Source organism: Bradyrhizobium sp. SSBR45G (assembly GCF_030159255.1).
Taxonomy (GTDB): Bacteria; Pseudomonadota; Alphaproteobacteria; order Rhizobiales; family Xanthobacteraceae; genus Bradyrhizobium.
In genome coordinates this window covers 172,547-273,236 of sequence record NZ_BSCT01000007.1, presented here as the reverse complement: position 1 = coordinate 273,236, position 100,690 = coordinate 172,547, and the positions used below count along the sequence as shown (strand labels likewise).

The 100,690-nt window shown below is 64.0% G+C and carries 113 protein-coding genes (1 of these 113 only partly in view); 82 read left to right on the top strand and 31 right to left on the bottom strand.

What is annotated here, in order from left to right; translation table 11 throughout:
* Positions 1 to 249 precede the first annotated feature (249 nt).
* The 5 genes from QQL87_RS12430 (at position 250) to QQL87_RS12410 (ending at position 4,271) form a co-directional block, all read left to right on the top strand.
* Positions 250 to 1,095, top strand: coding sequence for an electron transfer flavoprotein subunit beta/FixA family protein (locus QQL87_RS12430; protein WP_284417894.1), 846 nt, complete (start codon positions 250 to 252; stop codon positions 1,093 to 1,095).
* Between the two features lie 52 nt (positions 1,096 to 1,147).
* Positions 1,148 to 2,254, top strand: a complete 1,107-nt coding sequence (locus tag QQL87_RS12425) for an electron transfer flavoprotein subunit alpha/FixB family protein (protein ID WP_284417895.1) — start codon at positions 1,148 to 1,150, stop codon at positions 2,252 to 2,254.
* A gap of 22 nt (positions 2,255 to 2,276) precedes the next feature.
* Positions 2,277 to 3,584 (top strand): FAD-dependent oxidoreductase, encoded by a 1,308-nt coding sequence (locus tag QQL87_RS12420; RefSeq protein ID WP_284417896.1) that lies wholly within the window; start codon positions 2,277 to 2,279, stop codon positions 3,582 to 3,584.
* Between the two features lie 41 nt (positions 3,585 to 3,625).
* Positions 3,626 to 3,922, top strand: a complete 297-nt coding sequence (locus tag QQL87_RS12415; RefSeq protein WP_006609708.1) for a ferredoxin family protein — start codon at positions 3,626 to 3,628, stop codon at positions 3,920 to 3,922.
* Between the two features lie 142 nt (positions 3,923 to 4,064).
* Positions 4,065 to 4,271, top strand: coding sequence for a TOBE domain-containing protein (locus tag QQL87_RS12410; RefSeq protein ID WP_284417898.1), 207 nt, complete (start codon positions 4,065 to 4,067; stop codon positions 4,269 to 4,271).
* Between the two features lie 28 nt (positions 4,272 to 4,299).
* Here QQL87_RS12410 and QQL87_RS12405 read toward each other — a convergent pair whose 3' ends face one another.
* On the bottom strand, positions 4,300 to 4,863 hold the full coding sequence (locus QQL87_RS12405; RefSeq protein ID WP_284417900.1) for a DUF2478 domain-containing protein: 564 nt from the start codon (positions 4,861 to 4,863) through the stop codon (positions 4,300 to 4,302).
* A 130-nt stretch (positions 4,864 to 4,993) separates the two neighbouring features.
* On the opposite strand from QQL87_RS12405, the gene modD reads away from it, so the two are divergent.
* Positions 4,994 to 5,860, top strand: coding sequence for a ModD protein (gene modD, locus QQL87_RS12400; RefSeq protein WP_284417901.1), 867 nt, complete (start codon positions 4,994 to 4,996; stop codon positions 5,858 to 5,860).
* Between the two features lie 13 nt (positions 5,861 to 5,873).
* Here the strand turns inward: modD and QQL87_RS12395 are convergent, their stop codons facing one another.
* The 4 genes from QQL87_RS12395 to QQL87_RS12380 all read right to left on the bottom strand — a co-directional run bounded on the left by QQL87_RS12395 (position 5,874) and on the right by QQL87_RS12380 (position 10,849).
* Positions 5,874 to 8,087, bottom strand: coding sequence for an ABC transporter substrate-binding protein (locus QQL87_RS12395; RefSeq protein WP_502871158.1), 2,214 nt, complete (start codon positions 8,085 to 8,087; stop codon positions 5,874 to 5,876).
* Between the two features lie 238 nt (positions 8,088 to 8,325).
* Positions 8,326 to 9,246, bottom strand: coding sequence for an SEL1-like repeat protein (locus QQL87_RS12390; RefSeq protein ID WP_284417903.1), 921 nt, complete (start codon positions 9,244 to 9,246; stop codon positions 8,326 to 8,328).
* A 500-nt stretch (positions 9,247 to 9,746) separates the two neighbouring features.
* Positions 9,747 to 10,292 (bottom strand): alkylhydroperoxidase, AhpD family, encoded by a 546-nt coding sequence (ahpD, locus tag QQL87_RS12385; RefSeq protein ID WP_284417904.1) that lies wholly within the window; start codon positions 10,290 to 10,292, stop codon positions 9,747 to 9,749.
* Between the two features lie 2 nt (positions 10,293 to 10,294).
* Positions 10,295 to 10,849, bottom strand: a complete 555-nt coding sequence (locus tag QQL87_RS12380) for a peroxiredoxin (protein WP_284417905.1) — start codon at positions 10,847 to 10,849, stop codon at positions 10,295 to 10,297.
* Between the two features lie 575 nt (positions 10,850 to 11,424).
* Here QQL87_RS12380 and QQL87_RS12375 point away from each other — a divergent pair.
* The 5 genes from QQL87_RS12375 to QQL87_RS12355 are packed head-to-tail and all read left to right on the top strand — an operon-like array spanning position 11,425 to position 15,916.
* Positions 11,425 to 12,471, top strand: coding sequence for an ABC transporter substrate-binding protein (locus QQL87_RS12375; RefSeq protein ID WP_284417906.1), 1,047 nt, complete (start codon positions 11,425 to 11,427; stop codon positions 12,469 to 12,471).
* 17 nt (positions 12,472 to 12,488) lie between these two features.
* Positions 12,489 to 13,295, top strand: a complete 807-nt coding sequence (locus tag QQL87_RS12370) for an ABC transporter ATP-binding protein (protein WP_284418161.1) — start codon at positions 12,489 to 12,491, stop codon at positions 13,293 to 13,295.
* Positions 13,292 to 14,149 (top strand): ABC transporter permease, encoded by an 858-nt coding sequence (locus QQL87_RS12365; RefSeq protein ID WP_284417907.1) that lies wholly within the window; start codon positions 13,292 to 13,294, stop codon positions 14,147 to 14,149. Before QQL87_RS12370 ends, QQL87_RS12365 begins: the two co-directional genes overlap by 4 nt.
* A gap of 58 nt (positions 14,150 to 14,207) precedes the next feature.
* A complete protein-coding gene (locus QQL87_RS12360) occupies positions 14,208 to 15,131 on the top strand; it encodes an acetamidase/formamidase family protein (protein WP_284417908.1) in 924 nt (307 codons plus the stop codon).
* A 29-nt stretch (positions 15,132 to 15,160) separates the two neighbouring features.
* Complete coding sequence (locus tag QQL87_RS12355) at positions 15,161 to 15,916, top strand: SDR family NAD(P)-dependent oxidoreductase (protein ID WP_284417909.1); 756 nt, start codon at positions 15,161 to 15,163, stop codon at positions 15,914 to 15,916.
* Positions 15,917 to 16,012: 96 nt separating this feature from the next.
* Here QQL87_RS12355 and QQL87_RS12350 read toward each other — a convergent pair whose 3' ends face one another.
* From QQL87_RS12350 to QQL87_RS12340, 3 genes are read right to left on the bottom strand one after another with little or no spacing between them, the layout of a single operon-like run.
* Positions 16,013 to 16,714: a DUF1045 domain-containing protein gene (locus QQL87_RS12350; RefSeq protein ID WP_284417910.1), complete on the bottom strand. Its 702-nt coding sequence runs from the start codon at positions 16,712 to 16,714 to the stop codon at positions 16,013 to 16,015.
* Positions 16,715 to 16,720: 6 nt separating this feature from the next.
* Complete coding sequence (locus tag QQL87_RS12345; RefSeq protein WP_284417911.1) at positions 16,721 to 17,908, bottom strand: alpha-D-ribose 1-methylphosphonate 5-triphosphate diphosphatase; 1,188 nt, start codon at positions 17,906 to 17,908, stop codon at positions 16,721 to 16,723.
* Positions 17,905 to 18,567 carry an LbetaH domain-containing protein gene (locus QQL87_RS12340; RefSeq protein ID WP_284417912.1) on the bottom strand — a complete coding sequence of 221 codons (663 nt, stop codon included), beginning with the start codon at positions 18,565 to 18,567 and terminating at the stop codon, positions 17,905 to 17,907. The genes QQL87_RS12345 and QQL87_RS12340 overlap by 4 nt, the downstream gene beginning before the upstream one ends.
* Positions 18,568 to 18,748: 181 nt before the next feature.
* Here QQL87_RS12340 and phnC point away from each other — a divergent pair, with 181 nt between their 5' ends.
* The 4 genes from phnC (at position 18,749) to phnE (QQL87_RS12320) (ending at position 22,398) form a co-directional block, all read left to right on the top strand.
* The gene (gene phnC, locus QQL87_RS12335) at positions 18,749 to 19,558 is read left to right on the top strand and encodes a phosphonate ABC transporter ATP-binding protein (protein WP_284417913.1); all 810 of its coding nucleotides are present in this window, start codon (positions 18,749 to 18,751) and stop codon (positions 19,556 to 19,558) included.
* An 84-nt stretch (positions 19,559 to 19,642) separates the two neighbouring features.
* Entirely contained in the window at positions 19,643 to 20,575 is a 933-nt protein-coding gene (gene phnD / locus QQL87_RS12330; RefSeq protein ID WP_284417914.1) for a phosphonate ABC transporter substrate-binding protein, read from the top strand.
* 93 nt (positions 20,576 to 20,668) lie between these two features.
* Positions 20,669 to 21,553, top strand: coding sequence for a phosphonate ABC transporter, permease protein PhnE (gene phnE, locus QQL87_RS12325; RefSeq protein WP_284417915.1), 885 nt, complete (start codon positions 20,669 to 20,671; stop codon positions 21,551 to 21,553).
* Complete coding sequence (gene phnE, locus QQL87_RS12320) at positions 21,550 to 22,398, top strand: phosphonate ABC transporter, permease protein PhnE (protein ID WP_284417916.1); 849 nt, start codon at positions 21,550 to 21,552, stop codon at positions 22,396 to 22,398. The genes phnE (QQL87_RS12325) and phnE (QQL87_RS12320) overlap by 4 nt, the downstream gene beginning before the upstream one ends.
* Positions 22,399 to 22,404: 6 nt before the next feature.
* Here the strand turns inward: phnE (QQL87_RS12320) and phnF are convergent, their stop codons facing one another.
* Complete coding sequence (gene phnF, locus QQL87_RS12315) at positions 22,405 to 23,130, bottom strand: phosphonate metabolism transcriptional regulator PhnF (RefSeq protein WP_284417917.1); 726 nt, start codon at positions 23,128 to 23,130, stop codon at positions 22,405 to 22,407.
* A gap of 118 nt (positions 23,131 to 23,248) precedes the next feature.
* On the opposite strand from phnF, the gene phnG reads away from it, so the two are divergent.
* Genes phnG through QQL87_RS12270 form a run of 9 tightly spaced genes read left to right on the top strand, consistent with a single transcriptional unit; the run spans position 23,249 to position 30,201 of the window.
* Positions 23,249 to 23,704, top strand: coding sequence for a phosphonate C-P lyase system protein PhnG (phnG, locus tag QQL87_RS12310; RefSeq protein WP_284417918.1), 456 nt, complete (start codon positions 23,249 to 23,251; stop codon positions 23,702 to 23,704).
* Entirely contained in the window at positions 23,704 to 24,312 is a 609-nt protein-coding gene (gene phnH, locus QQL87_RS12305; protein ID WP_502871157.1) for a phosphonate C-P lyase system protein PhnH, read from the top strand. The genes phnG and phnH overlap by 1 nt, the downstream gene beginning before the upstream one ends.
* 3 nt (positions 24,313 to 24,315) lie before the next feature.
* Positions 24,316 to 25,419 carry a carbon-phosphorus lyase complex subunit gene (locus QQL87_RS12300; RefSeq protein ID WP_284417919.1) on the top strand — a complete coding sequence of 368 codons (1,104 nt, stop codon included), beginning with the start codon at positions 24,316 to 24,318 and terminating at the stop codon, positions 25,417 to 25,419.
* Positions 25,416 to 26,300, top strand: coding sequence for an alpha-D-ribose 1-methylphosphonate 5-phosphate C-P-lyase PhnJ (locus QQL87_RS12295; RefSeq protein ID WP_284417920.1), 885 nt, complete (start codon positions 25,416 to 25,418; stop codon positions 26,298 to 26,300). The genes QQL87_RS12300 and QQL87_RS12295 overlap by 4 nt, the downstream gene beginning before the upstream one ends.
* On the top strand, positions 26,293 to 27,087 hold the full coding sequence (phnK, locus tag QQL87_RS12290) for a phosphonate C-P lyase system protein PhnK (protein ID WP_284417921.1): 795 nt from the start codon (positions 26,293 to 26,295) through the stop codon (positions 27,085 to 27,087). The genes QQL87_RS12295 and phnK overlap by 8 nt, the downstream gene beginning before the upstream one ends.
* A gap of 11 nt (positions 27,088 to 27,098) precedes the next feature.
* Positions 27,099 to 27,797, top strand: a complete 699-nt coding sequence (gene phnL, locus QQL87_RS12285) for a phosphonate C-P lyase system protein PhnL (RefSeq protein ID WP_284418163.1) — start codon at positions 27,099 to 27,101, stop codon at positions 27,795 to 27,797.
* Between the two features lie 16 nt (positions 27,798 to 27,813).
* Positions 27,814 to 28,971 (top strand): alpha-D-ribose 1-methylphosphonate 5-triphosphate diphosphatase, encoded by a 1,158-nt coding sequence (locus QQL87_RS12280; RefSeq protein ID WP_284417922.1) that lies wholly within the window; start codon positions 27,814 to 27,816, stop codon positions 28,969 to 28,971.
* On the top strand, positions 28,968 to 29,612 hold the full coding sequence (gene phnN / locus QQL87_RS12275) for a phosphonate metabolism protein/1,5-bisphosphokinase (PRPP-forming) PhnN (RefSeq protein WP_284417923.1): 645 nt from the start codon (positions 28,968 to 28,970) through the stop codon (positions 29,610 to 29,612). The genes QQL87_RS12280 and phnN overlap by 4 nt, the downstream gene beginning before the upstream one ends.
* A complete protein-coding gene (locus QQL87_RS12270) occupies positions 29,590 to 30,201 on the top strand; it encodes a pyridoxamine 5'-phosphate oxidase family protein (RefSeq protein ID WP_284417924.1) in 612 nt (203 codons plus the stop codon). The genes phnN and QQL87_RS12270 overlap by 23 nt, the downstream gene beginning before the upstream one ends.
* 45 nt (positions 30,202 to 30,246) lie before the next feature.
* Here QQL87_RS12270 and QQL87_RS12265 read toward each other — a convergent pair whose 3' ends face one another.
* The gene (locus QQL87_RS12265) at positions 30,247 to 30,465 is read right to left on the bottom strand and encodes a hypothetical protein (RefSeq protein ID WP_284417925.1); all 219 of its coding nucleotides are present in this window, start codon (positions 30,463 to 30,465) and stop codon (positions 30,247 to 30,249) included.
* A 246-nt stretch (positions 30,466 to 30,711) separates the two neighbouring features.
* Positions 30,712 to 30,942 carry a hypothetical protein gene (locus tag QQL87_RS12260; protein WP_284417926.1) on the bottom strand — a complete coding sequence of 77 codons (231 nt, stop codon included), beginning with the start codon at positions 30,940 to 30,942 and terminating at the stop codon, positions 30,712 to 30,714.
* Between the two features lie 57 nt (positions 30,943 to 30,999).
* Between QQL87_RS12260 and QQL87_RS12255 the strand changes: the two genes are divergently transcribed.
* Positions 31,000 to 31,827: a lysylphosphatidylglycerol synthase transmembrane domain-containing protein gene (locus QQL87_RS12255; RefSeq protein ID WP_284418165.1), complete on the top strand. Its 828-nt coding sequence runs from the start codon at positions 31,000 to 31,002 to the stop codon at positions 31,825 to 31,827.
* Here QQL87_RS12255 and QQL87_RS12250 read toward each other — a convergent pair.
* Positions 31,768 to 32,094: a DMT family transporter gene (locus tag QQL87_RS12250; RefSeq protein WP_284417927.1), complete on the bottom strand. Its 327-nt coding sequence runs from the start codon at positions 32,092 to 32,094 to the stop codon at positions 31,768 to 31,770. The genes QQL87_RS12255 and QQL87_RS12250 overlap by 60 nt on opposite strands.
* A gap of 248 nt (positions 32,095 to 32,342) precedes the next feature.
* Positions 32,343 to 32,603 (bottom strand): hypothetical protein, encoded by a 261-nt coding sequence (locus QQL87_RS12245; RefSeq protein WP_284417928.1) that lies wholly within the window; start codon positions 32,601 to 32,603, stop codon positions 32,343 to 32,345.
* Positions 32,604 to 32,831: 228 nt separating this feature from the next.
* On the opposite strand from QQL87_RS12245, the gene QQL87_RS12240 reads away from it, so the two are divergent.
* On the top strand, positions 32,832 to 33,806 hold the full coding sequence (locus QQL87_RS12240) for a quinone oxidoreductase family protein (RefSeq protein ID WP_284417929.1): 975 nt from the start codon (positions 32,832 to 32,834) through the stop codon (positions 33,804 to 33,806).
* A gap of 96 nt (positions 33,807 to 33,902) precedes the next feature.
* On the opposite strand, the gene QQL87_RS12235 is transcribed toward QQL87_RS12240, so the two are convergent.
* Together QQL87_RS12235 and QQL87_RS12230 are read right to left on the bottom strand one after the other, a co-directional pair.
* Positions 33,903 to 34,178, bottom strand: a complete 276-nt coding sequence (locus QQL87_RS12235; protein ID WP_284418166.1) for a hypothetical protein — start codon at positions 34,176 to 34,178, stop codon at positions 33,903 to 33,905.
* A gap of 137 nt (positions 34,179 to 34,315) precedes the next feature.
* Entirely contained in the window at positions 34,316 to 34,933 is a 618-nt protein-coding gene (locus QQL87_RS12230; protein WP_284417932.1) for a LexA family transcriptional regulator, read from the bottom strand.
* Between the two features lie 141 nt (positions 34,934 to 35,074).
* Here QQL87_RS12230 and QQL87_RS12225 point away from each other — a divergent pair, with 141 nt between their 5' ends.
* Both QQL87_RS12225 and QQL87_RS12220 read left to right on the top strand, forming a co-directional pair.
* The gene (locus QQL87_RS12225) at positions 35,075 to 35,623 is read left to right on the top strand and encodes a GcrA family cell cycle regulator (RefSeq protein ID WP_284417933.1); all 549 of its coding nucleotides are present in this window, start codon (positions 35,075 to 35,077) and stop codon (positions 35,621 to 35,623) included.
* A gap of 53 nt (positions 35,624 to 35,676) precedes the next feature.
* Positions 35,677 to 36,276, top strand: coding sequence for a DUF6456 domain-containing protein (locus QQL87_RS12220; RefSeq protein WP_284417934.1), 600 nt, complete (start codon positions 35,677 to 35,679; stop codon positions 36,274 to 36,276).
* Between the two features lie 66 nt (positions 36,277 to 36,342).
* Here the strand turns inward: QQL87_RS12220 and QQL87_RS12215 are convergent, their stop codons facing one another.
* Complete coding sequence (locus QQL87_RS12215) at positions 36,343 to 36,699, bottom strand: hypothetical protein (protein ID WP_284417936.1); 357 nt, start codon at positions 36,697 to 36,699, stop codon at positions 36,343 to 36,345.
* Positions 36,700 to 37,122: 423 nt separating this feature from the next.
* On the opposite strand from QQL87_RS12215, the gene QQL87_RS37320 reads away from it, so the two are divergent.
* Positions 37,123 to 37,398, top strand: a complete 276-nt coding sequence (locus QQL87_RS37320) for a hypothetical protein (protein ID WP_502871156.1) — start codon at positions 37,123 to 37,125, stop codon at positions 37,396 to 37,398.
* Positions 37,399 to 37,556: 158 nt separating this feature from the next.
* Here the strand turns inward: QQL87_RS37320 and bamA are convergent, their stop codons facing one another.
* Complete coding sequence (gene bamA, locus QQL87_RS12205; protein WP_284417938.1) at positions 37,557 to 39,878, bottom strand: outer membrane protein assembly factor BamA; 2,322 nt, start codon at positions 39,876 to 39,878, stop codon at positions 37,557 to 37,559.
* Positions 39,879 to 40,114: 236 nt separating this feature from the next.
* Here bamA and QQL87_RS12200 point away from each other — a divergent pair, with 236 nt between their 5' ends.
* Positions 40,115 to 41,170, top strand: coding sequence for a hypothetical protein (locus tag QQL87_RS12200; protein WP_284417939.1), 1,056 nt, complete (start codon positions 40,115 to 40,117; stop codon positions 41,168 to 41,170).
* 41 nt (positions 41,171 to 41,211) lie between these two features.
* Positions 41,212 to 41,889 (top strand): methyltransferase family protein, encoded by a 678-nt coding sequence (locus QQL87_RS12195; protein WP_284417940.1) that lies wholly within the window; start codon positions 41,212 to 41,214, stop codon positions 41,887 to 41,889.
* 133 nt (positions 41,890 to 42,022) lie between these two features.
* Here QQL87_RS12195 and QQL87_RS12190 read toward each other — a convergent pair whose 3' ends face one another.
* Positions 42,023 to 42,256, bottom strand: coding sequence for a DUF6894 family protein (locus QQL87_RS12190; RefSeq protein WP_012028945.1), 234 nt, complete (start codon positions 42,254 to 42,256; stop codon positions 42,023 to 42,025).
* A gap of 431 nt (positions 42,257 to 42,687) precedes the next feature.
* On the opposite strand from QQL87_RS12190, the gene QQL87_RS12185 reads away from it, so the two are divergent.
* The 4 genes from QQL87_RS12185 (at position 42,688) to QQL87_RS12170 (ending at position 44,861) form a co-directional block, all read left to right on the top strand.
* Positions 42,688 to 42,876 carry a hypothetical protein gene (locus QQL87_RS12185; RefSeq protein WP_284417941.1) on the top strand — a complete coding sequence of 63 codons (189 nt, stop codon included), beginning with the start codon at positions 42,688 to 42,690 and terminating at the stop codon, positions 42,874 to 42,876.
* A 685-nt stretch (positions 42,877 to 43,561) separates the two neighbouring features.
* A complete protein-coding gene (locus QQL87_RS12180; protein ID WP_284417942.1) occupies positions 43,562 to 43,933 on the top strand; it encodes a helix-turn-helix domain-containing protein in 372 nt (123 codons plus the stop codon).
* 192 nt (positions 43,934 to 44,125) lie between these two features.
* Positions 44,126 to 44,416 (top strand): hypothetical protein, encoded by a 291-nt coding sequence (locus QQL87_RS12175; protein ID WP_284417943.1) that lies wholly within the window; start codon positions 44,126 to 44,128, stop codon positions 44,414 to 44,416.
* 91 nt (positions 44,417 to 44,507) lie between these two features.
* Entirely contained in the window at positions 44,508 to 44,861 is a 354-nt protein-coding gene (locus tag QQL87_RS12170; protein WP_284418167.1) for a phasin, read from the top strand.
* Positions 44,862 to 44,975: 114 nt separating this feature from the next.
* Here QQL87_RS12170 and QQL87_RS12165 read toward each other — a convergent pair whose 3' ends face one another.
* A complete protein-coding gene (locus tag QQL87_RS12165) occupies positions 44,976 to 45,287 on the bottom strand; it encodes a c-type cytochrome (RefSeq protein ID WP_284417944.1) in 312 nt (103 codons plus the stop codon).
* 152 nt (positions 45,288 to 45,439) lie between these two features.
* The gene (locus QQL87_RS12160) at positions 45,440 to 45,574 is read right to left on the bottom strand and encodes a hypothetical protein (RefSeq protein ID WP_284417945.1); all 135 of its coding nucleotides are present in this window, start codon (positions 45,572 to 45,574) and stop codon (positions 45,440 to 45,442) included.
* Between the two features lie 899 nt (positions 45,575 to 46,473).
* On the opposite strand from QQL87_RS12160, the gene QQL87_RS12155 reads away from it, so the two are divergent.
* Entirely contained in the window at positions 46,474 to 47,625 is a 1,152-nt protein-coding gene (locus QQL87_RS12155; protein WP_284417947.1) for an OpgC domain-containing protein, read from the top strand.
* 6 nt (positions 47,626 to 47,631) lie between these two features.
* Here QQL87_RS12155 and QQL87_RS12150 read toward each other — a convergent pair whose 3' ends face one another.
* Complete coding sequence (locus QQL87_RS12150; protein WP_284417948.1) at positions 47,632 to 47,892, bottom strand: hypothetical protein; 261 nt, start codon at positions 47,890 to 47,892, stop codon at positions 47,632 to 47,634.
* A gap of 207 nt (positions 47,893 to 48,099) precedes the next feature.
* On the opposite strand from QQL87_RS12150, the gene rocF reads away from it, so the two are divergent.
* Entirely contained in the window at positions 48,100 to 49,074 is a 975-nt protein-coding gene (gene rocF / locus QQL87_RS12145) for an arginase (protein ID WP_284417949.1), read from the top strand.
* Positions 49,075 to 49,149: 75 nt separating this feature from the next.
* On the opposite strand, the gene QQL87_RS12140 is transcribed toward rocF, so the two are convergent.
* Entirely contained in the window at positions 49,150 to 50,787 is a 1,638-nt protein-coding gene (locus tag QQL87_RS12140) for an NAD-dependent malic enzyme (protein WP_284418168.1), read from the bottom strand.
* A gap of 450 nt (positions 50,788 to 51,237) precedes the next feature.
* Between QQL87_RS12140 and QQL87_RS12135 the strand changes: the two genes are divergently transcribed.
* The 31 genes from QQL87_RS12135 to QQL87_RS11985 all read left to right on the top strand — a co-directional run bounded on the left by QQL87_RS12135 (position 51,238) and on the right by QQL87_RS11985 (position 78,226).
* Complete coding sequence (locus QQL87_RS12135; protein ID WP_284417950.1) at positions 51,238 to 55,089, top strand: ATP-binding protein; 3,852 nt, start codon at positions 51,238 to 51,240, stop codon at positions 55,087 to 55,089.
* Positions 55,090 to 55,242: 153 nt separating this feature from the next.
* Positions 55,243 to 56,154: a hypothetical protein gene (locus QQL87_RS12130; protein ID WP_284417951.1), complete on the top strand. Its 912-nt coding sequence runs from the start codon at positions 55,243 to 55,245 to the stop codon at positions 56,152 to 56,154.
* 13 nt (positions 56,155 to 56,167) lie between these two features.
* Positions 56,168 to 56,392 carry a hypothetical protein gene (locus tag QQL87_RS12125; RefSeq protein WP_284417952.1) on the top strand — a complete coding sequence of 75 codons (225 nt, stop codon included), beginning with the start codon at positions 56,168 to 56,170 and terminating at the stop codon, positions 56,390 to 56,392.
* 276 nt (positions 56,393 to 56,668) lie between these two features.
* Positions 56,669 to 56,815 carry a hypothetical protein gene (locus QQL87_RS12120; RefSeq protein WP_284417953.1) on the top strand — a complete coding sequence of 49 codons (147 nt, stop codon included), beginning with the start codon at positions 56,669 to 56,671 and terminating at the stop codon, positions 56,813 to 56,815.
* Positions 56,816 to 56,857: 42 nt separating this feature from the next.
* Positions 56,858 to 57,130 carry a hypothetical protein gene (locus tag QQL87_RS12115; RefSeq protein ID WP_284417954.1) on the top strand — a complete coding sequence of 91 codons (273 nt, stop codon included), beginning with the start codon at positions 56,858 to 56,860 and terminating at the stop codon, positions 57,128 to 57,130.
* 4 nt (positions 57,131 to 57,134) lie between these two features.
* The gene (locus QQL87_RS12110) at positions 57,135 to 58,421 is read left to right on the top strand and encodes a PBSX family phage terminase large subunit (RefSeq protein WP_284417955.1); all 1,287 of its coding nucleotides are present in this window, start codon (positions 57,135 to 57,137) and stop codon (positions 58,419 to 58,421) included.
* A 177-nt stretch (positions 58,422 to 58,598) separates the two neighbouring features.
* Positions 58,599 to 59,069 (top strand): hypothetical protein, encoded by a 471-nt coding sequence (locus QQL87_RS12105; protein WP_284417956.1) that lies wholly within the window; start codon positions 58,599 to 58,601, stop codon positions 59,067 to 59,069.
* Positions 59,070 to 60,344 carry a hypothetical protein gene (locus QQL87_RS12100; protein WP_284417958.1) on the top strand — a complete coding sequence of 425 codons (1,275 nt, stop codon included), beginning with the start codon at positions 59,070 to 59,072 and terminating at the stop codon, positions 60,342 to 60,344.
* Between the two features lie 131 nt (positions 60,345 to 60,475).
* Positions 60,476 to 61,066, top strand: coding sequence for a portal protein (locus QQL87_RS12095; RefSeq protein ID WP_284417960.1), 591 nt, complete (start codon positions 60,476 to 60,478; stop codon positions 61,064 to 61,066).
* 176 nt (positions 61,067 to 61,242) lie between these two features.
* The gene (locus QQL87_RS12090) at positions 61,243 to 61,776 is read left to right on the top strand and encodes a hypothetical protein (RefSeq protein ID WP_284417961.1); all 534 of its coding nucleotides are present in this window, start codon (positions 61,243 to 61,245) and stop codon (positions 61,774 to 61,776) included.
* On the top strand, positions 61,689 to 62,579 hold the full coding sequence (locus tag QQL87_RS12085; protein WP_284417963.1) for a hypothetical protein: 891 nt from the start codon (positions 61,689 to 61,691) through the stop codon (positions 62,577 to 62,579). The genes QQL87_RS12090 and QQL87_RS12085 overlap by 88 nt, the downstream gene beginning before the upstream one ends.
* Before the next feature lie 51 nt (positions 62,580 to 62,630).
* Positions 62,631 to 64,295, top strand: coding sequence for a portal protein (locus QQL87_RS12080; protein ID WP_284417964.1), 1,665 nt, complete (start codon positions 62,631 to 62,633; stop codon positions 64,293 to 64,295).
* Entirely contained in the window at positions 64,288 to 64,587 is a 300-nt protein-coding gene (locus QQL87_RS12075; RefSeq protein ID WP_284417965.1) for a hypothetical protein, read from the top strand. Before QQL87_RS12080 ends, QQL87_RS12075 begins: the two co-directional genes overlap by 8 nt.
* A 547-nt stretch (positions 64,588 to 65,134) precedes the next feature.
* A complete protein-coding gene (locus QQL87_RS12070; protein ID WP_284417966.1) occupies positions 65,135 to 65,575 on the top strand; it encodes a hypothetical protein in 441 nt (146 codons plus the stop codon).
* A complete protein-coding gene (locus QQL87_RS12065) occupies positions 65,572 to 66,081 on the top strand; it encodes a hypothetical protein (RefSeq protein WP_284417967.1) in 510 nt (169 codons plus the stop codon). The genes QQL87_RS12070 and QQL87_RS12065 overlap by 4 nt, the downstream gene beginning before the upstream one ends.
* A 154-nt stretch (positions 66,082 to 66,235) precedes the next feature.
* The gene (locus tag QQL87_RS12060; protein ID WP_284417968.1) at positions 66,236 to 67,198 is read left to right on the top strand and encodes a DUF5309 domain-containing protein; all 963 of its coding nucleotides are present in this window, start codon (positions 66,236 to 66,238) and stop codon (positions 67,196 to 67,198) included.
* Positions 67,199 to 67,264: 66 nt separating this feature from the next.
* Complete coding sequence (locus QQL87_RS12055) at positions 67,265 to 67,627, top strand: hypothetical protein (RefSeq protein WP_284417969.1); 363 nt, start codon at positions 67,265 to 67,267, stop codon at positions 67,625 to 67,627.
* 1 nt (position 67,628) lies between these two features.
* Positions 67,629 to 67,940 (top strand): hypothetical protein, encoded by a 312-nt coding sequence (locus QQL87_RS12050; protein WP_284417971.1) that lies wholly within the window; start codon positions 67,629 to 67,631, stop codon positions 67,938 to 67,940.
* On the top strand, positions 67,940 to 68,275 hold the full coding sequence (locus QQL87_RS12045; RefSeq protein WP_284417972.1) for a hypothetical protein: 336 nt from the start codon (positions 67,940 to 67,942) through the stop codon (positions 68,273 to 68,275). Before QQL87_RS12050 ends, QQL87_RS12045 begins: the two co-directional genes overlap by 1 nt.
* Complete coding sequence (locus QQL87_RS12040; RefSeq protein WP_284417974.1) at positions 68,266 to 68,919, top strand: phage adaptor protein; 654 nt, start codon at positions 68,266 to 68,268, stop codon at positions 68,917 to 68,919. The genes QQL87_RS12045 and QQL87_RS12040 overlap by 10 nt, the downstream gene beginning before the upstream one ends.
* A 24-nt stretch (positions 68,920 to 68,943) precedes the next feature.
* Positions 68,944 to 69,375 (top strand): hypothetical protein, encoded by a 432-nt coding sequence (locus QQL87_RS12035; RefSeq protein WP_284417976.1) that lies wholly within the window; start codon positions 68,944 to 68,946, stop codon positions 69,373 to 69,375.
* Position 69,376: 1 nt separating this feature from the next.
* Positions 69,377 to 70,387: a hypothetical protein gene (locus tag QQL87_RS12030; RefSeq protein WP_284417977.1), complete on the top strand. Its 1,011-nt coding sequence runs from the start codon at positions 69,377 to 69,379 to the stop codon at positions 70,385 to 70,387.
* Positions 70,387 to 70,998 (top strand): hypothetical protein, encoded by a 612-nt coding sequence (locus tag QQL87_RS12025; protein ID WP_284417978.1) that lies wholly within the window; start codon positions 70,387 to 70,389, stop codon positions 70,996 to 70,998. Before QQL87_RS12030 ends, QQL87_RS12025 begins: the two co-directional genes overlap by 1 nt.
* Before the next feature lie 137 nt (positions 70,999 to 71,135).
* On the top strand, positions 71,136 to 72,608 hold the full coding sequence (locus tag QQL87_RS12020) for a hypothetical protein (RefSeq protein ID WP_284417979.1): 1,473 nt from the start codon (positions 71,136 to 71,138) through the stop codon (positions 72,606 to 72,608).
* The gene (locus QQL87_RS12015; RefSeq protein ID WP_284417980.1) at positions 72,605 to 72,919 is read left to right on the top strand and encodes a hypothetical protein; all 315 of its coding nucleotides are present in this window, start codon (positions 72,605 to 72,607) and stop codon (positions 72,917 to 72,919) included. Before QQL87_RS12020 ends, QQL87_RS12015 begins: the two co-directional genes overlap by 4 nt.
* Positions 72,903 to 73,328, top strand: coding sequence for a hypothetical protein (locus tag QQL87_RS12010; protein ID WP_284417981.1), 426 nt, complete (start codon positions 72,903 to 72,905; stop codon positions 73,326 to 73,328). Before QQL87_RS12015 ends, QQL87_RS12010 begins: the two co-directional genes overlap by 17 nt.
* The gene (locus tag QQL87_RS12005) at positions 73,328 to 74,284 is read left to right on the top strand and encodes a hypothetical protein (RefSeq protein ID WP_284417982.1); all 957 of its coding nucleotides are present in this window, start codon (positions 73,328 to 73,330) and stop codon (positions 74,282 to 74,284) included. The genes QQL87_RS12010 and QQL87_RS12005 overlap by 1 nt, the downstream gene beginning before the upstream one ends.
* Positions 74,285 to 74,390: 106 nt before the next feature.
* A complete protein-coding gene (locus QQL87_RS12000; RefSeq protein WP_284417983.1) occupies positions 74,391 to 75,242 on the top strand; it encodes a tail fiber domain-containing protein in 852 nt (283 codons plus the stop codon).
* A gap of 54 nt (positions 75,243 to 75,296) precedes the next feature.
* The gene (locus QQL87_RS11995) at positions 75,297 to 76,436 is read left to right on the top strand and encodes a hypothetical protein (RefSeq protein ID WP_284417984.1); all 1,140 of its coding nucleotides are present in this window, start codon (positions 75,297 to 75,299) and stop codon (positions 76,434 to 76,436) included.
* Between the two features lie 471 nt (positions 76,437 to 76,907).
* Positions 76,908 to 77,111 carry a hypothetical protein gene (locus QQL87_RS11990; protein ID WP_284417985.1) on the top strand — a complete coding sequence of 68 codons (204 nt, stop codon included), beginning with the start codon at positions 76,908 to 76,910 and terminating at the stop codon, positions 77,109 to 77,111.
* Between the two features lie 101 nt (positions 77,112 to 77,212).
* Complete coding sequence (locus QQL87_RS11985) at positions 77,213 to 78,226, top strand: phage tail protein (RefSeq protein ID WP_284417986.1); 1,014 nt, start codon at positions 77,213 to 77,215, stop codon at positions 78,224 to 78,226.
* Here QQL87_RS11985 and QQL87_RS11980 read toward each other — a convergent pair.
* The gene (locus tag QQL87_RS11980) at positions 78,223 to 78,837 is read right to left on the bottom strand and encodes an FkbM family methyltransferase (RefSeq protein ID WP_349817336.1); all 615 of its coding nucleotides are present in this window, start codon (positions 78,835 to 78,837) and stop codon (positions 78,223 to 78,225) included. The two genes, QQL87_RS11985 and QQL87_RS11980, sit on opposite strands and share 4 nt — an antisense overlap.
* A 617-nt stretch (positions 78,838 to 79,454) precedes the next feature.
* Between QQL87_RS11980 and QQL87_RS11975 the strand changes: the two genes are divergently transcribed.
* The 6 genes from QQL87_RS11975 to QQL87_RS11950 all read left to right on the top strand — a co-directional run bounded on the left by QQL87_RS11975 (position 79,455) and on the right by QQL87_RS11950 (position 83,128).
* The gene (locus QQL87_RS11975; protein WP_284417988.1) at positions 79,455 to 80,147 is read left to right on the top strand and encodes a hypothetical protein; all 693 of its coding nucleotides are present in this window, start codon (positions 79,455 to 79,457) and stop codon (positions 80,145 to 80,147) included.
* Between the two features lie 145 nt (positions 80,148 to 80,292).
* Complete coding sequence (locus tag QQL87_RS11970) at positions 80,293 to 80,535, top strand: hypothetical protein (protein WP_284417989.1); 243 nt, start codon at positions 80,293 to 80,295, stop codon at positions 80,533 to 80,535.
* A 1-nt stretch (position 80,536) separates the two neighbouring features.
* On the top strand, positions 80,537 to 80,920 hold the full coding sequence (locus tag QQL87_RS11965; RefSeq protein ID WP_284417990.1) for a hypothetical protein: 384 nt from the start codon (positions 80,537 to 80,539) through the stop codon (positions 80,918 to 80,920).
* Complete coding sequence (locus QQL87_RS11960) at positions 80,917 to 81,216, top strand: hypothetical protein (protein WP_284417991.1); 300 nt, start codon at positions 80,917 to 80,919, stop codon at positions 81,214 to 81,216. The genes QQL87_RS11965 and QQL87_RS11960 overlap by 4 nt, the downstream gene beginning before the upstream one ends.
* Before the next feature lie 4 nt (positions 81,217 to 81,220).
* Positions 81,221 to 81,682, top strand: coding sequence for a GNAT family N-acetyltransferase (locus tag QQL87_RS11955; protein ID WP_284417992.1), 462 nt, complete (start codon positions 81,221 to 81,223; stop codon positions 81,680 to 81,682).
* Between the two features lie 183 nt (positions 81,683 to 81,865).
* Positions 81,866 to 83,128: a CaiB/BaiF CoA transferase family protein gene (locus tag QQL87_RS11950; protein WP_284417993.1), complete on the top strand. Its 1,263-nt coding sequence runs from the start codon at positions 81,866 to 81,868 to the stop codon at positions 83,126 to 83,128.
* Between the two features lie 90 nt (positions 83,129 to 83,218).
* Here QQL87_RS11950 and QQL87_RS11945 read toward each other — a convergent pair whose 3' ends face one another.
* A complete protein-coding gene (locus QQL87_RS11945) occupies positions 83,219 to 83,947 on the bottom strand; it encodes a CBS domain-containing protein (RefSeq protein ID WP_284417994.1) in 729 nt (242 codons plus the stop codon).
* Positions 83,948 to 84,111: 164 nt separating this feature from the next.
* On the opposite strand from QQL87_RS11945, the gene QQL87_RS11940 reads away from it, so the two are divergent.
* The gene (locus tag QQL87_RS11940) at positions 84,112 to 84,474 is read left to right on the top strand and encodes a hypothetical protein (RefSeq protein ID WP_284417996.1); all 363 of its coding nucleotides are present in this window, start codon (positions 84,112 to 84,114) and stop codon (positions 84,472 to 84,474) included.
* Positions 84,475 to 84,701: 227 nt separating this feature from the next.
* Positions 84,702 to 86,363 (top strand): PHA/PHB synthase family protein, encoded by a 1,662-nt coding sequence (locus QQL87_RS11935; protein ID WP_502871160.1) that lies wholly within the window; start codon positions 84,702 to 84,704, stop codon positions 86,361 to 86,363.
* Positions 86,364 to 86,377: 14 nt separating this feature from the next.
* Here the strand turns inward: QQL87_RS11935 and QQL87_RS11930 are convergent, their stop codons facing one another.
* A complete protein-coding gene (locus tag QQL87_RS11930; protein ID WP_284417998.1) occupies positions 86,378 to 87,955 on the bottom strand; it encodes a bifunctional aminoglycoside phosphotransferase/ATP-binding protein in 1,578 nt (525 codons plus the stop codon).
* Between the two features lie 25 nt (positions 87,956 to 87,980).
* Positions 87,981 to 88,970: a zinc-dependent alcohol dehydrogenase family protein gene (locus QQL87_RS11925; protein ID WP_284417999.1), complete on the bottom strand. Its 990-nt coding sequence runs from the start codon at positions 88,968 to 88,970 to the stop codon at positions 87,981 to 87,983.
* Between the two features lie 260 nt (positions 88,971 to 89,230).
* Between QQL87_RS11925 and QQL87_RS11920 the strand changes: the two genes are divergently transcribed.
* On the top strand, positions 89,231 to 91,924 hold the full coding sequence (locus QQL87_RS11920) for a bifunctional acetate--CoA ligase family protein/GNAT family N-acetyltransferase (protein ID WP_284418000.1): 2,694 nt from the start codon (positions 89,231 to 89,233) through the stop codon (positions 91,922 to 91,924).
* Positions 91,925 to 91,952: 28 nt separating this feature from the next.
* Here the strand turns inward: QQL87_RS11920 and QQL87_RS11915 are convergent, their stop codons facing one another.
* Positions 91,953 to 92,456 carry a phage holin family protein gene (locus tag QQL87_RS11915; protein WP_284418001.1) on the bottom strand — a complete coding sequence of 168 codons (504 nt, stop codon included), beginning with the start codon at positions 92,454 to 92,456 and terminating at the stop codon, positions 91,953 to 91,955.
* Positions 92,457 to 92,876: 420 nt separating this feature from the next.
* On the opposite strand from QQL87_RS11915, the gene QQL87_RS11910 reads away from it, so the two are divergent.
* From QQL87_RS11910 to QQL87_RS11900, 3 genes are read left to right on the top strand one after another with little or no spacing between them, the layout of a single operon-like run.
* Positions 92,877 to 94,013: an ABC transporter permease gene (locus QQL87_RS11910; protein WP_502871159.1), complete on the top strand. Its 1,137-nt coding sequence runs from the start codon at positions 92,877 to 92,879 to the stop codon at positions 94,011 to 94,013.
* A 2-nt stretch (positions 94,014 to 94,015) separates the two neighbouring features.
* Positions 94,016 to 94,795 carry an ABC transporter ATP-binding protein gene (locus tag QQL87_RS11905; protein WP_284418002.1) on the top strand — a complete coding sequence of 260 codons (780 nt, stop codon included), beginning with the start codon at positions 94,016 to 94,018 and terminating at the stop codon, positions 94,793 to 94,795.
* A gap of 2 nt (positions 94,796 to 94,797) precedes the next feature.
* Positions 94,798 to 95,901: an ABC-type transport auxiliary lipoprotein family protein gene (locus QQL87_RS11900; protein ID WP_284418003.1), complete on the top strand. Its 1,104-nt coding sequence runs from the start codon at positions 94,798 to 94,800 to the stop codon at positions 95,899 to 95,901.
* Positions 95,902 to 95,924: 23 nt separating this feature from the next.
* Here QQL87_RS11900 and QQL87_RS11895 read toward each other — a convergent pair whose 3' ends face one another.
* Entirely contained in the window at positions 95,925 to 96,242 is a 318-nt protein-coding gene (locus QQL87_RS11895) for a c-type cytochrome (RefSeq protein WP_284418004.1), read from the bottom strand.
* Between the two features lie 139 nt (positions 96,243 to 96,381).
* Here QQL87_RS11895 and QQL87_RS11890 point away from each other — a divergent pair, with 139 nt between their 5' ends.
* Together QQL87_RS11890 and QQL87_RS11885 are read left to right on the top strand one after the other, a co-directional pair.
* Complete coding sequence (locus QQL87_RS11890; RefSeq protein ID WP_284418006.1) at positions 96,382 to 97,095, top strand: helix-turn-helix domain-containing protein; 714 nt, start codon at positions 96,382 to 96,384, stop codon at positions 97,093 to 97,095.
* A 554-nt stretch (positions 97,096 to 97,649) separates the two neighbouring features.
* Positions 97,650 to 98,381: a Crp/Fnr family transcriptional regulator gene (locus tag QQL87_RS11885; RefSeq protein WP_284418007.1), complete on the top strand. Its 732-nt coding sequence runs from the start codon at positions 97,650 to 97,652 to the stop codon at positions 98,379 to 98,381.
* Positions 98,382 to 98,545: 164 nt separating this feature from the next.
* Here QQL87_RS11885 and QQL87_RS11880 read toward each other — a convergent pair whose 3' ends face one another.
* The 3 genes in view from QQL87_RS11880 to QQL87_RS11870 are tightly spaced (at most 34 nt apart) and all read right to left on the bottom strand, a layout consistent with a single transcriptional unit that may run on beyond the window.
* The gene (locus QQL87_RS11880) at positions 98,546 to 99,835 is read right to left on the bottom strand and encodes a TRAP transporter large permease (RefSeq protein ID WP_284418008.1); all 1,290 of its coding nucleotides are present in this window, start codon (positions 99,833 to 99,835) and stop codon (positions 98,546 to 98,548) included.
* An 18-nt stretch (positions 99,836 to 99,853) separates the two neighbouring features.
* Complete coding sequence (locus QQL87_RS11875; protein WP_284418009.1) at positions 99,854 to 100,366, bottom strand: TRAP transporter small permease; 513 nt, start codon at positions 100,364 to 100,366, stop codon at positions 99,854 to 99,856.
* 34 nt (positions 100,367 to 100,400) lie between these two features.
* Positions 100,401 to 100,690: the final stretch of a TRAP transporter substrate-binding protein gene (locus QQL87_RS11870; protein ID WP_284418011.1), read on the bottom strand. 709 nt of this gene lie beyond the right edge of the window; only the last 290 of its 999 coding nucleotides appear in the window; the start codon falls outside the window, past its right edge; it ends in the stop codon at positions 100,401 to 100,403.

Genomic DNA, 100,690 nt, shown 5'->3' with positions numbered 1-100,690 from the left:
TCTCCCCCCCCCGCCCCCCCCCCCCCGCCCCCCGCCCCCCCGCTTCTGCTTGTGCTTGTGCCTCGCCTTCAAGCTCCTGTCGTATTCCCGACGCGTGTTGCTTGCGACGTGTCGGACGTCTCGCGGCATCCTGCGCAACAAATCAGGTCGCCGCGCCAAGATGTTGAATCGTCGCTGCTATTCGATCTGCCTGAAACTGGTACGACAATTGCTGTCCTCATCGCAGGCCCACACACCGGGAGTGATCGCATGCATATCGTCGTCTGCATCAAACAGGTTCCGGACTCCGCGCAGATCCGGGTTCATCCGGTGACCAACACCATCATGCGCCAGGGTGTGCCGACCATCATCAATCCCTATGATCTGTTCGCGCTCGAAGCGGCCTTGCAGCTGCGCGACAAGTTCGGCGGTGAAGTCACCGTGCTGACCATGGGACCGCCGTCCGCCGAGGACTCGCTGCGCCGGGCGCTGACCTACGGGGCCGACCGCGCCGTGCTGCTCACGGACCGCTTCTTCGCCGGTGCCGACACGCTGGCCACCACCTACGCGCTGGCGACGGCCATTCGCAAGATCAGCGAGACGTTCGGCGCGCCGGACATCGTGTTCACCGGCAAGCAGACGATCGACGGCGACACCGCTCAGGTCGGTCCTGGCATCGCCAAGCGCCTCGGCCTGCTGCAGCTGACCTATGTCGCGAAGATCAACGAGGTCGATCCCGCCGCGCGCACCATCGAGGCCGAGCGCCGCTCGGAAGGTGGTGTTCAGGTGCTCAAGACCAAGCTGCCATGTCTGGTCACGATGCTGGAGGCGACCAATGAGATCCGCCGCGGCGCCATGGCCGACGCGCTGCGCGCCGCGCGCGCCAAGATCGTGACCTGGAGCGCCAAGGAGGCCGGTGTCGAGGACATCTCGAAGTGCGGCCTGAAGGGCTCGCCGACGATCGTGAAGCGCGTGTTCGCACCGTCCGCCCGGGCCGAGAAGGCGACCATCGTCGACTTCTCGACCCGCGCGCCGGCCGAGGCGCTCATCGAGGAATTGTTCAAGCGCCAGCCGAAGCTCGAAGCCGAGTTGACGATTTCAGCGCACGGCTTCTGACCCCCGAGGCTTCTGGCCTCACGGCATCTGACGGATCAAGGGAACGACGACCATGAGCGAACCCACCAAAGCACCGCCTGCCGCAGCCGGTCGCGCCGCGACCAAGAAGGAGCTGCCGGAGCATTTCAAGGCCTACAAGCACGTCTGGGTGTTCATCGAGCAGGAGCGCGGCCAGGTTCACCCGGTCTCGTGGGAGCTGATGGGCGCGGGACGCAAGCTCGCCGACAAGCTGAAGGTCGATCTGGCGGCCGTCGTCATCGGCCCGCCCGGTGAAGCCGTTCAGCATGCGGCCACGGAGTCGTTCTGCTACGGCGCCGATCTCGCCTACATCGTGGCCGACGACGTTCTGACCGATTATCGCAACGAGGCCTATACCAAGGCGCTGACGGATGTCGTCAACACCTACAAGCCGGAAATCCTGCTGCTCGGCGCCACCACGCTCGGCCGCGATCTCGCGGGTTCCGTGGCGACCACTTTGCTCACCGGTCTCACCGCCGATTGCACCGAGCTCGACGTCGATGCCGACGGCTCGCTCGCGGCGACGCGGCCGACCTTCGGCGGCTCGCTGCTGTGCACGATCTACACGCTGAACTACCGGCCGCAGATGGCGACCGTGCGCCCGCGCGTGATGCCGATGCCGGACCGTGTGGAAAAGCCTGCGATCCGGATCATCGAGCACAAGCTCGGCCTCGTCGAGGAGGACATCGTCACCAAGGTGCTGTCCTTCATTCCGGACCGCGACTCCGCCAAGTCCAATCTCGCTTATGCCGATGTCGTCGTTGCCGGCGGACTCGGGCTCGGCTCGCCGGAGAATTTCCAGCTGGTCAAAGGTCTCGCCGCAGTGCTCGGCGCCGAGTTCGGCTGCTCGCGGCCGCTGGTCCAGAAGGGCTGGGTCACCTCGGACCGCCAGATCGGCCAGACCGGCAAGACCATCCGGCCCAAGCTCTATATCGCCGCCGGCATCTCCGGCGCGATCCAGCATCGGGTGGGCGTCGAGGGCGCCGACCTGATCGTCGCCATCAACACCGACAAGAACGCGCCGATCTTCGACTTCGCGCATGTCGGCATCGTCACCGACGCGATCCGGCTGCTGCCGGCGCTCACCGAGGCATTCCGCGCACGTCTGTCGCCGCATTCGCGCGACCGCATCGCAAGCTAGGCACCAGAGAGGGAGCAGGGCAATGATCGAGGAACGGTTCGACGCGATCGTCGTAGGCGCCGGCATGGCCGGCAATGCTGCTGCGCTGACCATGGCCCAGCGCGGCATGAAGGTGCTGCAGCTCGAGCGCGGGGAATACTCAGGCTCGAAGAACGTGCAGGGCGCGATTCTCTATGCCGACATGCTGGAGAAGCTGATCCCGGACTTTCGCGAAGAGGCGCCACTGGAGCGGCACCTGGTCGAACAGCGCTTCTGGATGCTCGACGACAAGTCGCATGTTGGCCTGCACTACAAGTCGGACGACTTCAACGAGGAGAAGCCGAACCGCTACACCATCATCCGTGCCCAGTTCGACAAATGGTTCTCGTCCAAGGTCAAGGAAGCCGGCGCCACCGTGCTGTGCGAGACCACGGTGACGGAGCTGGCGCAGGACGCCTATGGCAAGGTCATCGGCGTCAAGACCGATCGCCGCGATGGTGAGATCCACGCCGACGTCGTCGTGCTCGCCGAGGGCGTCAACGGCCTGCTCGGCACCCGCGCCGGCCTGCGCGAGCGGCCGAAGCCGGAGAACGTCGCGCTCGCGGTCAAGGAGATGCACTTCCTGCCGCGCGAGACGATCGAAGCCCGCTTCAACCTCAAGGGCGACGAGGGCGCGGTCATCGAAGCGGCGGGCACGATCTCCCGCGGCATGACCGGCATGGGCTTCATCTACTCCAACAAGGAGTGCATCTCGCTCGGGATCGGCTGTCTCGTCTCCGACTTCCAGAAGACCGGCGAGACGCCCTACGGCCTGCTCGAGAACTTCAAGAAGCACCCGTCGGTGGCGCCGCTGATCGAAGGTTCTGAAGTGAAGGAGTATTCGGCGCATCTGATCCCCGAGGGTGGCTACAATGCGATTCCGGATCTGTGCGGCGATGGCTGGGTCGTGGTCGGCGATGCCGCCCAGCTCAACAACGCGATTCACCGCGAGGGCTCGAACCTGGCAATGACCTCGGGCCGCATCGCGGCGGAAGCGATCTTCCAGGTGAAGTCGCGCCGCGATCCGATGACCAAGGCGAACCTCGCGCTCTACAAGAAGATGCTGGAGGAGTCCTTCGTCATCAAGGACCTGAAGAAGTACAAGGACATGCCGGCGCTGCTGCACAACCAGTCGCAGAACTTCTTCCTGACCTATCCGCAGCTGGTCTCGAAGGCGATGCAGAACTTCGTGCGTGTCGACGGCACGCCGAAGAAGGAGAAGGAGAGCAGCACCCTGCGTTCGTTCGTGAGCGCAAGGTCCTGGACGGGCCTGTTCGGAGACGCGTTCCGCTTCGCGCGGGCGTGGCGCTGATAGCTGAAGTGAACGAAACAACTGGGCAAGGGAGATCAGAGATGAGCACGGATGTCGCGGTCAGGGTCGAAGACAAGCTGTTCTACAATCGCTATCAGGTCGATCCCGGCCGGGCCCATATCAAGGTCCGTCCGCATACCACGCCGAGCCCGCAGCTGAAGGCGCTGCTCAAGGCGTGCCCGGCGCGCTGCTACGAGCTGAACGATTCCGGTCAGGTCGAGATCACGGTCGACGGCTGCATCGAATGCGGTACCTGCCGGGTGATCGGTGAGGCCAGCGGCGACATCGAGTGGAGCTATCCGCGCGGCGGCTACGGCGTGCTGTTCAAGTTCGGCTGAGACGAGCCCGGACAGCATTCTTCCGTGCGCGCGGATGTGTCGCCCATCCTGTATCGTTGTTGATATAGGTCATTGAGTCCGGCGGCTCGCTCTGCTTAGATCCGGCTGCAGCAACGATGCTGCAGCCAGTCAGGAGAAGCTTGTGAAACTGAGCGCACGGAATGTCTTGCCGGGAACCATCATCTCGGTCTCGAAGGGAGCGACGACCGCCCATGTCAAGGTCGAGCTTGCGCCGGGATTGACGGTGTTTTCGGCCATCACCAACGAGGCCGTGGAAGAGCTCGGGCTCGCTGTCGGCGACCGCGTGTCCGCCGTGATCAAGTCGTCGGACGTGATGATCGGCAAGTAGGGATGACGTGCTCGATCGCGCCAGGCGATCAGCCAATCGGCTCGCGACGGGAGTTCAAGTCGTGCCACCATGCCTCCATCGCAGGTTGCGATGGCGACAGCAGGGTGCCGAGGCCGCCGGTGAAGTCCCGCCAGTCCTCGATGCATTTCTGCGGCACGGCCGTCAGCACCGGAATCCCGGACGTGATGGCATCGGCCAGCTCGTCGCGCAGTCCGCTTCCCGATGCTTCCTGTTTGGAGAATTTGTTGACCACAATGAGGTCGGCATGAGCGGCGATGGCGCGGTGGACGGCCATGCCGGCTTCGGCAAGGCCCGCAGCATCCAGCTTGCAGGCCGTGGATCCGCTGCCGAGGTCCAGGCAGATCGAGATTCGATCCCCATTCGCCAGGTCGATGACGTCCATTCCGCTCTTCCTGCCGATCTCGTCCCTGGTGTTGCGCTGAACGATGCCGCCGACCCGGACGCCACGCTGGACGAGACCCTGGACAAACGCGTCCAGCAGGGTGTCGGCATCGTCGCCCGGGCCATAGAGAATGGCAGCAAGGCGGGGCGGGTTGAGCTCGGCCGGCTCCGGACGATCGTGCGGCGTCATGTCTTGACCTCGGACAGTTGCGGTTCTTCCGCCCGGTCGGCCGGGCCATGGAGGTCCGGCGGCCGCGGGCGGGCGGCGCGGCGTAGATATATCGAGAACAGGGCCTTTGGACCAAGAGGAGATGTCGGGCGTGCCGACCACCGCTACGCAGCATGATCTGGAAGCTCTGCTTCGCGACGATGTCCCCTACGGCGATCTCACGACGGAGGCGCTCGGGATCGGCGCCCAGCCCGGCGCGATGCAGTTTGCCGCGCGAGACCGCATGGTGCTGGCCCTGGCGGAGGATGCCGCGGCGCTGATCGAGTTCGCCGGCTGCCGGGTCGAGCTGCTCGCGCGCAGCGGGGCCGTGCTGGACAAGGGCGCGCCGATCCTGCGGGCGCAGGGCCCCGCCGCCGGCCTGTTGCGCAGCTGGAAGGTGGCGCAGACGCTGATCGAGATCTGGTCGGGCGTTGCATCCGAGGCAGCCGCGATCGTCCGTGCCGCGCGCGCGGTAAGGCCGGATATCGCGGTCGCCTGCACGCGCAAGAATGTCCCGGGCGCGAAGTCATTTGCGGTTGCCGCCGTCAAGGCGGGCGGGGCGGTGATGCACCGGCTCGGCCTGTCCGAAACCATCCTCGTCTTTCCGGAGCATCGCGCCTTCCTCGGCGATACGCCGCTCGCCGACATCGCCGCGCGGTTGCGCCGTGCCGCCCCGGAGAAGCGGCTCGTCATCGAGGTCACGGGAATCGAGCAGGCCGTCGCGGCTGCGGCAGCCGGCTTCGACGTCATTCAGGCCGAGAAGTTTTCGCCGGGCGACATCGAAGCGCTGGTGCAGCGAATGAACACGATGGCGACGCATCAGATACGTCCGATCGTCGCCGCTGCCGGCGGCGTCAATGCACAGAATGCCGCGGCCTATGCCGCGGCCGGCGCCGATGTGCTCGTCACGTCCGCCCCCTATCTCGCGCGCCCCTGTGACGTCCAGGTGCGCATCAACGGCGCGGCGGCTGCAGCTTGATCCCGCCGCGAGATTATTGCGGCGGCCGCGCGACGGGGCGCTTCTGCCGGTTGGCGCGCCATTCCAGGAACTCGCGGAACAGTTTTGGATCGGTGGGCGCCCCGTTCGGCGGTGGATCGGTCGCCTGGGCATTGGCGCCGAGCACCTGCGCCGCGCGCATGTTGCGGTCGAGCCAGTCCTGCGCCGTCTTGAAGCGGGTCCAGCCCGCGATCGGCGCCATTGGCGCCACTTCCAGCCATTTCGGATGAAACGGCGGCCGCTGCAGCGCCGGCAGGTTGTTGAACAGGGCTTCGACCAGCAGCGACAGGCGGCGATGGCGATCGCTGCCGGCTTGCCAATTGTACGACGCCAGCAACGCCTCGGCCGCAATCGTATTCACCGGTGCTGAGCCACTGACGAGATTGGGGTAGTCCTCGGCTGACAATGTCGCCGGCAGATAGTCGTCATGCAGGGCCTTGTCGTAGTCGACCGGCACGAGATGCAGGTTTGGATCCTTGACCTGGCTCAGCCATTGCAACGGCTTGCCTTCGACGGCGATGATCGCGTCGATGTCGCCCTTGCGCAGCATGTCCAGCGCCAGCCGCGGCTCGATATAGAGAAGGTGCGGCCTGATCCCCAGGCGTTCGAACACGTTGATGGAGGTGACGAAGGTGCCGCCGTCGGGCAGGTCGACGGCGATGGTCTTGCCGTCGAGCTCGCTGAGGCTGGTGATGGATTTCGGCGCCAGGACGTGCATCTCCTCGTTGAACAGCTTGGCGACATAGGCCAGCTGCTCGCGCACATTGTTGGCGAAATCCTTGCGCTCAACGAAGGCCAGCGTGTCCTTACGGATGATGCCCGCGTCGACGCCGCGCAGCAGCAGGATGTCGGCGACCGACTGGACGGAGCCACGGCCGAGCACGGGCAGAACGCGCAATTCCGTGCCCTTGTCGAGAACCGAGGCGAGGTCAGCCCCCATGTTCGCATAGGTGCTGCCGAACGATCCCGTCATCAGCGTCACGGTGTTGGTGTTCAGCTGGTTGGCTAGGTCACGCTTGGCCGTGCCGTAGCGGAAGATCGTCTTGAACGAATCGCTGACACTGCCAGGATCGATGCCGCTGCGGACCGGACCGAAGCGCTGCCATTTGCCATCGGTGAACTGCATCATCTGCATCTGCTCCAGCGGCGCGTAGTCATGGGCGCTGGTGTTGACGCTGATGCCGGGCGTCAGCATCGGCAATTTGAGGCCCTTCAGCGACGCGGCATGCCTCATGATGTTGTCGCGCGACAGGTCGTCGCCGCAATTCCTCAACACCGCCACCATGGCATTAGCGGCGAGGTAGCCAAAGGTGGCAAGACCGTTGCTTCGGGGAACATCGGGCAGATAGCGGTCCATGAATGCGGACCACTCCCGGTAGGACGGATCGCCGGCCGTCGCAGCCTCTTCGCCTTCGTAATAGTACCCCGCGGACATGATGCCCTCGGCATTCTGCAGGCCTGCCGGCTGCATCACGGCCGACACCGATTCCGAGACCGTGGAGATGATGTGGTCCGGCCGCCAGCCGATCTCGGCCGCACGGCGGATGGCCATGACGGCAAATTTGGGCGTCGTCACATCGAAGAAGATGTCGGCCCCCGACGCCTTGAGCGTGGCGATCTGCTGATTGACGTTGGCGTCCGTCACCTTGTAGGTCGCCTCTGCCACGATCGGAATCTTGCCGCCCAGGCCGTCCTTCAGTCCCTTGACGTAATCCTTGCCGAAATCATCGTCCTGGGAAAGAATCGCGATCTTGCCGCGGCTGTGTGTCTCCAACAGATACTGCGCATAGACGTGCGCCTCGGCCTGGTAGCTCGGCTGAAAACCCATGGTCCAGGGAAAGTCGTGCGGCTGATCCCATTGCGAGGAGCCGGATGCCACGAACAATTGGGGGACCTTGTTGGCGTTGAGATAGGGACGCACCGCAAGGTTGGGGGCCGTGCCCAGGCCCGCGAACATCAGCAGGACCTTGTCCTCTTCGACCAGCTTGCGCGTCATCTCGATCGTCTTCTGGGGGACGTAGCCGTCGTCATAGGAGATGAAAGCGATGCGCCGGCCGTTGATTCCGCCTTCGCTGTTGATCTTGTTGAAATAGGCCGCAATCGCTTTGCCGATGACGCCATAGGCGAGGGCCGGCCCGCTATAGGGCATCGTATTGCCGATGCGGATGTCGTTGCCGGCTGCAGCGGCTGCGTGCTGCTGAGCCAGCACCAATGGTCCAGCAAGGGCCAGGGCGACCGATGCGGCGTTCGCGGCGGCGCGGATACGGCCGGTCTGATGATCCCGCCATCGCCGCGCTCGGCTGGTTGCGGTTGGTACGCAGGTGCGAATTGCAGCGTCGATGCCCTGCATCATCAATCCTCCCATGCATGTCTTCGTGTTGAGCGCAGACAGTCGCCGCCGCTCTCCTGCCGAGAGCGGTCCGGTTCGCTTTCGAGCGCTAGGCTGATCAGCGCGCCGCGGAGATGCGGCGGCTGGCCTCCGGTGATCCCTGCTCTGCAGCCCTGAGATACCAGGCGCGGGCCTTGGCAGCGTCGGGGATGGCTCCGAGCAGCCGCGACTTCGTCAGTTCGGTCGGGTCATAGGTCCGCGCGAGCAGAAGAGAGGCATCGGCGACGCCGGCGTCGGACAGCCGGGTCAGGATCAGGCGTGCACTTGCGACATCGCCCGCGGCAAGCAAGTCGCGTCCCCGCTTCATCAGGGAATCGACCTCCTCTCGAGGCAGCGGAACGGTCGGGCGCGGCGCGGCCATGGGCGCAGCGGACGGCAGGTTCGAGGTTGCCGGCGGAGCGGCGACCATCGGCGGCGGCGATTGCGGGGCCGAGGGCCAGGCGCGCGTCGCCATCTCGGCATTGCCGGGAGCCACGAGCGAGGCGACCGTCTGCGGCGGATCGTCCTGGGCGACCTTGGCTTCTGCCGGATCGATCTGGGCAAGGCTCTCCAGCACCGTCGCCGGCATGATCTGGCTTTTGCCGGCAGGCACGGCTCCGTTGCCGTCGAAGGGGACCATGTTGACGACGATCATGGCGATGGAGGCGGCGATGCCGACGGCGGCCCCGATCTTGATGATGAGACCGAGACGCGAAGCCTTTTCCGTATCGTCCGGCGGGGCCGGCATCACCACGGGATCGAGCTTCGCACTCCAGGCTCGCCGCACGTCTTCATCGTCAAGATCGACCGGGGCAGGGCGCGCCAGCAGGAAGTTGGGCCGTGCGACCAGATGGTGCGGCAGGGGGCTGCCGTCGGCAGGCGCGTCGTCCATGGTCGGATCCGCATCCGCCTGGCGACGGCGCGGCGCATATTTGCGAAGCTCTTCACTGGCCCAAGGCGGCGCCGGCTTGTCCGGATCGTTCTGAACTGGAGCACTCATCACTAGCCTCCTGTCTCCGACGATCGGATCGCCGGAGAGAGCTTCAGGGCGTCAGGCACGCGCGGTCGACCCGATGATCGCATGATGCGGGATCGGAGGAAATGCATCAACGTTTGCGTCGCGACTGACAGGTCCGGTTTCCTTCCGACACACGCGCCACTGTTTTCGCGCGCCCTGGTCACAATCGATGTTGCTTGGCCCTTAAGCTGATCAATGTTCTTGGCGGGAAGCGTGAGTAGGTAAGGCTATTTGATGGAAATTTCCCGGCTGGCCCCATCGATGAATGCTCGCAGGACGCGAGGTGGCCGGCGCTCCGGGCACCGCGGAGACATGGTCCGGAGTATCAGAATGCCGCTGCTGTTTCGACTTTGCCGCGTGTTCAGTGGCTTAGCCACCTGAACGGTTGCAGGCGCCCCTCAATGAGTGCAACCCCTGCGCGACGTCGCCAAACGCAAATGCGGCCGGACAAGGCCGGCCGCATTCACATATCGGGTCGATTTCTACTCAGCCGCGAGCGCGACGGAGACGCCGGCGGCTTCGATCGCGACGGCGACCGACTGGATGATGGCCGCGAAGCGGACGGCGGTCTGGATCGAGGTCGCGGGGACGCCCGCATCCTGCAGGACCTTTTCGTGCGCGTCGATGCAGGTGCCGCAGCCGTTGATCGCGGACACCGCGAGTGACCACAGCTCGAAATCGGCCTTGTCGACACCCGGGTTGGCGATGACGTTCATCCGCAGCCGGGCCGGCATCGTGGCGTACTCCTTGTTCGAGGCAAGGTGCACAAACCGGTAGTAGACGTTGTTCATCGCCATGATCGCGGCGGCCGACTTCGCTGCCGCCAAGGCGGCCGGCGACAGATGCGCGGCTGCGACCGATTCGAGGGCCGCCGTCACCGTCGGGTTGCGGGTGGCAATCGCGCAGGCGATGAACAGGCCGTACTTCGCTTGCGCCGACAGCGTCTCATCGGAGGCCATGGACGACAGATTGAGCCTGACGTCCTTGGCGAAGTCCGGGATCTGGTCCTTGAGCTGCTCGATCGACATGATCAGGCGACCTTCAGGGTCTCGCCGCCGACCTCTCGGTTGCACGGGCAGAGCTCGTCGGTCTGCAGGGCGTCGAGCACGCGCAACGTATCCTTCGGCGCGCGGCCGACATTGAGGTTGGTCGCATAGACGTGCTGGATCGTGTTGTCGGGATCGACGATGAACGTATAGCGGTAGGCGACGCCGTCCGGCGAGCGGACGCCGAGGCCGTCGACCAGCGAGCCCTTGGTGTCGGCGAACTGCCAGATCGGCAGCTTGTGCAGATCCTTGTGATCGCGGCGCCAGGCGAGCTTGCAGAACTCGTTGTCGGTCGAGCCGCCGAGCACCACGGCATCGCGATCGGCAAAGTCCTTGGCAAGGCGCGCGAACTCGGCGATCTCCGTCGGGCAGACGAACGTGAAATCCTTCGGATAGAAGAAGATGATCTTCCATTTTCCGGGGAAGCTGGTCTCGGTCAGGGTCTCGAAGGCGCTCTCGCCCTTCTCCTCCTGCAGATGAAAACCGGGCTTCACACCGACGATTTCGAACGACGGCAGCTTACTTCCAATTCCGAGCATGTTGCACTCCAAGAAAATTCTGCGCTGCAATAGCGAGGCGCATTGTGCATTGCAAGCGATATGCCATTAGCTATCAACATCAATGCGTTGTCGGAAACGCAACAGTTGGTCGGCTTATGTTGCAGTTGCGAATTATTGCGATGTTGCAGACGCGACCATGCGCATGGGAAAGGCCGGCGCTGCGTCCGATTCGTGACATGCGCGCCGGCGCATTCGGAGCGTGCATCCGATATGAGTCGCACAGCAGAGTTGACGCGCTCGGCTTCTCGACGTCGGGCTGGGGGTCATGACGACGTCTGCGCAGCTCCGCCCTGCTGCAATTTCTTTGTGCGCCCTTACTGGCAAAATTGACATTATCGCATTTGTTGCGATGCACGTTTGACCACAGCGTCGTCGTAAGCGGCAGCGTCGCGACAACCACTCGGCAAAGGATGGCGTTGCAGGTCGGAGTACGTCGCTTCATGCTCGGCGTTGTCAGCTTTTCAGCAGATCGCGTCTGTTATTTCGTCTTGCTGCTGGGACCCGCGACCATAGTCTCCTCGCCGAGTGTCAACGCCTGGGAGGAGTTCTGCACCATGAGCGAACGTGTCTCGGCATCATCCGCGCGCACAAATCCATCCATCGATCGACGACGTTTCCTTGCAACCTCGGCCGCATTGGCCGCGGGCGTCAGCATTCCTGCGCTCTGGGGAACGCGAAGCGCGGTGGCCGCTGGCCTGAAGACGGTCCGTTTCAGCGAGGCCGTGCACAATCTCGGCTACATCAATCTCTACGTCGGCATGCATGCCGGCATCTTCAAGAAGAACGGCCTGGACATGCAGGTAAGCGCCGCCGGCGGCGACACTCAGACCTTCGCCGCCGTGCTCGGCGGCTCTGCCGACTTCGCCATCGGCGACGCAACGATGGCGCAGATCTCGCGTGAGAATGGCGGACCTGGCGTCGTCGTCGGCACGGTCGTGCAGCGCGCGCACTATTTCGGTGTGTCGAAGACGCTGGAGCCGATCACCGATCCGAAAGGCTTCAAGGGCCTGAAGATCGTCACCTCGCCGGAGCCCAACACCAACTACAGCGTCGCCAAGCGGCTGCTGGAGAAGGCGGGCATGAAGGTCGGCGTCGACGCGACGATCATTCCCGTGAATCCCGGCACCGAGATCGCGGCGATGCTGGCGGGGCAGGCCGATATCGCCATTGCCTATCAGCCCAGCGTGGCGGCGGCGGAAGCGCAGGGCGCCAAGGTCGTGTTCGACTTCTCCAACTATATCGGGCCGTTCTGCAACACCGGGATCATGGTGCTGCCGACGACGATCCAGAAGGATCCGGAGATGGTGCAGGCGCTGGTCACCTCGTTCGAGGAGGCCTCGCGCAAGACCTACGCCGATCCGGCCTTCTCCAAGGAGGTCGCGCGCAAGGAGTTTCCGGATCTGCCGGGCGAGGTCGTCGACAAGGCGATCGACGCCGAGCTGAAATATCTCATCCCGGCGCAATCGGTGATGACCAAGACGGTTCAGTGGGCGAACCTGATGGAGATGCAGGTGTATCTCGGCAATGCCAAGGGCTCGGTGCCGTTCGATCAGATCATCGACAACTCGTTCGCAGAGAAGGCGGTCGCCAGTCTCAAATGACCGAGGCCGGTGGCATGATGCAATCCGGGCCGGGCGCTGCGGCTGCAGCGCCCGCGCCGCCGCTCGTCGTCGAGCACGTCGCCAAGAGCTACGAGCTCGATGGCGGCGGCATCGTGCCGGTCATCGGCGATCTCAGCCTGATCTTGAGAGAAGGCGAGATCGTCAGCATCGTCGGGCCCTCCGGCTGCGGAAAGACGACGCTGCTGAACACGCTGTGCGGCCTGCTGACACCGGATGCCGGCCGGATCCGCTGGCATGGCCGCGAGGTCGCGGGCCAGCCGCAGAATGTCGGCTACATGCTGCAGAAGGACCTGCTGCTGCCGTGGCGGACGGCGCTCGGCAATACGATGCTCGGGCTCGAAATCCGCGGCGTGCCGGCGGCGCAGGCCGAGGATCGCTGCCGCGCCATGCTGGACCAGCTCGGGCTGCACGGCTTTGCCGATCACTACCCGACGACGCTGTCCGGCGGCATGCGCCAGCGGGTCGCGCTCGCGCGCACGCTCGTCAACGAGCCTGACGTGCTGCTGCTCGACGAGCCGTTCGCCGCGCTCGATTTCCAGAGCAAGCTGCTGATCGAGAACGATACGGTGGGCCTGGTGCGGCAGGGACGCCGCTCGCTGCTGCTGATCACCCACGACATCGAGGAAGCCGTGTCGCTGGCCGATCGCGTGATCGTGCTGTCGCAGCGCCCGACGCAGATCAAGGCGGTCTACGACATCGCGCTCGGCTCAGACCGCCGCGACGTGATCTCAGTGCGGCAGATGCCCGGCTTCAGCGACTATGTCCGCAGCATCTGGGCCGATCTCGACGTGGTGCTGCAATGACGGCCGAGATCCGCGCCGCACCGGCGGCCACGTCTGCCTCCAAGCGATCAGCGGATCGTGCAGGGCCTGGACGGCGCTGGCTGCGTTTTCGCAGCACGCTCGCGGTGCTCGCGACACAGCTGGTCGTGCTCGCGGCGTTCCTTGCGTTCTGGGAGCATGCGACCGGCCAGAACAAGGCGGCGGCCTTCATGTTCGGCTCGCCCTCGGCGATCTTCAAGTTCCTGTCGCAGATGGCCACTGATGGCAGCCTGTGGCGGGACTCCTATGTCACCGGCCTTGAGACGCTGCTCGGCTTCTTCGTCGGCAATTGCATCGGAACGGTGATCGGGCTGTCGCTGTGGTATTCGCGCTTCGTCTCGCGCGTGGTCGAACCCTTCGTGATCGCGCTCGGCTCGATCCCGATCATCGCGCTGGCGCCGATCATCATCATCTGGTTCGGTACCGGTCTGATCTCGAAGGTCGCGATGTCGACCCTGTCGGTGGTGATCGTGGCGCTGGTCACATCCTACAAGGGCGCGACCGGCGTCGACCCCGACCAGATCAACCTGTTCCGCACGCTGGGTGCGTCCAAGTTCCAGATCTTCCGCAAGCTGGTGGTGCCGGCCTCGCTGACCGACATCTTCGCCGGGCTGAAGCTCACGGTCGGCTTCGCCCTGATCGGCGCCATCGTCGGCGAGTTCATGTCGTCATCGGAGGGGTTGGGCCACGCCATCTTCAAGGCCGGCTCGCTCTACATCATTCCGAAGGTGTTTGCCGCATTGGTCGCAACGATCGCGCTGGCGTTGATTCTCACCTTTGCAGTCGGCAAGATCGAGCAGCTGCTGATGCCTTGGCGGCAGCAGCTGCAACGGTGATGTCCGCCTTCATCGTCATGACTCACGAGAAACGCCAGGGCAGACAGGGGGAGTGACCATGTCAAATCGCATCAGCAAGGCCGGCAACATCAAATACGCGCTCTCGGGCGACGATGCGTTCATCGCGACCGTCGATCCCGGCGAGATCGTCGTCGTCGAATGCGCGATCAACGTCAATGATGGCACCATCCGCGCGCTCGGCCAGCAGCTGGTCGAGAGCGACGTGACGCTGCCTTACGTCAATGGTGCGACCGGCCCGATCGAAGTGCGCGGCGCCAGGCCGGGCGACATGCTCCGGCTCGACATTCTCGACATGGAACTCGACCGGCTCGGCTTCACCGCGCTGTGGCCGGGCATCGGCATGTTCCCGGACTGGGTCCGGCGCAAGGAGTTCGGCATCCAGACCCGCGTCGTCGCGGTTGAGGATGGCCATGTGCTGTGGAACGAGCATGTCAAGCTGCCGGTCCGCCCGATGATAGGTGTGGCCGGCGTAGCGCCCGTTCACGGCGCGGTGCTGACGATCGACAACGGTCCGCATGGCGGCAATCTCGACGTCCAGGAGATCACCTCCGGCAATACGGTGTTCTTTCGCGTCAACAAGGACGGCGCGCATCTCTTTCTCGGGGACTGCCACGCCATCCAGGGCGATGGCGAAGCCAACGGCATGGGCGCGATCGAGATCGCGGCGAAACTCACCGTCAAGGTCTCGCTCGACAAGGCGCCGGCGCGATTGAACCATCCGCGGATCGAGACGCCGACGCACATCTGCACGCTCGGCTGCGCGCGTCCCCTGGAGGATGCGATGCGCATCGCATTCGAGGAGATGATCAACTGGCTGGAGGATGATTGGAAGATCCCGGCGCCCGAGGCCTACATGCTGCTCGGACAGATCGCAGAGGCGCGCTGCACCCAGGTGGTCAATCCGAAATACACCTACATCTGCAAGGTCAATAAGGCCCTGCTCGCCGGCTATCACGGCTGAAACCGCAGACGGAACCAAAGGAGACGATCATGGATATCGGGTTGGCTGGCAAGAGCGTGCTGGTGACCGGCGGCAGCAAGGGCATCGGCCTCGCGGTCGCCGAGCTGTTTGCCGCTGAAGGCGCCAATGTCGCGATATGCGCGCGCGATGCCGAGACGGTCGGCAAGGTCGTGGCGAAGCTCGCGGGCAAGGGCGTGAAGGCGTGGGGGCAGGGCATCGACGTCGCCGATCCCGTCGCACTCAAGGGCTGGGTCGACGGCGCGGCGAAGGAGTTCGGCGGCGTCGATGGCCTGGTCTGCAATGTCAGCGCGCTCGCCGTCGGGGATACGCCTGAGACCTGGGAGAAGTCCTTCCGGACCGACATGATGCACACGGTGAACGCCGTGGCCGCGGCGGTGCCTTATCTCGAGCAGTCGAAGTCGGCCTCGATCAGCATCATTTCCAGCGTATCGGGTTTCGAAGTCGACTTCGCCGCGGGATCCTATGGCGCGATCAAGGCGGCGTTGATCCACTACGCCAAGGGTCTGGCGCATCAGCTCGTGAGCAAGGGCATTCGCGTCAACGCGGTCTCGCCGGGCAATACCTATTTCGAAGGCGGCATCTGGCAGAATATCGAGAACGGATCGCCCGATCTGTTCAAGATGGCGATGGGTCTGAACCCGACGGGGCGGATGGGAACCGCCGAGGAGGTCGCCTATGGCGTGGTGATGCTGGCAAGTCCATTGGCCAGCCGCATCTCGGGCACGAACCTCATCGTCGACGGCGCCCTGACCAAGGCGGTGTAGCTCTCCGAGCTGGCGGACGCGGCGCAGGCAGACTGCGCCGCGGCTGCTCGGTGTTGGCGCCTTTTCTGCAGCGCGACCCAGCCGAACGGATTGATGCTATCCGGGTGCGATCGGCCAGCTGCCGATAATGCTGAAACGACTGGCTGGGCCCGGCTGCCGGAACAGCGCGATCCGATCGATGGGCAGCCTTGAGATCCGCAGCGCTTCGAAGCGGTCCTGCAGCATCGACAGGATGGGCCTGCGCCGTTCGTCCGAAAGCCGGCACGTCAAGGTCATGTGGAAGCGGAAATCCTCCATGACATAGGGATAGCCCCAACGGTCGAGATGATCGCGCTGCCGCGGCGTCAGCAGGTCCGGCTTGCGCCGCGCGCGATCCTCCGGCGGCATCGGTGCGCGATACGGCTCGAATGTCTCGACACAAGCGGCGGCGAGGTCCTGCAGCGCGGGCGGGGTTTCGCCGGGGATCACCGCGATGAAGCCGCTGATCGCGTCCACCACGGGACGGATGACCGGAACGGCGTGAGGTGTCGCCGCGAACGACGCGCAGGCGGCAGACAGCTCGGCCTCGGTGTGCGCGTCGCTCAGCGAAAACGGCGCCTTCAGCGTCGCGTGGAAGCCGTATTTGCGGGCGTCGCTCGTCACCTCCGGCCAGTCCGGCACCGTGTCGATGACGTCGCGCGGAAAGCTGCGTTCGCTCCCGCTCCAGGCGTCGTAGCCGAGCAGGTCTGCACCGAACGCAGCGAGCGCCGTATCCGAGGCGGGCGCGTAGTAGATGGCGTAGCGCGGAAAGCCAGGCATGACGGGCTACTCCGCAGCCGCCGCGCGCGACGCGGTGCCGGCGCCAAGGCGATCGGCTTCCGTGAGGTGGACGAGGCGGCCGGCCGCGAGCACAGCGACGATGCGGGGGCGCATCGGCATGCTGTCATCGACCAGCACGATGTCCGCACGCCGGCCGGCTGCGAGAGCGCCACGGTCCAACAGGCCCGCTGCATGCGCGGGGCCGGCCGAGATCAGGCCCCAGGCGCGCGACAGCGGAAGAATGCCGTCGGCAGCGAGGCGATAGGCGGCCAGCAGGGGGGCGGGATAGTAATAGTCGGACGCCAGCACCGAGCACAGGCCCTTGGCGATCATGTCGCTGGCTTTGGTCCAGCCGGTGTGGCTGCCGCCGCGCACCACATTGGGCGCGCCGAACACGATCGCATCGCCGCCTGCGGCGGCCTCGCGGGCCGTCTCCTCATTCACCGGAAATTCCGCGATCGTCACGCCCTCTTCGCGAAACGCGCGGCGCATCTCCGGGCTTGCGTCGTCGTGCGACAACATGCGGATCCCGGCCTGACGTGCGGTCGCGGCCAGGCGCGCGATCGACGCCGGCACGGCATCGGCGCGGGAGGCGATGCGGGCGACGAGACGATCGAACGCCTCGCCGGAGAGGCCGGTGCGATCCACCATGCGCTGCCGCTTGTGCGGCTTGTCGAGGCTCGCGACGGTCGATTCCATGTGGTCGTTGAAGGCGAACAGGTCGATGCGCCCCGCCGCGAGCAGCTGGCAGATCTCGTCCTCATCGTCGAGGTTGTAGGTCTCGTGGCGCAGATGGAAGCGCGTATCCGCCGCGAGCCGCGGCCGCAGGTCTTCGATGGCCTCCAGCAGCTGACGCGCATTGCCGGCGCTGCGCAGGCCGGGTTCCCATGACCAGGTGGTCGCATGGAACACGGTCGTGATGCCATTGCTGACCGCCTGGCGGTCGCTGTCGATCAAGGCGACGTCGATCGGGAAATCCACGCCGGCGCGCGGCATCATCTGCCGCTCGAACGCGTCGCCATGGATGTCGACGATGCCGGGCAGCACGGTGAGGCCGGATGCATCGAGGTCGAGATCGGCGCGTGGCGACGTGGCGTCAACCCCGGCGATCACGCCATCGGTGACGATCAGGGAGGCGTCGACGAGGTCCGGGCCGATCAGGCAGCGGCCTGCGGAAATGGAGATGGCTGTCATGGGGCGGCACTCTGCCGCAGCCGTCGTCCGCCGTCGAGAGCCGCCTCGTATCTGTCCAGGAATGCGCCGATCTCGAGCTGTCGGAAATCCGGCAGGGCCGCGCGAAGCGCGTCGTGATCCCAGTCCCACCACGCAAGCCGCATCAGGCGCTGCTCGATCTCGACCGGAAAGCGGCGCTTGATCATGCGTGCGGGATTGCCGGCGACGATGGTGTAGGCCGGCACGTCCTTGGTGACGATGGCGCCCGCAGCCACCACCGCGCCGGTGCCGATGTTGCGTCCCGGCAGCACGATCGCGCCATGGCCGATCCAGACGTCGTGCCCGAGCTCGACATGGTGCTGCCTGCGCCAAGCGAAGAACTCCGCATCGTCTTCCTCACCCGGAAAATAGGCGCTCGCCCGATAGGTGAAATGCGCCTGGGTCGGGCGATGCATCGGATGGTTGCCTGGATTGATCCGGGTCATCGCCGCGATCGAGCAGAACTTGCCGATCGTCGTGTAGGTGATCTGGGCGTCGTTGACCACATAGGAGTAGTCGCCCATCGTCACCTCGTGAAGAATGGTGCGGGCGCCGACTTCGCAATAGGCGCCCAGGCTTGCATCCTGGAGCTTGGCGCTGGGATCGACGGTAGGATTGATCAAAAGCGATTTGCCGGCCATGTCTTGCTGTGCTGCTCACGGTTGGAAAGCAGCTCTAGAGCAGACGTCATGACAGTTGCGTGACATATCGATGACGGCGATGCCACCGGTGTGGACGGGGCGGCCGGCGCAGCAATGCTGTCACATAACTGTCGAGTCCAGACGCTAGCGGTAGGGCAAAGCGAGGCGTCTGGAGAATTCTATGCTTGTGGTAGATGGTTTGACGTGCCGCTTCGGCGCGAAAGCCGCGGTCGACAATGCGTCATTCTCAGTGGCGCCGGGAAGCTTCGTCGGCGTCATCGGACGGTCCGGCGCCGGCAAATCGACCCTGTTGCGCTCCATCAACCGGCTCAGTCCAGTCAGCTCCGGACGAGTCCTCTTCAAGGATCTCGACGTCACGGCGCTGCGCGGTCGCGATCTGCGGAAGTGGCGCGCCCGCTCGGCGATGATCTTCCAGCAGTTCAACCTGGTCGGCCGGCTCGACGTGCTGACCAACGTGCTGATGGGCCGGCTGGCGGAGATCCCCTCATGGCGTTCGCTGGCGCAGCTGTGGCCGGCCGAGGATGTCGCCATGGCGCTCTCGGCGCTCGAGCAGTTCGACATGGCGTCGCTTGCCGCGCAGCGCGCCGACCAGCTCTCGGGCGGCCAGCAGCAGCGCGTCGCGATCGCCCGCGCGCTGGTGCAGAATCCCGAGATCATTCTTGCTGACGAGCCGATCGCCTCGCTCGATCCCCGTAACACCAAGATCGTGATGGATGCGCTGCTGCGCATCAACAAGCATTTCGGCATCACCGTGATCTGCAACCTGCACTCGCTCGATCTCGCGCGCAGCTATTGCGACCGCCTGATCGGCATGGCGCAGGGGCGCGTCGTGTTCGACGATGTGCCTGCGGCGCTGACCGCCCAGATCGCGCGCGAGCTCTACGATCTCGAGGCCGACGAGGTGATGGACCGAGGTCACCCGGCGCCGGCCGCGACCACTCCGGCTCTCGGCGAAGCCGCCGTGGCCTGACATTCGCGTTCTGCTGCGTTTTGCCATCCCGGACCTGCGTCGCGTTTCCGGGAGTTTTTCCCGACTGAAACAAGAGGATATGTCATGATCAATCGTCGCATCATTCTGGCCGGCGTCGCCGCGTTGGCCTTCGCAACCTCTGCTGCGGCCGAGGATTGGAAAGCCAAATATCCGGAGCTGACCTTCGCGGTCATCCCCGCCGAGAACGCCTCCGGCGTGACCGAGCGCTGGACGCCGTTCGTCAACTATCTGTCCAAGGAGCTGGGCACCAAGGTGACGCTCCGCATCGCCAATGACTACGCGGCCGTGATCGAAGGCCAGCGCGCCGGCAACATCCATATTGCGAGCTACGGCTCGGCCTCATTCGCCCGTGCGCGCCTGACCGGCGTCAAGATCGACGGCTTCGCCAACGACATCAATGCCGATGGCAGCACCGGCTACTATTCGGTGTTCTTCGTCAAGGCCAACAGCCCCTACAAGAAGGTCGAGGATCTCAAGGGCAAGAATCTCGGCCTGGTCGATCCGAACTCGACCTCCGGCAACAATGTGCCGCGCTTCGAGCTCAACAAGATGGGCGTGACCGACGCCGAGGCCTATTTCGGCAAGGTGGTGTTCGCCGGCAGCCACGAGAACGCCATCCTCGCTCTGGCGCAGGGCACGGTCGAGGTCGCAGCCAACCAGTGGACCAGCGACAACGACTCGACCCTGGCGCAGATGCTCACCAAGGGCATGCTGAAGAACGCCGACGGCTCTGCGATGAAGAAGGAAGACTTCCGCATCATCCACAAGTCGGCGCCGATCATCAACGGCCCCTATGCCTACAATGCGGACCTGCCGGCCGACCTGAAGGAGGCGATCGCCAAGGCGTTCTTCGATGCGCCGGCCAAGGACAAGGCGGCGTTCGACCGTCTCTCCGACGGCCAGAAGAAGGGGTTCCATCCGGCCACGACCAAGGACTGGGATGGCACGATCGATCTGATCAAGTTCGTCGACAGCCTGCGCAAGAAGGCATCCTGATCAGAATCGCCTCCAATCGTGAGCCGGGCCTGCAGGGTCCGGCTCACGTCGTGTGGCAGACTGATCATCTTGAAGCAGGGACAGTACAGGCCGATGTCGCTCGCCGTTTCCATCCTTCCGAGCCAGCAACTCGCGGCCCTGAACGAGGCCTATGGCCGGGCAGTTGCGCGCCGCCGTCTGCGGTTTGCGATCTCGGCGGTGGTGTTCCTGGCCGTTCTCCTCGTTGCCGCCATAGGTGCCGAGGTCAATCTGACGACGCTGTTCACCTACTTCGGCAATTTTGTCAGCTATTTCGATCGCATCCTCACGCTCGACGATGGTCAACGCGTCTGGACCAACGTCCCTGAGTGGCTCTGGGGATTCAAGAAGTGGATCAGGCTGCTCGGTGAGACGCTGCTGATCAGCTATGTCGGCACGCTCGCAGGCATGCTGGTCGCGTTCTGCCTCAATTTCCTCGCGGCCGAGAACACCTCGCCGGCGCCGTGGGTGCGGTTCACGGTGCGCAGGCTTCTCGAATTCGCGCGCACGGTGCCTGGCATCGTGTTCGCGCTGATCTTCGTCATCGCCTTTGGTCTCGGACCGGTAGCCGGTGTGCTCGCCATCGCCCTCCATTCCAGCGGGGCGCTCGGCAAGCTGTTTTCCGAGGTGGTCGAGAATGCCGACATGAAGCCGGTCGAAGGCATCCGCGCCACCGGCGCGAGCTGGTTGTCCTGCATGCGCTTCGCCGTGCTGCCGCAGGTCATCGCGGGCTTCTCCAGCTACACGCTGCTGCGCTTCGAGATTAATGTGCGCGAGGCGTCCGTCATGGGGTTCGTGGGCGCCGGCGGCATCGGCCAGGAGCTCGTGGTTGCGATCCGCAAGTTCTATTATTCGGATGTCAGCGCCATTCTGGTGATGATCGTGGTGACGGTGTTCCTGATCGACATCGGCACCGGCTGGCTCCGCAGCCGGCTGTTCGGCGTGGAGGCGCGGACATGAGCCGCGTCGATAAGCCCGACCCGGAGCAGCTTCGCAAGCGTTATCCCGATATTTTCGACCGGCCGATGTCGGCGCGGCTGGCCACGCCTGCGGTGCTGCTGCTGGCGCTCGCCGTGTTCATCTTCGGCGTCGTCGATCTGGACTTCTCCCCCGCGCGCCTGCTGTCGGGCCTCAGCCAGCTCGGCTGGATCGCCCACCTGATGCTGCCACCCGATCCGGGCTCGTCGCTGCCGATCTATCTCAGGGCGCTCAGTGAGACGCTGTCGATCGCGGTGCTCGGCACGACGCTTGCGGCCTGTGCAGCCTTTCCAGTCAGCCTGCTTGCGGCCAGGAATGTCATTCCGTCGGCGATCGTCCGGTTTCCGGTGCGCCGGCTGTTCGACACGATCCGCGGCGTGGATACGCTGATCTGGGCGCTGGTCTGGATCAACGTCGTCGGTCTCGGACCTTTCGCCGGCGTGCTGGCGATCGCGGTCTCCGACTTCGGTGCGCTCGGCAAGCTGTTCTCCGAGGCGATGGAGAGCGCCGATCGAAAGCAGGTCGAAGGCGTGCGCGCGGCCGGCGGCAACGCGCTGCATGAGATCCGCTTCGGCCTGCTGCCGCAGGTTCTGCCGGTCATTGCCGGCCAGGTGCTGTATTTCATCGAATCCAACACCCGCTCGGCGACCATCATCGGCATCGTCGGCGCCGGCGGCATCGGGCTGCAGCTTGCGGAGCAGATCCGCGTGCTGGAATGGCAGAAGGTGTCGTTCCTGATCCTGATGATCCTGGTTGCCGTGGCCGCGATCGACTGGATCTCGGGCAAGCTGCGCTTCGCCATCATCGGGCGCCGCGCGGTTGCCTGAGCTGGGTTAGCCTTCGACCTCGAAGGTGACGCGCTCGGCGGCGAAGCGCGCGCGTTTGGTGACCAGCGGCGTGCCGTCGGCATCGACGTCGGTGCTGTCGACGACCAGGACAGGGCGTCCCAGCATGAGATCGAGCCGTGCGGCGTCGCTCGCATCGGCGATCGCGGCCGTGATCCGGGTCGAGCCGCGGCGATAGTCCCGGATGCCGTAATGCGCCAGCAGCGCCGTCATCGAGCGGGCGGCGGAGAAAACGCGGCCTGCGTCCGGAAACCGCTCGGCCGACAACCACGATGTGCTGACACAGATCGGGGTCTTGTCGGCGAAGCGCAGCGCCTCGATGCGCGCCAGCGGCGCGCCGGTCTTCAATCCGAGCGCCTGGGCGAGCTCGCGCGTTGCCGGCTCCTCGGAGGCGGCAATCAATTGTCCGCGCGGCTCGCGGCCGCCCGCGCCGACGATCTCGGAAAACCGCGTCCGCGAGCGCAGCGGATAGGACAGGCGAGGCGCTTCGACATAGGTGCCGCTGCCGCGCTCCGCGCGCACGAGGCCGCGCTCGGCCAGCGTGGCCAGCGCGCGCCGCACCGTATGGCGGTTGACGCGGTAACTCTCCGCGATCTCGGTCTCGCCGGGCAGCCGCGTGCCGGCCGGGAAACGGCCGGCGGCGATGTCGCGCTCGATGCCGTCGGCGACCCGTCGCCACAGCGCCACGCCCGATCCGGCGTCCTGCATGCTCATCGCGGCTCTCTGCGTCGTCCCCTGAAATCACGTCCATGTCATCAAACAGTCATGGCGCTCTCTTATCAAGTTGTCTATTATCATAGACAACTTGAGCCGGGCAAGATCGGGAATGAGGATGAGCGGCGACGCGGCATTGCAGGAGAGGCGGCGGGGCGCGATGCGTGTGTTGGCGCATGTCCCGGTCGCCGAGATCGGGGCGCGGATGGCCGAGGTGCCGGTGCCGCCGCATCAGCATCTCCGGGCGCCCGAGAGCGGCCTCGTCATGGTGCGCGGCCGGGCCGGTGGAGACGGCGCCCCGTTCAATCTCGGCGAGGCGACGGTGTCGCGCGCCGCCGTGCGGCTGCAGAGCGGCGAGGTCGGGTTCGGCTATGTGCTCGGTCGCGATGACGACAAGGCACGCCTGATCGCGCTGTGCGACGCCTTGCTGCAGTCGCCCGACCACGCCGAGGCGATCGAGACCAGGGTCGTTGCGCCGTTGCGGGCTCAGATGCAGGCGGGCCGTGATCGGAGTGCGGCCGAGGCCGCCGCCACGCGAGTCGACTTCTATACAATGGTGCGGGGAGAAGGCTGATGGCGGCGATGACGATCGACCTGCAGCCGGGGTTCGCGGACAAGGTGCTGTCCGCGCAATCGACGTTCCGTGCCGTGATGGAGGCGATGGCGCGCCCTGGGCAGGTCATGGCCGTCGATGCGGAGGTCGGCCGTCCGCCCTCGATGATGGCGGGGGTGGCAGCGATTGCGCTGACCTTGTTGGACCAGGATACGCCGCTCTGGCTCGATCCGGCCTTCATGGCAGCCCCTGATGTCAGCGCCTGGCTGAAGTTTCACACCGGCGCGCCGGTCGTCGCGCAGCCGGAGCACGCCCATTTCGCGCTGATCGCGGCGCCGGCGATGCTGCGGGATCTGACCTCGTTTGCGCTCGGCACGCTTGAATATCCGGACCGCTCGACGACGCTGATCCTGCAGGTGCCGAGCCTTGCACGGGGCCGCACGTATCATCTCCGTGGTCCAGGCATCGACGGCTCGACGTCGTTGTCCGCCACGATCGAGCCCGCCGACCTGCTCACGCGGTTGTCGATCAACGAGTCACTGTTTCCTCGCGGCATCGATGTGATTCTGGTCGATGATCATTCCCTGGTCGCGATTCCGCGCACGACGCGAATGTCAGCTGGAGTGTGACGCATGTATGTGGCCGTCAAGGGTGGCGAACGCGCCATCGAGAATGCACACCGGTTGCTGGCGCATGAGCGCCGCGGCGATCGCAGCGTTCCGGAGCTGTCGCTGTCGCAGATATCCGAGCAGCTCGGGCTCGCGGTTGATCGCGTCATGAGCGAGGGCTCGCTGTATGATCGCGAGCTGGCGGCGCTAGCGATCAAGCAGGCACGGGGCGATCTCATCGAGGCGATCTTCCTGGTGCGGGCGTTCCGCGCGACCCTGCCGCGCTTCGGTGCGTCCGAGCCGGTCGATACGGGGGAGATGCGCGTGCAGCGACGGGTCTCGTCCACCTTCAAGGACATTCCCGGCGGGCAGGTGCTGGGCCCGACCTTCGACTATACGCACCGGCTGCTCGATCCGGGCCTGGCGCAAGGCGGGGATCCAGAGACTCCGGCTGTGGCTGCGACCTCTGATGTCCCCATGCCGCGCGTCACTGACATCCTCGGACAGGACGGGCTGATCGAGCCCTCTCCCACGGCGGACGCCGGCGCTCCGGTCGGCGATCTCACGCGGGATCCGCTGAGCTTTCCCGCGGGCCGCGATCTGCGGTTGCAGAATCTGGCGCGCGGCGACGAGGGCTTTCTGCTGGCGCTCGGCTACTCGACCCAGCGCGGCTATGGCCGCAATCATCCGTTCGCCGGCGAGATCCGCTTCGGCGAGGTCGAGGTCGAATTCCTTGCCGAGGAGATCGGGTTCGCGGTGCCGCTCGGATCGGTCGAACTGACCGAATGCCAGATGGTCAATCAGTTCAAGGGCTCGGCGACGGAGCCGCCGTGTTTCACGCGCGGCTATGGTCTGACTTTCGGCCAGAGCGAGCGCAAGACGATGTCGATGGCGCTGGTCGACCGCGCCCTGCGCGCCCGCGAGCTCGGCGAGGACGTGGTGGCGCCGGCGCAGGACGAGGAGTTCGTGATGTCGCATTCCGACAACGTGCAGGCCACGGGCTTCGTCGAGCATCTGAAGCTGCCGCATTACGTCGACTTCCAGTCCGAGCTCGGCCTGCTGCGCAAGCTGCGCCGGGAGTTTGCCGAGGCCAATGCCGCTCCCGCGATGAAGGAAGCTGCGGAATGAACGCGCCGACCTACAATTTCGCCTATCTCGACGAGCAGACCAAGCGGATGATCCGCCGCGCGATCCTGAAGGCGATCGCGATTCCCGGCTATCAGGTGCCGTTCGCGAGCCGCGAGATGCCGATGCCCTATGGCTGGGGCACTGGCGGCGTCCAGGTCACCGCGGCCATTCTCGGCCCCGATGATGTGCTCAAGGTGATCGACCAGGGCTCCGACGACACCACCAACGCGATCTCGATCCGCAAGTTCTTCGCCAAGACCGCGGGCGTCGAGACCACGACGTCCACCGAAGCGGCAAGCGTGATCCAGACCCGTCATCGCATTCCCGAGGCGCCGCTGCGCCCGGGCCAGGTGCTGGTCTATCAGGTGCCGATCCCCGAGCCGCTGCGGTTTCTTGAGCCGCGCGAAACCGAGACGCGCCGCATGCATGCGCTGGCCGAATACGGGCTGATGCACGTCAAGCTGTATGAGGACATCGCGCGTTTCGGCCACATCGCCACGTCCTATGCCTATCCGGTGAAGGTCAACGCGCGCTATGTGATGGATCCGTCGCCGACGCCGAAATTCGACAATCCGAAGATGGACAATTGCCCGGCACTGCAATTGTTCGGTGCCGGGCGCGAGAAGCGCATCTACGCCATTCCGCCGTATACATCGGTCGTGTCACTCGATTTCGAGGACCATCCGTTCACCCGCTACAAGTTCGACGCGCCCTGCGCGCTGTGCGGCGCCGAGGACTCCTATCTCGACGAGATCGTCACGGACAACAAGGGCAGCCGCATGTTTGTCTGTTCCGATACCGATTACTGCGAGGGACGACAGGCGGCCGGACATCGCGGCGTCGAGAATGCCGCCCCGCACAAGGAGCGCGCTCATGGCTGACATGATCAGTGCATCCGATCAGCCGCTGCTGGTCGCGGAAGGACTGGGCAAGAGCTATGGCCGCCTGGCGGCCTGCCGTGACGTGTCCTTCGTGCTCTATCCGGGTGAGGTGCTCGCCATCGTCGGCGAATCCGGCTCGGGCAAGTCGACGCTGCTGCAGATGCTGTCGGCCCAGCTCGCCCCGAGCGGCGGCCGCGTCTCCTACCGGATGCGCGATGGCGTGCTGCGCGATCTCGCCGAGCTCGGCGAGGCCGAGCGGCGCTTCCTGTTCCGGACCGACTGGGGCTATGTGCATCAGGATCCGGCGCAGGGCCTGCGCATGGCGGTGTCAGCCGGCGCCAATGTCGGCGAGCGGCTGATGGCGGTCGGCTGGAACAATTACGGCCGTATCCGCCAGACCGCGTCGTCCTGGTTGCAGCGGGTCGAGATCGACGTTGCCCGCATCGACGACGCGCCGCGGACCTATTCCGGCGGCATGCGGCAGCGGCTGCAGATCGCGCGCAATCTGGTGACGGAGCCGCGGCTGGTGTTCATGGACGAGCCGACGGGCGGCCTGGACGTTTCGGTCCAGGCGCGGCTGCTGGATCTGATGCGCAGCCTCGTCAACGAGCTCGGCCTTGCCGCGATCGTGGTGACGCATGATCTTGCCGTGGCGCGGCTGTTGTCACATCGTGTGATGGTCATGAAGGAGGGGCGGGTGATCGAGACCGGCCTCACCGACCAGGTGCTCGACGATCCGCGCGAGCCCTACACGCAACTGCTCGTGTCCTCGATCCTGCCGCCATGAGCGAGATAGCAATGACCGTGATGCTCGATATCGAGAATGCCAGGAAGACCTTCACCATGCACCTGCAGGGCGGCATCTCGCTGCCGGTGGTGCAAGGCGTGTCGTTCCAGGTCAAGGCAGGAGAATGCGTCGTCCTGGCCGGACCATCGGGGGCTGGCAAGTCGTCGATCCTGAAAATGATCTTCGGCAACTACCGCTGCGACGGGGGCCGCATCGACGTCCGGCACGAGGGCGAGATGATGAACCTCGCCGGCGCCGAGCCGCGCCAGGTGCTCAACGCGCGGCGGCAGACCATCGGCTATGTCAGCCAGTTCCTGCGCGCGGTGCCGCGCGTCGCGGCGCTCGATGTCGTTGCCGAGCCGCTGCTCGCGGCGGGCATCGCGCGCGACGAGGCACGGGCGCGTGCCGCTGCCTTGCTGAGCCGGCTGAACATTCCGGAGCGGCTGTGGTCGCTGCCGCCATCGACGTTTTCCGGCGGCGAGCAGCAGCGCGTGAACATCGCGCGCGGTTTCATTTCCGACCTTCCGATCCTGCTGCTGGACGAGCCGACGGCCTCGCTCGACGCGGCGAACCGGGCGGTCGTGGTCGACCTGATCGCAGCAAAGAAGCGGGCCGGTGTGGCGATGATCGCGATCGTGCATGACGACGAAATCCGTGCGCAGATCGCTGACCGCACGGTCGATGTGAAGACGTTCGCTGTGGCGGCGTAGAAGGCAGAATGAGCAGATGAGCGCGAACATGTCCGACACCGTCATAGGCAATGCCAGGGTGGTCCTCGCGGACCGGGTGATCGAGCAGGGCTGGGTGGCGATCGCCGAAGGACGGATCGTCGGGATCGGCGAAGGGGCCGCGCCCGGCGGCAGCCTGGACGCCGGCGGCGATCTGCTGATGCCGGGGCTTGTCGAGCTGCATACCGATCATCTCGAAGCGCATTTCGTGCCGCGGCCGAAGGTCTACTGGGATCCGGTCGCTGCGGTGATTTCCTATGACGGGCAGCTCGCGACCGCCGGCATCACGACGGTGCTGGATTCGCTCCGCGTCTGGAGCGAGGAGGGCGCCGAAGGCGTTGACGGTCAGGCCAATGTACTCGCGGACGCGATTGCGCGGGCGCGCGACGCAAGCCTGCTGCGGGCCGACCACTTCCTGCATCTGCGCTGCGAGGTGCCGATGCCGACGGTGGTCGAGGAGGCGAGGCAGCTGGCAGGCCGCCCCGATGTCCGGCTGATGTCGCTGATGGATCATACCCCGGGCCAGCGGCAGTTTCGCGACGAGGGCAAGCTTCGCGACTATTACCGCGGCAAGAGCGGCGGCAAGACCGATGCCGAGCTCGACGTCATGTTCGCGCGGCGCTTCGCCTATCAGCAGGCCTATGCGGCGGCGAACATGCGCGACATCGTTGCGCTGGCAAAGACGCATGACGTGCCGCTGGCCAGCCATGACGACACCACCGACGAGAATGTGGCCGACGCGATCAAGGACGGCATCGCCGTCGCGGAGTTTCCAACCACGATGGAGGCGGCGCGGGGACTTCATGACGCGGGCATCAGCATCCTGATGGGGGCGCCCAACGTGGTCCGCGGTGGCTCGCATTCCGGGAACATCGCCGCCGTGGACCTCGCGCGCGAGGGCCTGCTCGACATTCTCTCGTCGGACTATGTCCCCTCGAGTCTGCTGATGGGCGCGCTGCAACTGCCGCAGCGCGTGCCGGCGATCGATCTAGCTGCAGCGGTTCGGACCGTCACGAAGGCGCCGGCCGAAGCCGTCGGCCTTCTCGATCGCGGAGAGATCGCAGCCGGCAAGCGCGCCGATCTGATCCGCGTTCATGTCGCCGGCGATATCGCGGTGGTGCGGAGTGTCTGGCGGGAAGGACTGCGGGTGGCATGAGCGGAGCATCGGCGGTGCCTGGAAGCGAGCGCGAGCGAGTGGGGCCCGGGCGGCTGGTGCTCGTGGTCGGGCCGAGCGGTGCAGGCAAGGACACGCTGCTCAATCTCGCGCGGGCCGCATGCGCCGGCGACGACCATATCGTGTTTCCGCAGCGGGTCGTCACCCGCGAAGCCTCGGCCTTCGAGGACAATCTCGAGATGAGCGAGGCCGCATTCCGGGAGGCTCTCGCGGCTGGCGCGTTCGCGCTGCATTGGGACGCGCACGGTCATCGCTATGGTGTGCCCCGCAAGCTCCGAGACGACATCGCAGCCGGCCGTACCGTCGTCGTCAACGTGTCGCGGACGGTCATTGCGTCAGCGCGGCGCGACTATGCCAACGTCGTCGTTGTGAACATCACCGCACCGGCGGAGGTTCTCGCCGAACGTCTCGGCAAGCGGCATCGACCAAGCGACGCCGACATTGGCGAACGCCTTCACCGGACCGTCAGCAGCGAGACGGTGACGGCGGATGTCACGATCATCAATGTCGGCGATCCCGCGCCCCACGGACGCAGGCTGATCGAGGTGATCAAGGGATCGGATGGCAGGGCCTTGGCCCCGGTGACAGGAGGTGCGAACGATGTCGATCATCACCACGATTGAGCAGCTCGAGGCGATCTACGGCCAGACCGGGCTGACATCGACGGCAAAAGTCTCCGACCGCGTGACGCCGCATTATCGCGTGATGATCGAGACGTCGCCCTTCGTCGCGCTCGCGACGTGCGGTCCTGAAGGACTTGACTGTTCACCCCGTGGCGACCTTCCCGGCTTCGTTCGGATCCATGACGACAAGACGCTGATGATGCCGGATCGTCGCGGCAACAATCGTGTTGATTCGCTGCGCAACATCCTGCGCGACCCGCGCATCGCCTTGCTGTTCCTGATCCCGGGATCGGGCAATACGCTACGCGTGAACGGCCGCGGCCATCTGTCCACTGATGCGGATCTGCTCGAGACGTTCCGGATGGAAGGCAAGCTGCCGCGGAGCGTGCTGGTCATGACGATCGACGAAATCTATTTCCAATGCGCTCGTGCGATCGTTCGTTCCGATCTCTGGAACCCTGACAAGCGCGTCGATCCGAAACAGATTCCGACGCCTGGCCAGATCCTGGCCGCCATGACGGCCAACGCCGTCGACGGGGCGGAGTACGACCGCGAATGGCCTGAGCGCGCGCGGAAGTCGATGTGGTGACTGACGACCTGCTGCCTCTCGGCGGACGCAGACGGCCGCATCCGATCAGGCCGCAACGTCGAGCAGGCGCGAAGAGCCGCGGATAAGGACTGTTCGTCCCTCCGGCGTGAGTTCCGCTGGTCCATCGCTGATGACGGCCAGCCCAAGCGCAATGAGCTGGCCGACGATGACGCTGTTCGGCCTGCGGCCGTCGCGCGGACCGCGGAGCGCCTTGAGCGTCTCCCATTGATCCGGCGTGAGCTCGTGATCGGTTTCCGCGTTCATGTTGCCTCGATCATTGTTGTCGTGCGCACGTCTTAGGAAGACAGCGTGACGAAGATGCGACCGTCGTGCATCCGTAGTGATACGGCTCATCCTCATTACGCGCGATGGACGCTGCGCTTAATTCAAATTTGAATGATCCGCAATTCGTGATGCGGCGTGGACTGCGGCCTCGCGCTGCACCATGCAGCTCGCGCGTGGTTAATGGTGGCTTAAGACGCGCATGTGCGCGGAACGGTAACGCAGCTGTCACATCAGCGTGTCAAACGGCGCCATCATCCCGCTCGAATCCGCCGGCGCGCACTGCTTCGCCGCGAAAAGATCCGCTGAATGGCTGTGCTGAAAGATGATCGACCGCCGCCGCAGCTGAAGCGCAGAGCGTTGGTGCGGGGTCTTGCAGGATTGACGTTGAGCCTTGTCATCGCTGCGATCGCAGTCGCCGTGCTCACGCGGACGGTGAAGAAGCTCGACGTCGGACATGTGATATCGATCGCGCAGGCGACCGATCCGAAGCTCATCGCCGTCGCATTGGCGCTGGTGACGCTCTCCTACGCCAGCCTGTCGCTCTATGATCTTTTCGCGTTGCGCACGATTGGTCGCGACGACATCCCGTTTCGCGCTGCGGTTCTCGGCAGTTTCACCAGCTATCCGATCGCACATGGCATCGGTGCCGTCGCGCTGATCTCTCCTCTGGTTCGATACCGGATCTATGCCCCCTATAAGCTCGGCGCGATGGACATCGCGAAGATCAGCTTCCTCACCGGCTTGACGTTCTGGCTCGGCAATCTGACGGCCCTTGGTCTGAGCCTGATGATTGATCCCGATGCGTTCGGCTGGGTGGAGTACTGGCCGCCGGCGCTCAATCGACTGATCGCGGCAGTGCTGCTGTCCGGCATCGTCGCGTTCGTCGTCTGGAGCTGGCCAGGACGATGCAGCCGGCGATGGCCGGTGCGTCTGCCGTCCGGGCCGAACGTGTTGCTGCAGATCCTGATCGGGCTGTTCGATCTCAGCTCCGCTGCGCTTGCCATGTATGTGCTGATTCCGGCCGAGCTCGGCATCGACCCGGTCCGGCTCATGGCGGTGTTCATCGCTGCGACCCTGCTTGGATTCGCCAGCCACGCACCGGCCGGCATCGGACTTTTCGATGCGACGATCCTGCTCGGCCTCGGCGGTGATGATCAGGACGGCCTGCTTGCCGCGCTGCTGATCTTTCGCGTTCTCTATCACTTGACTCCTTTCGTGTTGTCGCTGGCGCTGTTCGGCAGCATCGAGCTGCGACGAAGCTGGCACAGGATGACGGGGCGGTCAGACCGGCGAGTTCAACTTGAGCCCCACCATGCCGGCAATGATCAGCGTCAGGCATAGCAGCCGGACCGGGTCTGCCGGCTCGCTGTACAGAAACATGCCGACGACGATGCTTCCGGCGGCGCCAATTCCTGTCCACACGGCGTAGGCGGTGCCAAAGGGCAGTGATCGCAGGGCGAGCGACATCATCGCAAAGCTGAGCAGGATCGCGACGATCGTCCCGAGGCTCGGCCAGAAGCGGGTCAGCCCGTCGGAGTGCTTGAGGCCGAGCGCCCAGATGATTTCGAGCAGGCCTGCGGCGAGCAATGCGAACCAGCCGCTCGTCATGGCGACGTGCCCGTCGCGCGCAGGCGCCGCGCGATGCGGTGTCCTGGCAGCCGGTCCGCACGCGTCGACAGCAGAGCAATCTCACGCGATGGTTCGGACATTCTCGTCTCCGCGCGATCCGAATGCTGCTCATCTGCAACCTTTGCACGACGTGCATGTGACAGCCTTTGGCCGAGAATGCCGGATCGGACGAGAGATCCGGCGCGCTTGGACGCTGTGCGAGCCGCGGGCGGTCGACGCGGCCTGAACTACCTCTCTTGCGTCATCGTGAACACGAACCCGGTCAGCGTCGCGCCGACTGCGAATGCCAGGGTGAAGGTGCCGACGAAAACGACGAAGGTCATATGCGGATCGAGGCTATGGGCGATCAGGCTTGAGATGCCGAACGCATCGACCTCGGTCAGGACGAAGGCAAAGCCGAGCCCGAGGGCGGTGCCCATGATGGTGTGACAGGCGAGCTCGAGCAGAAGCGCCGGGCTGACCACGGCGCTGGATTTCTTGGGCGGCATGGCGACAGGTCCTCCATTCTTGGCCGTGAACGCCGGAAGGGCTGACGAGGTTCCTGGGGAGCGACGGGGCGGCAGCAGGAGGCCTTGAAGGCGGTTGCCAAGCGGCGGCGGGAGCGGCTACCAAATCAGCCGGCCTCGTTCGCCCCATGGCGAATGTGCCCGTTGCAGGCACAGCAACCGCGACAGAGCGGCGCGACCTGGTCGTCGAGCAGGGAGGATGAACAACACATGACGAACGCCATTCGCTTCCACAAAACCGGTGGTCCGGAAGTCCTCGCTTGGGAGCAGGTCGAGGTTGGCAAGCCGGGGCCGGGCGAGGCGCGCATCCGCCACACGGCGGTCGGTCTCAATTTCATCGACATCTATAATCGGTCGGGCCTGTATGCGGTCCAGCTTCCAAGCGGATTGGGCAGCGAGGGCGCCGGCGTGGTCGAGGAGGTGGGGGAAGGGGTGACGGACCTGAAGGTCGGCGACCGCGTCGCCTATGGCTCGTCGCCGCTCGGCGCCTATTCCGAGGCGCGACTGATGCCGGCCGCGCTGCTGCTGAAGCTGCCTGACGAGATCGATGACAAGACGGCCGCGGCGATGATGCTGAAGGGCCTGACGGCGCAGTACCTGATCCGGCAGACCTACCGCGTCACGGCGGGCCAGACCATTCTGCTGCATGCCGCCGCCGGTGGTGTCGGCCTGATCCTGAGCCAGTGGGCCAAGCATCTCGGCGTCAGCGTCATCGGCACGATCTCGAGCGACGACAAGGCGCGACTGGCCAAGGCCCATGGCTGCGAGCACACGATCGTGTACTCCCGCGAGGATTTCGTTGCGCGCGTCAACGAGATCACCGGCGGCAAGAAGGTGCCGGTGGTCTATGATTCCGTCGGCAAGGACACCTTCCTGAAATCGCTCGATTGCCTGGCGCCGCTCGGCTACGCGGTGCTGTTCGGCCAGTCCTCGGGCACGGTCGATCCGCTCAATCTCGGGCTGCTCGCGCAGAAGGGCTCGCTGTTCGTGACCCGGCCGACGCTGTTCACCTACGCCGCCAAGCGCGAAAGCCTGGTCGCGATGGCCAACGAGCTGTTCGACGTCGTCAAGTCGGGGGCGGTGAAGATCGAGGTCAATCAGACCTACCCCCTCAAGGAGGCGGCGCGGGCTCACGCCGATCTCGCGGCGCGCAAGACGACCGGATCCACCGTTCTTCTGGTCTGATTAGGTCCAGTAACGGCAGCAGAGGTTGGCCGGACAGGCGGCCGGCCAACCCTCCTGATCGCCACCCCGTCCGAAGCAGACAGCGGCGGGCCGACCTCAGGCCCGCTCGTGCTTGCGGAGGTCTCGGAGATGGTCGAACCGCCCCGCCTGACGATCGACGTCTGCGCCGATGATCTCCGGCAGCCTGGCCTCGGACAGCAGGTCGGCCGTGATGTCTGCGACCGAATGGCCGGCGATCTCGTGGATGAAGCTGATGTTGGCATATTCGCCCGACGCGATGCGCGCGACGACGTCGCGCCGGGTCATTTCGGGATCGACCACGGCCTCGCGTCCGCGGCGGCCGTAGTCGATCATCACGACGAAGTACTGCATGTGCGCCAGTTCGCCTTCGGCTGACTGTTGTCGCGCCATTATTTCTGTAAATCAGAAAAATGTCAAGGCGAATTCGGGCCGGGCGCGGGGGCATGACGAGAGGCGCCTCGGCATCCTCTCGACCATGCCCCGGCGTCTCACTTGTTCGCCGCGCGGGCCCGCGACTTCGCCGCCGCCTTGGCGCGGATCCGCGAGATCTGGCCGCGCGGCAGCGTCACGAAGATCTCGCCGATCCAGTCCAGCTTGACGCCGACGATCGGCTTGGCATTGAAGCTCTTCAGATTGACCACGGATGGCGATTTGCCGCGCTCGATGGTCTTCAGGTAGCGCTCGCCGGACTTGAGGCGCACCACGGCCTCCTCGCCGTAGAAGCTCGACAGCGGGTGGCGCTGCTCGCGATAGACGACGATCACGTCGCCGTTCTCGTATTTCGGCAGCATCGAATCACCCGTCACCTCGAAGGCGAGGGTCTCTTCGGAGATCGGGAAGGGCAGGGCGACCTCGCCCAGGCCCTCGAGCGGGACCTGCTCGTAATCCGGCTCGATCACCGAGCCGGCGCCGACGCGTCCCATGATGGGGACGGAGTTCAGCTCCAGGTATTCGGTGATCAGCGGGATCTCGGCGGCCTTGATCAGGCGCTGGCCTCCGAGGATCTCGGAGACGGCGCCGGGCCGCACGCCCATGGCGCGGGCCAGCCCTCCCTTGGTCTTTCCTGGCTTCTCGAGTGCACGCTCGATCATGGCGACGTCCAACATGGTTTTGACCTCTCTTGCGAATCTCGGAAACGAGTATATGTTTCGAATAATCAGAACTCAAGCTTGACTTTTTCTTCGGAATAACGGAAATTGAGCCGTCGGGCAAGAGCCGTCGGCCCGATCCCGAAGAAAGAGGCGAGAATGCAGTCCACCGATTGGCCAGATGAACATTCCAAGATGCTGAGCGAGCTCCATGCCAAGGGGCTCTCCTATGCCGAGATCGCGCGCGCCCTCAATGCGCAGTTCGGCACGGCCTATACGCGCAATGCGACGCTCGGTCGCGGCAAGCGCATCGGGCTCGCGGCGCCCGCCGCGCCGAAAACCGCCCTGTCCGGGCCCAGGCGGATGTCTGCGGCGGCTGGAACCGGGCGGAGGAGCCCGGCGGCCGGCGCGCGGCAGGTCGCGCCGCCGCAATCCAAGTCTGCTTCTCCCAAGGCCGCCCCGCGGGTCGAGCTGCGCGCGGTCGGCATCAGCCCGCGTCTGCTGTCGTTCGAGCAGCTCGCGCCCAACGATTGCCGCTACCCCTATGGCGGCGACCGCGACGACGACCCGATCACGTTCTGCGGCCATCCGCGCCAGGCGGGCTCCTGCTACTGCACCCCGCATCATCATCTGACGCGGACTCCGCCCGAGGAGACCGCCGTCCGTCCAGCCGGCCCTTTGATCCTGCGGCTGGTCGCGGCCGCGTAGCGCGCCGCGAACCCGACCAAACCTGACCCCCTCCCATTTTCCGGAGACGAGACATGGCGCGCCCCCGACGCAGCAAGCCCTCCCGCATGCCCAAGACACATGACAGCCGCGCTCACGAGCGGCCTCGGAACGCCGACGTGGTCCCGGTCGAGATCGACGATCCGTTGGCGCTCGAGCCGGGCGAGAAGATCGTTGCGCTGCGCTCGGTCCGCAACGACCCGCTGGGCCGGCTGCATGCGCACAAGCAGCTCGACGACGCCCAGTACCGGGCCGGACGGGCGTTCCAGAACGATTGGGAGCGGGCCGAGCGCGGCCCGCAGGCGATCGATCCCTCGCGCGAGCATGTCGACGGCGCGCGCGGCCGCGAGCCGGTCACCGAAGGCCAGAGACAGGCTGTGCTGCGGCTGAACCGGGCCGAGCGCGAGCTCGGTGCGGATGGAGCGGCGATCACCCACGACGTCCTGGTGCATGGTCTGACGATGGAACTGGTCGGGCAGAAGCGCGGACTGGTCAGCCAGCGCTGGAACGACTATTTCGCACGCCGCTTCAAGGAATGTCTGGATCGATTGGCCGTGGTGTACGGTTTTTCCACAGACCGTGTCGGCAGGCAGCATAACCATGCGGCGCGATCAGTCCAACGCACGGACCGTTAGCGGAGCGCCTGGCCGTCGCTCGTGCCATCGTTGGTTGGCATGGCGACGGCCGGGCGGTCGTTCGTCTCAGGGATGCGGTGTGACCGCATAGCTCGTGCTGTACGGCTCGACCCGCACGGACGCGTGCGCCAGCAGGCCGATCTTCGCCGACGGCGTCATCTGCAGCTCGCCATTGGCACCGCGGTGGACGTTGTACTGCCAGGCCGTGAGGTCTCCCTTCTGGGCCAGAGCGTGCGCCACTGCGCTGGCATCGCTGCCGCCGATCGCCGCCAGCTCATCGCTGCTGAGACCGATGACGATCTCGTCCTTGACAGTCACGATCTTGAACAGCGCGGTCCTGCCGTCTTCGGCCATCGCGGTTGGCGCCGCCACGGCGAAAAGCGCAAGTGAGCCCATAATCCCGCGTGTCAATCTCAATGCCATGAGAGCTCCTGTTCGTCCTCGCTTTGCGTATTCATGCTTGCAGGCATTGGTTTCCCGTGACGCATTGCCGGTTCGCAAAAAATAGCTGTGACGAAGATTGAACCTGGCTCCGAGGGGGTGAGTCCAAGCACGAGGGGAGCACGATCGGATTCGCATCCGGTGCAGACGCCGGTCGATGGTGGTTTTGATTCAGGTCAACCGCTCCGGCATTGTGTGCTCTATTGGGGACCAATGAAGAGACGGGGGGATACGATGATCAGCGGTCAATGTTTGTTCCGGTCGACCGGCGCCAAGATCGCGTTGGCAGCAGTCGCGGCGGCTGTGCTCATGGCAGGCGCGGCGGCGCCCGCTTCCGCGCGCGCAGCGGGCCCAAGCAGCAACTCAAGCAGCAAGCAGGCGGTCCTGAAGGCGGCGGCCAGCGATGTGACCGATCTCAGCGCCCGCCGGCGTTACCGCCGCGGCTACAGGGGCAATCCGGCCGCCGGCCTCGCCATCATGGGCGCGATGATCGGGACATTCGGCGCGATTGCAGCGCATCAGCACGATGACGAGTATTACTATGAGCCGGGCTATTACCCCGGGCCGGGCTATTATGGGCCGCCGCAGGGCTACTATGCTCCTCAGCCGCACTACGTGCGTCCCTATTACGGGAATCCGTATTACGGACCGCGGGGGCACTATTATTATCATCCGTACTGAGGCTTTGCGGATCGGGTGACGTTCAGTGCCGGCGCTTGGCCTGCCGTGCTGGCTGAGAGCAAGATGCGTTTCCACGGAACCGCATCATGCTCTCATCACCTTATTTAAGCATGATCTTTTCGGAAATCCGGCTTCCGCTTTTCCGGATGATGCTCTAGCTAGAAGCCGCCGGCGCTGAAGCGCAGCGGCTGCACGACGTCATACGCCGCCTTGCTGATCGGCACGGCATAGTCGACCGTCAGCGGGCCGAACGGTGACGCCCAGGTCATGCCGACGCCGACCGAGGAGCGCAGCACGTTTCTGTTCGCGACCTGGACGTTCTGGGTCGGACCGCGGTAGCCGAACACGGTGCCGGCATCGACGAAGGCGGATGCGCGCAGGCCGTATTCCTGAGGCAGACCGGGGATGTTGCTTTGCAGCTCCGCCGTGGTCGCCCAGTAGAAACTGCCGCCGACATTGTCCATCGTCGATCCCGCCGTGAGATCGCGCGGTCCGAAGCCGCCGGGCGCGAAGCCGCGCACCATCGTCGGACCGCCGAAGAAGCTGTTGAGCAGCGGCGCCTGCTGCCCGCCCCATCCGGTGATGTAGCCGCCCTGGGCCCGCACCATTCCGGTCAGATCGCTGTTGATGGATCGGTAGTAGCGGACGTCTGCGGTGGTGCGCAGGAAGCGGACGTCACCGCCGAGGCCGGCGAGATCCTGGCTGAGCTGGGAACGGATGCCGCTGGTCGGCATCTTGGTGTTGTCGAGCGTGCTGTAGGTGACGGTGTTGCCGATCTGGGAGACCGTCTGCCGTCCGGCTGCGACAGCCTGCCGCACCGGCACGGACACCGCTGCGGGCGAAACCCCGGGCGCGAGCACGACCTTCTGGTCGTACAGCGAATAGCGCCACAGCATTGCGGTCTGCTCACTCACCGGCATGCCGAGGGTGAAGGCGCCGCCATAGGTGTTGTTGCCGAACGACTGCAGCGTGCTTGGCATGCTCTGCCGTGCGAACAGCTCGACGCCCGGTGTCATCCGGCCGAGCGCATAGGGCGAGGTGAACGACAGGGTGGCGCCGCGCGCGAACTGGCCATAGGTGAACGTCGCCTGTGCCGTGTTTCCGGTGCCGAGCACGTTGCGGTCGCCGACCTTGACCTCGGCGAGCAATCCGTCGGTCGACGAATAGCCGCCGGAGACGTTGAAGTCGCCGGTCGCCTGGTCGACGGCCTCGACGTCCAGCACCACGCGGTCCCGGGTCGAGCCGGGGCGTGACGTGATCTTGACGGTCTTGAAGTAGTTCAGGTTCCGCAGGCGCCGCTCGGCGCGGTCGATCAGCGTCTTGTTGTAGGCATCCCCTTCGCCGATGTCGAACTCGCGGCGGATCACGTCGTCCCGGGTGCGGGTGTTGCCGTGAATCTCGATGCGCTCGACATAGCTGCGCTGGCCCTGCTCGATCCGGAAGCTGACGTCGGCCAGCCGCGCCTGGCCGTTGGGCCGGACCCGCGGCTCGACCTGCGCGAACGGAAAGCCGAGCTTGCCCAGTTCTGCCGTCAGGATCTCGGAGCTCTTGTCGAGCTTGCTCGCGTCGAACACCTCGCCTTGCTGCGCCAGCAGCAAGGCCTGCAGGCGATCGCAGGCGAGACCCTCGACGTTGCAGGAGACGTCGACGGCGCCAAACCGGTAGAGCACGCCCTCGTCGATGGTGAAGCTCAGATTGAAGCCGTTGGCGGCGCGGTCGAACTCGACACTGACATTCGTCACCTCGGCCTCGGCGTAGCCGTGGTTGCGGTAGTATTGTCGCAGCTGCTCGCGGTCGTCATTGACCCGGTCGGCGTCGTAGGCGTCGCCGCCTGTCACGAAGCTCAGCACGGTCGACTCCGACGTCTTGATCACGGCGCGCAATTGCCGTGCGCCAAAGGCGGTGTTGCCGACGAAGCTGACCGACCTGACCGGCGTCTTCTTGCCCTCGGTGATGGTGAAGACCAGGTCGACGCGATCATTGCCGCGGTCGATGATTTCGGGAACGACACGGACGTCGTCGCGCCCGACGCGATGATAGGCCTGGAGGATCCTGGCGACGTCGCCCTGCACGGTCGCGCGCTGCAGGGCAGCGCGGGGCTTCGACAGCACCGCGCTCGTGAGGTCGGCATCCTTCACCTTCTTGTTACCCTCGAAGGCGACCCGATCGAGCAGCTTTGCTTCGGCGAGCCGGACCACGATCCGTCCGTCGCTGCGGCCGACCTTGACGTCCTCGAAGAGGCCGGTTGCCACCACGGCCTTGAGGCCGGCATCGAGCGCGGCGGCGTCGTAGCGGCCGTTCGCGTCGGCGTGGAAATAGGACTTCACGGTCTCGGCATCGACGCGGCGATTGCCCTGCACCACAAGGGTTTCTGCGGCTGCCGCTGGGATCGCAGACGACAGGACGGACGCAACCGCTACCAGGAGCGGAATTGGCAGCAAGCTGCCGAGGCGACGGTGATGCCGGGTCCGGCCGGTCATGATGTGCGCTCCTGCCTGCTCGTCATCGCCATCATGCAAGAGCGGGTGGACGGCCAAATCATGTCAGGGCCGTGGAGACTTGGCGGCCTGCGATCACGGCTGCGAAGGTCGGCCGCGGCTCGGAGCCGATGGTGGCCGCAGAATCGACGCAGAGTCGATCCAAACGCCTGATAGCGACTGTGTCGTCGCACGCGCCAGCGCATGACGACACAGCGAACGTTTGTCGGGAGCAGATCATGCGCGCCATCGCTCTGGCCCTCATCGCTTGTACTTTCGTCCAATCGGCTCTTGCCGCGGCGGTCGTTCCCGAAATCGATCCGCGCGCATCGCTCGGGGTCGTTCAGAACTGGATCTACAACTACCGGACCAAGCCCGATTACGCCCATGTGCCGGCAGCCGTGCGGGTGCTGTTCCACTCACAGACATTCAAGGAGCCGGAGAACTCCGGCATCTATCTCGGCTTCATTGCCGGCGCGATCGGCTCCAACCCGGCAAAGGCCGAGCAGCTCGTCAACAGTTTCTTCCCCGTTCCTCCCGAGGAGGAGTGGGTCATCGTGCGCGCCATCGCCTATTCAGGCCTGCCCGACTGGCGCAATCTCATGCGCAAGGTCGCGCCCAAGATGCCGGGTCGTCGCGTGATGATCGACGGCTATCTCAGCGGCACGCAGCCGATCCTGATGGAGATCCCGCTCGAGGAGGTGAAGCCGGGCATGATGGACAAGCTGCGCGGCGCGCTGACGCAGAACCCGTTCAAGAAGGAGGAGCGCAAGCTGGATACGCGCCTCAGCTACGCGACCCACCAGGATCTGCTCGACATCCTCTGGGGCTATTACTTCGCGACCGGCTCTCGTGTGCCGATCCAGCGCATCGTGCAGATGCTGCCCTGGTCGAAGAGCCGCGACACCGTCGACAAGCTGACCGTCGGCAGCATGGCGCGCTATACGCTCGCGAGCTACGCGGTCCGCGACGCCAGCCTGCGCGATTATCTCCGCGAGGAGCTGGCGCGGCAGTCGGGTCCGGTCAAGGAGCCGCTGCGGGAGGTGGTCGAGGCGGCCGATACGGTGCAGCTCGGTGCCGTGCGCAAGGATGCCGTCGCCGCGGTGGACGAGCTCAAGCTCAAGGGCTCTGACGCACGGCGCGACATGGACTTCTGGGGGCAGCTCGGCGTCGGCGCATTGGCGCTCGGCTGTGTCTCCGCTGCCGCGCTCGGCCAGGTCGCGGTCGGCATCCCCTGCGTGATCGGCGGCTCGGCCTCACAGGGGCTGCTGTCGTTCTGGGAGAAGCAGCAATAAAGGAAGCGGAACGGACCGGCTTCGCGGTTATTGTGCCCCGCATGGACGGCCTCAACGCCAAGACCCTGGCAAGCCTCGTCTTGCTGATGCTCGTGATGGCCGGCGCGATCTTCGCCGCCGCCGGGACCGTGCACTACTGGCAGGCCTGGCTGTTCCTGCTGACGTATTTCAGTGCATCGCTCATCATCTCGATCGACCTGATGCGGCGCGACCGGGCACTCCTTCAGCGCCGCCTGCGAGGAGGGCCCTTTGCGGAAAAGGAGCCGGTTCAACGCCTGATCATGACGATCATCTCGTTGTGGTTCGTGTGGCTGCTCGTGGTGCCGGCGCTGGATCACCGCTTCGGCTGGTCTCAGGTGACATCACTCGTCGTCATCGGCGGCGATCTGCTGGTCGTGCTCGGATTCGGGGGGATCGGGCTCGTATTCCGGGAGAACAGCTTTTCGGCAGCGACGGTCGAGGTGGCTCGCGATCAATCCGTCATATCCACCGGGCCCTACGCCGTCGTTCGCCATCCGATGTATGCTGCGGCGCTGGTGATGCTGGCCGGCATTCCGATTGCGCTGGGGTCGTGGTGGGGGCTTTCACTGCTGGCCGTGATCATGCCGGTCTTGATCTGGCGCCTGCTGCATGAGGAAAGCGTGCTGGCGGCGCATTTGTCCGGCTACCGGGACTATCAGGCGAGCGTGCGGTGGCGGCTTCTGCCATTTGTCTGGTGAGCGCGATCCCGGTAGCTGTCTAAGCTCGGAGCGCGGAGTTTCAGCCCTCAAAAGTTGAGCCGGACGATCTTTTATCTACTGGAAGTTGAAGCTCGGGGCGTCTGATGTTCGACGTCGGCACTCTCACGAAAAATCAGGACAGGCTGGCCTTCACCGCGGCGGGGTACACCGGCTCGCGGTGGATTTCCGCCCCCGACTCGTCGACGACGACGATCGAAAGCCTGCGGTCCGTGATGCGCGGATCATGCCGAAGCCGCCGGGCCAGATCGCGGCTGTGCTCGATCGCCCCCGCACTCGTCGCAAATTCCAGACCCGTCCGGTCTCTGGTCGGAATGCCATCCTTCATATCGAAATAATAGGTGCGCATGGTCTTCCTGCGGCCGCTGTATCGCGGGAGTGATGCGGAGCCGGGCTGGAACCGCAACCGTGATGCTCCCGCTCGAATTATAGAAGACCTCTAAGATGGAGGACAAGCTTACCTCTGCTGTAATCCCCGTTCCCCGTTCGATGAACGACCATTTTAGCTGGTATACAGCGCCAAAAACTGCCAGACAGCTCAAATTGTGCCAACAAAATCGACCGACTGGTCAGTTTGGCTTGCTGCAAGAGTTGTTCGCTGGCATACTTTCAACCTGATCGGGTTCCGCGCGATCGATCTCCAGGCGGGCCATTCTGAGGATCAGGGTCGCAGTCGTCAGACCAAGACTTTCAGCCTCGATTGCTGCAGTATCGACCTTGCGTGCGAGGCCTTGACGTTTGCTAAGGACTGGCATCACCGTTTCCTGCCAAAGGTGCGAGATGAAGAATCCCACATGCATCGCGGAGCTGCACACGAAGCTCGGAGCTCCATCGAGCGAAGCGGTGGAGAGCCTTCGACTTCTGAAGGCGTTCCTGAAGCTGGCGCCAGGCCAGCGCATCGAATTGATCGAGATGGTCGAGCGGCTCACCTCAGAGTCGCATGCGGGAACTGATCGCCCACTGTCCTGACCTCAGTCCCCATTGATTGCATGCAATGGTTGGTCTTGTCTGCATAGTAATCGCATCAATTGCACCTTCCCAGCGCCTCTGATTCGTGTCGCCGCCAGGCCGGCCGGCGGTTCCCTTGTTCTCAGCGGGCAGACGCGCTCGTCGCCTCGGGGCCTGTGTGGTCCAGGGCGCTCGGCGCCGACCCGGCGCGAGGCACCGTTGCGCAATAACGGCGCGACCCTCTCACCGATCTTCGCGTTGGCAGCCCACACGATCGGATTGCCGTTACGCCAGACGTAGCGGAGGCGCTCGCTGTGCCCGACCGCGTTGGGCTTACGGAGAATCCGCGACGTAACGAACCCATACAGGTCAGGATCCTGGCGCGCGGGCAGCACTTCAGTCCGCTGCGATCGTAGACCAGAACGAGGCCGTATGGGCTCTCGAATGGCGACGCGGCCGCTGTCCAACGAGGTTCGATTGCTTTCCAGTTAACGGCAATCATCGAATTCATCGCATCCATGATCGGTGGCCGGCGGTGCGACATCGCATCAAACTCCAGCGCTACGAGGTCGGGCTGATACAGGTGGTCATCCAATCACCTAAAGGACAATATGCCCTCGAATTCTGCCAGTTCTTCCCAGCATGCTGCAATGCGAGACGGGGGACTGAGAGGCGGACGCTGGTCGTCTTCCTCAAGCGACCCGGCGTGCAGAGTCCGTTTTCGACCGTTCTGGCGGCGCAGGCCTCCGACGTCGAGGGCCGCTTGAGCGCACTCCATGCCTGGATCATCGAGAACATCGCGCGCGATCTCAGGGTCGAGACACTGGCCGCGCGGGCGGGCATGACGCCCCGGACCTTTGCACGGACCTATGCCAATCGCACCGGCATGACGCCGGCTCAGGGGGTGGAAGCGCTCAGGGTCGAGACCGCGCGTCTGCTGCTCGATGGCGGTCAGGTCGACAGCGTCGTCGAAGTCGCAAAGCGGGCCGGCTTCGGCGATGACGAGCGCATGCGGCGTGCTTTCATGCGGCATCTCGGCGTGTCGCCGGCGGACTATCGTCGCCGCTTTTCCGCCTGAGCGATTTACCGCCGATCGCGGCCGTCAAGTCCGGCGCGATGCGGTTTGCTTTCGGGTTAATCACGCCGCTGACGTTGGGTCCACAATGGCCTTGCCGTCTACAACCGGTCTAAGGCTTCAGTAAAATGCCGCGCGTATAACAGCGAAAAATTGATCCAGATCCGCCTTTGCGAACAGCATCGGGGAGAGCTCATGTCCAACGTTATTCCGTTCCGCGCCAGGACAGTCTCGTTCCGTGCCGGGTCCAGGGCGGCTCACGCGGAAGCTGTGGTGGCGGTGGCAAAGGGCCGGTGCGACCCAACGCGACCGGGCGCCCGGAACGATCTCTGGAAGACCGTCATCCTGCTCGATCTTGCTTTGCAGCATGCGCGTGAGCTCGCCGAGCTCATTACCGAGGAGCGCGCGCAGCGGATGTTCGAACGTCACCTCACCTCGATCGCGTATTCGCTGCAGATCGCACGCGAGCGCATGGGTGCGTCCTGACAGGTCCTGCCACCTGCCGCCCTCGCTTCCATTTGCACGGGGACGAGGATGTGCAGATGTGGTAGTTGGACTTGTCGTGGAGGACGTAACAATGACCCAAACCAAACTGGAAGTGCCCGCTGAACTGCGAGACCTGGCCGAAAAGACCATTGCGCAGGCGGAAAGGGCCTTCGAGATGTTCTTCGACGCGGCCGGAAAATCGATCGGCTCGGTTCCCGGCCCTGCTGCCGACATGTCGAAGCAGGCGCTCACCCTCACCGAACAGAACATCAAGACGGCGTTCGAGCATGCGCGAAAGCTCGTCCACGCGACCGAGCTGGAGGAGGCGATGCGGATTCAGTCCGAATTCCTGCGCAGTCAGTTCACCAACGCCGGCGAGCACATGAAGACGATCACGGCCGGCATCATGTCCGCCGCAAGCAAGGCCACGGAGCCCAAGTCCTGAGGCAAGTCCTGAGGCAAGTCCTGAGGCGTGACCTGAGGCCGCCCGCGACCTGAGCGTTGGTGTCGCAATCGAGCAGGGGCGGCGGCCATTGGGCCGCCGGCAGGCGCAGCGGCACTATTTGCGCAGCGAGCCGATATAGGCGGCGATATCGGCCGCCTCCAGCCGGTTGAGCGGGAAGCTTGGCATTTTGGGGTGGGGGTCGAGCAGGAAGAACGCGACCTTCTCCGGGGTAAAGTCCGCCCGCTGCGCGATCTGGGAGAAGGGCGGAACATCCGCGCTGGCCTGCTTCTGCATGCCTTCGATCAGGTGGCATGAGGCGCACCAGCGCCGGGCGAGGTCGGCACCATGGTCCGCGTCGGCGGCCCACGCCGTCGACGCCGTGGTTGCCGCGGCGACGGCCAGAACTCTGATCAACAACGCGCGCATCCGATCACTCCGATCTTGTGAATGGTGGGGGTCGAGCCTGACGTCGCCCTGCGACAACAACGACGGCTCGATTTGTATTGGGGGGCGGGAACGACGGCTCTTGGTGTGTCCGATTCACCATCAGTCTCTTGGCTGTGGCGTGCCCGTCGGGATCAGCTGCAGCAGGACCTCGGAAAATGCGACAGGTCGATCCGGCTGACGATGGCCTTCAGGAGAGCGCGGAGTCGGCGCAGCGGCGATGGTCCGGCGGCGGGAGCCGCCGTCAGCTCGTCTGCAACGTAGGACATCTCGAGCCCTCCCTGTCGCTCAGCGTTCTTCCGGTCCGCTTGTTGACGAGGTGGAGCCGTCCGCATGCTGGACATGGGACGACCTCATAGGCATCGACAGGGTCTACCAGAGGCGACGCCGCCAAGCCGACCTGCACGTTCGATCCCGTCTGGGAGCAGCGAAAAACGAGAGTTTCCATGCCTCATGATGACGGACCGCGGCGCGCAGGCCTTGATCTGTCTCAACAGCGAGGACAGGCAGATCGCGCGCCGCGCGTCCTGCCGAGCAGGTCAAGTCAGGCCATGCGACGTGGCCTTTGCCATCTCGAGCCGGTCGGCGACATTGGCAGCCGTGACGGAACCTGTCTGGGTTGCACGGAGCGCGGCGTCGATCTTCGACTTCACGCGCCGGGCGGCGAGGGCGGCAAGCCTCGTCTGGGTTCGTCCGGACTTGACCTGATCGCCGAACTCGTACCGCCATTCCCAAATGTCCGGTTCAGCAGTCGCTACAACCGTATATTGGACACCTCGGTGGATCACGGAACCCCCCTTTAACGCTTCCACTGCAAGTCAACGTCTTACCAGCCTACAATCAATCCGGGTAAATACGGGAGTGGAACAATTGCCAGCTACGCGACAGTAAATTGGTTAACACCACCATCCCGGCAATGTTCCTTTGCCCCCACCGTTTGCGAGCAGAGTTTTTTACGAGAAGGCTCCCAACGCGGTTCCAGAACGCGTGGTCGCAAACGACGCAGGTGGTTTACAGACAATACGCACGGAATCTGAAACAACGCCGGAATGCTTCATGGGCCACTTTCACGTATCGCTCGCGCCGCGGTTCCGCGACCAGTGGACAGCCTGAAGCGCATGTCGGGTCAGCCACCAGACGAGGCTCATCTTGATGGAGGCTCATCTTGATGGCTGGTGATCGACAGCTGGCGAAGCCCGGCGCCGTGGCTGATGGCAGCAATGGACATCGCGATCTCAGGATCGATGCATGCCGCGGGCTGGCGTTGTGGTTCATCTTCGTCGATCACGTACCGGACAATTCGCTGGCCTGGCTGACGTTGCGCAATTACGGCTTCAGCGACACGTCCGAAGTGTTCGTCTTCATCTCAGGCTATACCTGCATGCTCGCCTATGGCGGCGCGCTGTCGACGCAGGGCTGGGCGACGACGGTGGTGCGCGCGTTGCGCCGCGCATGGGAGATCTATGCGGCCTTCCTGGTGCTGCTGCTCGCCTATGCGGTGCTGGTCTGGGTCATCGGTGGCGGCACCCGATTCGTCGACGAGACCAATACCGGGTTCCTGTTTCGCGAGCCCGGTCCAACCCTCGTGCACGTCGCGCTGCTGCAGTTTGCGCCGGTGAATACCGACATCCTGCTGACCTTCGCGATCCTGCACATCTGTTTTCCGATCGTGCTGTGGCTGATGATGACGAGCGCGACCGTGACCCTCGTGCTCTCCTTCCTGCTCTACATGATGGTGCAGATGTTCAGCTGGCAGGTGCCGGCATGGCCGAGCGGCGAGCTGTATTTCAATCCGTTCGCCTGGCAGTTCCTGTTCGTGATCGGCGCCTGGTACGCCTATGGCGGGACGGCGAGGCTGCGTCCGCTGCTGAACGGACGCGCGCTTCTGATCGTGGCGCTCGCCTATCTCGCCTTCAGCCTGTTCATGGCGTTGAGCTGGGAGTTCAAGAGCCTGGAGGGCCTGATCCCGCCGGCGATCACCGGCCTGATCTATCCGATCTACAAGAGCCATCTGGCGCCGGTGCGGCTGCTGCACTTCCTGTCGCTCGCCTTCGCCGTGTCGCGGCTGGCGCCGCGGCAGTGGCATGGCCCGATCCGTCCGCTGATGGCGGCGATGATCAGGTGCGGCGAGAACTCGTTGTCGATCTATTGTATCGGCGTGCTGCTGGCCTTCATCGGCCAGGTCGTGCTGGCAGACGTCGCAAGCGGCTTTGCGATGCAGCTCCTGATCAGCATCGCCGGCATTGCAATCATGGTGTTCGTCGCCACGCTGCTGACGTGGGAATCGCAGCTCGACCGGCGCGGTCCGCGACTATTCTAATCGTTCTCAGCGCCGGCGCGCCACCGCCACGCCAAACAGGAAGGCGACGAACAGGCTTGTCAGCGGTGCCTCCCGCGTGATGGCGCTCAAGGTGGACAGCGCCGTTCCCGGCCGGCGCGCGTCCTTGACCGCTGCGCTCAACCGGTCGACTGCGGCGCTCAGAGTCCCCATCACCTCGCCGAGTGAGTGCGACATGTCGGTTGCGGTGTCGAACGCGCGTTCGGCGACGCCCGGCTGCGGAGGTGTTTCGAACGTTTCGCTGCTCAATGTCGTTGCCCTCTCGACGCTCATCGGCCGGATTGAGCTTCCACCGTTCGCGGAATGCGCGGGTGGCTCCAATGCTCAGGAAATGCCCACTGACGCGATTGGTTCCGTCGCCTGTGGCGGGTCCCGAATCCGGTGGATCGCCGCGCCGGGTCGCACCATTCGAGCGCGGCACCTATTATGGTCGAGCCGGTGTGAAAGGATCTCGTCATGCTTCCATCAGACACAGCAGCGCCGCATCGCATCGCCGTCCTCGGGGCGCCGATTGATCTCGGCGCATCCGTGCGCGGCACGCTGATGGGCCCCGCGGCGCTGCGCACCGCGGGTCTCGTCACGGTGCTGGAAAGCCTGGGGCTCGATGTCATCGACTATGGCGACGTCGGCATCACCGAGCTGGCCGAGCTCGACGATGAGTTGCCTGCAAGAGCCAAGCATTATCGTCAGATCCAGCGTTGGGCCCGGGTGCTGGCGCGCCGCAGCTATGAATTGGCGCAGACAGGGGCCATTCCGGTGTTTCTGGGCGGCGACCATTCGCTGTCGATGGGATCGGTGAATGGGATCGCGCGTCATTGCCGTGACCTCGGTCGCGAGCTGTTCGTGCTCTGGCTCGACGCGCATGCCGACTACAATACGCCCGAAACCACCGTCAGCGCCAACATGCACGGCATGTCCGCGGCCTTCCTGTGCGGCGAGCCCGGCCTCGACGGCCTGCTCGGCGACGAGCCGCGGGCGAGCATCGCCCCGGCGCAGCTCCAATTGTTCGGCATCCGCTCGGTCGACAAGGCCGAGAAGGAACTGCTGCGGCTGCGGCGCGTCAGCATCGCCGACATGCGCGCCATCGACGAGTTCGGCGTCGGCGTGCTGATGCGGCGTGTCCTCGACAAGGTCGCGGCGCGAAACGGCGTCCTGCATGTGAGCTTCGACGTCGACTTCCTCGATCCCGACGTGGCCCCCGGTGTCGGCACCACCGTGCCGGGCGGCGCGACCTACCGCGAGGCGCATCTCATCATGGAGATGCTGCACGATTCAGGGCTGGTCCGCTCGGTCGATATCGTCGAGCTCAATCCCTTCCTCGATGACCGCGGCAAGACGGCGCGGGTCGCGGTCGAACTGATCGCCAGCCTGTTCGGCCAGCAGATCACCGACCGGCCGACGCCCACCAACGCGATCGTTTCCGATCCGTAGGCGGGCGTCCGCGACGCGGACGATATCCGGGAAAAACGCGGATGCTTCTGACCAGAGGCATCCGCGATGACGGAGTCAGTAGCGCGCGTCGTACATCTTCGACTCGACGAAGCCGAGCAGGTCGTTCGGCGCGGGTCCGGCCGCGAGCCCGTTCTGATACGCGACGCCGGCGACCGCGGCACCGATATGGGCCGACACCTCGCGGATGCGCGGCAGCGCCGGATACAGGCTGCCCTGCTCGAGGTCGGCGCCGGTGACGCAGTTCGCCAGGGTGTGGGCGGCGGCCATGAACATCTCGTCCGTCACCAGCCGCGCGCCGGTGGCTATGGCGCCGAGGCCGACGCCGGGGAAGATGTAGGAGTTGTTGCCCTGACGCGGCACGAAGGTCTTGCCGTCGAGCTTGACCGGATCGTAGGGACTGCCGCAGGCGAACAGCGCGCGGCCCTGCGTGTAGCGATAGGCGGCCTCGGCCGAGCATTCCGCCTTCGAGGTCGGATTGGACAGCGCGAAGATGATCGGACGCTCGTTCAGCTCCGCCATGGCCTGCAGCACCTCCGGCGTGAAGGCGCCGCCGACTGCGGCCACGCCGATGATCGCGGTCGGCTTGAGCGTCTTGATGGCGGTCAGGAAGTCGCCAATCGGCGCCTGGTCGTGCGCATAGCGCAGCTTGTGGCCGTGCAGGTTGTCGCGGCCCTTGATGACGAGGCCGCGCGAATCGGTCAGCCAGTTGCGCCGCAATGCCTCGGCGTCCGAAAGCCCTTCGGCCATCATCGCCGACACGACGAGATCGGCGATGCCGGTCGCGGCCTCGCCGGCGCCGAGGAACAGCACAGTCTGGTCGCGCAGCTTGCCGCCGGTGATGCGCAGCGCCGAGAACAGGCCGGCGAGCGCGACCGCCGCGGTGCCCTGGATGTCGTCATTGAAGACGCAGGCGTCATCGCGATATTTATGCAGCAGCTTGAACGCCGCGTGGTTGGCGAAATCCTCGAACTGGATCAGCACGCCGGGGAAGGCGGCGCGCGCCGCCGTCATGAACTCGTCGACGAACGAATCATAGGCCTCGCCACTGAGGCGCTTCTGCCGGAGACCGATGTAATAGGGGTCGTTCAGCAGCTCTTCGTTGTTGGTGCCGACGTCCAGCATGACCGGCAGGCATTCTTCGGGATGGATGCCCGCGCAGGCCGAGTAGAGCGACAGCTTGCCGACGGGGATGCCCATGCCGTTGGCGCCGAGATCGCCGAGGCCGAGGATGCGCTCGCCGTCGGTGACGACGATCAGCTTGGCGCGGTATGGCCAGTTGGCGAGGATCTCGGCGATCCGGCCGCGGTCATTGGCGGAGATGAACAGGCCGCGCGGACGCTGGAAGATCAGGCCGTATTTCTGGCAGGCGAGGCCGACGGTCGGCGTGTAGATCAGCGGCTGGATCTCGTCGATATTGTCGCAGACCACCCGGAAGAACAGCGCCTCGTTGCGGTCGTGCAGCGCGTTCAGGGCGACGTACTTCTCGAGATCGTTGGACAGGCTGCGCAGATTGACCAGGATGCGCTCCGCCTGGGCCTGCATCGACATGATGCTGGCGGGCAGAAAGCCGCGCAGGCCGAGCGCGTCGCGCTCCTGCTCGGTGAAGCCGGTGCCCTTGTTGAGCAGGGGATCGCGCAGCAGCGCGAGCCCGCGCGGGGAAGCGTAGGTGGTGAGATGCGTCGGTGCGCTCATGCGTTGCGGTTGGGTCAAGGCAGTCTCCGAGGTCCTGTGTTCGAGCGCCGCCATACCGGAGCGCGCCTGCGTTGATCGGCATCAACCGCGGCGGGATGGCGGGGAACGGTCTGTAACACAGATTATGTTCCGCGTTGCACCAATGACGTTGTGCAACTGCGTTGCGCGCGATGGCCAGGCACGGCCCGCGACGAATGACCACGGCGCCAGGATGGTGAGCGCAGGGGATCGCGGTGCCGACAGACCAGGACGCGGTCGAGCTCGGATGCGGCCCATCAGCCTGGCCTCGCACACGATCCCTATCGCCGATGGGGCGTCATGCTGCCCGGCTACTTTTCGTTCCGGGCACCGGAACCGAGGGAAAAGGCCGGCGTTCCTCTCGCGTTGCACTTCTCGATGGGGACGCGTTTGCCGGGCCAGCGGCAACCAGAGCACGATCAAGGGCTCGGCATGGCCGAGCGCGAACGGCTTTTTTCCGGGGGCAGCGAACTCGCCGGTCTGATGTTGCAGTTCGACTGGACGAGCACGCCGATCGGGCCGCCCGAGCACTGGCCGCAAAGCTTGAAAACGGCTGTCAGGATTATGCTGACGTCCCAGCAGCCGATCTGGATCGGCTGGGGGCGGGAGCTGACCTACCTCTACAACGACGCCTACAAGGCCATCATCGGCGGCAAGCATCCCTGGGCATTGGGGCGCCCGACCTCCGCGGTCTGGCACGAAATATGGGAGGACATCGGTCCGCTGCTGGCAAAGGCGAGCGGCGGCGACCGTGGCACCTATGTCGAGGCGCAACTGCTGATCATGGAGCGCAATGGCTTTCCGGAGGAGACGTACTACACGTTCTCCTACAGTCCCATTCCCGACGATGACGGATCGCCCGGCGGCATCTTCTGCGCCAACACCGACGACACCGTGCGGGTGATCAGCGAGCGCCAGCTGTCGCTGCTGCGCGAACTCGCCAATGCCGGGGCCGAGGCGCGCAGCACTGACCAGGCCTGCGCGAGCTGCGCGCACGCTTTGGCGCAGGAGCCGCGCGACCTTCCCTTTGTCATGATCTACATGACCGAGCCGGACGGCGAGGTGGCTCGGCTGGAGGCGCTGACCGGCATCCCGCGCGACCATCCGGCGGTCAAGCCGAGCCTGAAAATTCAGCCGGAGGGGCCATGGCCGCTCGCCGAGGCACTGCGGCTGCAGGCCGCCGTGCTGGTGCGTGACCTTCCGGGTCTGTTCGGCGCCGCCTTTCCGAGCGGCGGCTGGCGCCAGCCCCCGCAGCAGGCGGTGGTGCTTCCCATTCCCTCGTCCGGTGAGGCCGGGCGGGGCGGCTTCGTCATCGCGGGGCTCAACCCGTTCCGCCTGTATGACGAGAGCTATGCCCGCTTTCTGAACCTCGTCGCCGGACAGATCGCCGCTGCCGTGAGCAACGGCGGCGCCTATGAGGCTGAGCGGCGCCGCGCCGAGGCACTGGCGGAGATCGATCGCGCCAAGACGGCGTTCTTTTCCAACATCAGCCACGAGTTTCGCACGCCGCTGACACTGATGCTCAGTCCGCTCGAGGACATGCTCGGCCACCACGGCGCCGGGCTCGGTGACGAGCAGCGATCCGCTCTGGCGCTGATCCACCGCAATGGGATCCGCCTGCTGAAGCTGGTGAACACTCTGCTCGACTTCTCCCGGATCGAGGCCGGCCGCATGACGGCGAGGTTCGCGCCGGTGGATCTCGCGGCCCTCACAGCCGAGCTGGTCTCCAACTTCCGCTCGGCGACCGACCGCGCGGGCTTGCGTCTTCTGATCGACACGGCCGAACTCCCTGAGCCCGTCCATGTCGACCGCGACATGTGGGAGAAGATCGTCCTCAACCTGGTCTCCAACGCGTTCAAGTTCACCTTCGAGGGCGAGATCGAGGTCTCGGTCGGACCGACTGCCGACCGCCGCCATGCGGAGCTCAGGGTTCGCGACACCGGCACTGGCATTCCGCCGAGTGAGCTGCCGCATCTGTTCGAGCGGTTTCGCCGGATCGAAGGCGCGCGCGGTCGCTCGTTCGAAGGCAGCGGCATCGGCCTGGCGCTGGTCCAGGAGCTGGTCAAGCTGCATGGCGGCGAAATCATTGCCGAGAGCGAGCACGGCCGCGGCTCGGTGTTCTCGGTGCGGCTTCCGCTCGGCGTCGCGCATCTGCCGGCGGCTCAGGTTGGAAGCTCGCGGACCGAGGCCGTGACGAACCTGCGGGCGCACGCCTATCTCGACGAGGCGCTGAGCTGGCTGAACGGCGACGGTCCGATCGACGTTCCGCACCCGTCGTCTTCCGACGATCTCGGCGTTCGGACCGCCGCCATGTCCGGTCGCGATCGCGTCGTGCTCGCCGACGACAATCCCGACATGCGTGACTATGTTCGCCGCCTGCTCGGTGACGACTATGAGGTGGAAACGGTCAGCGATGGCGTTGCCGCGCTCGAAGCGGTTCGGCGGCGGCGCCCTGATCTGGTGTTGACCGACGTCATGATGCCGCGGCTCGACGGCTTCGGCCTGCTGAAGGCGCTGCGCGGCGACCCGCAGCTGCGTGACGTGCCGATCGTCATTCTTTCGGCGCGCGCCGGCGAGGAGGCCAAGGTCGAGGGGCTCGATGCCGGCGCCAGCGACTATCTGAGCAAGCCGTTCAGTGCGCGCGAGCTGCTGGCGCGCGTGCGCGCCAACATCGACATGTCGCGGGTGCGGCGCGAGGCCGAGACCACGCTGCGCGAGCTGAACGAGCGGCTCGAGGCGCAGGTCTCGGCGCGGACCGCGGAGCTGCAGGCCAAGGAGGCGCGGCTGCGGACGATCTTCGAGGCGAGCTACACGTTTCAGGCGTTGCTGTCGGTGGATGGCACGCTGCTGGACGCCAATGCGACCTCGCTGGAGGCGATCGCCGCGCCGCTGCATGAGGTCGCGGGCCAGCCGTTCTGGGAGACCCCGTGGTTTGCGGGCACGCCCGGCATGCCCGAGGTCGTCAGGTCGCTGGTCGACGCCGTCGCCCGTGGTGACGAGGCCCGGCAGGAGCTGCACCTCGATCTCCCGGTCGGCAGCTGGCGGTGGTTCGATTTCCAGATGCGTCCGGTGCGTGACGAAGCCGGACAGGTCGTCGCCATCGTGCCGGAGGCGGTGGAGCTGACCGAGCGGCGCAAGGCCGAGGAGGCGTTCCGCCAGGCCCAGAAGATGGAAGCGATCGGCCAGCTCACCGGCGGCGTCGCGCACGACTTCAACAATCTCCTGACGGTGATCCGATCGTCGGCCGATCTCCTGCGTCGGCGGCAGCTGTCGCCGGAGCGTATGCGACGCTACGTGGATGCGATCTCGGACACTGCCGACCGGGCGGCCAAGCTGACCGGACAGCTGCTCGCCTTTGCGCGCCGCACCCCGATGGAGCGCCAGGTCTTCGACGTCGCCGGCCACATCGAGCAGATCGAGGACATGCTGCAGACCGTGCTCGGCGCGCCTGCCGTGATCGAACTCGATCTGCGATCGCGGCCGCTTCCCGTCGACGCCGATGTCAATCAGTTCGAGACGGCTCTCGTCAACCTCGTCGCCAATGCGCGCGACGCGATGAGCGGCCGGGGCGTCCTGACCATCCAGGGCGACCGCGTTGAACAGCAAGGGCCGAGCGGACAGCAGCCGTTCGTCTCGATCGCCGTCAGCGACACCGGATGCGGCATTGCTGCTGACCAGATCGACCGCATCTTCGAGCCGTTCTTCACCACCAAGGGAGTCGGACGCGGCACCGGGCTCGGGCTGTCCCAGGTCTACGGTTTCGTGCATCAGTCCGGTGGCCGGGTGCTGGCCGAAAGCGAGCTCGGCAAGGGCACGACCTTGACCTTGCTGCTGCCGCTCACCTCGAAGCCGCTGCGACGGCGCGAGCGGAGCGAGCACAGGCCGGAGGTGCTGGCGGCCCGCTTGAACGTGCTGGTGGTCGAGGACCACCCCGAGATCGGTGAGTTCTCCACGCAGCTGCTCGAGGATCTCGGCTATCGAACCGTGCTGGCGCGCAGCGGCTTCGATGCGTTGCGCATCATCGATGACAATCCCGGCGGCTTCGATCTCGTGCTCAGCGATGTCGTCATGCCCGGAATGGACGGCGTCACGCTCGGCCAGGAGATCCGCCGGCGGCTCCCGACGATTCCGATCGTGCTCAACAGCGGCTACAGTGATGTGCTGGCCGACGGCGACCGCCACGGCTTCAGCCTGATCCACAAGCCGTATTCGGTCGACGAGCTGTCACGTGTGCTGCGCCAGGTCATGGCGGCGCGCGGAGCCGGCTCGGCGCCGTCGGACTGAGGCCCGGCGCACGATCCCTCCTGCATTTGCCTCAAGGACCGATCTGCCCTTGAAGCCGCGCCTCGCGCTAGAGTAGTTTCGAGCGCGGGGGAGGTCGAGATGGTGCGAGAGGGATTGTTGTCGCGCGCGGGCAGGGTGCGACGGTGGGGCTGCATGATGGTCGTAGGCATGGCGCTGGTCGTGAGCGGCGGCGCCTTCGCAAGCGACGACGCGAAGAGGGACGATGCGAAGGATGGGGAGAAGGAGGCCTCGTCGTCGGGGCTCGCCAACCTCTATATCGACTTCCGCACCAACTACGCCTACGTGCCGGGGGCTGCGTTGTCGACGGGGCTCGGCGACATCTCGCTGTTCGGAACGCTCTCGCAGATCGCGACCTTGCGGCAGCTGCTCGACCGTCCGGCGGTGCCTGGGCGGCCGCAGCTGTCGGCACCCACGAGCCAGGGGCTCGGCGTCGACGTTCCGCTGACGTTCGATCTCGGCGAGGCCTTGTCGCTGTATGGCGGCTTCACCGGCAGCACCTCCTACAATGGCGTATCCGGCTGGTCGGAGCTTGCGGTCACCGGCTGGTTCCTCGGCTTTCAGGCCGATCTGTATCAGCAGAACGGCGGCGCCTTCCCGACGCTCACGCTGCAGTCGACGCTGACGCGCTCGGTGCCATCGTCGCCCTTGGCGACCACCTCCTTCAACACCGTGGTCGAAGCCAAATACGCGCTCGACGCCGAGGAGATGCGCGGCTGGCTGGCGGGGATTCAATATACCCACTCGGAGATCGACTCGGCGCTGGCGCGGATCGGCGACACCACGGCAGGCTATGTCGGCGGCTTCTATCAGTGGGACAACAACTGGAAGGTCTCCGCGCGCGCAGGCCTGCAGTCGTTCGGCGGCGCGCAGCTGCTTTCGATCACGCCGATCTCGTCGTATACCCAGCCGCTGATCAGGCTCGATCTCGATCGCATGGATGACGATGACAACCGCCTGTTCGGAATCACGGCGCAGATCGCATGGGCGCCGAAGCCGGTCTATCAGCTCACCGTGAGGACGCCGCTCTACGCGATCAGGAACTGATCAGTGATGACGAATGCTGACGAACCCCGGCCCGACGGGCGCGCACGCGTCGCTCATGATCGTCATGACGATCGCGCTTGACACGTCGGGCAAATCAGGCGCATTTTGCTATCGTCAAAAAAATCATGGAGCCCGCGCCGAACACCCGGCAGCGGGCTTTTTGTTTGTCAGGCGACAAACGCGTATGGCGGTTTTTGAAATCCGAAAAATTCGGCCGCCGCATGTCGATCGAGTTTGACACGTCGGGCAAATCACCGGCATGATGCCATCATCGAATTTTCCGAAATCCCGCAGTCGGCGGCGGGCGGCGCATCGCTCGCGGACGTTTGTCCGGCGACGCCGCCACGGCTAAACCCTCGGGCCGGCTCGTCGATCAGCTGACGTCGTCCGGCCGAAGCAACGCACGCCAGGGCGCGCACGCGCAACATACGAATATTGGCCGTCCCGCGCGAACGGGGCGGTCCGCGGGCGTGGCGAGCGTCGCCGCGCCTGCTTGCGGTCCCTCGCGGGAGGGATGGGGTTCGCGCCCGAAGCGATCGCGTTGGCCGCGATCCGCCGCGCTCTTCTTTCATCGGATCAGGAGATGACGATGACCGCCGATCTGATCTCGCTTGCCTTGCTCGGCCTCGTCTTGATCGCCGTCGCCGGCGCGTCGTCGTGACGACGCCGACTGAATTCGTCCTCCCTCATTCTGGAAGTGGCCATGTCGAAGACGATCACTGAAATCCGCTCGATCGCACGCGGACACACGAAGACGGCGATCAACACGCTGGTCGGCGTGATGCGCTCGCCCAAGGCGACGCATGCCGCGCGCGTCTCGGCGGCCAACGCCATCCTCGACCGCGGCTGGGGCAAGCCGCCGCAGGCGCTCGAAAACGGCGAGGATGGCGCGCTGGAGCTGATCCACCGCATCGAGCGCGTCATCGTGCATCCGGAGGGGCGGGACGATGAGCCCGAGCAGCAGGACGACGAGTGACCGCGTGTCGACATTGAAGATCCCCACCGCAAAAGTGTTCGAGCCGCTGCTGCGGCCTGCGCGCTACAAGGGCGCGTTCGGCGGCCGCGGGTCGGGCAAGTCGCACTTCTTCGGCGAGCTGCTGGTCGAGACCTGCCAGGCCGAGCGCGGCACGCTCGCGGTCTGCATCCGTGAGGCGCAGCGTACGCTGGCCCAATCGTCCAAGCGGCTGATCGAGGGCAAGATCACAGCACTCGGCCTCGGCAAGGGCTTTCGGTCGTTCAGCGACCGGATCGCGACGCCGGGCGACGGTCTCATCATCTTCCGCGGCATGCAGGATCACACCGCAGAATCGATCAAGTCTCTGGAGGGATTTCGTATCGCCTGGATCGACGAGGCGCAGACCTTGAGCGCGCGCTCGCTGTCGCTGCTGCGGCCGACCATCCGAGCGCCGGGCTCCGAACTGTGGGCGAGCTGGAATCCGCGCCGCAAATCGGATGCCGTCGACGATTTTCTGCGCGGCCGCAGGCCGGACGGCGCTGTGGTGGTCAAGGCGAGCTGGCGCGACAATCCGTGGTTTCCGACGGTGCTGGACGAAGAGCGGCGGCTCGACCTGACGCTCTATCCGGACCGCTACGAGCACATCTGGGAGGGCGACTACGTGCGCGCATTCGAAGGGGCCTATTTCGCCGAGCTGCTGGCGCAGGCCAGGCGCGACGGGCGGATCGGCAAGGTCTCCGCCGATCCGCTGCTGCCGCTGCGTGCCTTCATCGACATCGGCGGCGCCGGCGCCACGGCGGATGCCTTCACGATCTGGATCGTGCAGTGGGTCGGCAACGAGGTGCGCGTGCTCGACTATTACGAGGCGGTCGGGCAGGTGCTGGCCTTCCACGTCAACTGGTTGCGTGCGCGGGGCTACCAGAATGCCATTCTCTATCTTCCGCACGACGGGCTCGCGACCAACGCTGTCACGGGCAAGCGCTATGCCGATCATCTGCGCGAGGCCGGCTTCGCCGTCGAACCGCCGCTCAAGAACCAGGGCAGGGGTGCGGCGATGATGCGGATCGAGGCGCTGCGCCGGCTCGGCCCACAGCTCTGGTTCAACGAAGCAACGACCGAAGCCGGCCGCGAGGCGCTCGGCTTCTATCACGAGCGCAGGGACGAGACCCGCAATGTCGGGCTCGGCCCCGAGCACGACTGGTCGTCACACGCCGCCGACGCGCTCGGGCTGATGGCGGTCTGCTACGAGGCGCCGGGGCGCGTCATGAGCTTCAACCGGCCGATCCGATACCAGGATGCGGGGTGGCGGTGATGCGCTGAGGTCTGGCGCAACGATTGAAAACTCCCGATCCACGTGCGCCTGACGTCGTTGTCTGCGGGAGCGCTTGACAATTGCAAGTCGTTGCCGTTCTTTATTTGTTCCTGGCGCCACCGCTGGATCCGTCCCTCGACTTCCGGTCCAGACGCCGCGAACTCCTTGAAGGCCAACATGCGGTTTCTGTTCAAGCTTCTGAAGTATGGCTCTGTCACGCTCGTTCTCGTCGTCTGGTTTCCGCTCCAGTTTGAGGTTGTTTCGAGTCTTCCGCAGCTTGCGCTCGCGGTCGTCGTGACTGGCTACCTGGTTGCACTCCTTCTGCTGGCCCTGGCGACTGTCTCTGACAGGTTTGGTGTGAAGCCGACGGCTCGGCTGAATGGGTGGTTCGCGGTCATTGCTCCTGCGGCTCTTGCGCCGCTCATCCACTTCTATCTGATGCTCGAAAGCTATTGGTACGAGATCTACTATTATTGCGATACGTGCGGATGGATGCAGTTCCTGTCCCTTTTCGTGCCGAGGCGGCGGGAGAGTCCCTACACGCTGCATGCGTTCCAGATCGTCGCGGTGGCCGCAGCGTTGTACGCCATTCTTCTCGTTTCAAGCCTCTTCATCAAGGTCATGCACGGTCGGTCCCAGAGGAACTGAATGACAACCTATTTGCGAACTGCGGAAGATAGAAAGCAGGCGCTCCTCAATGATGCGCCAGATACCAAGTTCGAATTCGAAAGCCAGAAGTTCTCCGACATTCCGAAAGACAAGCGGCCTGCCATCAACGGCCCTTTGCAGCACCACAGGTGGGGTGCTCAAGAAGTCAAGAAGTACGATGCGGAGATCGACGAGGCCGCCAGGCGCCATGGGGTGAATCCCGACCTCGTGAGAGCCGTGATCTACACGGAGGTCTCGAGAGGGGGCGAATACGGCTATCCAGGGGAGGCTGTGGGCCGGACGATGAGGTCGTTGTTTCGACTCGACCACGACGTGATTGCGCGTACGATCCTGCCAGGAAACATCGATTCCAGCTGGCAGAAGCTCATTCCCGGATCAGACGTTCACAGTCCCCGGGACAACATCGAGCTGACCGCGAAGCTGCTTGCCGGAATCGCAAAGCGGCTGGACGATCCCAGCGTCGAAAACATCTACTCTCTCTACAACGGCCTGTCGCACGACCGTACGTATATGAACAAGCAGATCAAGTCGACGCCTTACTATGCCAAACGTGCGTTCGACGAGAAGGCCTGGGAGAACGACGAGTGGTTCGTGCCCGATGATCCCGCGGAGGGCGGACCTGCGATGCCGCCCAAGCAGGTCGAATCTGGCGCGCCGTCGACGGCTCACGATGTTCCGGCCGGGGGCGACGACCGTGTCGGCCGTGGGTCCCCTGGGATCAGTGCCGCCGAGCTGTCGCAATCACCGCTCTTGCGTGAGCTTGCGCGACGAAGGGCTGCGGAGGTCGCCGGCGCTCAACCGTTTCAGCCAGCGTCGCCATCGCCGTCTCTCCTGTTTCCGAGCGGGCCAGCAGAGGCGTCGAACCTGGCCGACATCGCCGCGAGTGGAGGCGCTCCGGATCCGGTCAGGTCTCTCATTCGCGTGTTACGCTCCCGCCGCGCAGACCAGATGCCGCCAGCAGCACTCGCCGGACCGCCCGGGACTGCGACCAATCCGCTGCCCGTGATGGACCAATCGTCACCCTTCGACGGCCGGTTCGGAAGCTGGACATCCTTGGGCGATGTCACCGCGCCGCTCGCGCCCTATCAGCAGGTCTTGCCGATGCCTTCGTCCGCGGATTCGGTCGGCGGGCTCGACGGGAATGCCATGCCGGGCGATCCCTTCGGACTTCCGGTGTTCGGGGAATCAACGCCTGGCTTGGAGGCGTGGGCCGGGACGCGCAGCCGGCGTTCGCCATGGATGCCGCCGCGCTGACGGCCACCTTCTGCGAGCAGCCGTGACCGCTGTCTCGTCGGGTGCCACGATCCCGTTAATGGCGCTCGTCAGCGCCGGCGCCGGCCGGCCTGTCCCATTCAACACTTCATGCCAACGATGCGGTTCTGACCATGCCGAAAATGTCGAACTCCGACCTCAAGACGATGCTTGCAGCTGAAAGGGCTGACGCACTCGCCGCCATCTCAGCCGCGCGGCTCGCCGAACAGCGGGCCGACGCCATGGACTATTATCTCGGCAACATGAGGAAGGACATGCCGGCGCAGGAGGGACGCTCGCGCGCCGTCTCGACCGATGTCGCCGACACGGTCGAAGGCCTGATGCCGCATCTGATGGACATCTTCGCCGGCTCCGACGAGGTCGTGCGCTTCGAGCCGGTCGGCCCGGAAGACGAGGCGGCCGCCGCGCAGGAGACGGACTACGTCAATCACGTCTTCATGCAGCAGAACCCCGGCTTCATGATTCTCTACTCCTTCATCAAGGACGCTCTGCTGTCGAAGGTCGGCGTCGTCAAGGTGTGGTGGGAGGAGCGCGAGGAGGAGAGCCGCGAGACCTATTATGATCTCTCCGAGGATCAGTTTGCGCTGCTGGCGCAGTCCGTCCTGGAATCGGAGGGCGCCATGAGGATCGTCGCGCATACGATGCGCGGCGCGGAGAGCGGTCCATCGTCGCGTTCCGAAGCCTCGCGGGAGGCCTCATGCTGATGTGCCCGGGCGCCTTCGCAAGCGCTGGTCAAGCGGGCCTCGGCATGGTTCGCCAGATGAGAGACCGACCCGCTGGCCGTGACGCTGTGCGACTGTCGACACCGGGAGCATTGGGCGGCTTGAGGATGTTCTATTTTTGTTCTAGTCTGATGTGAAGGCGCAGAAAGCTGCGCCTTATGGATGAGCGGGCAGCCTTGCCGTCCGGCGATGCTGCGAAATCGCATCCGGGGCATGCCGGATGGGGGCGATGTGGTCGGGAGATCGTCGTGCTTCGACTTGCAAAGTGGTTTGCTGCCATCGTCGTTCTGGCCTTGCTGGTGCCTGTGGTCCGTCTTGGCCTGCAGGTCGTCGGGGACGATCAGGCGTTCCGGCGGGCGGATCTGACAGGCGAGCTGGTTCGGAACGGCCGCTATGACCCTGCCCAGCATTTTGCGTTTGAACGAGCCTGCACCCATTCCGTGGGTGAGCACGGCGATGGCGATCTGGAAAGCCGTGGCTACACGCGTCTCGATCCGACGACGGCCCAGGATCCCGACATGTATTGGCCGCTCGTTCTGATCAACGACGCCGACAAGACCTATCGCATTCTCTACGGCCGCGAAGCTGAGGTGATGGCGCCCGGATGGGTCTGCAATCCGCGGATCACGCTGCAGGTCGAGATGGTCGATGGTCGCGCGCGAGCTTTCGTTGCCGAAGCACGAAATCATTAGGGACTATCATGGCAGATCCGATTTTCAGTTTTCAAGACTACCTGAACGACATGAGCCGGGCGAGCGAGCATCTTGCAGACGCCAATGCGCTGCATGGCTATGATCCGGTTCTGCGCGACTCCGCGGACAAGCCGCTCGAGCTCGGCGCAGCCAGCGTGAACGCCATTGCCCATGCGTTGACGAGCGCGTATCTGGCCTACGATCATTCGACCACCGAGGCGGCTGCGCTCGGGCTGGCACGTGAGCTGAAATCCTACTTCGGCAAGCAGCCGCCGGAGGCGTGGGATACATTCAAGGACCTGTATAATAATCAGGCCGGCCGCAACATCGCCGACTACGCCAGGAAGAACAACCTTCCACGGGAGCAGATCCAGGACCTCATTCTGGATGCGCTCAGCTCCGGCCGGCTGATCGCGACCAGACAGGACCCGCGGATCGCGCGGTCGTTCAACGGAAATCCGCTGAAGTTCACGGCGCCAAGCGGTGATGCTGCACCCTGGACGGCGCCGTCACCGGGCTTCGGCGATTATGCGGCAACGATCACCCGGGTGCCTGTCGGTCCGGCCGGTGCGCCGCGCGGGCCGTCGGTGCCGGGAAAGCGGGGGGCTCTCGAGCCGGACCCCGCGTCGTCAGGCGCCGCTTTCGCCGATGCCAGCGCCGCCGCTCCCGGTGGCCTTCCGGGTCTGATCGCCTCGATCATCGGCCCTGACCCATCTGATCCGATCGGCGTTCGAGTACCTGCTGGTGGTCTGCCGGGCCTGATCCAGGACTACATACGGCAGCAGACAGACGGGCCGAACTGATCGCTTCAGCTCGCGCGCGTCGTTTCCATTCCATCCTGCGAGAGTCCATTCATGAGCATGAGCTTGCCACTGGCGCCGCTGCAACCGGCGCCGGCGCCGATCACGCACGACGTCACCATCGTCACCACGCGAAAATTCGCGCAGGCCCGGGTGATGGGCGTGCCGCCCGAGGAGTTCGGCATCGAGCGCGGTGCGCGCACGATCCGCGACTGCAACTACTGTTTCCACGACATCGTCACCAAGACCGAGGCGCAGCTGATCGCCGAGGGCTTCGACGCCGCGCAGATCAGGTCGCTTGGCGACGATACGGGAACAACGACGGCCGAGACGCTCGCGCGCGACACGGCCGACGAGCATTCGCGGGCATCGTCGAGCGCCGCGAATGCCGGCACCAGGCTGGTGCGCATCACCGAGCACTATGTGCGGATGGACTACGAAGGCGAGGGCAGGCCCTGCCTGTACCAGATCATCACCGGCGGCGACCAGAGCGAGATCCTGCGCAAGGATGGTGAGGACTGCATCACGCCGTTCGACGCGATTCCGTTTGCGGCCACCACGCCGGTGCCGATGACGCACCGCTTCTTCGGCCGCTCGATCGCCGATCTGGTGATGCCGCTGCAGCGCGAGAAGACAGCGCTGAAGCGCGGTGCGCTGGACAATCTCTATCTGCACAACAATCCGCGCGTCGAGGTGGCCGAGGCGAATGCCGGGCCCAACACGCTCGATGATCTCCTGGTCTCGCGTCCCGGCGGCGTCGTGCGCACCAAGACGGCCGGCGGGCTGAACTGGCAGGTGGTCCCGGACATCACGAGCTCGATCTATCCGATGCTGCAATACATCGACGCCGAGCTCGAGAGCCGCTCGGGGCTGTCGAAGCAGGCGCAGGGCATCGACGCCAATGCGCTGCAGAACCAGTCGGCAACGGCGGTGGCACAGGTGTTCTCGGCCTCGCAGATGCGCATCAAGCTGATCGCGCGGATCATGGCCGAGGGCGTGCGCGACATGTTCGGCCTGCTGCATGCGACCATCCGCAAGCATGGCCAGCAACGCCAGACGGTGCGGCTGCGCAATGCCTGGGTCCAGGTCGATCCGCGCAGCTGGAAGACGCGCGACGACATGACGATCGAGGTCGGGCTCGGCTCCGGCGGCAAGGCGCAGCAATTCGCGCAGACCATGGCGATCGCCAACGTGCAGAAGGAGCTGGTGATGGCTGGCAAGGTGAACCTGGTCGGCGACCGCGAGCTCTACAACACGGCGGCCGAGCTGACGCGGATCATGGGGCACAAGAATCCCGGCCGGTTCTTCAGCGATCCGACCGCCGTGGATCCACAGAGCGGACGGCTGCTGCACCCGCCGCCGGCGGCGCCGCAGCCGCCGCCCGATCCGAAGCTGATCGCCGTGCAGGCGCGAATGCAGACCGAGCACGCGATCGCCGCGCACAAGGCGCAACTGGCGCAGCAGCAGGCGCACAACGACCTCATTCATCAGCAGGTCAAGATGCAGGCCGAGATCGAGCTGGCGAAGATCAAGTCTGGTCTCGACGCGAAGATCGCGCTGCTCGACGCGCATCTCAAGACGGTCGAGGCGGCGCACAAGCGGGAGCAGGCGCAGACGGCTCACGAGATGAAGATCGCGGAAGCGGCGGTCGGTCTCGCAGCCGCCGCAGCTCACATCGATCGCGAAGCGCATGGGCAGATGGAGCGCCGCAATGACTGACGAAAGCATCCTGCAACAGACGGCGGCGCGTGGCCTGCGCGCCAAGTCGCTGCTCGACGACGAACTGCTCGCAGGCGCATTCGATGCGCTCGAGGCGAGCTACAGCTCGGCCTGGCGCCAGACGCTGATCGACGACGTCGCCGGCCGCGAGAAACTCTTCCTCGCCATCAACATCGTCGGCAAGGTGCGTGATCATCTCGGCGCCATCCTTGCCAACGGCAAGCTGGCGCAGGCCGAGCTGAAGGAGCTGGCTCAGACGGCGGAGCGCAGGAAGCGGTTCGGCGTGCTTTGACCGGCCCCCCCGCGAGCAGGCGCCATTGACGAGTTCGCTTTTTGTTCTATATGCTTCCCATTGTCGATCGTTCGGGGGAGCGGACGGCCCAGTCGGCGGTCGTACGAAAAAGTGCATCGGTCCGTCCTGATGCTGGCCGCGGATTTCGATCTTCCCTGCCGTGTCGCTGCCGAACATTCGATCGTGGTGTTGTATGTGGCGAAACCTGACGCGACTCGTAAGCAGCGGGCTGTTCGCAGGCCTTGTCCTGCTCATTGTCGCTGTCCCCCACCGTCTGATCGCCCAGCAGGTCGAGCCGAACCCCGAGGCCTATCATCGCGCTGTCGATTGCTGTCATGGCGACGTACTGCACCCGACGGGCAAGCTCGCCGGGTGAAGCAGGGGGGATGACGCATGCACCTTCGATCCGACATTGTCCCGATGGCCCACCGGCCGGTCGCTTTGGCGATGATCCCGGGTACAGTGGCCGCCGGGGCGAGCTGCGTGGTCGTCTGTCACAGCCGAGAGAGAGAGCCATGCTTCCAAGTCTCGCAAGGGAGATTGTCTCATGAGCGGCCTCATAAAACGGTGGTATGCCGTCTTCATCGTCGACGCCATTTTCAAGTTTCTGCTGCTGTACGGTGGCGCTGTCCTTGTGTCGCTCGGCATGATCATCATGGAGGGGATCGAGCCGGTCATCTACTTCTCAATTGTTGCCGCCGCGATGGCGGTTTTGACTGTGATGTTCCTGATCATGGGATCGAGGCTTGCGGCCTTGCTTCCCTGGCCATTCATGACACGACATCCCGTATCTCGGACCGTTGTCGAAATCGTCTGCGCGACGGCCATCTTCGGCGCGGTCATGACGTTGCTGTTTTCCCTCGGAAGTGGTTTCGGAGGCGGCATACGCATGGGTCTATTGCTGGCATCGACCACGCTCGTGTCGACTTTGATCACGGTGTCATTCCACGGCATGGCCAGGCTCGTCCTTCGACGAGCGGGTCAGTGATCGCGGTAATTGCTGAGACGACTGTCCTCCTGAATTTCAGTCGTTTATTTGAAGGGCTATTGGATGAATCCAACCATGCAGTCTCCGCGATTCCCGCGTCTGCGGATTGGACCGGGGATCGACGACGGTTTATTGGTCGGCTGGTCGAATGGCTGCTTCGTTCAGACGACGTCCGTCGATCCGCAGCGAGCGACAGCAATCACCCATTGACACGTCGGGCAAATCACCCTGATAAAGGCATCATCAGAAAATCAGAAGAGGCCCGTGACGGATCGTTCGTCGCGGGCTTTTTCTTGAGCGCAGGAATTGACTTGCGCCACGCTGCCCTCTTGATCCGAGATTTCATCGATCCTGGATACGTTCTCGATCCGAGATCGTGTGCGTATCGAGGTGATCTCGCCGCGCTGCTCAGCGCCGTGGCAGGAGCACGAGGGCTCAACTCCGCCGACCCCGGTCCGCCCGGGCGCCACGGCATCGACGTCCCGCATGAGCCGAACCGAGACTGACCTCTCGCGCCATCGCGACGGCGGGATCTGAACGACTTCGTCCATCTGCAGTTCTGCGCAACGGCAGGCAACGTGTCCGCGCTCGCGACGTCCGCTTGCGGGCGATGCGATCGATGACCGCTCCGCGCCAAGCCAATGACATCAAGGATCATCGATGACCACACCCACGTCCACTTTCGTCACCTACCAGGCGGTCGGCAATCGCGAAGACCTCAGCGACATGATCTATCGCATCGATCCGGTCGATACGCCGTTCATGAGCGGCGTCGACAAGGAGAAGGCGACCGCCGTCAACCACGAATGGCAGACCCAGGCGCTGGCGCCAGCCGACGGCACCAATGCCCAGCTCGAAGGCGACGACCCCAACACCAACGTGACCACGCCCACTGTCCGTCTCGGCAACCAGTGCCAGATCTCCTACAAGGTCGCGCGCGTCTCCGGCACCCAGCAGGCGGTCGACCATGCCGGCCGCGACAATGAGCTCGCCTATCAGGAGATGCTGAAGGGCCTCGAGCTGAAGCGGGATCTCGAGACCATCCTGTGCGGCACCAACCAGGCCAAGCTCGTCGGCAACACGACGACGCCGCGCAAGACGGCCTCGATCCTGTCGTGGATCGTCTCCAACACGGCGAAGGGCACGGCCGGCGGCGCCGCCGATCCCACCGCCGCCGACGGCACGGGCACGCGCACGGATGGCACCCAGGTCGCCTTCACCGAGGCGCGGCTGAAGACGGTGCTGTCGGCGATCTGGATCAATGGCGGCAAGCCCGGCACGATCCTGACCGGCGCCTTCAACAAGCAGGTGTTCTCGACCTTCACGGGCCGCTCGACCGCGATCGAGGAGGCCAAGTCGAAGAAGATCGTCGCGTCCGTCGATGCCTACGAATCCGATTTCGGCAAGCTCAAGGTCGTCGCCAGCCGCTTCCAGCGTGCGCGCGACGTGCTGGTGCTCGAGATGGACAAGTGGGCGGTGGCCTATCTCAATGGCCGCAACATGATCTCGATCCCGCTCGCCAAGACCGGTGATTCCGACCGGCGCCAGATCCTGGCCGAATACGCGCTGGTCGCGCGCAACGAGAAGGCCAGTGGCGGCATCTTCGACAACACCACCGCATAGTTCGCCCGATCATCACCCTGACCTTTAGGCGGCCCTCGGGCCGCCTTTTCTTTTGGAGGTTCATCTATGCCGCTTCCCGGCACTCGTACGCTGAACACCGCCGATCTGACGGCCTATACGCCATCCTGCGGCGCCAGCCCCGTCGCCGCCTATGCCCGTGCGCCCTTCCGTAGCCGTCTGCTCAAGGTCACCGGCATTCTCGGCGGCGCCATCACCACGGCCGACGGCACCATCACCGTGACGGTGAACGCCGCGCCGGTCGCGAGCTTCGCCGTTCCGCAATCGGGCTCCGCGGCAGGACAGCTGTTCTCCGTCGTCCCGGCATCACCGGTCTATCTCAATGAGGACGACGTGATCGCACTGACGCCGTCCGGTGCATCCGGCGCGGCGGTGCCGATGCATTTCTCGCTGTCAGTGAGAGGAGCCTGAGATGTCGTTCTTCCCGAAGCAACCCTCATCCCGGATCGGCAGCACGCAGACCGTCGCCTATGACGGCAGCGTCGGTGCGACCAACAGGTTCGGGCCGGGGACATTCCAGCTACGGCTCGCCGCCAGCTCGGCGTGCTGCTACCGGATCGGCGACGGCGCGCAGACCGCGACCACGGCCGATGTGTTTCTCCCGGCCAATACGGTCGAATACGTCACCGTCACGCCGGGTCAAAACATCGCGGCCATCAAGGCCGCCAGCAACGGCCTGGTCACGGCAACTGCCGGCACGCTGTGGATCACGGAGCTGTCGTGATGGGGCTGAGCATTCGACCGCATCTCGACCAAGACGGCACGCGCCTCGTGATCGAGCATGTCCAGGATGTCGCGCCGATCCTGGACTGGAACAGCGACGCGCGGCGCGAGGAGCAGCATAGCGACTGGGGGCGCCACGTCGCACGCATTCCCAACGTCATCTACGTCAAATGGCTGAACGAGGAATACGCCAGGGGCAACACCCGGCTTCGCCTGTTCACACCGGAGTTTGACGCGATCGTGCAGCAGAAGCTGAGCGATCCGGATTGGGCCTATCTGCGCACGGACAAGGCCGCTCCGCAGACGGGATGGAGGGCCGCGCCGTCATGTCGCTGATCTCGAACTATGCAGCGCTGCAAGCTGCCGTGTCGGAATATCTGGCGCGCGACCAGGACGTCACGCTGCTGGCGCGGATTCCGAGCTTCATCCAGCTCGCCGAAGCCAAGTTCAACCGGCAGCTGTTTGTCCGGCAGATGGAGCAGCGCGCGATCGCAGTCGTCGATCTCGGCTCGTCCGAGCCGGAGTTCGTCGCTCTGCCGTCGGATTTCCAGTCGATGCGGCGAATCCGGCTGACCAGTGTCCGCGGCCAGCCGCCGCTGGAGTTCAGGTCGGGCGTCCAGCTCGACGAGTATCGTTTCCGCGTCTCGGACGTCGCGGGGCAGCCGCGCTACTTCTCGCTGTTCGGTGATCAGATCGAGCTCGCGCCGCGTCCGGACGCCGCCTACACGATCGAGATGGTCTATCGGCGAACCATTCCGCCGCTGGCCTCGAACGACACGAACTGGCTGCTCGCGCTCGCGCCGGATCTCTATCTGTACGGCGCGCTGCTGGAATCGGCGCCGTATCTCAAGGAGGACGGGCGCATCCAGACCTGGGCGCTCGGCTTTACCAGCGCGCTCGCCGACCTCAACATGCTCGGCCTGACATCGACCTTCAATGCCGGCCCGATGACGATGCGGCTGTCCGGCCAGGTCGTCTGAGACGTCGCACAGGGACAGGATCACATGGCTGCTTTCAACAAGTTCAACTGCTTCGTTCAGGACGTTGCGCATGCCCTCCACGACATGCTGACCGGAACGTCGCATGTCTACAGGATCTATCTCACCAACACGGCGCCCGTCGCGACCAACACGGTCTACAACACGCCGGCCGACCTCGCGACGGCGAACGGCTACACCGCAGGCGGGGTCTCGATCGGGACCATTACCGGCGGGCAGACCGCGGGCACCTTCCGTTTCATCGCCGGCAGCGATCCGTCCTGGACGGCGGCCGGCGGATCGATCGGACCGTTCCAATATGCGGTGCTCTACAACGCGACCTCGGCGACCAAGCCGCTGATCGGCTGGTGGGACTACGGCACGTCGGTCACGCTGACCAATGGCAACACGTTCACGGTCGATCTCGACCAGGTCAACGGCATCCTGACGATCACCTGACATGGCAGCATTTCTCGACATCTGCAGGTTCTTGCCCAGCGCTGGCGGCACGACGGACTGGACCTATGCCGCCGCCGTCCAGGGCTATCAGAGCCCGGCTGCGGCTGGCGCCGTGACTGGCCGGCTCTACAAATACAGGGCCGAGAGCGCCGATCTGACGCAATGGGAGATTGGCGAGGGAGCCTATACGTCGTCAACGGGCACGCTGGCGCGGACGACGATCCTGTTCACGTCGGCGGGGACGACGGCGAAGATCAACTTCTCTGCGGCGCCGCAGGTTGCGATCGTTGCGCTCAAGGAGGATCTGATCTCGATCGAGGAAGCCAACGCCTTCACCACGACGCAGCAGTCGCAGGCGCGCGCCAACATCGCGGCGGCTGCGACGCCGGGCAGTTGGACGCGAACGGTCATTGCCAGTGGCTCTGGCACGTACACGATCAAGGCCGGGTGCAGAGCGCTCCTCGTGCGGATGGTCGGGGCGGGTGGCGGCGGCGGCGGTGGCGGTACGGGTCCCAGCGGAGGCACCGGCGGTGGCGGGACCGCGACCGTGTTCGGTTCACTCACGGCGGCGGGAGGGGCCGGCGGCGGCGGAGCGGGAAACGCATGGCAATCCGGCGGCGCGGCCTCTGGGGGCGACATCAACATTCAAGGCGGCTACAGCATGCCAGCTCCGGGGGCCGGCGGGACTTCCTCGGTCTACCAGGGCGCCCCGGGTGGCGGATCCATGCTCGGATTCGGAGGCGCCGGTGGCTGGCCGGGGCAAAGTGGTGGTCCCGGCACCGGTTACGGAACGGGCGGAGGCGGAGGCGGCAGCGCCAACACATCTGCTGGCACCGGCGGTGCGGGCGGCTCTGGTGCAGGTGGCCTCGATAAGCTGATCGTTTCCCCCGCGGCGTCCTACTCCTACTCGGTCGGAACTGCCGGAGCGGGCGGAGCGGCCGGCGGCGGCACCGCTGCCGCAGCGGGCGGGCCCGGCGGGTCTGGCATCATCATCATTGACGAGTACTACTGATGTCGTTGCTCGGGTTCGATACCATCGGCCGATCGGCGATCGGGGAGATCCCGCGCAACGTCGGAACCAACACGATCTTCGCAGCGACGCCTTCCGCGCTCTTGCTGTCGGGGATTGCTCTCGGCTTCCAGACTGCGCTGTCCTCGGCCACCGGCAGTCTGGGTTGTGCCGGGCTTCCTGCGGCCGTCCGCCTCACGTTGTCCGGAGGGCAGAGTGGTTGGCTGACGTCCGGCCAATCCGTCCGATATGTGTTCGCTGCCTCTATCGGCAGCGGCGCCTTGATCGCGTCGGGGAATTCCGCTGTGGCCACCGCGACAATGCCTGCGAGCGGGAGGAATCACGTCGTTCTTGGCCAAGCGCCGGTCTTCGTCGGCTCGCTAGCCGTTCAGAGCGTGGCCTATCAATCGGCCGGATACAGCGTCGACTATCAACGTGGCTTCGAGGCCTGGTTTCCTCTCGGCCTGGTCGAAAGCCAGTGGAGCGGAAGCGACGATCCTGGGCAATCGTGGTCGCCGGCGCCAGACGTTCCCGACCATTGGCTAACCTCTTCTCGCTCATCCGTCCCGTGGGAGTCGATATCGTCTCCGGCCCCGCGCTGGAGCACCGACTGACGGGCGCACGGCGACCTTCGACAGATCGCGCTCGGCAATGAGGCCGCCGCCGGGCGGCTGACCTTGGCGCAATCGCAATGCCAGCATCTGGTGACGCGGCGCAAGCTCGCGCATGACCGTCCTCGAATGGAGGTGACATGTCTCTCCTTGCCTTTGGCGAATACCGGCCTGACGTCAGCGACTACGAGGGCCAGGCCACCCGGAATATCCAGAACGTGGTCCCGCGTGGCGATGGCTATGGTCCGTTTCCATCCTTCTCGGCCTACACATCCGCCCTTCCGGCCCCCTGCCGCGGCGCATTCTACGCCTTGAAGTCGGACGGCACCGTCGTGACCTTCGCAGGCACCGCAACCAAACTCTACCGCCTCAACAACACGGATTTCACCTGGCTGGACGTCTCCAAGGCCGGCGCGAGCTATTCACAACTGTCCGCCGCGGCCCAATGGCAGTTCGCGCAAACCGGCAACCTCGTGTTCGCCACCCAGGCGAATGCGCTGCTGCAGGTGTTCGACCTGTCCTCCTCGACCGCCTTCGACAATGCCCTGGGCGCGCCGCCGCAGGCTGCCTATATCAGCGTCGTCGGACGATTCCTGGTGCTGTCAGGCCTGCTGTCGACCCCCTACCGCATCCAGTGGTCGGGCTTGAACAACTTCAACTCCGCCACGTCATGGGACGGCCTGACGGTCGGCTCGGATCATCAGGACTTTCCCGATGGCGGCATCGTCCGCGGCGTTGCGGGGGGCGAAGCAGGAATCATCTTTCAGGATCAGGCGATCCGGCGCATGTCCTACGTGCCGGGATCGCCGATCATCTTCCAGATCGATCGCATCACCCAGGACAAGGGTCTCTACGCGCCATACTCGATCATTCGTGCCGGCGAACGGATCTTCTTCTATGCGGGCCAGGGCTTTCACAAGATCGAGCCGGGCGGCGTCCCGCAGCCGATCGGCCGCGAGAAGGTCGACCGGACGTTTCTCGCCGATGTCGACAAGGGCAATCTGCAATTGCTGATCGGCGCGGCGGATCCGCGCTCGACGCGCGTGTTCTGGTCCTACAAATCGGTCTCCGGTGCGATCGGCACCTACGACAAGCTGCTCGGCTATGATTTCCTGCTCGACCGCTTCTTCTCGATCGCGGCGACCGGCGAATACCTGCTCGGCATGTCGCAGACGGGGCTCACGCTCGAAAATCTCGACAGCATCTCGCCGTCGATCGATGCGATGACCCTGAGCCTCGACGCTTATGCGACGGCGGTGCAGCCCGAGATCGCGCAGTTCTCGCCAGGCCATGTGCTGGGCTTCTTCCGCGGCAGCAATCTCGAGGCGACGATCGAAAGCGCGGAGCAGGGCACCGACGATAACCGGATCATGATCCGCGGCTTTCGGCCGATCACCGATGCCACGACCCTGTTCGGATCGCTGTCCTCCCGCGACACGCCGTCGCTGCCGGTCGTCACGGGGGCGGAGGTCGCAGTCAATGGCCGCACCGGGCGATGCGACGTCCGCAAGGACACCCGTTATGCCCGCTTCAAGGTCCGGATCCCGGCTGGCGCGTCATGGACCTTCTGTGCCGGCGTGGTGCCGGATCTCATCGCGGGAGGCACGCTATGACCGCTTATGTTCCGGGAATCACCGAGACCGATCTCAAGAAGATCATCCTCGCGCTCCAGCAGCTCGCGGCCGGCCGCTCCAACGCCGTCGGCAGCGTAACGCTGACGACGGGGACGTCGACCACCGTCGTTACCGACAAGAACTGCTCGGCCGGGTCGACGCCGATCCTGACCGCGACGACGCCAAGCGCTGCCGCCGAGTTCGGCAACGGCACGATCTATGTGAGTGCGGTGGCCAACGGCGCGTTCACGCTCACCCATGCCAATAGCGCGGCGACAGCACGGACATTCCTCTATGCGCTGCTCGGCTGAGCTCGCCTGTGTCGATCCCGGCCAGGTCGGGTTGATCTGGCCGCAGGTCGCAGCGCGCGTGCGGCGGGCGGTGCTGCGGACAGGACTGTCAGCTTTTGCCGACATCGAGCGTGACGTTCTCGCGGGACGTGCGCTGCTGTGGCTGGCGCTGAGCAGAGATGGCGACACCGTCGCCATCTTGTCGGTCGCGACAACACGGATCGAGGTGACGGAGACCGGCAAGATCTGCGTGATCGTCGCCTGCCAAGGGCGGGATCGGCGCCGCTGGCTGCCGCTCATCGGCGGCATCGAAACCTATGCCAGGGCCGAAGGCTGCCGCAGCGTCCGCATCTTCGGACGCAAGGGCTGGCAGCGCGTGCTCGATGGCTACGCGCAGACACATGTGATCATGGAAAAGGAGATGAGGTGATGGCCCAGTTCGACGGCAGAGAGTTCGATCCGCAGACCTATGGCAGCACCGGCGTCGCCGGGCTCTTCCAGGCGTTTCAGAATATGATGCAGCCAAAGCCGGGCGTGCCGGAGCAGGACGGCGGCAGCGCACCCCGGAATTTTTCTCCAGAAACTCCCTTCAGCCCACAGCAGGATCTCATTCAGAGACTTCAGAGGCAGAATGTCGACTATCAGAATGCCAATCCCGGACCGATTCCAGACGTTGCCCCGACGCAGAAGGCCGCCATCCGCGCGGCCGTGGATGCTGGTGTCGACCCCGTACAGCTCTACAGGTACGTCAACGTTGAAAATCAGAAATGGGACAATCGGGCCGTATCGACCAACGGAGCGGTTGGTATCACTCAGATTTACGAGCCTCGATGGAAGGACATTAAAAGCTATCTGATCCGATCCGGCAGGGCAGACCTTGCAGATAAACTAACAGACCGCACCGACCCCTATCAGAATGCACTCGCGTGGGCTTACGAGTTCAAGCACAATTCGGAACAGGCAAGATCCCTTCTTGGCCGCGATCCGACGCCGGCCGAAACTTACATGTACTGGCAGACGCCACAGTACGCGCCCAAGATCTTGACGGAACGAGAAAAGCTGCTTCGCGACAGTATGAAGCAATCACCAAATGCAGATGACGGGGAGATAGAAGCCATCATCCGCCAGAACCCTTCGATCTATCGAGGCGGCAACATGAAGTCGGAGGAGGTGATCGACCACGTCGGAAAGTTGATGAATCGCGGGACCGACGCATATCAGCGCATGGGCGGGGCCGTGATCGCTGGACAGTTCACGCCACCATGGCCGACCAAAAGTGCGCCGATCTATCCGGTTCAGGCTTCACCATCGGCCTCTCAGCCGCCCGCCGCTCCAAACACCGGCGGGCCTACACGTGTCCTCCGATCTCGGTCGGAGGACCGTTAGTTCGTTGTCATCGAGCGTTCTTTTCTGTGCTCCGAGCTCATCTGATGGTCACTCAAATTGAGTTGAACAGGTCGGATGAAGAAATTAGATGAAAGGAGCTTCGCCAATGGGCGGACAATCAACCAGCACGCAGACCCAACAATCCCAGACACAGCCGTGGCAGCCGGCGCAGCCGATGCTGCAGAACATCCTGTCTCAGGTCGGCAGCGGCCTCAACAATACGGGGCTGACCGGCGCCGAGACTGGTGCGCTCGATCAGCTGAAGCAGAATGCGGCCCAAGGCAATCCCTATGCCGGCGACATCGGCTCCTATGCGCAATCGCTGCTCAACGGCGGGAATGCCCTGGCGCAGGCGCCAGGCGTTCAGTCCAATCTGCAGACGCTGCAGGGCCAGCTGACGCCTTACGCCAATGGCAGCATGATCGGCAACAATCCCGCGCTCGCCGCCCAGCTCGCGCAGATCCAGAACGACGTCGGCAGCTCCATCAACGGCCAGTTCGCGGCGGCGGGGCGCGATTTCAGCGGCGCCAATCAGATGGCCTATGGCCGCGGCGTTGCGGCGGCTGAAGCGCCGGTGATCGCGGCGCAATACAACCAGGACGTCCAGAACCAGCTCGCCGCGGCGAACGCGCTCTACGGCGCCGGCAATACGACGGCCAACATGCTCGGTGGCTTGCAGCAGCAGTACCTGGCCAATCAGGGCCAGGGCGTGACCGCGTCGCAGGCTGCGCTCGATGCGCAGAACTACGGCGCCAATGCAACGCTGGCCGAGGAGGCGCAGCGCCGCGGCATTCCGGTGCAGGCGCTCGGGCTGCTGGCGCAGATCGGGACGCCGATTGCTGGACTGGGCCAGCAGTCCAGCGGCACCTCGACCGGAACCCAGGAGATGTCCGGGGCAGATCAGTTTGCAAAGATTGCAGGCGGCATCAGCGGTCTGATCGGCGCGATCAAGAAGTAGTCGGGCGTCGATCGTCCAGCCGAGCGTGGACCCATTTGAAGGGAGTGGTTGCGAATGTCCGATGAACCCGAGGCGCTCTTGACCGGGGCTGAATTCGAGCTGCAGAGCGCCGGCTATCGGCCGATGCCGGATCCGGAGGAGCGGCCGGATCGCGAGGAGATCGAGAGCGACGCCACGTCGCTGCGCGAAGCGGCCGAGCGAAGGGCCGACTCCCGCTCGCCGGTCATGGTCCGGGAATACGTCGACGACTCCGGCAACGTCGTCGACCCGAGCGAGGCCGTCACGTTGGAACGGGCTGCGCGTGATCATGCGCGGATCAGGGCCGCAGAAACGGATGAAGCGAAAGCGGAGATTGTTCGTCCTGGCGAGGGCGATGAACTGAGCGGTGTGCTCACCGACCCGACCGATCGTGACGAGGCGGAGCGCGTTGCCGAACCGACCAGGGCGGACGAGCAGGACGCCGACCGGCTCGCGCCGGAGCTGGAACGGGCGCTGAAGCATCCGCAGGTGCTGCAGGCCATCGAGGAAAAGATCGGTGAGGCGGAGGCGGCCCGTCAGTCCTACCGTGACGGGCTGGCGTCAGCGGTCCAGATCGCACAGGCGAGCTTTCTCAGCCAGTTCCCGGAGTTTGCCGGCATGCCCGCCGAGCAGATTCCGGCCGCTCTCGCGCAGATGTCGCGCGAGGACCCCGGCAGGTTCGAGCGCGTCCAGACGGCGGTCGCGCGGTCCGACCAGTTGCTGGCGCAGCAGGCTGAGGAGCAGCGCCGGCAGGCGGAGCTTGCGCAGCGCAGCTTCCAATCCTTTGCGCAGGAGCAGGACAGCCAGCTCGAAGCTATGCTCTCACGTGAACCGCGAGCCACGCGCCAGGCAGTCGCCGCCGAGATTGTCACCGCCGCCAAGGAGAATGGGATCTCACCCGCAGAGCTGAAACGGCTGTTCGAGACCGAGCCGCTGATGCGCCATGCGAGCTTCCAACGAATGATGTATGACGCGGCGCGATACCGGCTGATGATCAGGGCGAAGGACGCCGTGGTCACGAAGGCCGTTCCGCCGGTGATTCGTCCCGGCGTCTCGGTGTCGTCGGGCGAACGTGCGCGCAGCGATCTCCGCGCGCTGAACGCTCGGCTGTCCTCGTCGGGTGATCTCAAGGACGCCGTCGCGCTCTATCAGGCCCGCAGGTCCGGCAGGCCGTGAGGCGGTCAATGACGAACCCCGTGATGGCGGTGCTGGCCGAAGCCCGCAGACAGCGCGCCCCGCTGTTCGCCCGCTGGTGCGAGCGGGAGCGGGAAACGTTCCTCCCGGCGTCTCCTGCGGCCGTCGCCCGCTTCGCCAGAGACCACGCAGGCCTTGGCGTAGAGAGGCTCTGGGAGGCCGTTGCCGAGGTCTCCCGAACGCATGCGGCGCTGGGCCTCGCGGACCCGACGGCAGGAGCTCCCGTCGCGCTCGCGATCGACGACGTTGCCGGCGTGTCGCCGCCACGATCCTGGCCCGGCGGCTGGAAGGAGCGGTTCAAGGCGCTGCCGCATGACCTCAAGCTCTTCATCGCCGATCATGAAACGAAGCGGGAGAGGAGCCTGAGGCGCACCCAGCACGCGCTTGCGCATGCAAACAAAAGGCTCACCCAGATCCAACCCGCGCCTGGCGCAACGGAAGAGGACAGTACCGATGAAGCAGCATCGCGGCACCCCGACGCTGGAAGACCGGATCGATCAGATCCGCACCGAGATTGAACGTGTCGTCGAGGAACGCGTCGACGCTGTCGCCAAGGAGAGCCCCGGAGTGCCCAGGGGCGTGATCCGCAACCTGCTGGTCGCCCGGGCGCCTGCCTGCGCCTGCGAGCAGTATCTGATGCTCAAGCGGTCAACCTAGCAACGGGGGCAGACCTCAACTCCAGCGTCAACAATATTCCGGATGACTTCGCACGAGATCCCGGCAGCCGCCTCGGCTGCCTTTTTCATTTCGAGGATAGCATGACACTCTATCGCTGGTCGCAGACCGCATCCGCGGACGCTACGGCAGACCCGACGATCAACTGGTCCGAAGGGCAGGCGCCCTCGAGCATCAACGACTCCGCCCGCGCCATGATGGCGGCAACGGCGAAATACCGCGATGACATTGCCGGGGCGCTCACGACAACCGGCACGAGCACGGCCTATGCGGTGACGAGCAATCAGCAGTTCGATACGCTGCCGCATCTCAATGGTCAGATCATCGCCTTCACGCCGCACGTCACCAACGGCACACCGGTGACGCTCAACGTCGACTCCCTCGGCGCAAAGCCGGTGCGCAGCGCGCCGAACGCAGACCTTCTGCCCGGAACGATCATCCAGGGAACGCCCTATGTCGTAGTCTACAATCACGTCGACGGCAGCTTCTATCTGCACGGCTTCTACGGCAATCCCTACAACATCCCTCTCGCAGCCGGTCTAGACTTCTGGGGCACAACCGCGCCCAATAGCTGCTTTGCTTTCCCCTACGGCCAGGCGATCAGCCGCATCACTTACGCGACCCTGTTCGCCGTCGTAGGCACGACCTATGGCGGCGGCGACGGCAGCACGACGTTCAACTTGCCGGATTTGAGGGGGAGGGTGATCGCCTGCCCAGACAACATGGGAGGCACGACTGCCAACCGGTTGGTGGCTGGTAGCATGGCTGCATTTCGTCACAGTTTAGGTGGAGCCGGAGGGGAAGATGCTCACACGCTCACAATTTCTGAGATCCCGGCACATATACACAACAATACTCTTAGTGATCCGAGTCACGCCCACGCCTCGTCGCACTCGGGAGTAGCTCTTGCGTATCAAGGCGCGAGTAGTATCGGAATCACGGGAAGCTCCGCTCTCCAGATCGCGGCAAATGTCGCATTTGGAATAAGTGCTTCAACCACAGGAATTACTCTCAATAATGCTAGTCAAGGTGGCGGGCAGGCTCACAACGTGGTGCAGCCAACGATCCTCGCGAATCGAATTATGCGAATTCTCTAAGTGCCTTTCTGGAAGATGAAATTGTTGGAGTAGCTCTTCTTCTTCCAGAACCAATCTCCATCGGTATTTTGATGAACGTCTGGTTCAAAAGATGACAAGGGAAGAAGTCTTCCCATGCTCACAAAGCGTCCAGAATAGCCAAGATCTAGAAGAAAAGAAAAGGTGTCTTTCATACGTTGTAGGGATACCAAGTGGCGATCGCACTCACACACGATTATTGGCGAACATCGAGCGAGAGTGCGCTGAGCGCCAAGTAGAACGTCAAGTTCGGCCCCTTCAACGTCGATTTTGATTGCAGAGATTGTTTCTCGTTCGGAGAAGTAGTCGTCGAGAGCAATAGTATTCACTCTTATCTCGTTTGAGAGATCCATTTGTTTGATGAGCGATGCGGCCGGCTGGTGGCCTAATGGAATAAAAAACTCCTTTGTCCCCGAAGACGAGTAGGCCGCTGCACGCTCTACAACGACGTTCTTCATCGAAAAAGTCTGAGAGAGACGAGATAATCCATCAGCTAAATCAGGCTGAGGCTCAAATGCTATCGTTCGGCCCGGAGCCGACCATCGAGAGAGCCAGTAAACAAAGCTTCCCTTGTTCGCTCCAATATCGCACACAACATCACCGGGCCGAATGTGACGACGCAATTCTGTAAGCTCAATCCTATGATCGCGAAATCGAGAGCGAAGGACTCTCACGAGATATCGAGAAGATTCACGGTCGAATAGAGCGCTAGCGGAGAAGGTCACGATTGCAGCCAGGTGGTTTCAAGAGGACACGGTGGGGGCCGGGCAGGTAACGGATGCAATCAGTATCGCATTGTGCCGCTTGGTCACCCAGCATCAGGGATGTGCGCTACACTTTTGCACCACGTAACACAAAATACCATCAAAAAATGCGGGCCAAAGTTCCGCAAGGCGGGCAGCTTCAAAAAGCTGCGGCTGTTCGCTGAGTGTCACATCAATCGCGATGTCATCCTCGGAACCTCTCTCGCCGCCCAGCTGACGGGAGTTGTGTCTGAACGTTTATTTTATACCCCACCACCAGTGATCGAAATCACCGCCTGTCCAACTTGCTCGCCGTCTCGTCTCGCGGCTCAGTCCAATGCATAGGGCCAGTGTGCCCATCCCTACAAGAGCAATTTGAAACGATAACGGCATCTTCGGAGCTTTCGACAAAAACGAATCTGATGAAGAAAGAATCATACTTGCTGTAGTCTAGAAGGTAAGTGGTGATGGTTAAAATCGATAGTATGAAAGAAGCCAATTCCGCAAGATGGATCAAGACGAGGCTGGTCCGGGATCTCACGCCTTGCGCCCGCCGCCTTGTCGCCGCCAAGGCCCGATACCAGTCCATTGCCAAGCGCACCGGGGTGCCCTGGGCAATCATCGCCGTGATCCACGAGCGCGAATCGTCACAGAGCTGGTCGCGTTCGCTGGCGCAAGGGGATCCTTGGGACCGGGTGTCGATCCACGTTCCCGCCGGGCGGGGTCCGTTCGACTCGTGGGAGGATGCGGCGGTCGATGCGCTCGTCAATTGTGCGCCGTATGCGGCGCGTTGGCGGGACTGGTCGATCGGCGGCGCCTTGACGCTGCTCGAGCAGTACAACGGGCTCGGCTATGCGCGCCGCGGCGTGCCGTCGCCTTATGTCTGGGCCGGTACCGACCAATATCGCGCAGGAAAATATGTTCGGGACGGCGTCTATGATCCCCAGGCGGTCGATCGGCAGCCGGGTTGTGCCGGTCTGCTCAAGGCCATGATGGAGATCGACCCGACCATCAGCTTTGCGGTGGGGCTGAAAGAGCCGAAACCGCCGCCCCTCGACGGGCCGCCGCCACCAACCCAGGCATCGATCAGGCATCCGGCAAAGGGCTCCATTGGAGCCCTTTTTGCTGCCCTGTTGAAGCGTGTTCTCGGCGATCGCTGAACGCGTCTGCAGCAGGGCCGTCCCGGCGTGCTGCAACCGACCGGTTGCCGATTGAGCGGCGCGGAAACTCCAGCGCGAGCATCGCGCGCCGCACGTCTCGTGCAGGCGCGCGGCAAATTTTCACATCTCATGGAAAGGCTTGGTCATGTGGACAAGAGTCAAGGCCGCGTGTCGGCATTCGCTGACGATCGCGTGGGGTTATGCACTGGCGTTCATCGGATTTCTGCTCTCGATCCTCGACGGTCTCAGCGACGCTCTCGGAGATCCTGCCCTGAAGGATCAGATCAGCGCTGCGATCGGCGATAGCCGGGCGGTCGGCCGGATTCTGCTGCTGATTTCGCTGATCACGATCGCAGCGCGGCTGCGCTCGCTGAAGAAGGCGTCGTGACATGTGGATGAGCATTCTTGGCTTTCTCGGTGGGCCCGTGATCAAGGGGTTGATCGACGCCTATCAGGCGAAGCTCAAGGCCGGAAATACGGACTCCAAGATTGCAGCTGATCTCGCGGCGACAGAGATCGCCGCGCAGGTCTCCGAGACCGAGGCTCAGCTCCGGTTGCGCGCAGCCGAGATCGGCTGCTGGTACGAGCCGGACAAGCTCATCGGCTACTGCGTATCGATCTATTTCGCGAAGCTGCTGGTGTGGGACAAGGTCCTCGGACTCGGCTCGACGGATCCCCTGGCGGGATTCGCGTCGACCACGGCAAACCTCGTCATTTCCTTCTATTTCGCAAAGCGCGGCTTCGAAAACGTAGCGAGGATCATCCGACGATGAGCATGACGCATGACGAGATCAGGGCGGTCGTCGCAGAGACACTGGGCAAGCAGAGCCAGCTTCAGCGCGACGATATGGACGCCGTCGTGATGAGGGCGATCGTCACCATTCTCACCTCGTTTGGCATTGAGGAGGAGGATCGCAAAGAGCTGCGCGCCGATTTTCAGCACCTGCGGCGCTGGCGCAAGAGTGTGGAGCAGGCGCAGAGCTATACGTTCAAGGCCGTGATCACCGTCATTGCGACGGGTCTCGTCGGCGCGATCTGGCTCGGCGTCAAAGTCGTGCTCGGAAAGTGAAGCCGTGGCGAGCCAGATCTTGCGGCGGCCCCGCCGTTTCCGCATCAACGAGGTCGATGCGTACGATCCTGACATCATGGAGGTCTTGAAGGATCTCCATGCGCGCACCTTTCTCGATCGGGCGCCTTTGCCCGATTTTGAAATCGGCCATTGGTGGATCACGACCGAGACGGGACGACCCACCGCATTCGCTGGCCTCATCCCGTCCGCTCTGGGCGACGGAATAGGCTATCTCTCACGGGTCGGTGTTCTCCGGGAGCGTTGTGGATATGGGCTTCAGCGGCGCATGATCCGCGCGATCGAGCAGCGTGCGCGACCGTCTGGCCTGTATTGCATCGTGTCCGACACGACGGACAATATCGTCTCTGCAAACAACTTCATCCGCTGCGGATATTCATTGTTCCAACCGGTGCAGCCTTGGGCATGGGGAAACTCGCTGTACTGGCGGAAGATGATCGGCGCCTGAGTTGTTGCCGTCGCAAGTCTCATTGCAGTGCAGCAGATGCTTTGTGTCCGACAGCATTGGCTTGGGGGACTGTTGCCGCGGCAGTGATTGGGCTAACCATGCGTCGGTTGGATGCTCAAGACAGCGAGCGTCCGTGTAGGCAAAGATCGCTCGAGACGATCGAAGGTCGGGGAGGGACTCCGGATGCCGGCTGAGGTTGCCCTGCCGGATCGTAGGCCGCGGCCGGCTGACGCCCCGGCGGCCTTGGCAGGCCTGCTCGTGGTCGATTTCACGCGTGTCGTCGCGGGGCCGGCGTGCACGCAGACCCTGGCGGATTTCGGAGCCGAGGTCATCAAGATCGAGCAGCCGATCAAGGGTGACGATACCCGTGCTTACGAGCATGCCGAGCTTGGCGGCGAAAGCGCGGCTTTCCTCAGTCTCAATCGGAACAAGCGGGGCATCGTACTTGATCTCGCAACCCCGAAAGCCAGGGAGATCGCGCGTGCGCTGATTGCCAAGGCGGATGTCGTGGTGGAGAACTTCTCGTCTTCGGTGATGGAGAAATTCGGCCTCGACTATCCGTCGGTGGCCAGCAGCAATCCCGGACTGATCTATTGCTCGATCTCGGCCTATGGCCGCACCGGACCGTTTGCCTGGCGCTCGGGATTCGATCCGATCACCCAGGCCGAAAGCGGCTTCATGTCGCTCAATGGTTTTCCTGATGGTCCGCCGGTGCGGACCGGGCCGCCGATCGTCGACTTCGCGACCGGCATGTCGGCCTGCAATGCCATCCTGCTGGCGCTCGCAGCGCGCCAGCGGCTCGGCCGGGGACAGCACGTCGAGGTAGCCCTGTTCGACGTGGCCCTGGCGCTGACGGGTTTCTCCGGAATGGCCTATCTCATGAACGGCGTGAATCCGTCGCGAACCGGGAACTCACCGAACGAGTCGCCCACGGTCGGTCTGTTCGAAGCGTTGGACGGTCCGCTGTATGTCGCCTGCGGCAACGACAGGCTCTGCCATCGGCTGGTGACGGAGGTCCTTGGCCGCCCGGAGCTCCTGAGCGACAGCCGCTTTGCCACGCGGAAAGCGAGATGGACCAACCGCGCCCAACTGCGCAGCATCCTCGCTGACATTCTTGCCACAGACCGGATGGATGTCTGGATCTCCCGGATGAACCAAGCCGGGGTCCCCGTCGGTCGCGTCCGGTCAGTGGCCCAGGCCTTCGAGGCGCCCGAGGTCCGGGCACGGGATCGGATCTGTCGCGTTCCACACCCAACGGTGAGTTCGATCCCCAACATCGAGCCGGCGATCACGATGCAGATGACGCCCGCCGTCGAGCCTCATGCGGCGCCGCGCCTGGGTGAACATACCGCCGCTGTTCTGCGTGAACGGCTCGGATACTCCGAGCAGGAGATCGACGATCTTCGCCAGCAGGGGGCGTTCGGGCCGAACCACCCAGTCGTCTGAACCCTGGGACGGCAGCAAATCGCGGGTTAGCGAAATGCCGGTTCAGGGCACGCGCGGCTGTTGCACCGCTGAAGGAATTGCCATGATGTTTCAGCTGGCTTTTGCCATGTTGTCGTCCTCCGGCGAATTCAGATACATGCCGGACATGGTATCGACCCAGCACAGATGATCGTGAACCTTATTGACACCGGAGACGTTTTCAGCGGCCACGATCGCCGCCTGCCGCGAACGTTCCTCGGTGATGACGCCGCTCAAATGAACGATGCCGTCCTTCACGATGACCGACAGTCCGAACGGACACCAATCGTTCTTCTCCAAGGTGTCGATGACGCGGTTGCGGATGTGGTCGTCATCGGCCGTCGGATCCGGTACCTGCCGCCCCAGCATGGCGACCGCCTGCAGCAGATTCGCCCGTGACACGATGCCCACGACCTGATCGCCCTTGACTACCGGCAGCCGCTTGACATGGTTCCGTTCCATGAGCTCGACGATTTCCGCCAGCGCGGCGTCCTCCGTGATGGTCAAAGGAGACTTGGTCATCACTTCCGAAACCCTGCGTCCGTGCTCGTGAACAAAATCCGCAGCCGATTTCCCCGGGCCCAGAATGAAGCGAAGCCAGCGACCACGCTTGCGCCCGGTGCCGATTTCCGCTCGACGAATGAAGTCTCCTTCCGAGACGACGCCCACCAGCTTGCCGCCCGCATCGACCACCGGCAGGCCACTGACATGGCGTTGAAGCATGATGTTGGCCGCATCCACAATCGACGTATCTGGCGTGACAGTGATGACTGGACGGGTCATGATCTGATGGGCGCGCATGGCAAACTCCAAGGTCAAAAGCTGATCAACGGTAATCCTCTGGTCAAGGCGTGACTTGACCCAGGTCAAAGGGGACGGGCATCCGTCATTGATGCAGCTCAAGGTCATGGCCTGCACCGAGGGCTATGAAACATGGCGACGATCCAGCGAGAGGAGACGTGCCTATGTCCGAGCTCTCCGGGGCGAATGCCGTGGCCGAGGAAACGGCTGCACTCACCGAGCGTGTTGCTTTGTCCAACAAGCATGCGCTCGAACTGCTCATCGGTTCCCAGCAGATCATCTTGGAAGAGATGCTGTTCGCCAGCAACGAGGCACTGGATCGCGCGCGGACAGAAACGCATCTGTTCGCCGAGTTCGTGTCAAAGCTGGCGGGTGTGCATTCCGTCAAGGGAATCCAAACGATGGTCCAGGAATGTGGACAGCATCAGCTTGACTTTGTCAGGCGCGACTGCGACCGGCTTTTCAGGAACGGGCAGCGCCTCATTGATGCCAGTGTGAATCTCGTGGGGCAACGGTGGCGGAACTAGAGCGTGCAGGTACGTCGCGTCCGGACCCACGGACACGCGAAGAGCAGACCCATAACGGCCAGAATGTTCTCGACGATTCTGCAGAGGCCGCTCTTGCGGGGACAGCGATCGCGCCGCTTGGTGCGTCCAACGTAACGTCGGCTGCCCAGGACGCCCACGCTGGCGCGCATGAGTTTCGACGCGACGATCATGAACTGGACAGGGCCTTCAGCGCGGTTCTGGCACGCATGACCTGCGGCATCTCGCCAGCTGCATTGTCGATGGCCTATCTGGATTGGGCGTGTCATCTGGCGGCGGCGCCTCAGCGCCAGATCGAGATTGCCCGTGACGCTTGGCATGGCGCGAGGCAGATTGCCGAGCGATCATTGCATCTGGCCGATCCGAACCGCAGTCCTTGGGACCTGATCAAACCGCAGGCGAATGATCATCGGTTTTCCAAGCCGCAATGGACGACGCAGCCGTTCAACCTGTTTGCTCAGGCGTTCCTGCTCGGCGAGGATTGGTGGCACATGGCAACGACCGGCATTCGTGGCGTCGATCCGGCCAACGAAGCCGTCGTTGATTTCTCGCTTCGTCAGATGCTCGATGTGTTCGCGCCATCGAACTTTGCGGCGACCAACCCTGAGGTCGTGGAAAAGACGTTTCAAAGTGGGGGAGAGAATCTGGTTTTCGGCTGGCAGAACTGGCTCAGCGATCTCATGCAAGTGCTGCAGCCGGGCAAGGCATCGAACGGCGCGGATTTCGTGGTCGGCAAGACGGTGGCGACCGCGCCAGGCAAGGTCGTGCTTCGCAATCGGCTGATCGAGCTGATCCAATACGCGCCGACGACTGAGCGGGTGCGGCAAGAACCGATCCTGATCGTGCCCGCCTGGATCATGAAATACTATATCCTGGACCTGTCGCCCCACAATTCTCTGGTCAGATATCTGACCGACCAGGGCTTCACGGTGTTCATGATCTCGTGGCGCAATCCCGGAGCCGAGGACCGCGACCTTGCCTTCGACGATTATCGGTCGCTGGGCATCATGGCCGCTCTCGACGCGATCGGGAAGATTGTTCCGGACGCGCCCATTCACGCGGCAGGCTATTGCCTTGGAGGTACGCTGCTCTCGATCACCGCTGCAGCCATGGCACGGGACGGTGATACCCGTCTCAAGACGATCACCTTGTTTGCCGCGCAGACCGATTTCACCGAGGCGGGGGAGCTGACACTTTTCATCAACGAAAGCCAAGTCGCCTTTCTCGAAGACATGATGTGGGAACGCGGTTATCTCGATACGACACAGATGGCCGGTGCGTTCCAACTGCTCCGATCCAACGATCTGATCTGGTCGCGGGTCTCCCGCGACTATCTGCTCGGCGAGCGAGCCCATCCAAGCGATCTGATGGCCTGGAACGCGGATGCGACACGGCTTCCATATCGCATGCACTCCGAATATCTGCGCAAGCTGTTTCTCGACAACGATCTCGCCGAGGGGCGGTATCGGGTCGAGGGCAAGCCTGTGTCCCTCTCGGATATCCACACGCCGATGTTCGTCGTCGGCACCTTGCGCGATCACGTCGCGCCGTGGAAATCGACCTACAAGATCCACTACGAGGTCGATGCGGACGTCACGTTCGTTCTGGCAAGCGGCGGACACAATGCCGGCATCGTGGCGCCGCCCGATGAGCAGGGATATTCGCATCAGGTGCGCACCAAGGCTGCCGATGCGCCCTACCTCGGACCTGACGAGTGGCAGAGCACGTCGCCGCGAATCGAGGGATCCTGGTGGCCGACCTGGACTTCCTGGCTTGCGCGGCAGTCGGGAGAGCCTGGCGTTCCGCCGCAAATCGGGATGGGTGCCGCAGACGATCTTGGCAGTGCGCCCGGCGACTACGTCCACACGTAGCTTGAACATCCTTTTTACGTTGTCATAGGAAGTCGTGCGACGTCGGCCTCGAGTGTGGTCCGAAGCGTTGACAGGCATTGCTGGAGTGTCGCCTCCGGCGTTCCAGACGCATTGACCTGCAACCAATCCAGGGCTCCGATGTCATAGCGTTCCTGGTCCCGGGCGACCTCGCTTGTTGCATCGGATGCGTCGTTGACCCGATGCTGAATCCGTTGCTGTCGGGTACGCAGGTCGGCCGAAAGGAAGATTCCGGCAAAGCGCACGTTCAGTTGCTTCGCGACGTTCTTGATCGCCTCCCGCTCGTCGGGCCTGGCAAACACGGCGTCGACGATGACCGGAAATCCCTGAGCCAGCACGCGAGCGGCTCGATCTGCCTGTTCCCGATAGACCCTTGTGCTCGATTCGGGGGTGTAGGCTTGCTTCGGAAGCCGATCGGTTTGCCCCACGCCAAACAGCGTCTTGCGCAGAACGTCGCTGCGGAGAACGATCGCTCCCGGTCGCGGGGACAGGACAGGCGCGAGGGCTCGCGCCAAAGCGGATTTTCCGGTCCCGGAGAGGCCGCCGATTGCGATCATCGTCGGCGGGGCAGGCTGAACAAGTTCGCGTGCCAGTTTGAAATAGCTCTCCGCAATAGAGAGAATTGCCGAGGCATCGGCGTTCGCATGGTCGGCACGTTCGCGATCGAGCTTGGCAAGAAAGACTTGTGCGCGGATGGCAGCGCGAATGCTCATGAAGAGCGGCAGCAGCGCCAAGCCATCGATCTGGTCCGGTGCGGCGATCGAGAAATATTGGTTCAGCAGATGATTGGCCGCGACCGGAAGCCCGAAATGCAGCAGATCCATCAGCGGGAACGCGAGGTCGTAGAGTACATCGATCGTCGCGATGCTTTCGTCAAACTCGATGGCATCGAACAAAACCGGCTTGTCCTCGATCATCACGATGTTCGCCAGATGGAGGTCGCCGTGGCAGCGCCGCACGTGGCCGTTGGTGGCGCGCCGCTCGAGCAGCGGCGTCAGGCGGGAGAAGGCCGAATGGCAGAGCTTGCTGAACGCCTCGACCTCGGTCTGCGGAAATCGCGGGCTGGCTGCCAAGCTCGCAACGGAAGCGTCGATCCAACGTGGGATGCAATCGATCCATGTGTTGAGCGGAACCTCGGCGGCAACGCGATGGGAGGTCGCGATCGTCTCCGCTAATTGGTCGGCCAGGCCGGCGCTCACCTGACCGCTGCGAGCCAAATGATCGAGCGTCTTGCTGTCATCGAAGCGACGCATCTCGACCGCATACTCAACCGGAGTGCCGGATCCGTCGATGTCAAATGATCCGTCCGGAGCCGTCGTGATTGCGACGACGCGCAGATAGATGTCGGGGGCGAAGGGACGATTGACCTCCACCTCCTTGGCGCATGCTGCCTTTCGCAGCGCCAGGGTCGAATAGTCGAGAAACGGAAGTCGGACTGCCCGCTTGATCTTCAAGGCGCGATCGCCGATCAAAAAGACGGACGCGGCGTGCGTATCGATCCGGCGGACGTCGGGATGCCGGTGCAGGTCGCACAGGAAGGCGAAGACAAGATCCTGATCGTGCGGCGAGGTCATGAGCTGTCGAGTCCGGTTGCAGGAGTCAAAAATCGGGGACAAGAACGGCGGCACCGACAATGTCACCCTGCCTCAAGCGGGAAAGAACGTTGTTCGCGTCGGACAATGGATGGGCTGTCGTGTGTGTCTGGATATGAGCCTCCTGAGCAATGCGCAGAAAGTCCATGCCATCCTGGCGTGTCAGGTTGGCAACGGACATCACGTGGCGTTCGCCCCAGAGAAGCGAGTAGGGGAAGCTTGGAATATCGCTCATATGGATTCCCGCGCAAACGACCCGCCCGCCCTTTCGTATTGCCCGCAAGGCAGCCGGCACGAGCTGGCCGGCAGGCGCGTAAATGATTGCCGCATCCAGAGCAACGTCGGGACGCTGGTCCGCCGCACCCGTCCATGTTGCGCCGAGCTCTCTGGCGAAGTCTTGCGCGGTTCGGTCATTCTCACGTGTGAACGCGTAGACTTCACGACCCTGCCAGCGAGCAACTTGGGCAACGATATGACCTGCAGCTCCGAATCCGTAGATCCCGAGCCGTTGGGCGTCTCCGGCCATGACCAGCGACCTCCAGCCGATCAAGCCGGCGCACAACAGCGGCGCGGCGGCGACGTCATCGCTCAGACCTTCGAGCGAAAATGCATAATTCGCGTCGGCGACGGCGTGGGTGGCGTAGCCGCCATCGCGTGTATAGCCTGTAAAGGCTGGTGCATCACAAAGATTCTCCATCCCACGTACGCAGAACGGGCAATGGCCGCAGGTGTGTCCCAACCAGGGAATACCGACCCGCGCCCCAAGCCGATGCATTGTGACGCCTGCTCCGATGCGATCGACGTGGCCGACGATCTCGTGACCGGGAATGATCGGATATACGATGTCGGGCAGTTCGGCATCGAGGAGATGCAGATCGGTGCGGCAGACGCCGCATGCGCTGACCCGGACACGAATCTCACCGGGGCCTGGCTCAGGATCGGCAAGGATTTTGGGTTGAAGCGCTCCTCTCGGCTTTTGCAACACCATCGCATGCATCGAAGGCCTCCTGGAGCGTTTTGGCTTCAGGGAATACGTCGTTCTCTTTCGCACCGGTTTGATGCTCCTCAAGGTGACTGGTACGCCTGAGCGCCTATCAAGCGCGAGCGAGGAAACCACCTCCGTGCATCAAGACCTGAGCTGGCGTAAAAGGGGTCCAGTGGTGGGATGATAAGTCACGCTGGACCCGCGGTGTATTGAATCTAAGATGCCGGCGCGGGACCTCACCGCCTTTCGCAGGCCCATTGCTGGATATCGAAATGTCGACTTACCGATTGCGGAACCTGCTTTTGCCTCGTTCGATCGCCCTGGTTGGAGGCAGCCCACGGCTGAATTCGGTGGGACGAGCGATTCTCGACAACGTCATCAAGGCGCACTTCGAGGGGCAGCTCGGTCTGGTCAATTCACGCTATCCCGAGCTCTCCGGCGTTGCGTCCGTTGGCAGTCTCGCCGAGTTGCCGTTCGTGCCGGAACTGGTTGTGATCACGACGCCGCCTCCCTCGATTCCTGATCTGATCGACCGCGCCGGAGCTCTCGGGGCTGCCGGGGCGCTGATCATCACATCAGGCCTCGGACATGGAGCGGGATCACTGGCCGAGCAGGCTGAGAAGGCCGCGCAAAAGTACGGCATGCGTCTGGTCGGGCCCAACTGCTTGGGCATCATGATGCCCACCATCAAGCTCAATGCGAGCTTCTCGGCGCACATGCCGGTCGCAGGAAGCCTGGCGCTGATTTCACAGTCCGGCGCCATCGCAGCCGGAATGGTGGACTGGGCTGCGCAGCGCGGGGTGGGATTTTCAGGCATCGTCTCGATCGGCGACCAGCTGGACGTCGATCTGGCCGACCTCCTGGACCACTTTGCCTTGGACGGCGGCACACGTGCGATCCTTCTCTACATCGAAGCCGTCAAGGACGCCCGCAAGTTCATGTCGGCGGCCCGAGCGGCCGCCAGGGTCAAGCCGGTCGTGGTCGTCAAGTCGGGCCGCGGAGCCGTTGGCGCAAAAGCAGCGGCAACGCATACGGGGGCCCTGGCAGGAGCAGACGCGGTCTACGAAGCGGCGTTTCGGCGTGCCGGCGTTCTGCGCGTGTCGGATCTGCGCGAGCTTTTCGACTGCGCGGAAACCCTGGGGCGGGTCGAGTCGCCGACCGGCAAGAGGCTTGCTCTTCTCACCAATGGTGGCGGAATCGGTGTGCTCGCGGTGGACCGGCTGGTCGAACTCGGTGGCATCGCGGCAACGCTGTCTCCTGCTGTTCATGACAGGCTCGACGCCGTGCTGCCGTCTACATGGTCGGGCTCCAACCCGGTCGATATCGTCGGCGACGCTGATGCGGCGCGCTATACAGCGTCGCTCGAGGTGCTGCTGGCGGACCAGGCCAACGACGCTGTGCTCGTGATGAACGTTCAGACCGCCATCGCATCCGCAAGCGACATTGCAACAGCTGTCACTCAATTCGTCAGCGCCTATCGCAAGCAGCATCGGCGCTGGGCCAAGCCGGTGCTTGCGGCATGGGTCGGCGCAGAGCAGTCGGTCATCGAAACGCTGAGCGGCGCGGGAATTCCTAACTATCCCACCGAGGACGATGCGGTTCGCGGATTCATGCATCTGGTCCGCCATCGCGAGGTGGTCGAGTCGCTCGCCGCGGTCCCGCCGGCGATGCCGAGCTCCTTTGCGCCGGACGTCGAAGCTGCCCGCCAAATCGTGATCAACGCGCTCTCCGACGGGCGAACCTGGCTCGATCCGGTCGAGATCAGTCGGTTGCTGGAAGCTTACGATATCGCGATGGTGCCGACGTTCGCGGCGGCGTCGGTCGAGGAGGCGGTCGCCTATGCGAACCAGCTTTTCGCCCAGGGCGCGACGGTCGTGCTCAAGATCCTCTCCCGGGACATCGTTCACAAATCCGACGTCGGCGGTGTCGTCCTCAATCTGACAACGACCGAGGCCGTCCGCAACGCGGCGAACGAGATCACCGCCCGTGCCAAGGCCGTTCGGCCCGACGCACGGATTTCCGGCGTGATCGTGCAGGCCATGGTCGTGCGCGCCAAGGCGCGCGAACTGATCATGGGCATTGCCGATGATCCGACGTTCGGGACCGTGATCGTGTTTGGGCGCGGCGGTGTCGCGGTCGAGATCATCAATGACAAGGCGCTTGGTCTGCCGCCGCTCGATCTCCAACTTGCTCGCAACCTCATCGAGCGCACGCGCGTCTCCCGATTGTTGCAGGCCTATCGCGATGTTCCGGCGGTCAAGCCGGATGCGGTCGCGATGGTCCTGGTCAAGCTCGCGCAGCTTGCAGCAGATGTTCCCGAGATTCGCGAGCTTGACATCAACCCGCTGCTTGCCGACGAGAGCGGTGTCATGGCCGTCGATGCGCGTGTCGCGGTCGGCAAGGTGCCGCCGAAATTCAAGGGGGCTGGACCGTCGAACTTTGCCGTCCGACCATATCCGACCCAATGGGAACGGCATCTCCAGATCAAGGATGGCTGGCGGATCTTCGCGCGGCCGATCAGGCCTGAGGACGAGCCGATCATTCACGAACTCCTCAAGCATGTCACGCCTGAGGATCTCCGCTTGCGCTTCTTCGCGCCGATGAAGGAGTTCACGCATGAATTCATTGCGCGTCTCACGCAGCTCGACTATGCGCGCGCAATGGCTTTCGTTGCTATCGACGAAGCGACCAACGAGCTGGTCGGGGTTGTCCGAATTCATTCCGACTCCGTCTATGAGAGCGGAGAATACGCGATCCTGCTGCGGTCGGATCTCAAGGGCAGGGGGCTCGGCTGGGCGTTGATGCAGCTCATCATCGAGTACGCCAAGGCTGAGGGCCTGAAGATGATCTCCGGCGACGTGCTGCAGGAGAATAGCGTCATGCTGGAAATGTGCAGGAATCTCGGCTTCGAGGTCAAAACCGATCCGACCGAGCGCGATCTTTGCAACGTCAAGCTGAGACTCTGATTTTTCTTCCGCTTTCCGCGCGGCGCGGTCAAGTCGTGTGGGCGTCGTTGGGCGAGGAACTTGCTGCTTCGCTTTCGGACGAGCCATGCGCGCGGAGCGCTCTGATGATCATCGTCGCAATGGGAATGACCAGGAGTGGAATCAGGCTGTTGAGTGGATGATTGATCACGCTTGAGACATGGGTTTGCAGCGACCGCGCTTCCAACTGAAGGGCGTCCATTGATGAGGAATGAATCTCGTTGGCCAGTTCGAGTTCTCGGCCGGATGGAGCGCGCGACGCGATGATCAGCAGGATCGCTGCGATCACGAAGTTCGAGGCGCCGAGCGCCGCTGCTGCGATCACCGCCGTCGTGACCTGGACCAGGGCAAGATAGGCCGCCAGCTCGAGCATCAGAAGCCCAAAGACAGCAATCAGCGCAGCAAAGGCGCGCAATCCGAGTCCAACGAGCATATGCCGAAGCCTGATGTCGGCGATGACACGGTCGGTCCTCCAGAGGACACGCAAATGTTTAGCGACATTGTCCGTATCCATTCAGGTTCTCCGCAGTAGCAGGCCGACAGCCACACCGACCGCAAATGCTGCTGCAGCCGCCATGATCGGACGGGCTTGAATCAGCCGTTCAATATGAAAGTCAGCATCCCTCAGGCCTGCGCTCAGGGATCCGATTGCTGCCGCGGTCGGCTCCGCGATCGGTTGCCCGTCTGGACCAGCGCGGTGTCCACCAGTGTTTCGCATCAGCCGGCCGACTTCACGCGTCAGAGCATCCAGCTCGTTCCTGAGTATCGCAGGGTCGATTGCCATGTTTTGTCCTGTTGTCGGATTCATTGTAGAACCGATAGCAGGGCGGAGCTTGATTTCGCTCAACCGGGCGTGACCACGGCATTGATGCACATCAAGCGCGGCGCATGGGCGGGATTTAGGAAACAGGTCATGCCCGAAGGAGACATTTCATTGCGTTCTCATCCAGGATTGACCGCCGATACGACGGACGACGTGCTGGAGTTCCGTCCCAGTGGATCCTGGGTATCGCGCAATGTGGCTGAGCTCGAGAATCTGACCGAGTCTGCGAACACCAAGCTCGGTCGGGCGATGACCGTGAAGCTCGACCTTGGAGCAGTCAGCGAGATCGATACCGTCGGCGCTTGGCTGATTGAAAAGCTCGGCCGCAGAGCTGCATCTGGTGGCCGCCGGGTCGAGATGGTCGGGGTCGCCGAGAACTACAGCGGACTCGTCGAAGAGGTTCGGCAGGTCAATCGGCGGGAGATCTCGCCGGTCCCGCGGCAGAATCCGATCGTAGTCAAGCTGACCGAGATGGGGCGGTCGAGCCTCGGGGCAGCGCAGGACGTCACCGTCTTCCTGGACATGCTGGCCGCGCTGTTCTTTGCGTTAGCGCGAACGCTGCGCCGCCCGCGATCCCTTCGCGTGACCTCACTCGTCTATCAGATGTACCGGATCGGCTGGCAGGCCATTCCGATCGTGGTGTTGATCACGTTCCTGATCGGCGCGATCATTGCCCAGCAGGGCATCTTTCACTTCCGGCGTTTCGGCGCGGAATCCTATGTCGTCGATATGGTCGGCATCCTGGTCCTGCGCGAGCTCGGTGTGCTGATCGTGGCCATCATGGTGGCGGGCCGATCGGGAAGCGCCTACACGGCGGAGATCGGATCGATGAAGATGCGCGAAGAGATCGATGCCCTGGTGACGATGGGGCTCGATCCAGTTGAGGTCTTGATTCTGCCGCGTATCGTCGCGCTGATCCTGACCTTGCCAATTCTGGCCTTCGTCGGGTCGATGGCTGCGCTCTATGGCGGGGGACTGGTCGCTCAGCTGTATGGCGGTATGGGCCCGCCGATCTTCATCGCACGGCTGCGCGAGGCGATCTCGGTCACGCATTTCGAGGTGGGAATGCTGAAGGCGCCCTTCATGGCGCTGGTGATCGGCATCGTTGCCTGCAGTGAAGGCCTTCGTGTCAAGGGCAGTGCGGAATCCCTGGGGCAACAGACTACGACATCGGTCGTGAAGTCTATTTTCCTGGTGATCGTGCTTGATGGCCTGTTCGCCGTGTTCTTTGCGTCCATCGGAATGTAGCAATGGATGAGCGTGGACTATCGAGCGCGATCCGAGTGACTGATCTTGTCGTCGGGTTTGGCCGTCAGATCGTTCTGAATGAACTGTCCCTGGAGGTCCGTCGGGGCGAAATCCTTGGGCTGGTCGGCGCCTCCGGTGGAGGGAAATCTGTCCTGATGCGGACCATCATCGGGCTTATTCCTCGACGTAGCGGGACCATCGAGGTCATGGGAACGCCGCTTGGCGGTGCAGATGAACGCACAACCCAGGCCGTGGCGACGCGCTGGGGGATTCTTTTCCAGCAGGGCGCACTGTTTTCGTCACTCACCGTCAAGCAGAACGTCCAATTCCCGCTGCGGGAAAATCTGCAGATGTCGCAGGTCCTGATGGATGAGGTCGCGACCGCCAAGCTCGAAATGGTCGGTCTTCGAGCCGAGGACGGCGACAAATTCCCGGCCGAACTCTCCGGAGGCATGACCAAGCGCGCCGCGCTGGCGCGCGCTCTCGCGCTCGATCCGTCGATCGTGTTTCTCGACGAGCCGACCTCCGGCCTCGATCCGATCTCTGCCGGGGATTTCGATGCCCTGATCAAGACCCTGCAGCAGACACTGGGCTTGACCGTGTTCATGGTGACGCATGACCTGGCCAGCCTGAACACGGTGTGTGATCGCGTCGCAGCCTTGGCCGATGGCAAGATCGTGGCGATCGGCCCGATGCGCGATCTGCTTCGATCCGAGCATCCCTGGGTCAAGGCCTACTTCCACGGCAAGCGATCCCAGATGCTGCAACCGAAAGAGAGTTGAACATGGAAACGCGTGCGCCATTCGCTGTCATCGGAGGCTTCGTGCTGGCCGCGATCGTCGCGATCTTTGGCTTCGTGTACTGGCTCAATAACACGGGAGGGCTCGGGCCGCGGACGACCTACCATGTGCAGTTCGAAGGATCTGTTCCGGGGCTGCTGGTCGGGGCTGCCGTTCTGTTTAACGGAATCCGGGTCGGCGAGGTCACGGAACTCGGCCTCGCTCCGGAAAACCCGCGTCGGGTCAATGCAACGATCTCGGTCGCGTCGAGCACCCCGGTGCGAACCGACACCAAGGTGGGCTTGGAATTCCAGGGGCTGACGGGGGTCCCGGTCATCGCGCTGGAGGGCGGCTCGTCGACCGAGACGGCGGCCGCCGTGTCGACGTTGATGGCTGAGCCGGGTGCTGGCCAGAGCATGACACAGGCCGCACGTGATGCCTTGCGGCGCGTCGACGCCGTCCTCGCGGAGAATGCCGGACCGCTGAAAGACACGATTGCCAACCTCAAGACATTTTCGGACGGATTGGCGCGGAATACAGGCAAGCTGGATGGGATCGTCGCGGGGCTCGAGAAGATGACCGGCGGCGGTGCTCCGGTACAGAAGGTCACCTATGATCTCACTGCGCCGCGAGATTTCGGCCCCGTCAGCAAGACCATCAGGGGCCAGCTCGCCATCCCTGAGCCGACGGCCGTTGCCATGCTGCAGACACAGCGCATGCTGTTTTCGCCCGCCAAGGACTATCCTGGGTTTGGCGATGCGCTGTGGGCCGACAGCATCCCGAAACTGTTGCAGGCCCGCCTGATCGATTCGTTCGAAAACTATGATGTCGCTCACGCTCCGCTGCGGACATCGGATCTCGGACAGCCGGACGTTCAGTTGTTGATCGACGTTCGTCGCTTCCGAATCAATGTCGATGCGACAGCCACGGCGGACATCGGTCTGTCCGCGCGTCTGGTCGACAAGAATGGCAAGATCATCGCGTCGCGCCTGTTCGACGAAAGCGAGCCACTTGGCCAGCTCGATCCAGCCGGTTCAGCCCGCGCCTTCGATCAGGCCTTTGGCCGCGTCGCCAAGTCGATCCTCAACTGGACCATCCAGGCGTTCTAGGTGACCGCTGCCGGTCAAATGATCTATTCCAGGCTCTTCAGATAGGACAACAGATCGTTGATCTGAGGCGGCGTCAGCTCGAATTGCGGCATGGCGGGGTGCCCGGTGACAATTCCTTCGGCGAGAGCCTCGCCGAGAGTCTCGATCGGATAATGCAGATGCAGCGTTCGGAACGGCGGCGCCTGTCTGAATGGACTTTCTCCAGTGCGGCCTATGGCGTGGCAGCGTGCGCAGTGAGTCTTGGCGTAGGCTCGTCCTCGCTGGTCCGGCGTGGACGCAGCAAATGACGGCATGGTCAAGGAGAGGGTCATCAGAAAAGCGCATAGAACCGGGCGCTGCATGCAATACGTCCATCGTGCGAGCCGTTTCCGCCACGATAGGGCCCCGATCCTCTCCTCATTTGATTTGAATCAACCGGAACTCCGCGCATCGGGTAGAATGCGGCTATTCTCCTTTGCGTGTGGCCCAGCGGAGCCCTGTATGAAAACGTCTCTGGTTGCAGTCGATTTGCACGGACAGGGCTGCGCCGACTGTGCAGTACGGGGGTTCAGCGTATGCGCATCGCTGGACCAGTTCGAGATGCGAGAGTTCGAGCAGCTGAGCCGCCGCGTCAACTTTGCCTCCTGCGAGACGATTTTCGCCCAGGAGGACAGCTCATCGTTCTTTTACAATCTGCTCGACGGAGTCATGAGGCTCTACAAGCTGCTGCCCGATGGGCGCAGGCAGATTGTCGGGTTTGTGCTGCCCGGCGATTTTGTGGGTATGACAACCGATGAGCGGCATGGGTTTTCGGCCGATGCGATCGGTCCGGTCACGGTCTGTCAATTCGCCAAATTGCCGTTTGGTCGATTTGCCGAGCACAAGCCGAACCTGCTGCGGCGGATGAATGAATTGGCCGTGCAGGAGCTCAATCACGCGCGGGATCACATGGTGCTGCTCGGTCGCCGCTCCGCTGAGGAAAAGGTTGCGACCTTCCTCGTTGGCTGGAGAGATCGGCTGGTCGAGCTACGGGGCCCCTCCAATGTGGTACCGTTGCCGATGAGCCGGCAGGACATCGCCGATTATCTCGGCCTGACCATCGAGACGGTCAGCCGGACTTTCACGAAACTGGAGCGGGAAGGGATCATCGCGATCCTTCCCGGAGGCGTGTCGCTACGGGACTCGGCACGAGCCGAGGCGCTGGCGGCGGCCTGAACACTTGGCGGTCTCTTCGACCGAAATTTGCATTGATCTGGGTCAAAGACGGGGGCGCCGCGACTGGGAACAATGTCTCAAACTCAAGCAAGGGGGAGAGACATGCCGTTCGATGCCATGATGGTCAGCTTTGCGGTCGTGGGCGTTTTCGTTGCATTTGCGGCGGTCCTGCTGTGGGGTGATTCGCAGACCAAGAATCGGGTCTGAAACGGTCGACCGGCGACCGCGGAGGCCGTCGACGCGGGGGGCGCCTTCTGGCGGAGGGGCTTGCGGGCGGCCAATCTGCACTGCAAAAAGAGGCCGTCTTGACTGCCTGAGCTGCGGAAGTGGCTTCGTCTCGCGCCGGACGTACGGCTCACGACTTGGCCTTCGCTGCATTTTCCTGGACAATCTCCCGATCTGCCGTATTTCCAGACGGAGCGGAAATCGAGGGATGGGCTGTCGCGGGGCCAGGGAATCGTCTGCTGGTGGATGTGACCGTCCTCCAGGGCATCCGATGCTTGGCCATCGACATCTCCCTCGTTTGACGGGGCATCGACCCCTGGGAGAGTCGTGTGACTGAGGACAAGAAGGCGAGCAGCCGCACAGCCAGCAGCGGCAAGCTGTCGGTGCTGCGGCAGCATCCGATCTTTCGCGAACTCGAACCCGATGCCCTCGATCAGCTCTGTCGGTACGCCAAGCCGACCACGCTCAAACGCGGGGCGACGATCTTCTCGAAAGGCGATCCCGGTTCGAGCCTCTACGCGGTGATCAGCGGAACTGTCAAAATCAGCGTCTCGTCACCTGACGGCCGCAACGCCATCCTCAACCTGATCAGCGCGGGCGAAATCTTCGGCGAGGTTGCCTTGCTGGACGGCAGAGAACGAACGGCCGATGCGACTGCGAATACCAATTGCGAGATATTGGTCATCGACCGGCGTGAGTTCCTGCCCTTCGTCAAGAGCCAGCCCGTTCTCGCGATGAAGTTCATCGAATTGCTCTGCGATCGGCTGCGTTGGACCAGTGATCAGGTTGAGCAGGTCATCCTGCAGGATCTTCCCCGTCGCCTCGCCAGCGCTCTACTGGGCCTGACCGAGAAGCAGAAGGTCGACTCTGCAAACCTCACCATCGCCATCACCCAGCAGGAGATCAGCGAGATGGTGGGGATGACGCGCGAAAGCATCAACAAGCAGCTGCGCGCCTGGGCGGCACGGGATTGGGTCCGGCTTGAGCATGGCGCGATCGTGCTTCTCAACCCTGAGCCTTTGCGAGGCTTGGCAGAGGCCGGTCAGGACGGCGACGAATAGAACGCGTTCGCCGCAGTCGCGCCTCGACCCGTTCACGTCGAGGTCGCCGAATATGCCTCCGGCGACATCGCTTCGTTCGCTTGCTCACCGTCCACCGACAGCGCACTTGCTCTCAGCGTGAACCGGAATGCGACGGCTGACGCCGCGGTCAGCGTCAGGTGGCCTCAGCGCATGATATGATGCGGCAGCCAGAGGGAGATTTCTGGAATGTAGGTCACGACCATGAGCACGCCGAACATCACGGCGTAGAACGGCCAGATCTTGCGCATGACCTGCTCGATCGAGACCTTGCCGACGGCGCAGCCAACGAAAAGGATTGCGCCGACGGGGGGATGGCACAGCCCTATGCCGAGATTGAGCAGCATGATCATGCCGAAATGCACGGGGTCGACGCCGAAATTCTGCATGACCGGAAGCAAGATCGGCGTTGCGATCAGGATTGACGGTGCCATGTCGACGAGCGTTCCGAGCAGCAACAGCAGTACGTTGATCAGAAGGAGGATCACGTATTTGTTGTTCGAGATCGACAGGAAGAACTGCGTCATCTTCGCTGGCATCTGCGTGAGCGCCATGATGTAGCCAACCGCCGAGGCGCAGGCGATCAAGGTCATGACCATCGCGACCGTGCGGAGGGTCCGATGCAGCAGCACAGGCAGATCGCGCCAGCGATAGTCGCGATAGATGAACATGGTCACGAAGAACGCCCAGATGCAGGCAACTGCGCCGGCCTCGATCGCTGTGAAGATGCCGCCAAGAATGCCGCCGAGGATGATCACGAGCGTGATGAGGCCCCACGCGGCGTCGATCGTGATCTTGACTGCATCCTTGGCCGGAACCGTCTGGCCGTGCGGATGACCTTCACGATAGGCGATCACGATGCAGAGCATGATGAGCGAAAAGCCGAGCAGAAGTCCCGGAAAGACACCGGCCATGAACAGCGCGCTGATCGAGATCGTGCCGCCCGTCGCGAGAGAATACAGAACAGCGTTATGACTCGGTGGCACCAGGAGCGCCTGCACGGATGAGCTGATGGTCAGATTGGTGGCGAACACGCGCGGGTAGCCGTTGCGCTCCATCTGCGGGATCATCACCGAGCCGATGGCGGAGGTGTCGGCGACAGCCGAACCTGAGATGCCGCTCAGGAAGGTCGTTGCCAGCACGTTCACGATGGACAGGCCGCCGCGCAGGCGGGTCAGGCCGACCAGCACGTCGGCGAAGGCCACGAGCCGCTTGGCCATGCCTCCTTCGGCCATGATGGCGCCGGCAAGCACGAAGAACGGGATCGTCAGCATCGCAACCTTGCTGACGCCATCCGAAATCTTCAGCATGACAGCTTCGAGCGGAATGCCGACCGAGAGCGCGCCGGCGATCGCAGCGAGCGCCAGAGAGTAGGCGATGGGCATCCCAATCAGGAAGCACACCAGCATCGTGGCAAGCAGAATAAAGATGTCCATCGGTGTGACTCGGTTGGCTTACTCGAACGAATCCGCGTCGTGGTGCGGGATGGGGTCCGGTGGCGCGCCGAGAAAAAGCCGTTCGATGATGAACAGCAGCAGGCACAAGCCGCCGACCGGGATGGGCAGATAGGTGACCCCGACCGACAGGAACGGGAAGTCCCCGATCGTATTGCCCCAGGTGACCTCGACCAGCCGTTCGCCCCAAACGATCATGAAGATCGCGATCAGCGCCATCAGCAATTGCACGAGGATATCAAGCGCTTTTCTCATCGCGGGCGGCGTCTGATTGGCGAAATAGGCCAGGTTCATGTGCAGATTGAGCCTGTAGCCAGCAGCCGCGCCGATGAAGGTCAGAAGAATCGTCAGCAGAACGGCCATCGGTTCGGGCCAGGAGGCCGCGCTGTTCAGGACGTAGCGGGTAAAGACCGCCCAAGGTATGACGGCTGAGATCAGCACCAGCGCGATCACGCCGACGATAACGCAAGCGCGATAAAGCCCGTCCATCGCCCGGCGGTAGAGTCCGGCCATGGTAAATCTCCTGATTGTCCGAACCGACGCTGCGTTAAGCGATTTCCTGGATGCGCTTGATCATGTCTTGATACTTCGGGCCGTACTTGTCCCAAACCGGCTTGACGGCCTTTTGGAACGGCCCCTTGTCGGCAATCTCGATGATCTCGCTCCCGGCCGCCTTCGCCTTCTCCATGGCCTCGCGCTCATAGGCCTTCCAGAGCTCGCGCTCTTCCAATTGCGCTTCCCGGGCGAACTTCTTGATCAGCGCCTGATCGTCAGTCGACAGGTTTGCCCAGGCTCGCTTCGAGAACACGAGGACTTCGGGGATGACCAGATGCTGGG

Coding starts and splice junctions, on each gene's coding strand:
- phnH (WP_502871157.1), top strand. CDS start 23,704: ATGGCGGCGATGACGATCGACCTGCAGCCGGGGTTCGCGGACAAGGTG.
- QQL87_RS11925 (WP_284417999.1), bottom strand. CDS start 88,970: ATGCATGCGATGGTGTTGCAAAAGCCGAGAGGAGCGCTTCAACCCAAA.
- QQL87_RS12165 (WP_284417944.1), bottom strand. CDS start 45,287: ATGCGCGCGTTGTTGATCAGAGTTCTGGCCGTCGCCGCGGCAACCACG.
- QQL87_RS11900 (WP_284418003.1), top strand. CDS start 94,798: ATGGAAACGCGTGCGCCATTCGCTGTCATCGGAGGCTTCGTGCTGGCC.
- ahpD (WP_284417904.1), bottom strand. CDS start 10,292: ATGTCGATCGAGCAGCTCAAGGACCAGATCCCGGACTTCGCCAAGGAC.
- phnF (WP_284417917.1), bottom strand. CDS start 23,130: ATGAGCATGCAGGACGCCGGATCGGGCGTGGCGCTGTGGCGACGGGTC.
- QQL87_RS12280 (WP_284417922.1), top strand. CDS start 27,814: ATGAGCGCGAACATGTCCGACACCGTCATAGGCAATGCCAGGGTGGTC.
- QQL87_RS12260 (WP_284417926.1), bottom strand. CDS start 30,942: ATGTCCGACGTCGAGCTTCTTCACCGTCCGCGTGAGCACGGCGACTGC.
- QQL87_RS12100 (WP_284417958.1), top strand. CDS start 59,070: ATGACAACCTATTTGCGAACTGCGGAAGATAGAAAGCAGGCGCTCCTC.
- bamA (WP_284417938.1), bottom strand. CDS start 39,878: ATGACCGGCCGGACCCGGCATCACCGTCGCCTCGGCAGCTTGCTGCCA.
- QQL87_RS12015 (WP_284417980.1), top strand. CDS start 72,605: ATGACCGCTTATGTTCCGGGAATCACCGAGACCGATCTCAAGAAGATC.
- QQL87_RS12270 (WP_284417924.1), top strand. CDS start 29,590: ATGTCGATCATCACCACGATTGAGCAGCTCGAGGCGATCTACGGCCAG.
- phnK (WP_284417921.1), top strand. CDS start 26,293: ATGGCTGACATGATCAGTGCATCCGATCAGCCGCTGCTGGTCGCGGAA.
- QQL87_RS12005 (WP_284417982.1), top strand. CDS start 73,328: ATGGCCCAGTTCGACGGCAGAGAGTTCGATCCGCAGACCTATGGCAGC.
- QQL87_RS12020 (WP_284417979.1), top strand. CDS start 71,136: ATGTCTCTCCTTGCCTTTGGCGAATACCGGCCTGACGTCAGCGACTAC.
- phnN (WP_284417923.1), top strand. CDS start 28,968: ATGAGCGGAGCATCGGCGGTGCCTGGAAGCGAGCGCGAGCGAGTGGGG.
- QQL87_RS11905 (WP_284418002.1), top strand. CDS start 94,016: ATGGATGAGCGTGGACTATCGAGCGCGATCCGAGTGACTGATCTTGTC.
- QQL87_RS12055 (WP_284417969.1), top strand. CDS start 67,265: ATGCCGCTTCCCGGCACTCGTACGCTGAACACCGCCGATCTGACGGCC.
- QQL87_RS12030 (WP_284417977.1), top strand. CDS start 69,377: ATGGCAGCATTTCTCGACATCTGCAGGTTCTTGCCCAGCGCTGGCGGC.
- QQL87_RS12120 (WP_284417953.1), top strand. CDS start 56,669: ATGGGGTTCGCGCCCGAAGCGATCGCGTTGGCCGCGATCCGCCGCGCT.
- QQL87_RS12195 (WP_284417940.1), top strand. CDS start 41,212: ATGGACGGCCTCAACGCCAAGACCCTGGCAAGCCTCGTCTTGCTGATG.
- QQL87_RS12125 (WP_284417952.1), top strand. CDS start 56,168: ATGCTGACGAACCCCGGCCCGACGGGCGCGCACGCGTCGCTCATGATC.
- QQL87_RS11945 (WP_284417994.1), bottom strand. CDS start 83,947: ATGCGCGCCCATCAGATCATGACCCGTCCAGTCATCACTGTCACGCCA.
- QQL87_RS12185 (WP_284417941.1), top strand. CDS start 42,688: ATGAAGAATCCCACATGCATCGCGGAGCTGCACACGAAGCTCGGAGCT.
- QQL87_RS12365 (WP_284417907.1), top strand. CDS start 13,292: ATGACGGCCGAGATCCGCGCCGCACCGGCGGCCACGTCTGCCTCCAAG.
- QQL87_RS12225 (WP_284417933.1), top strand. CDS start 35,075: ATGCAGTCCACCGATTGGCCAGATGAACATTCCAAGATGCTGAGCGAG.
- QQL87_RS12300 (WP_284417919.1), top strand. CDS start 24,316: ATGTATGTGGCCGTCAAGGGTGGCGAACGCGCCATCGAGAATGCACAC.
- QQL87_RS12405 (WP_284417900.1), bottom strand. CDS start 4,863: ATGACGCCGCACGATCGTCCGGAGCCGGCCGAGCTCAACCCGCCCCGC.
- phnL (WP_284418163.1), top strand. CDS start 27,099: ATGACCGTGATGCTCGATATCGAGAATGCCAGGAAGACCTTCACCATG.
- QQL87_RS12350 (WP_284417910.1), bottom strand. CDS start 16,714: ATGCCTGGCTTTCCGCGCTACGCCATCTACTACGCGCCCGCCTCGGAT.
- QQL87_RS12170 (WP_284418167.1), top strand. CDS start 44,508: ATGACCCAAACCAAACTGGAAGTGCCCGCTGAACTGCGAGACCTGGCC.
- QQL87_RS11895 (WP_284418004.1), bottom strand. CDS start 96,242: ATGCAGCGCCCGGTTCTATGCGCTTTTCTGATGACCCTCTCCTTGACC.
- QQL87_RS12200 (WP_284417939.1), top strand. CDS start 40,115: ATGCGCGCCATCGCTCTGGCCCTCATCGCTTGTACTTTCGTCCAATCG.
- QQL87_RS12085 (WP_284417963.1), top strand. CDS start 61,689: ATGGGTCTGCAATCCGCGGATCACGCTGCAGGTCGAGATGGTCGATGG.
- QQL87_RS12375 (WP_284417906.1), top strand. CDS start 11,425: ATGAGCGAACGTGTCTCGGCATCATCCGCGCGCACAAATCCATCCATC.
- QQL87_RS11880 (WP_284418008.1), bottom strand. CDS start 99,835: ATGGACATCTTTATTCTGCTTGCCACGATGCTGGTGTGCTTCCTGATT.
- QQL87_RS11960 (WP_284417991.1), top strand. CDS start 80,917: ATGAGCATGACGCATGACGAGATCAGGGCGGTCGTCGCAGAGACACTG.
- QQL87_RS12215 (WP_284417936.1), bottom strand. CDS start 36,699: ATGGCATTGAGATTGACACGCGGGATTATGGGCTCACTTGCGCTTTTC.
- QQL87_RS12025 (WP_284417978.1), top strand. CDS start 70,387: ATGTCGTTGCTCGGGTTCGATACCATCGGCCGATCGGCGATCGGGGAG.
- QQL87_RS11970 (WP_284417989.1), top strand. CDS start 80,293: ATGTGGACAAGAGTCAAGGCCGCGTGTCGGCATTCGCTGACGATCGCG.
- phnG (WP_284417918.1), top strand. CDS start 23,249: ATGAGCGGCGACGCGGCATTGCAGGAGAGGCGGCGGGGCGCGATGCGT.
- QQL87_RS12095 (WP_284417960.1), top strand. CDS start 60,476: ATGCCGAAAATGTCGAACTCCGACCTCAAGACGATGCTTGCAGCTGAA.
- QQL87_RS12380 (WP_284417905.1), bottom strand. CDS start 10,849: ATGCTCGGAATTGGAAGTAAGCTGCCGTCGTTCGAAATCGTCGGTGTG.
- QQL87_RS12090 (WP_284417961.1), top strand. CDS start 61,243: ATGGATGAGCGGGCAGCCTTGCCGTCCGGCGATGCTGCGAAATCGCAT.
- QQL87_RS11990 (WP_284417985.1), top strand. CDS start 76,908: ATGAAGCAGCATCGCGGCACCCCGACGCTGGAAGACCGGATCGATCAG.
- QQL87_RS11995 (WP_284417984.1), top strand. CDS start 75,297: ATGTCCGATGAACCCGAGGCGCTCTTGACCGGGGCTGAATTCGAGCTG.
- QQL87_RS12105 (WP_284417956.1), top strand. CDS start 58,599: ATGCGGTTTCTGTTCAAGCTTCTGAAGTATGGCTCTGTCACGCTCGTT.
- QQL87_RS11920 (WP_284418000.1), top strand. CDS start 89,231: ATGTCGACTTACCGATTGCGGAACCTGCTTTTGCCTCGTTCGATCGCC.
- QQL87_RS12340 (WP_284417912.1), bottom strand. CDS start 18,567: ATGGCCGGCAAATCGCTTTTGATCAATCCTACCGTCGATCCCAGCGCC.
- QQL87_RS12230 (WP_284417932.1), bottom strand. CDS start 34,933: ATGTTGGACGTCGCCATGATCGAGCGTGCACTCGAGAAGCCAGGAAAG.
- QQL87_RS12040 (WP_284417974.1), top strand. CDS start 68,266: ATGTCGCTGATCTCGAACTATGCAGCGCTGCAAGCTGCCGTGTCGGAA.
- QQL87_RS11915 (WP_284418001.1), bottom strand. CDS start 92,456: ATGGATACGGACAATGTCGCTAAACATTTGCGTGTCCTCTGGAGGACC.
- QQL87_RS11975 (WP_284417988.1), top strand. CDS start 79,455: ATGGTTAAAATCGATAGTATGAAAGAAGCCAATTCCGCAAGATGGATC.
- QQL87_RS12070 (WP_284417966.1), top strand. CDS start 65,135: ATGAGCGGCCTCATAAAACGGTGGTATGCCGTCTTCATCGTCGACGCC.
- QQL87_RS12130 (WP_284417951.1), top strand. CDS start 55,243: ATGATGGTCGTAGGCATGGCGCTGGTCGTGAGCGGCGGCGCCTTCGCA.
- QQL87_RS12250 (WP_284417927.1), bottom strand. CDS start 32,094: ATGACGAGCGGCTGGTTCGCATTGCTCGCCGCAGGCCTGCTCGAAATC.
- QQL87_RS12045 (WP_284417972.1), top strand. CDS start 67,940: ATGGGGCTGAGCATTCGACCGCATCTCGACCAAGACGGCACGCGCCTC.
- QQL87_RS12390 (WP_284417903.1), bottom strand. CDS start 9,246: ATGAGTGCTCCAGTTCAGAACGATCCGGACAAGCCGGCGCCGCCTTGG.
- QQL87_RS12035 (WP_284417976.1), top strand. CDS start 68,944: ATGGCTGCTTTCAACAAGTTCAACTGCTTCGTTCAGGACGTTGCGCAT.
- QQL87_RS12060 (WP_284417968.1), top strand. CDS start 66,236: ATGACCACACCCACGTCCACTTTCGTCACCTACCAGGCGGTCGGCAAT.
- QQL87_RS12265 (WP_284417925.1), bottom strand. CDS start 30,465: ATGAACGCGGAAACCGATCACGAGCTCACGCCGGATCAATGGGAGACG.
- QQL87_RS11890 (WP_284418006.1), top strand. CDS start 96,382: ATGAAAACGTCTCTGGTTGCAGTCGATTTGCACGGACAGGGCTGCGCC.
- QQL87_RS12240 (WP_284417929.1), top strand. CDS start 32,832: ATGACGAACGCCATTCGCTTCCACAAAACCGGTGGTCCGGAAGTCCTC.
- QQL87_RS12115 (WP_284417954.1), top strand. CDS start 56,858: ATGTCGAAGACGATCACTGAAATCCGCTCGATCGCACGCGGACACACG.
- QQL87_RS12295 (WP_284417920.1), top strand. CDS start 25,416: ATGAACGCGCCGACCTACAATTTCGCCTATCTCGACGAGCAGACCAAG.
- QQL87_RS11940 (WP_284417996.1), top strand. CDS start 84,112: ATGTCCGAGCTCTCCGGGGCGAATGCCGTGGCCGAGGAAACGGCTGCA.
- QQL87_RS12050 (WP_284417971.1), top strand. CDS start 67,629: ATGTCGTTCTTCCCGAAGCAACCCTCATCCCGGATCGGCAGCACGCAG.
- QQL87_RS12075 (WP_284417965.1), top strand. CDS start 64,288: ATGACTGACGAAAGCATCCTGCAACAGACGGCGGCGCGTGGCCTGCGC.
- QQL87_RS12370 (WP_284418161.1), top strand. CDS start 12,489: ATGCAATCCGGGCCGGGCGCTGCGGCTGCAGCGCCCGCGCCGCCGCTC.
- phnE (WP_284417915.1), top strand. CDS start 20,669: ATGTCGCTCGCCGTTTCCATCCTTCCGAGCCAGCAACTCGCGGCCCTG.
- QQL87_RS12360 (WP_284417908.1), top strand. CDS start 14,208: ATGTCAAATCGCATCAGCAAGGCCGGCAACATCAAATACGCGCTCTCG.
- QQL87_RS12010 (WP_284417981.1), top strand. CDS start 72,903: ATGCGCTGCTCGGCTGAGCTCGCCTGTGTCGATCCCGGCCAGGTCGGG.
- rocF (WP_284417949.1), top strand. CDS start 48,100: ATGCTTCCATCAGACACAGCAGCGCCGCATCGCATCGCCGTCCTCGGG.
- phnC (WP_284417913.1), top strand. CDS start 18,749: ATGCTTGTGGTAGATGGTTTGACGTGCCGCTTCGGCGCGAAAGCCGCG.
- phnE (WP_284417916.1), top strand. CDS start 21,550: ATGAGCCGCGTCGATAAGCCCGACCCGGAGCAGCTTCGCAAGCGTTAT.
- QQL87_RS12430 (WP_284417894.1), top strand. CDS start 250: ATGCATATCGTCGTCTGCATCAAACAGGTTCCGGACTCCGCGCAGATC.
- QQL87_RS12175 (WP_284417943.1), top strand. CDS start 44,126: ATGTCCAACGTTATTCCGTTCCGCGCCAGGACAGTCTCGTTCCGTGCC.
- QQL87_RS12235 (WP_284418166.1), bottom strand. CDS start 34,178: ATGCAGTACTTCGTCGTGATGATCGACTACGGCCGCCGCGGACGCGAG.
- QQL87_RS12220 (WP_284417934.1), top strand. CDS start 35,677: ATGGCGCGCCCCCGACGCAGCAAGCCCTCCCGCATGCCCAAGACACAT.
- QQL87_RS12190 (WP_012028945.1), bottom strand. CDS start 42,256: ATGCGCACCTATTATTTCGATATGAAGGATGGCATTCCGACCAGAGAC.
- QQL87_RS11935 (WP_502871160.1), top strand. CDS start 84,702: ATGACCTGCGGCATCTCGCCAGCTGCATTGTCGATGGCCTATCTGGAT.
- QQL87_RS12160 (WP_284417945.1), bottom strand. CDS start 45,574: ATGTCCTACGTTGCAGACGAGCTGACGGCGGCTCCCGCCGCCGGACCA.
- QQL87_RS12425 (WP_284417895.1), top strand. CDS start 1,148: ATGAGCGAACCCACCAAAGCACCGCCTGCCGCAGCCGGTCGCGCCGCG.
- QQL87_RS12135 (WP_284417950.1), top strand. CDS start 51,238: ATGGCCGAGCGCGAACGGCTTTTTTCCGGGGGCAGCGAACTCGCCGGT.
- QQL87_RS12355 (WP_284417909.1), top strand. CDS start 15,161: ATGGATATCGGGTTGGCTGGCAAGAGCGTGCTGGTGACCGGCGGCAGC.
- QQL87_RS12140 (WP_284418168.1), bottom strand. CDS start 50,787: ATGAGCGCACCGACGCATCTCACCACCTACGCTTCCCCGCGCGGGCTC.
- QQL87_RS12415 (WP_006609708.1), top strand. CDS start 3,626: ATGAGCACGGATGTCGCGGTCAGGGTCGAAGACAAGCTGTTCTACAAT.
- QQL87_RS11950 (WP_284417993.1), top strand. CDS start 81,866: ATGCCGGCTGAGGTTGCCCTGCCGGATCGTAGGCCGCGGCCGGCTGAC.
- QQL87_RS12000 (WP_284417983.1), top strand. CDS start 74,391: ATGGGCGGACAATCAACCAGCACGCAGACCCAACAATCCCAGACACAG.
- QQL87_RS11985 (WP_284417986.1), top strand. CDS start 77,213: ATGACACTCTATCGCTGGTCGCAGACCGCATCCGCGGACGCTACGGCA.
- QQL87_RS11930 (WP_284417998.1), bottom strand. CDS start 87,955: ATGACCTCGCCGCACGATCAGGATCTTGTCTTCGCCTTCCTGTGCGAC.
- QQL87_RS11965 (WP_284417990.1), top strand. CDS start 80,537: ATGTGGATGAGCATTCTTGGCTTTCTCGGTGGGCCCGTGATCAAGGGG.
- QQL87_RS11875 (WP_284418009.1), bottom strand. CDS start 100,366: ATGGCCGGACTCTACCGCCGGGCGATGGACGGGCTTTATCGCGCTTGC.
- phnD (WP_284417914.1), top strand. CDS start 19,643: ATGATCAATCGTCGCATCATTCTGGCCGGCGTCGCCGCGTTGGCCTTC.
- QQL87_RS12080 (WP_284417964.1), top strand. CDS start 62,631: ATGAGCATGAGCTTGCCACTGGCGCCGCTGCAACCGGCGCCGGCGCCG.
- QQL87_RS12245 (WP_284417928.1), bottom strand. CDS start 32,603: ATGCCGCCCAAGAAATCCAGCGCCGTGGTCAGCCCGGCGCTTCTGCTC.
- QQL87_RS12420 (WP_284417896.1), top strand. CDS start 2,277: ATGATCGAGGAACGGTTCGACGCGATCGTCGTAGGCGCCGGCATGGCC.
- QQL87_RS12155 (WP_284417947.1), top strand. CDS start 46,474: ATGGCTGGTGATCGACAGCTGGCGAAGCCCGGCGCCGTGGCTGATGGC.
- QQL87_RS12345 (WP_284417911.1), bottom strand. CDS start 17,908: ATGACAGCCATCTCCATTTCCGCAGGCCGCTGCCTGATCGGCCCGGAC.